General features: G+C 65.7%; 95 protein-coding genes, 1 tRNA gene and 2 pseudogenes (1 of these 98 running past the window's edge). 44 read left to right on the top strand and 54 right to left on the bottom strand.

The genetic code is table 11. From position 1 onward, the window contains the following. Positions 1–132 precede the first annotated feature (132 nt). A complete protein-coding gene (gene cytX, locus AC3WL2_RS00760; protein ID WP_102690668.1) occupies positions 133–1,416 on the top strand; it encodes a putative hydroxymethylpyrimidine transporter CytX in 1,284 nt (427 codons plus the stop codon). Here the strand turns inward: cytX and AC3WL2_RS00755 are convergent. Further along, positions 1,385–2,131, bottom strand: coding sequence for an RsiV family protein (locus tag AC3WL2_RS00755; RefSeq protein ID WP_102682182.1), 747 nt, complete (start codon positions 2,129–2,131; stop codon positions 1,385–1,387). The two genes, cytX and AC3WL2_RS00755, sit on opposite strands and share 32 nt — an antisense overlap. A 184-nt stretch (positions 2,132–2,315) precedes the next feature. Between AC3WL2_RS00755 and AC3WL2_RS00750 the strand changes: the two genes are divergently transcribed. From AC3WL2_RS00750 to AC3WL2_RS00710, 9 genes are all read left to right on the top strand, one after another. Next, positions 2,316–2,933: an NUDIX domain-containing protein gene (locus tag AC3WL2_RS00750; RefSeq protein WP_102682181.1), complete on the top strand. Its 618-nt coding sequence runs from the start codon at positions 2,316–2,318 to the stop codon at positions 2,931–2,933. Further along, complete coding sequence (locus AC3WL2_RS00745) at positions 2,924–3,376, top strand: DUF1249 domain-containing protein (protein WP_023630808.1); 453 nt, start codon at positions 2,924–2,926, stop codon at positions 3,374–3,376. Before AC3WL2_RS00750 ends, AC3WL2_RS00745 begins: the two co-directional genes overlap by 10 nt. 85 nt (positions 3,377–3,461) lie before the next feature. Further along, positions 3,462–4,265: a 3',5'-cyclic-AMP phosphodiesterase gene (cpdA, locus tag AC3WL2_RS00740; protein ID WP_102682180.1), complete on the top strand. Its 804-nt coding sequence runs from the start codon at positions 3,462–3,464 to the stop codon at positions 4,263–4,265. 136 nt (positions 4,266–4,401) lie between these two features. Then, the gene (locus AC3WL2_RS00735; RefSeq protein ID WP_102682254.1) at positions 4,402–5,010 is read left to right on the top strand and encodes a YqiA/YcfP family alpha/beta fold hydrolase; all 609 of its coding nucleotides are present in this window, start codon (positions 4,402–4,404) and stop codon (positions 5,008–5,010) included. 33 nt (positions 5,011–5,043) lie between these two features. Continuing rightward, on the top strand, positions 5,044–6,948 hold the full coding sequence (gene parE, locus AC3WL2_RS00730; RefSeq protein ID WP_023630810.1) for a DNA topoisomerase IV subunit B: 1,905 nt from the start codon (positions 5,044–5,046) through the stop codon (positions 6,946–6,948). Next, positions 6,945–7,931 (top strand): esterase-like activity of phytase family protein, encoded by a 987-nt coding sequence (locus AC3WL2_RS00725; RefSeq protein ID WP_102682179.1) that lies wholly within the window; start codon positions 6,945–6,947, stop codon positions 7,929–7,931. The genes parE and AC3WL2_RS00725 overlap by 4 nt, the downstream gene beginning before the upstream one ends. Further along, the gene (locus tag AC3WL2_RS00720; protein WP_102682178.1) at positions 7,928–8,446 is read left to right on the top strand and encodes a retropepsin-like aspartic protease family protein; all 519 of its coding nucleotides are present in this window, start codon (positions 7,928–7,930) and stop codon (positions 8,444–8,446) included. Before AC3WL2_RS00725 ends, AC3WL2_RS00720 begins: the two co-directional genes overlap by 4 nt. Positions 8,447–8,456: 10 nt before the next feature. Next, positions 8,457–10,715 carry a DNA topoisomerase IV subunit A gene (gene parC / locus AC3WL2_RS00715; protein WP_102682177.1) on the top strand — a complete coding sequence of 753 codons (2,259 nt, stop codon included), beginning with the start codon at positions 8,457–8,459 and terminating at the stop codon, positions 10,713–10,715. Positions 10,716–10,891: 176 nt separating this feature from the next. After that, on the top strand, positions 10,892–11,602 hold the full coding sequence (locus tag AC3WL2_RS00710) for a PqiC family protein (RefSeq protein ID WP_038706898.1): 711 nt from the start codon (positions 10,892–10,894) through the stop codon (positions 11,600–11,602). Positions 11,603–11,782: 180 nt separating this feature from the next. On the opposite strand, the gene AC3WL2_RS00705 is transcribed toward AC3WL2_RS00710, so the two are convergent. After that, a complete protein-coding gene (locus AC3WL2_RS00705) occupies positions 11,783–13,234 on the bottom strand; it encodes a histidine kinase (protein ID WP_102682176.1) in 1,452 nt (483 codons plus the stop codon). Positions 13,235–13,369: 135 nt separating this feature from the next. Between AC3WL2_RS00705 and serB the strand changes: the two genes are divergently transcribed. From serB to AC3WL2_RS00665, 8 genes are all read left to right on the top strand, one after another. After that, positions 13,370–14,584, top strand: a complete 1,215-nt coding sequence (gene serB, locus AC3WL2_RS00700) for a phosphoserine phosphatase SerB (protein WP_102682175.1) — start codon at positions 13,370–13,372, stop codon at positions 14,582–14,584. 340 nt (positions 14,585–14,924) lie between these two features. After that, on the top strand, positions 14,925–15,410 hold the full coding sequence (locus tag AC3WL2_RS00695; protein ID WP_102684518.1) for a formate dehydrogenase subunit gamma: 486 nt from the start codon (positions 14,925–14,927) through the stop codon (positions 15,408–15,410). Beyond that, the gene (locus AC3WL2_RS00690) at positions 15,404–16,948 is read left to right on the top strand and encodes a formate dehydrogenase beta subunit (RefSeq protein ID WP_102684519.1); all 1,545 of its coding nucleotides are present in this window, start codon (positions 15,404–15,406) and stop codon (positions 16,946–16,948) included. The genes AC3WL2_RS00695 and AC3WL2_RS00690 overlap by 7 nt, the downstream gene beginning before the upstream one ends. Continuing rightward, positions 16,945–19,821: a formate dehydrogenase subunit alpha gene (fdhF, locus tag AC3WL2_RS00685; protein WP_102690659.1), complete on the top strand. Its 2,877-nt coding sequence runs from the start codon at positions 16,945–16,947 to the stop codon at positions 19,819–19,821. The genes AC3WL2_RS00690 and fdhF overlap by 4 nt, the downstream gene beginning before the upstream one ends. Next, positions 19,818–20,021 (top strand): formate dehydrogenase subunit delta, encoded by a 204-nt coding sequence (locus AC3WL2_RS00680; RefSeq protein WP_102684521.1) that lies wholly within the window; start codon positions 19,818–19,820, stop codon positions 20,019–20,021. Before fdhF ends, AC3WL2_RS00680 begins: the two co-directional genes overlap by 4 nt. A gap of 242 nt (positions 20,022–20,263) precedes the next feature. Further along, complete coding sequence (locus tag AC3WL2_RS00675; RefSeq protein WP_102684522.1) at positions 20,264–22,075, top strand: ABC transporter ATP-binding protein/permease; 1,812 nt, start codon at positions 20,264–20,266, stop codon at positions 22,073–22,075. 77 nt (positions 22,076–22,152) lie between these two features. Beyond that, complete coding sequence (locus tag AC3WL2_RS00670) at positions 22,153–22,320, top strand: YhfG family protein (RefSeq protein ID WP_102684523.1); 168 nt, start codon at positions 22,153–22,155, stop codon at positions 22,318–22,320. Between the two features lie 2 nt (positions 22,321–22,322). Beyond that, positions 22,323–22,919 (top strand): putative adenosine monophosphate-protein transferase Fic, encoded by a 597-nt coding sequence (locus AC3WL2_RS00665; protein WP_102684524.1) that lies wholly within the window; start codon positions 22,323–22,325, stop codon positions 22,917–22,919. Between the two features lie 97 nt (positions 22,920–23,016). On the opposite strand, the gene AC3WL2_RS00660 is transcribed toward AC3WL2_RS00665, so the two are convergent. From AC3WL2_RS00660 to AC3WL2_RS00650, 3 genes are all read right to left on the bottom strand, one after another. Next, complete coding sequence (locus tag AC3WL2_RS00660) at positions 23,017–24,213, bottom strand: MFS transporter (protein WP_102684525.1); 1,197 nt, start codon at positions 24,211–24,213, stop codon at positions 23,017–23,019. Between the two features lie 120 nt (positions 24,214–24,333). Continuing rightward, the gene (gene zapE / locus AC3WL2_RS00655) at positions 24,334–25,407 is read right to left on the bottom strand and encodes a cell division protein ZapE (protein WP_102684526.1); all 1,074 of its coding nucleotides are present in this window, start codon (positions 25,405–25,407) and stop codon (positions 24,334–24,336) included. 106 nt (positions 25,408–25,513) lie between these two features. Next, a complete protein-coding gene (locus AC3WL2_RS00650; RefSeq protein WP_102684527.1) occupies positions 25,514–25,756 on the bottom strand; it encodes a hypothetical protein in 243 nt (80 codons plus the stop codon). 292 nt (positions 25,757–26,048) lie between these two features. Here AC3WL2_RS00650 and AC3WL2_RS00645 point away from each other — a divergent pair. After that, positions 26,049–26,123: transfer RNA gene (locus tag AC3WL2_RS00645), tRNA-Gln, on the top strand. A 54-nt stretch (positions 26,124–26,177) separates the two neighbouring features. On the opposite strand, the gene AC3WL2_RS00640 is transcribed toward AC3WL2_RS00645, so the two are convergent. The 3 genes from AC3WL2_RS00640 to AC3WL2_RS00630 are packed head-to-tail and all read right to left on the bottom strand — an operon-like array spanning position 26,178 to position 31,328. Then, positions 26,178–28,562 (bottom strand): response regulator, encoded by a 2,385-nt coding sequence (locus AC3WL2_RS00640; RefSeq protein ID WP_102684528.1) that lies wholly within the window; start codon positions 28,560–28,562, stop codon positions 26,178–26,180. A gap of 10 nt (positions 28,563–28,572) precedes the next feature. Next, entirely contained in the window at positions 28,573–29,034 is a 462-nt protein-coding gene (locus tag AC3WL2_RS00635) for a response regulator (RefSeq protein WP_102684529.1), read from the bottom strand. An 11-nt stretch (positions 29,035–29,045) separates the two neighbouring features. Further along, positions 29,046–31,328 (bottom strand): ATP-binding protein, encoded by a 2,283-nt coding sequence (locus AC3WL2_RS00630; protein ID WP_102684530.1) that lies wholly within the window; start codon positions 31,326–31,328, stop codon positions 29,046–29,048. Between the two features lie 271 nt (positions 31,329–31,599). Between AC3WL2_RS00630 and AC3WL2_RS00625 the strand changes: the two genes are divergently transcribed. The 7 genes from AC3WL2_RS00625 (at position 31,600) to AC3WL2_RS00595 (ending at position 37,927) form a co-directional block, all read left to right on the top strand. After that, the gene (locus tag AC3WL2_RS00625; protein ID WP_102684531.1) at positions 31,600–32,127 is read left to right on the top strand and encodes a Csu type fimbrial protein; all 528 of its coding nucleotides are present in this window, start codon (positions 31,600–31,602) and stop codon (positions 32,125–32,127) included. A gap of 24 nt (positions 32,128–32,151) precedes the next feature. Next, positions 32,152–32,685, top strand: a complete 534-nt coding sequence (locus AC3WL2_RS00620; protein WP_102684541.1) for a Csu type fimbrial protein — start codon at positions 32,152–32,154, stop codon at positions 32,683–32,685. Between the two features lie 17 nt (positions 32,686–32,702). Beyond that, complete coding sequence (locus tag AC3WL2_RS00615; RefSeq protein ID WP_102684532.1) at positions 32,703–33,236, top strand: Csu type fimbrial protein; 534 nt, start codon at positions 32,703–32,705, stop codon at positions 33,234–33,236. A 3-nt stretch (positions 33,237–33,239) separates the two neighbouring features. After that, the gene (locus AC3WL2_RS00610; RefSeq protein ID WP_102684533.1) at positions 33,240–33,749 is read left to right on the top strand and encodes a Csu type fimbrial protein; all 510 of its coding nucleotides are present in this window, start codon (positions 33,240–33,242) and stop codon (positions 33,747–33,749) included. A gap of 34 nt (positions 33,750–33,783) precedes the next feature. Then, positions 33,784–34,560: a fimbrial biogenesis chaperone gene (locus AC3WL2_RS00605; protein WP_102684534.1), complete on the top strand. Its 777-nt coding sequence runs from the start codon at positions 33,784–33,786 to the stop codon at positions 34,558–34,560. A gap of 68 nt (positions 34,561–34,628) precedes the next feature. After that, entirely contained in the window at positions 34,629–36,962 is a 2,334-nt protein-coding gene (locus AC3WL2_RS00600) for a fimbria/pilus outer membrane usher protein (RefSeq protein ID WP_173862459.1), read from the top strand. Continuing rightward, a complete protein-coding gene (locus tag AC3WL2_RS00595; RefSeq protein ID WP_102684536.1) occupies positions 36,959–37,927 on the top strand; it encodes a Csu type fimbrial protein in 969 nt (322 codons plus the stop codon). Before AC3WL2_RS00600 ends, AC3WL2_RS00595 begins: the two co-directional genes overlap by 4 nt. A 13-nt stretch (positions 37,928–37,940) precedes the next feature. Here the strand turns inward: AC3WL2_RS00595 and AC3WL2_RS00590 are convergent, their stop codons facing one another. The 3 genes from AC3WL2_RS00590 to AC3WL2_RS00580 form a co-directional block, all read right to left on the bottom strand. After that, a complete protein-coding gene (locus tag AC3WL2_RS00590; RefSeq protein ID WP_102684537.1) occupies positions 37,941–39,089 on the bottom strand; it encodes a M14 family metallopeptidase in 1,149 nt (382 codons plus the stop codon). 103 nt (positions 39,090–39,192) lie between these two features. Next, positions 39,193–39,708 carry a DUF4880 domain-containing protein gene (locus AC3WL2_RS00585; protein WP_102684542.1) on the bottom strand — a complete coding sequence of 172 codons (516 nt, stop codon included), beginning with the start codon at positions 39,706–39,708 and terminating at the stop codon, positions 39,193–39,195. Positions 39,709–40,139: 431 nt separating this feature from the next. After that, the gene (locus AC3WL2_RS00580) at positions 40,140–40,454 is read right to left on the bottom strand and encodes a DUF6124 family protein (RefSeq protein WP_102690657.1); all 315 of its coding nucleotides are present in this window, start codon (positions 40,452–40,454) and stop codon (positions 40,140–40,142) included. A gap of 129 nt (positions 40,455–40,583) precedes the next feature. On the opposite strand from AC3WL2_RS00580, the gene AC3WL2_RS00575 reads away from it, so the two are divergent. After that, entirely contained in the window at positions 40,584–41,240 is a 657-nt protein-coding gene (locus AC3WL2_RS00575) for a LexA family protein (RefSeq protein WP_102684462.1), read from the top strand. Positions 41,241–41,373: 133 nt separating this feature from the next. Here AC3WL2_RS00575 and AC3WL2_RS00570 read toward each other — a convergent pair whose 3' ends face one another. Genes AC3WL2_RS00570 through AC3WL2_RS00555 form a run of 4 tightly spaced genes read right to left on the bottom strand, consistent with a single transcriptional unit; the run spans position 41,374 to position 46,929 of the window. Further along, positions 41,374–43,329 carry an acetyl/propionyl/methylcrotonyl-CoA carboxylase subunit alpha gene (locus AC3WL2_RS00570; RefSeq protein ID WP_102684459.1) on the bottom strand — a complete coding sequence of 652 codons (1,956 nt, stop codon included), beginning with the start codon at positions 43,327–43,329 and terminating at the stop codon, positions 41,374–41,376. Beyond that, positions 43,326–44,135, bottom strand: coding sequence for a gamma-carboxygeranoyl-CoA hydratase (locus tag AC3WL2_RS00565; protein ID WP_102684458.1), 810 nt, complete (start codon positions 44,133–44,135; stop codon positions 43,326–43,328). Before AC3WL2_RS00565 ends, AC3WL2_RS00570 begins: the two co-directional genes overlap by 4 nt. Before the next feature lie 3 nt (positions 44,136–44,138). Next, positions 44,139–45,746 (bottom strand): carboxyl transferase domain-containing protein, encoded by a 1,608-nt coding sequence (locus AC3WL2_RS00560; RefSeq protein ID WP_102684457.1) that lies wholly within the window; start codon positions 45,744–45,746, stop codon positions 44,139–44,141. Positions 45,747–45,765: 19 nt separating this feature from the next. Beyond that, entirely contained in the window at positions 45,766–46,929 is a 1,164-nt protein-coding gene (locus AC3WL2_RS00555; protein ID WP_102684456.1) for an isovaleryl-CoA dehydrogenase, read from the bottom strand. Positions 46,930–47,240: 311 nt separating this feature from the next. Here AC3WL2_RS00555 and AC3WL2_RS00550 point away from each other — a divergent pair, with 311 nt between their 5' ends. After that, a complete protein-coding gene (locus tag AC3WL2_RS00550) occupies positions 47,241–48,911 on the top strand; it encodes an AMP-binding protein (protein ID WP_102684455.1) in 1,671 nt (556 codons plus the stop codon). Here the strand turns inward: AC3WL2_RS00550 and AC3WL2_RS00545 are convergent. Both AC3WL2_RS00545 and AC3WL2_RS00540 read right to left on the bottom strand, forming a co-directional pair. Beyond that, a complete protein-coding gene (locus AC3WL2_RS00545) occupies positions 48,886–49,146 on the bottom strand; it encodes an acyl carrier protein (protein WP_102684454.1) in 261 nt (86 codons plus the stop codon). The genes AC3WL2_RS00550 and AC3WL2_RS00545 overlap by 26 nt on opposite strands. A 163-nt stretch (positions 49,147–49,309) precedes the next feature. Beyond that, positions 49,310–49,471, bottom strand: a complete 162-nt coding sequence (locus AC3WL2_RS00540; RefSeq protein ID WP_167388392.1) for a hypothetical protein — start codon at positions 49,469–49,471, stop codon at positions 49,310–49,312. Positions 49,472–49,610: 139 nt separating this feature from the next. Between AC3WL2_RS00540 and AC3WL2_RS00535 the strand changes: the two genes are divergently transcribed. The 3 genes from AC3WL2_RS00535 to glgB are packed head-to-tail and all read left to right on the top strand — an operon-like array spanning position 49,611 to position 57,224. Continuing rightward, a complete protein-coding gene (locus tag AC3WL2_RS00535) occupies positions 49,611–51,629 on the top strand; it encodes an alpha-1,4-glucan--maltose-1-phosphate maltosyltransferase (RefSeq protein WP_102684453.1) in 2,019 nt (672 codons plus the stop codon). Positions 51,630–51,677: 48 nt separating this feature from the next. Continuing rightward, positions 51,678–54,995 (top strand): maltose alpha-D-glucosyltransferase, encoded by a 3,318-nt coding sequence (treS, locus tag AC3WL2_RS00530; protein ID WP_102684452.1) that lies wholly within the window; start codon positions 51,678–51,680, stop codon positions 54,993–54,995. After that, positions 54,996–57,224 (top strand): 1,4-alpha-glucan branching protein GlgB, encoded by a 2,229-nt coding sequence (gene glgB / locus AC3WL2_RS00525; RefSeq protein WP_492574574.1) that lies wholly within the window; start codon positions 54,996–54,998, stop codon positions 57,222–57,224. Here glgB and AC3WL2_RS00520 read toward each other — a convergent pair. From AC3WL2_RS00520 to AC3WL2_RS00480, 9 genes are all read right to left on the bottom strand, one after another. Beyond that, on the bottom strand, positions 57,208–58,284 hold the full coding sequence (locus tag AC3WL2_RS00520; protein WP_102684450.1) for an autotransporter domain-containing protein: 1,077 nt from the start codon (positions 58,282–58,284) through the stop codon (positions 57,208–57,210). The two genes, glgB and AC3WL2_RS00520, sit on opposite strands and share 17 nt — an antisense overlap. A 319-nt stretch (positions 58,285–58,603) precedes the next feature. Beyond that, entirely contained in the window at positions 58,604–59,386 is a 783-nt protein-coding gene (locus AC3WL2_RS00515; protein ID WP_102684449.1) for an endonuclease/exonuclease/phosphatase family protein, read from the bottom strand. Between the two features lie 165 nt (positions 59,387–59,551). Then, a complete protein-coding gene (gene glgX / locus AC3WL2_RS00510) occupies positions 59,552–61,705 on the bottom strand; it encodes a glycogen debranching protein GlgX (RefSeq protein WP_102684448.1) in 2,154 nt (717 codons plus the stop codon). Positions 61,706–61,861: 156 nt separating this feature from the next. Next, entirely contained in the window at positions 61,862–62,104 is a 243-nt protein-coding gene (locus AC3WL2_RS00505) for a DUF2934 domain-containing protein (protein ID WP_102684447.1), read from the bottom strand. Between the two features lie 17 nt (positions 62,105–62,121). Beyond that, positions 62,122–64,896, bottom strand: coding sequence for a malto-oligosyltrehalose synthase (locus AC3WL2_RS00500; RefSeq protein ID WP_102684446.1), 2,775 nt, complete (start codon positions 64,894–64,896; stop codon positions 62,122–62,124). Next, the gene (gene malQ / locus AC3WL2_RS00495) at positions 64,893–66,962 is read right to left on the bottom strand and encodes a 4-alpha-glucanotransferase (RefSeq protein WP_102684445.1); all 2,070 of its coding nucleotides are present in this window, start codon (positions 66,960–66,962) and stop codon (positions 64,893–64,895) included. Before malQ ends, AC3WL2_RS00500 begins: the two co-directional genes overlap by 4 nt. Further along, positions 66,959–68,701 carry a malto-oligosyltrehalose trehalohydrolase gene (gene treZ / locus AC3WL2_RS00490; protein ID WP_102684444.1) on the bottom strand — a complete coding sequence of 581 codons (1,743 nt, stop codon included), beginning with the start codon at positions 68,699–68,701 and terminating at the stop codon, positions 66,959–66,961. The genes malQ and treZ overlap by 4 nt, the downstream gene beginning before the upstream one ends. A 14-nt stretch (positions 68,702–68,715) precedes the next feature. Beyond that, positions 68,716–70,275 carry a glycogen synthase GlgA gene (gene glgA, locus AC3WL2_RS00485; protein ID WP_102684443.1) on the bottom strand — a complete coding sequence of 520 codons (1,560 nt, stop codon included), beginning with the start codon at positions 70,273–70,275 and terminating at the stop codon, positions 68,716–68,718. Positions 70,276–70,763: 488 nt separating this feature from the next. Further along, a complete protein-coding gene (locus AC3WL2_RS00480; RefSeq protein WP_219730232.1) occupies positions 70,764–70,931 on the bottom strand; it encodes a DUF6026 family protein in 168 nt (55 codons plus the stop codon). 161 nt (positions 70,932–71,092) lie between these two features. On the opposite strand from AC3WL2_RS00480, the gene gnd reads away from it, so the two are divergent. Then, the gene (gene gnd / locus AC3WL2_RS00475; protein WP_256582509.1) at positions 71,093–72,112 is read left to right on the top strand and encodes a phosphogluconate dehydrogenase (NAD(+)-dependent, decarboxylating); all 1,020 of its coding nucleotides are present in this window, start codon (positions 71,093–71,095) and stop codon (positions 72,110–72,112) included. Beyond that, positions 72,113–73,621: a glucose-6-phosphate dehydrogenase gene (zwf, locus tag AC3WL2_RS00470; protein WP_102684441.1), complete on the top strand. Its 1,509-nt coding sequence runs from the start codon at positions 72,113–72,115 to the stop codon at positions 73,619–73,621. 46 nt (positions 73,622–73,667) lie between these two features. On the opposite strand, the gene AC3WL2_RS00465 is transcribed toward zwf, so the two are convergent. Next, positions 73,668–74,717, bottom strand: coding sequence for a 3-oxoacyl-[acyl-carrier-protein] synthase III C-terminal domain-containing protein (locus AC3WL2_RS00465; RefSeq protein ID WP_102684440.1), 1,050 nt, complete (start codon positions 74,715–74,717; stop codon positions 73,668–73,670). Between the two features lie 243 nt (positions 74,718–74,960). On the opposite strand from AC3WL2_RS00465, the gene AC3WL2_RS00460 reads away from it, so the two are divergent. The 3 genes from AC3WL2_RS00460 (at position 74,961) to AC3WL2_RS00450 (ending at position 77,680) form a co-directional block, all read left to right on the top strand. Next, on the top strand, positions 74,961–76,760 hold the full coding sequence (locus tag AC3WL2_RS00460) for a glycoside hydrolase family 15 protein (protein WP_102684439.1): 1,800 nt from the start codon (positions 74,961–74,963) through the stop codon (positions 76,758–76,760). Positions 76,761–76,968: 208 nt separating this feature from the next. Beyond that, positions 76,969–77,178 (top strand): DUF1737 domain-containing protein, encoded by a 210-nt coding sequence (locus tag AC3WL2_RS00455; RefSeq protein WP_102684438.1) that lies wholly within the window; start codon positions 76,969–76,971, stop codon positions 77,176–77,178. Continuing rightward, the gene (locus AC3WL2_RS00450; RefSeq protein WP_256582503.1) at positions 77,156–77,680 is read left to right on the top strand and encodes a GNAT family N-acetyltransferase; all 525 of its coding nucleotides are present in this window, start codon (positions 77,156–77,158) and stop codon (positions 77,678–77,680) included. Before AC3WL2_RS00455 ends, AC3WL2_RS00450 begins: the two co-directional genes overlap by 23 nt. Here AC3WL2_RS00450 and AC3WL2_RS00445 read toward each other — a convergent pair. Beyond that, complete coding sequence (locus AC3WL2_RS00445; protein ID WP_146022593.1) at positions 77,619–78,020, bottom strand: hypothetical protein; 402 nt, start codon at positions 78,018–78,020, stop codon at positions 77,619–77,621. The genes AC3WL2_RS00450 and AC3WL2_RS00445 overlap by 62 nt on opposite strands. Before the next feature lie 256 nt (positions 78,021–78,276). Between AC3WL2_RS00445 and AC3WL2_RS00440 the strand changes: the two genes are divergently transcribed. Both AC3WL2_RS00440 and AC3WL2_RS00435 read left to right on the top strand, forming a co-directional pair. Next, entirely contained in the window at positions 78,277–78,555 is a 279-nt protein-coding gene (locus tag AC3WL2_RS00440) for a type II toxin-antitoxin system RelE/ParE family toxin (protein WP_102684437.1), read from the top strand. Between the two features lie 14 nt (positions 78,556–78,569). Further along, complete coding sequence (locus tag AC3WL2_RS00435) at positions 78,570–78,857, top strand: HigA family addiction module antitoxin (RefSeq protein ID WP_102684436.1); 288 nt, start codon at positions 78,570–78,572, stop codon at positions 78,855–78,857. A 53-nt stretch (positions 78,858–78,910) separates the two neighbouring features. On the opposite strand, the gene glpT is transcribed toward AC3WL2_RS00435, so the two are convergent. The 12 genes from glpT to AC3WL2_RS00375 form a co-directional block, all read right to left on the bottom strand. After that, the gene (gene glpT, locus AC3WL2_RS00430) at positions 78,911–80,263 is read right to left on the bottom strand and encodes a glycerol-3-phosphate transporter (protein ID WP_102684435.1); all 1,353 of its coding nucleotides are present in this window, start codon (positions 80,261–80,263) and stop codon (positions 78,911–78,913) included. A gap of 175 nt (positions 80,264–80,438) precedes the next feature. Continuing rightward, positions 80,439–81,725 (bottom strand): PQQ-dependent sugar dehydrogenase, encoded by a 1,287-nt coding sequence (locus tag AC3WL2_RS00425; RefSeq protein WP_102684434.1) that lies wholly within the window; start codon positions 81,723–81,725, stop codon positions 80,439–80,441. Then, entirely contained in the window at positions 81,722–82,144 is a 423-nt protein-coding gene (locus tag AC3WL2_RS00420; RefSeq protein ID WP_102684433.1) for a DUF2231 domain-containing protein, read from the bottom strand. Before AC3WL2_RS00420 ends, AC3WL2_RS00425 begins: the two co-directional genes overlap by 4 nt. A 137-nt stretch (positions 82,145–82,281) precedes the next feature. After that, positions 82,282–82,587 (bottom strand): NIPSNAP family protein, encoded by a 306-nt coding sequence (locus AC3WL2_RS00415; protein ID WP_102684432.1) that lies wholly within the window; start codon positions 82,585–82,587, stop codon positions 82,282–82,284. A 220-nt stretch (positions 82,588–82,807) separates the two neighbouring features. Beyond that, on the bottom strand, positions 82,808–83,362 hold the full coding sequence (locus AC3WL2_RS00410) for a lipocalin family protein (protein ID WP_102684431.1): 555 nt from the start codon (positions 83,360–83,362) through the stop codon (positions 82,808–82,810). Between the two features lie 63 nt (positions 83,363–83,425). Then, the gene (locus AC3WL2_RS00405) at positions 83,426–84,007 is read right to left on the bottom strand and encodes a hypothetical protein (RefSeq protein WP_102684430.1); all 582 of its coding nucleotides are present in this window, start codon (positions 84,005–84,007) and stop codon (positions 83,426–83,428) included. An 83-nt stretch (positions 84,008–84,090) separates the two neighbouring features. Then, positions 84,091–85,104 carry an XdhC family protein gene (locus AC3WL2_RS00400; protein WP_102684429.1) on the bottom strand — a complete coding sequence of 338 codons (1,014 nt, stop codon included), beginning with the start codon at positions 85,102–85,104 and terminating at the stop codon, positions 84,091–84,093. Positions 85,105–85,170: 66 nt separating this feature from the next. Further along, positions 85,171–86,505, bottom strand: a complete 1,335-nt coding sequence (locus AC3WL2_RS00395; protein ID WP_102684428.1) for a c-type cytochrome — start codon at positions 86,503–86,505, stop codon at positions 85,171–85,173. Positions 86,506–86,522: 17 nt separating this feature from the next. After that, the gene (locus AC3WL2_RS00390) at positions 86,523–88,769 is read right to left on the bottom strand and encodes a xanthine dehydrogenase family protein molybdopterin-binding subunit (RefSeq protein WP_102684427.1); all 2,247 of its coding nucleotides are present in this window, start codon (positions 88,767–88,769) and stop codon (positions 86,523–86,525) included. Further along, positions 88,769–89,224 carry a (2Fe-2S)-binding protein gene (locus tag AC3WL2_RS00385; RefSeq protein WP_023631311.1) on the bottom strand — a complete coding sequence of 152 codons (456 nt, stop codon included), beginning with the start codon at positions 89,222–89,224 and terminating at the stop codon, positions 88,769–88,771. The genes AC3WL2_RS00390 and AC3WL2_RS00385 overlap by 1 nt, the downstream gene beginning before the upstream one ends. Before the next feature lie 148 nt (positions 89,225–89,372). Beyond that, on the bottom strand, positions 89,373–90,875 hold the full coding sequence (gene proP / locus AC3WL2_RS00380; protein ID WP_023631310.1) for a glycine betaine/L-proline transporter ProP: 1,503 nt from the start codon (positions 90,873–90,875) through the stop codon (positions 89,373–89,375). 169 nt (positions 90,876–91,044) lie between these two features. Beyond that, positions 91,045–91,503 carry a GNAT family N-acetyltransferase gene (locus AC3WL2_RS00375; protein WP_102684460.1) on the bottom strand — a complete coding sequence of 153 codons (459 nt, stop codon included), beginning with the start codon at positions 91,501–91,503 and terminating at the stop codon, positions 91,045–91,047. Positions 91,504–92,048: 545 nt separating this feature from the next. Between AC3WL2_RS00375 and AC3WL2_RS00370 the strand changes: the two genes are divergently transcribed. Further along, the gene (locus AC3WL2_RS00370) at positions 92,049–93,758 is read left to right on the top strand and encodes a ShlB/FhaC/HecB family hemolysin secretion/activation protein (RefSeq protein ID WP_102684426.1); all 1,710 of its coding nucleotides are present in this window, start codon (positions 92,049–92,051) and stop codon (positions 93,756–93,758) included. Between the two features lie 38 nt (positions 93,759–93,796). Beyond that, complete coding sequence (locus AC3WL2_RS00365) at positions 93,797–98,032, top strand: hemagglutinin repeat-containing protein (RefSeq protein WP_102684425.1); 4,236 nt, start codon at positions 93,797–93,799, stop codon at positions 98,030–98,032. Positions 98,033–98,119: 87 nt separating this feature from the next. Here AC3WL2_RS00365 and glsB read toward each other — a convergent pair whose 3' ends face one another. The 3 genes and pseudogenes from glsB to AC3WL2_RS00350 form a co-directional block, all read right to left on the bottom strand. After that, positions 98,120–99,037: a glutaminase B gene (gene glsB / locus AC3WL2_RS00360; protein ID WP_102683362.1), complete on the bottom strand. Its 918-nt coding sequence runs from the start codon at positions 99,035–99,037 to the stop codon at positions 98,120–98,122. A 149-nt stretch (positions 99,038–99,186) separates the two neighbouring features. Continuing rightward, positions 99,187–99,693 carry a GNAT family N-acetyltransferase gene (locus AC3WL2_RS00355; RefSeq protein ID WP_256582508.1) on the bottom strand — a complete coding sequence of 169 codons (507 nt, stop codon included), beginning with the start codon at positions 99,691–99,693 and terminating at the stop codon, positions 99,187–99,189. Between the two features lie 9 nt (positions 99,694–99,702). Next, positions 99,703–100,260, bottom strand: a pseudogene (locus AC3WL2_RS00350) (HD domain-containing protein); the annotation flags it as partial. Between the two features lie 268 nt (positions 100,261–100,528). Between AC3WL2_RS00350 and AC3WL2_RS00345 the strand changes: the two are divergent. Beyond that, positions 100,529–100,750: pseudogene (locus AC3WL2_RS00345) on the top strand (Lrp/AsnC ligand binding domain-containing protein); the annotation flags it as partial. A gap of 2 nt (positions 100,751–100,752) precedes the next feature. Here the strand turns inward: AC3WL2_RS00345 and AC3WL2_RS00340 are convergent. The 3 genes from AC3WL2_RS00340 to AC3WL2_RS00330 all read right to left on the bottom strand — a co-directional run bounded on the left by AC3WL2_RS00340 (position 100,753) and on the right by AC3WL2_RS00330 (position 103,877). Further along, complete coding sequence (locus tag AC3WL2_RS00340) at positions 100,753–101,406, bottom strand: HD domain-containing protein (RefSeq protein ID WP_102683359.1); 654 nt, start codon at positions 101,404–101,406, stop codon at positions 100,753–100,755. 91 nt (positions 101,407–101,497) lie between these two features. Continuing rightward, positions 101,498–102,652, bottom strand: coding sequence for a type VI secretion system tip protein TssI/VgrG (gene tssI, locus AC3WL2_RS00335; RefSeq protein WP_102683358.1), 1,155 nt, complete (start codon positions 102,650–102,652; stop codon positions 101,498–101,500). A 121-nt stretch (positions 102,653–102,773) separates the two neighbouring features. Next, a complete protein-coding gene (locus AC3WL2_RS00330) occupies positions 102,774–103,877 on the bottom strand; it encodes a polyamine ABC transporter substrate-binding protein (protein WP_102683357.1) in 1,104 nt (367 codons plus the stop codon). A 138-nt stretch (positions 103,878–104,015) separates the two neighbouring features. On the opposite strand from AC3WL2_RS00330, the gene AC3WL2_RS00325 reads away from it, so the two are divergent. Continuing rightward, on the top strand, positions 104,016–104,807 hold the full coding sequence (locus AC3WL2_RS00325; RefSeq protein WP_102683356.1) for a response regulator transcription factor: 792 nt from the start codon (positions 104,016–104,018) through the stop codon (positions 104,805–104,807). A gap of 245 nt (positions 104,808–105,052) precedes the next feature. Here AC3WL2_RS00325 and AC3WL2_RS00320 read toward each other — a convergent pair whose 3' ends face one another. Further along, positions 105,053–105,370 carry a hypothetical protein gene (locus tag AC3WL2_RS00320; protein ID WP_102683355.1) on the bottom strand — a complete coding sequence of 106 codons (318 nt, stop codon included), beginning with the start codon at positions 105,368–105,370 and terminating at the stop codon, positions 105,053–105,055. 227 nt (positions 105,371–105,597) lie between these two features. Between AC3WL2_RS00320 and bla the strand changes: the two genes are divergently transcribed. After that, entirely contained in the window at positions 105,598–106,473 is an 876-nt protein-coding gene (bla, locus tag AC3WL2_RS00315) for a class A beta-lactamase (protein WP_102683354.1), read from the top strand. A gap of 61 nt (positions 106,474–106,534) precedes the next feature. On the opposite strand, the gene AC3WL2_RS00310 is transcribed toward bla, so the two are convergent. The 7 genes from AC3WL2_RS00310 to AC3WL2_RS00280 form a co-directional block, all read right to left on the bottom strand. Then, complete coding sequence (locus AC3WL2_RS00310; protein WP_102683353.1) at positions 106,535–107,398, bottom strand: sensor domain-containing diguanylate cyclase; 864 nt, start codon at positions 107,396–107,398, stop codon at positions 106,535–106,537. A gap of 226 nt (positions 107,399–107,624) precedes the next feature. Continuing rightward, positions 107,625–108,440 carry an isocitrate lyase/PEP mutase family protein gene (locus AC3WL2_RS00305; protein ID WP_102683352.1) on the bottom strand — a complete coding sequence of 272 codons (816 nt, stop codon included), beginning with the start codon at positions 108,438–108,440 and terminating at the stop codon, positions 107,625–107,627. Between the two features lie 167 nt (positions 108,441–108,607). Beyond that, positions 108,608–108,988, bottom strand: a complete 381-nt coding sequence (locus tag AC3WL2_RS00300) for a hypothetical protein (RefSeq protein WP_102683351.1) — start codon at positions 108,986–108,988, stop codon at positions 108,608–108,610. A 180-nt stretch (positions 108,989–109,168) separates the two neighbouring features. After that, positions 109,169–109,777, bottom strand: a complete 609-nt coding sequence (locus AC3WL2_RS00295) for a hypothetical protein (protein ID WP_102683350.1) — start codon at positions 109,775–109,777, stop codon at positions 109,169–109,171. Between the two features lie 78 nt (positions 109,778–109,855). Beyond that, a complete protein-coding gene (locus AC3WL2_RS00290; RefSeq protein ID WP_102683349.1) occupies positions 109,856–111,184 on the bottom strand; it encodes a TolC family outer membrane protein in 1,329 nt (442 codons plus the stop codon). A 1-nt stretch (position 111,185) separates the two neighbouring features. Then, positions 111,186–112,523: an HlyD family type I secretion periplasmic adaptor subunit gene (locus tag AC3WL2_RS00285; protein WP_102683348.1), complete on the bottom strand. Its 1,338-nt coding sequence runs from the start codon at positions 112,521–112,523 to the stop codon at positions 111,186–111,188. 6 nt (positions 112,524–112,529) lie between these two features. Continuing rightward, positions 112,530–114,266, bottom strand: a complete 1,737-nt coding sequence (locus AC3WL2_RS00280; RefSeq protein ID WP_102683347.1) for a type I secretion system permease/ATPase — start codon at positions 114,264–114,266, stop codon at positions 112,530–112,532. A 653-nt stretch (positions 114,267–114,919) separates the two neighbouring features. Between AC3WL2_RS00280 and AC3WL2_RS00275 the strand changes: the two genes are divergently transcribed. Then, positions 114,920–115,343, top strand: partial view of a peroxidase family protein gene (locus AC3WL2_RS00275; RefSeq protein ID WP_102683346.1) — the beginning only. Its footprint extends 10,403 nt past the window's final position; 424 of the gene's 10,827 nt are visible here — the first part of the coding sequence; the start codon lies at positions 114,920–114,922; its stop codon lies off the right edge, out of view.

Raw genomic sequence — 115,343 nt, 5'->3', positions numbered from 1 at the left:
AGCAGACCCAGGCGGTGCGCGATGCGCACCGCATCGCTGGCAAGCCAGCTCCCACAGACTGCGATGCGGCCCCTGTGGGAGCTGGCTTGTCAGCGATGGGTTCACCCCAACTCTTCCGTCGAGCGCCCGAGCATGACCACTCCCAGCCACTTCTCTCCCGACCACCCGGTCCCCTCCCACCATCGCCAGTTCGGCGCCCGCGACCTGTTTTCGCTGTGGTTCTCCCTTGGCATCGGCCTGATGGTCCTGCAGGTCGGCGGCCTGCTGGCACCGGGCCTGGGCCTGGCGGGCTCGATCCTGGCGATCACGCTGGGCACGGCGGTGGGGGTATTGCTGCTGGCCGCGGTGGGGGTGATCGGCAGTGATACTGGCCTGTCGGCCATGGCGACCCTGCGCCTCACGCTTGGTAGCCATGGCGCGCGCCTGCCGGCCTTGCTCAACCTGCTGCAACTGGTGGGCTGGGGTTCGTTCGAGATCATCGTCATGCGTGATGCCGCCAGCCTACTTGGCGCACGTGCGTTCGGCGAGGGCAGCGGCTGGAGCAGCCCGCTGCTGTGGACCTTGTGCTTTGGCGCCTTGGCTACTCTGCTGGCGGTCAGCGGGCCGCTGGCGTTCGTGCGCAAGGTCTTGCGCAAATGGGGGATCTGGCTGCTGCTGGGCGCCTGCGCCTGGTTGACCTGGAACCTGTTCGCCAGGGCCGACCTGGCCCAGCTGTGGCGTCAGCCCGGTGATGGTTCGCTGTCCCTGGCCCTGGGTTTCGACATCGTGATCGCCATGCCGCTGTCGTGGCTGCCGCTGATCGCCGACTATTCACGCTTTGGCCAGCGCGCCAGCCGGGTGTTCGGCGGTACCGCGCTGGGCTTCTTCATTGGCAATGCCTGGCTGATGAGCCTGGGCGTGGCTTACACCTTGGCGTTCGCGCCCAGCGGTGAAGTGAATGCCCTGCTGTTGGCACTCGCCGGCGCTGGGCTGGGAATTCCGTTGCTGCTGATCCTGCTGGACGAGACGGAAAACGCCTTTGCCGATATCCACTCGGCGGCGGTGTCCACCGGCCTGCTGCTGAAAATGAAGGTCGAGCACCTGGCCTTGGCGATCGGCGTGCTGTGCACGCTGATCGCCTTGCTGGCGCCGCTGGCCCAGTACCAGAACTTCCTGTTGCTGATCGGCTCGGTGTTCGCGCCGCTGTTCGGCGTGGTGCTGGTGGATCACTTCGTGATTCGCCGCCGCCGCTTGCCGGCGTTGGTCGAGGGCTTGCACTGGCAGGCGCTACTGGCCTGGGGCGTGGGGGTGGCGGCCTATCACCTGATGGCCAGCCAGGCGCCTGAGCTGGGGGCGACCCTGCCGGCACTGTTGCTGGCAGGGGTACTGCACCTGTTGCTATCGCTCAGCCGCGGCCGGGAAACAGCTCGGGCTTGATCACGCCATTGAGGCGCGGGTAGGGGATCTTCAGCTCGACGTGGCCCATGGAGTAGGGGGCGATGGAGTAGACCTCGTACTTGATCACCACCGCGCCGTAGGTCAGGGCGATGTGCGGGGATTGCTTGAACGGCCAGGTCTTGACGAACTCGGGGTCCTTGTCCATGCCGGTGCTGATCAGCCAGGCGCGGTGGGACTCCTCGGCGGTTTTCCAGAAAGTCGCCTCCTGACCCGGCACAAGCATGTCGTCCAGGGTCAGCACCTTGTCCAGCTTGCGCGAATAGTTGATGAAGCCGCGTCCCGGCATGCCGTGGGCGCCGCCGCTGTCCAGGTAGCTGGACAGCTCGACGATCACCAGCCCGTCATGCTGCTCGCGTACCTTGGCTTGCAGGTAGCTGCTGTTGCGCTTGTCGGCGCGGGCCAGGTACTGCTGCTCGTAGGCTTGCAGCGAGGCCGGCGGGGTGCCGCGCTGGTTGTCCTCGGTCAACATCAGCAGGCGCTTCTCGACAATGCCGTCGAGCTTGGGCAGGGCCGGGAAGTGCACGACGTCGATGTTGACCAGCGGGCAGTCGCTTTCGCTGCAGCCGGGTTTTACGTGCTCCCAGGCCTCGCGCTTGACCTCGAGCGGGGCCCGGTAATTGGGCGTGAACAGGCTCTGGCAGGCGCCGAGCGCCAGTGCCAGGACGGCCACGGAAGTCAGTTTGACAAGCGTCATGTTGCCTCTTTCACAACGGTGATGATCGGCCTTGGACCGCCTGCGCGGCCTTCAGTTCGCCACTAAGCTAACAGAGAGTGACACGCCTGTCCCGGCTGCCCGAACGGTCAGCGGAAAGGGATGAAACCGGGCCGTGCGCAGAGTAGGATTGCGCGATGCGGTAAACGAGGCATGAGGAGTTTGCATGACGGACACGCACAATACAGTGCCTACCCAGGTCGAGATCGCTCGGCGGGAGCCGCTGTTCAAGGGCTTTTACAAGCTCGACAAGCTTTACCTGCGCCACGAACTGTTCGCCGGGGGCATGAGCCGCGAGTTCACCCGTGAACTGTTCGTACGCCATGACGCGGTCTGCGTGCTGCCCTACGATCCGCAGCGCGACGAAGTGGTGCTGATCGAGCAGTTTCGCGTTGGCGCCATGGGCAAGGTCGCCAACCCCTGGCTGATCGAGATGGTCGCCGGGCTGATCGACAAGGACGAGCAGCCCGAGGAGGTTGCCCACCGCGAAGCCGAGGAAGAAGCGGGCCTGACCTTTTCGGCGCTGTGGCCGATGACCAAGTACTTTCCCTCGCCGGGCGGCAGCGACGAGTACGTCCACCTGTTCCTGGGCCGTTGCGTCAGCGAGGGTGCCGGTGGCCTGCATGGCCTGGAAGAGGAAAGCGAGGACATCCGCGTGCGCGTCTGGGCGTTCGAGGACGCCCTGCAGGCGGTGCGCGACGGGCGCATCTGCAACGCCGCCACGATCATCGGGTTGCAATGGCTGGCGCTGAACCGTGACGAAGTACGAGGTATGTGGAAGTGAACCTGCTGCGCGAGCGCTATCGAGTCGACCTGGTCGGGCTGCAGTCGGCCTGCGAGGCCAACTATGCCCGCCTGATGCGCCTGTTGCCCGACATGCGCACCACGCAGAGCTCGCGGCGCATCGGCATGACCCAGGGCGACCAGATGCTCGGCGTGCTGGTGCTTGAAGTGCTGCTGGCCTGCCCTTACACCACCACGCTCAAGGTGCGCCAGGAGCACAGCCTGCCCTGGCTGCCGGTGCCAGAGCTGGAAGTGCAGGTCTACCATGACGCGCGCATGGCCGAGGTGGTCAGTGCCGAGCATGCGCGTCGCCTGCGCAGCATCTACCCCTATCCCAACACGGCTATGCACCAGCCGGACGAGAAGGCCCAGCTCAATCTGTTCCTCGGTGAATGGCTGAGCCACTGCCTGGCCTGCGGCCACGAACTGGAAGCGGTGCGCTGAAATGTGATGCGCGTCGGTTTCGAGTATTTGCTCGAAAGCGATCCGCCGCCATAATCCGTGCTGAATCCGTTCGAGGAGACGGCCGTTGCCGCAACCACTATCACCCCCGTCACCTGTCCATGTGGTGCAACTGACCGATGCCCATCTGTTCGCCGACCCGGCGGGCACCTTGCTGGGCCTCAATACCCGCGCAAGCCTTGGGCACGTGGTCGGCCAGGTTCGCCGCGAACAACCGCGCATAGACCTGCTGCTGTGCACGGGCGATCTCTCCCAGGACGCCAGCAAAGCTTCCTACGCTGCTTTCCGTGAAATGACGGCGGTGTTCGGCGCCCCCTCGCGCTGGTTGCCAGGCAACCATGACGAAGCCCAGGTGATGCTAGCCGTGGCGCCGGAGCTGGTGCAGGCCGTGACCGACATTGGTCAATGGCGCATCGTCATGCTCGATTCGGCGGTGGTCGGCGCCACGTTCGGGTTGTTGGCGGACGATCAGCTGGCCATGCTGGACAAGGCACTGGACGATGCCGGCGAACGCCATTGCCTGGTGTGCTGCCACCACCAGCCGGTGGATATCGGTTGCGCCTGGATCAAGCCGATCGGTTTGCGCAATGCCGATGCACTGTTGCTGTGTATCAAGCGTTATCCACAGGTGAAAGCCTTGCTCTGGGGGCATATCCATCAGGAATGGGATGAACTGCATGATGGCGTCCGTTACCTCGCCACACCGTCGACCTGTATCCAGTTCGCGCCGCGCAGCGAGGACTTCAAGGTGAGCGAGGAGCAGCCGGGCTATCGCTGGCTGCGGCTGCATGACGACGGGCGGCTGGAGACCGGGGTGGAGCGGGCGTTCGATTTCGAGGTGAAGCTGGACTTCGACAGCCCCGGTTACTGATCGGGTCAGTGGTGAGAGGCGTGGGAGCGGGCACTGCCTGCATCGCCTTGGTTGAAGTATTTGTTGCGAAAATCCAGGCGCTGCGCCAATGCCCTTCGAACGCGCTACACTGCGCATCTTTGCGTCCGGGGGCAGCATGTCGGGTTCCATCCTCTATATCCATGGCTTCAACAGCTCGCCGCTGTCGAAGAAAGCCCGTCAGCTCGAGGCGGTGATGCAGCAGCTCGGACTGTCCGACCAACTGCGCGTCCCGGCCTTGCACCACCACCCGCGCCAGGCTATCGCCCAGCTGGAGGCAGCCATCGATGAGCTGGGTGCGCCGCTGCTGGTCGGCAGCTCCCTCGGCGGCTACTATGCCACCCATCTGGCCGAGCGCCACGGGCTCAAGGCCTTGCTGGTCAACCCGGCGGTCGCGCCGCATCGCCTGTTCGACGGCTACCTCGGCACCCAGCGCAACCTCTATACCGACGAAGCCTGGGAGCTGACCCACGATCATGTGGAAGCGCTGGCGGAACTGGAAGTGCCGCCCCCACAGGACGCCAGCCGCTATCAAGTGTGGTTGCAGACCGCCGATGAAACCCTGGACTATCGCCAGGCCGAGCGCTACTACCGCGCCTGTGCCCTGCGTGTCCAGGCCGGTGGCGACCACAGTTACCAGGGCTTCGCCGAACAGCTGCCGGCCCTGCTGGCGTTCGCCGGCATTGCCCGCGGGCAGTACGCGGCGCTGGACTTTTCTGTATTTTGACTTTTGCATTCACCAGACTGACGACGAGAACCCATGGCCAATCCCAGCGCTAGCGCCTATAACGCAGACGCCATCGAAGTCCTCTCGGGCCTTGACCCGGTCCGCAAGCGGCCGGGCATGTACACCGACACCAGCCGGCCCAACCACCTGGCCCAGGAAGTCATCGACAACAGCGTCGACGAAGCCCTGGCTGGCCACGCCCGGTCGGTGCAGGTCGTTCTGCACGCCGATCACTCGCTGGAAGTCAGCGATGATGGCCGCGGCATGCCGGTGGACATCCACCCCGAAGAGGGCGTTTCCGGTGTCGAGCTGATCCTTACCAAGCTGCACGCCGGCGGCAAGTTCTCCAACAAGAACTACCAGTTCTCCGGCGGCCTGCACGGCGTCGGCATCTCGGTGGTCAACGCCCTGTCGAGCCAGGTACGCGTACGCGTCAAGCGCGACGGCAACGAGTACCAGATGACCTTCGCCGACGGCTTCAAGGCCAGCGAGCTGGAGGTGGTCGGCACCGTCGGCAAGCGCAACACCGGCACCAGCGTGTACTTCAGCCCCGACCCGAAGTATTTCGATTCGCCGAAGTTCTCCATCAGCCGCCTCAAGCACGTGCTCAAGGCCAAGGCCGTATTGTGCCCGGGGCTGTCCATCAGCTTCGAGGACAAGGGCACCGGCGAGAAGGTCGAGTGGCACTACGAGGATGGTCTGCGCTCCTACCTGGTCGATTCGGTCAGCGAGTTCCAGCGCCTGCCCGACGAGCCGTTCTGCGGCAGCCTGGCGGGTAACAAGGAGGCCGTGGACTGGGCCCTGTTGTGGCTGCCGGAAGGTGGCGACAGCATCCAGGAAAGCTACGTCAACCTGATCCCCACCGCCCAGGGCGGCACCCACGTCAACGGCCTGCGCCAGGGCCTGCTGGACGCCATGCGCGAGTTCTGCGAGTTCCGCAACCTGCTGCCGCGCGGAGTCAAGCTTGCCCCCGAGGACGTCTGGGAGCGCATCAGCTTCGTGTTGTCGATGAAGATGCAGGAACCGCAGTTCTCCGGCCAGACCAAGGAGCGCCTGTCGTCCCGCGAGGCGGCCGCTTTCGTCTCTGGCGTGGTCAAGGACGCCTTCAGCCTGTGGCTCAATGCCCACCCCGAACTGGGCATGCAGCTGGCGGAACTGGCCATCAGCAACGCCGGCCGGCGCCTGAAGGCGAGCAAGAAGGTCGAGCGCAAGCGCATCACCCAGGGGCCGGCGTTGCCCGGCAAGCTGGCTGATTGTGCCGGCCAGGACCCGATGCGCGCCGAGCTGTTCCTGGTCGAGGGTGACTCGGCAGGTGGCTCGGCCAAGCAGGCGCGGGACAAGGAGTTCCAGGCCATCCTGCCGCTGCGCGGCAAGATCCTCAACACCTGGGAGGTCGATGGCGGTGAAGTCCTGGCCAGCCAGGAAGTGCACAACATCGCCGTGGCCATCGGCGTAGACCCGGGCGCAGCCGACCTTTCGCAGCTGCGCTACGGCAAGGTCTGCATCCTCGCCGACGCCGACTCCGACGGCCTGCACATCGCCACACTGCTGTGCGCGCTGTTCGTCCAGCATTTCCGCCCGCTGGTCGAGGCCGGGCACGTCTACGTGGCCATGCCGCCGCTGTACCGCATCGACCTGGGCAAGGAGATCTACTACGCCCTGGACGAAGCCGAGCGCGACGGCATTCTCGACCGCCTGGTCGCCGAGAAAAAGCGCGGCAAGCCGCAGGTCACCCGATTCAAGGGCCTGGGCGAGATGAACCCGCCGCAACTGCGCGAAACCACCATGGACCCGAACACCCGGCGCCTGGTCCAGTTGACCCTGGACGATGTGCAGGGCACCACCGAGATCATGGACATGCTGCTGGCCAAGAAGCGTGCGGGCGATCGCAAGAGCTGGCTGGAGACCAAAGGCAACCTGGCCGAGGTCCTGGTTTGATTCGTCCGTTGCTCCTGGCCTGCCTGGCGTTATTCGCCCTGCAGGCCCAGGCCGGCGACTGGCCGCAGCTCAAGCTCAGCGTCGAGCATGTGGTCGATGGCATGCGCGGCGGCAACCTGTCGGGCCTGGCCTGGTGCCGTGGGGCGCTGTGGGCGGTGTCCGACCGCGATGACGACCGTATCTACCGCCTGGACCAGGATGAGGCGACCTGGCAGGCCCTGCCGCAGACTTTCACCCCGCCCCCCGCGCCCGATACCGGCCTGCCCTGGGGGCTCAAGTCGCGCAACTGGGCGGCGTCCTACATCCGCGGCGGCGAGCTGGATTTCGAGGGCATCACCTGCGATCAGGCCGGCAACCTCTACATCGTCAGCGAGGCCCACGCCGCCGTGCTGCAGTTGCCCGTGGACGGTGAGCCGGACTGGCTGAAAATCGACCAGGCCATGGTGCGCCAAGCGCGGGCCAGCGGCATGTTGCTGCATTTCAACGCACTGTTCGAGGGGCTGGCGATCAACCCGGCGGGCGATCGCCTGTGGCTGGCCGCCGAGCGCGAGCGCCGTGGCCTGCTCGCGGTGCAGCGCCAGCAATCGGTGTGGACCTGCGGGCGCGGCTGCGTACTGCTCAGCGAGGCGGGTGTCGAGATGCAGCCGCCGCAATTCCCCGAGGCACGCCCAGTATCACGTGACTTTGCCGACCTGGCCTGGTTCGAAGGCAAGCTGTTCACCCTCGAGCGCAATGCCTACCGCATTTGCCGACGGGATGCCGACACGGGCGCCGTGGAGCGCTGCTGGTCGTTCGCCGCCGAGGCCCTGATGGATTCGCGGCGCTACTCGCAGCCTTACGGCCTGGCTGAGGCGCTGGTGATCGACAAGGGCGGTGCCTGGATCGGCGTGGACAACAATGACCGCCCGCGGGTGGATGGTGAAACACGGCCGATCGTCTGGCGCTTTGACGCGCCGCAGGGCGGCTGGAGCGCCAAGCCATGAGCCAGCCACCGGGCAAGCGCGCGGGCAGGGTGTTGATGATTGTCGCCTGGGCGGCGGCGATGTTCCTCGCCACGCGTTTTTTCGGCCAGTGGGAAGAACGTCAGCAGAATCCCAACAGCGTGGTGCAGAGCGAGCAGGGCGATGGCTTCGTCGAGGTGCGCCTGCTGAGCAACGGCCAGGGCCATTTCGTCGCCGATGGCGCGATCAATGGGCGACCGGTGCATTTCATGCTCGACACCGGCGCCACCGACGTGGCGGTCCCCGAGGCACTGGCCCGCGACCTGGAGCTGGCGCGTGGCGCCGCGGTGCAGTTGAGCACCGCCAATGGCCGTACCCAAGGCTACCGCACGCGGCTCGACAGCCTGCAACTGGGCGATATCCACCTGCGCGACGTGCGCGCGCTGGTGGTGCCCGGCCTGGATGGCCAGGGCGTGCTGCTGGGCATGAGTGCCCTGAAACAACTTGAATTTACCCAGCGCGGCGGCACCATGCTGCTGCGCCAGAACCTGAAATGACGAGGCCCGCATGAGCGACTCACTCGAACTCAGTCTCGACGGCGTCGAACGCCGTTCCCTGGCTGACTTCACCGAACAGGCCTACCTCAACTACTCCATGTACGTGATCATGGACCGCGCCCTGCCGCACATCGGCGACGGCCTCAAGCCGGTCCAGCGACGCATCGTCTATGCCATGAGCGAGTTGGGGCTCGATGCCGACTCCAAGCACAAGAAATCGGCGCGTACCGTCGGTGACGTGCTCGGCAAGTTCCACCCCCACGGCGACTCGGCGTGCTACGAGGCCATGGTGCTGATGGCCCAGCCGTTCAGCTACCGCTACACCCTGGTCGACGGCCAGGGCAACTGGGGTGCGCCGGACGATCCGAAGTCGTTCGCCGCCATGCGTTACACCGAGGCGCGGCTGTCGCGCTACTCCGAGGTGCTGCTCAGCGAACTGGGCCAGGGCACCGTGGATTGGGTACCGAACTTCGACGGCACCCTGCAGGAGCCGGCCGTGCTGCCCGCGCGCCTGCCGAACATCCTGCTCAACGGCACCACCGGCATCGCCGTGGGCATGGCCACCGACGTGCCGCCGCACAACCTGCGCGAAGTGGCCAGCGCCTGCGTTCGCCTGCTTGACGAGCCCAAGGCCACTATCGAGCAGCTTTGCGAGCATATCCAGGGCCCGGACTACCCGACTGAAGCCGAGATCGTCACCCCGCGCGCTGATATCCAGAAGATCTACGAGAGCGGCAAAGGCTCGATCCGCATGCGCGCGGTGTACCGCATCGAGGATGGCGACATCGTCGTTACCGCGCTGCCGCACCAGGTTTCCGGGGCCAAGGTGCTCGAGCAGATCGCCGCGCAGATGCAGGCCAAGAAGCTGCCGATGGTCGCCGACCTGCGCGACGAATCGGATCACGAGAACCCGTGCCGCATCGTGATCATCCCGCGCTCGAACCGCGTGGATGCCGCCGAACTCATGCAGCACCTGTTCGCCACCACCGATCTGGAAAGCACCTACCGGGTCAACGTCAACATCATTGGCCTCGACGGCCGCCCGCAGCTGAAGAACCTGCGGGCGTTGCTGCTGGAGTGGCTGGAGTACCGCATCGGTACCGTGCGGCGTCGCCTGCAGCATCGCCTGGACAAGGTCGAGAAGCGCTTGCACCTGTTGGAAGGCTTGCTCACCGCGTTCCTCAACCTGGATGAAGTGATCCACATCATCCGCACCGAAGAGCATCCCAAGCAGGCCCTGATCGCCCGCTTCGACCTGACCGAGATCCAGGCCGACTACATCCTCGAGACCCGCCTGCGTCAACTGGCGCGTCTGGAAGAGATGAAGATCCGCGGCGAGCAGGACGAGCTGCTCAAGGAACAGAAGCAACTGCAAGCGCTGCTGGGCAGCGACACCAAGCTGCGCAAGCTGGTGCGCCGCGAGCTGATCAAGGACGCCGAGACCTACGGCGACGACCGCCGTTCGCCGATCGTCGAGCGGGCCGAGGCCAAGGCCCTGTCGGAAAACGAACTGATGCCGACCGAGCCGGTCACCGTGGTGCTTTCGGAGAAGGGCTGGGTGCGTTGTGCCAAGGGCCACGATATCGATGCCACGGGCCTTTCGTACAAGGCTGGCGACGGCTTCAAGGCCGCCGCCGCCGGACGTTCCAATCAGTTTGCCGTGCTCATCGACTCCACCGGTCGCAGCTACTCGTTGGCCGCCCATAGTCTGCCGTCGGCCCGTGGCCAGGGCGAGCCGTTGACCGGCCGCCTGACCCCGCCACCGGGCGCCACCTTCGAATGCGTGCTGCTGCCGGAAGACGATGCCTTGTACGTCGTGGCCTCCGACGCCGGCTACGGCTTCGTGGTCAAGGGCGAGGACCTGCAGGCCAAGAATAAGGCCGGCAAGGGCCTGCTCAGCCTGCCCAACGGCGCCAAGGTGATGACCCCGCGCCCGGTGACCGATCGTGAGCAGGACTGGCTCGCCGCGGTGACCACCGAGGGCCGTCTGCTGGTGTTCAAGGTGGCCGACCTGCCGCAGCTGGGTAAAGGCAAGGGCAACAAGATCATCGGCGTGCCGGGTGACCGGGTGGCCAGCCGCGAGGAATACGTGACCGATCTTGCGGTGATCAGCGAGGGCTCCACCCTTGTATTGCAAGCTGGCAAGCGTACCCTTTCGCTCAAGCCCGATGATCTCGAGCACTACAAAGGCGAGCGGGGGCGCCGTGGTAGCAAATTGCCACGTGGTTTCCAGCGCGTCGACGGGCTGCTGGTAGAAACCCCCGCGTGAATGGATGGGCTGTCTGTTGCGGCGTTTTCAACGCCGCTTCGGGCGGAAATGCTGGAGTCGGGCGGCTATTTCGCGGATGATAGTGCCCTCGTTGGCGCCGGCGTGGCCGAGTGCCCGGATGAATCTACATGAGTATCACTGCGGTCAGTCTGGTGACGACCGCCTGGATGGGATGAATGAAATTTCTGCGCCTTCCATTTGCGCTGCTGATGACTGGCCTGTTGGGCCTGAGCGGGTGCAGCATGCACCAGCCGGTTGCCCTGTATCAGCTCGACAGCGGTGATCCCGGCCAGCCGACCCAGGCTGCGGGCATGGCGGTGGTGCTTGGCCCGGTATCGGTGGCCGACTACCTGCAACGCGAAACCTTTTTGCAGCGTCAGACCGATGGCAGCCTGACCGCCGCGACCGACGGTCGCTGGGCTGGCAGCCTTTCGTCGGATATCGACCAGTTGCTGGTACGCCAGCTGGCCTGGCGCCTGGACAGCCAACGCGTGGTGCTGGCGCCGGCAAGTGCCGGCTTCACGCCGGACGTGCAGGTGTTGCTGTCAATCACCCGCCTGGACTCGGGCAAGAACCAGCCGGCGATCCTCGATGCGCAGTGGCGCGTGCTGGATCGCCGTGGCCAGGTGCGTGACAACCGTATCGTCCACCTCGAGCAGCCCCATGCGGGTAGTGAGTCGGCGCAGGTGCAAGCCCAGGGGCAGCTGCTGCAGAAACTGGTCGAACAGCTGAGCACCACGGTCAAGCCGCTGGCCAACCAGCCGGCCATCGCCGAGGAAGCGCCACGCAAGCCGGCCGCGCCGGTGCAGGTGAAGAAAGAGCCGGAGAAACCAAAGATTCCGATGGCTTCACCGATTCGTACCGATATGGAAGTGTTCCGCTTCTGATATGACAGGCATGAAAAAGCCCGCAGCGATGCGGGCTTTTTTGTGGGTGTCGCCATGTGATCGGGACGGCGTGGGAGTGGGCTTGCCCCACGATAGGGCTCGCCAAGACAGCAACATTGCCTGCCCCGACGTTATCGCAGGGCAAGCCCGCTCCCACGCAGGCCTTGAATCAGAGTTGGCTCAGGCGCGGCGCTCGTGCATCCGCGCCAGTTGGCGCTCCAGCATGGACGGGTAAGGCTCCATCAGGCGCTCGACACAGCACGCGCCCTCCGGACTGGCGATCGGGCGGATACGCGCGCGCTGGCGCACCAGGGTGTCATCGCTGATACGGCGCTCGACCAGCAACAGGTTACGGCTGTGCTGCGACAGGGCCAGGGCGTCTTGGGCCTGTTCGGTCATCAGCAAGTCGACCTGATCCATGCCTTGCAGGTCGTCGGCCAGCACCAGGCCCAGCTGCAGTTGCAAGGTGATACCGCTGTCGGCCACCTCGATCTGCAGGGCGTGGCCCAGGGCGCGCAGGAGCTCGCCACAGCAGATGGCATTGGTCAGGTAGTCCTCGCCGCTGTCACGGCTGTGGAACAGCAGCAGGGTGCTGCCATCGTTCAGGGTGTGGACTTCTCCTTCGTACAGCGACGCGGCTTGGTCCAGGCAGTCGCGGTAGCGTTCCAGCAATTCGGTCAGGCGGGTGCGCGGCAGGCGGCGCAGTTGCTCCTGGGAGCCCAGTTGCACGGCCAGCACGGCACTGTGCTGCGGTTCGTCGGACTCGACGATAACGGCTTTGGCCGGGGCGCTTTGCTCATCCAGCAGATCGGCGAAGGCGTCATCGTCATCGTCGTGCTCGGGTGCCTGTGCCGCGACTTTCGTGCGTGGCGCGGCCTTGGGGGCGGGCACCTCATCGAAATCGTCTTCCTCGTCCTCTTCTTCCGGCTCCGCTGGCGGCGGCGGGGCAAGGCGGACGTGCAGCTGGCGGGCCAGGTCGCCGATCTCGTCCTGGCGGTCGATGCCCGGCGTGTAGGGGTGCGGATCACGCAACCAGACGCGCAGTTGCAGCAGCGGGGTGGAGATGAAACGGCCCAGACGCAGGCTGAGGGTCAGTGCCAGGGCCAACAGGATCGCGGCAAGGATGCCCATGCTCTGCAGGCTGATCAGCATCGGTTGCTGGAACTGGCTCATGTCCAGGCTGATGCGCAACTGGCCGGCGGTCACGTCCTGGAAGGTGATCTTGGTCTGGTAGACCCCTTCGGTTTCGCCCAGCAAACTATTGCGTGGGCGCTGGCCGGCCTCGGCGAGGATGCGGTTGTCCACGCTGTAGATGGCGGCATGGGCCACCAGCGGGTTCTTCACCAGGTTGCCGAGCAGCACGTTGAGGCTGAGGATGTCGTTGGACACCAGCAGCTCGGTGGCCGATGTGGCCGTTTGCGTGGTCAGGCTCTGGCCAACGGCATCGGCCTGCTCGTGCATGGCCTGCTTGAACTGCAAACCCATCACGCAGGCATAGATCACCAGGGCCAGGGCCACCAGGAAGATGTTATGGCTGGCAATGCGCAGGGCCAGGGGGATTCGGCGCTGGCTGAGGGCTCGGTAGATCATCAGGAAGAAGTTATCGGGTTTTACGGGCGTGGGCCGGTTCACAGAGCGCGGCTCTTCATGGCGAGAAAGTTGCTGGGCAGTATAGCGATACGTGTTTTGTCGGCAAAGTAGCGTTGGCGCCCGATGGTCATGGAAAATCGGTAGAATGCGCATTTTTCATCGAGTTGGAGCCCGGTCTTGCGCGAAATCGTCCTGATCAACATCACTGGTGAAGACCGTCCAGGTCTTACCGCGGCCATCACCGGCGTCCTGCTCCAGGGCGGTGTGAACATTCTCGACATCGGTCTTGCGGTCATGCACGGCACGCTGTCGTTCGGCATCCTGGTCGACATTCCCGACAATGAGGTGGCCACCGCGCTGCTGCAGAGCGTACAGGCCAAGGCCCATGAGCTGAACCTGCAGGCGCGCTACACGCCGATCTCCGAGGCCGACTACCAGCACTGGGCCGACAGCCAGGGCGAGGCCCGCCACATCGTCACCCTGCTCAGCCGCCGGGTCACTCCCCAGCAGTTGCAGCGGGTCAGCGCCATCATCAGCCAGTACGGCCTGACCATCGAGCGCATCGAGCGCCTGTCGGCCCGCGTGGCGCTGGATTTCCAGACCGAGAAGGGCAAATCCGCGCTGGAAATCTCCGTGCGTGGCGAAGCCAGCGATGCCCAGGCCTTGCGCGCCGACTTCTTCGCCCTGTCCGAAGAGCTGAACATCGACATCGCCTTCCAGCGTGACGACCTGTTCCGCCGCAACCGCCGCCTGGCGGTGTTCGACATGGATTCGACGCTGATCGAGGCCGAAGTCATCGACGAGCTGGCCAAGGCTGCCGGTGTCGGTGAGCAGGTGGCGGCGATCACCGAGCGCGCGATGCGTGGCGAGCTGGATTTCCGGGCCAGCTTCAAAGAGCGCATGGCGCTGCTCAAGGGCCTGGACGTGGGCGTACTGGACCAGATTGGCGCCTCGCTGCGCCTGACCGAGGGCGCCGAGCACCTGTTCGCCGAGCTCAAGCGCCTGGGCTACAAGACTGCGATCCTTTCCGGCGGTTTCTCCTACTTCGCCAAGCAGGTGCAGGCGCGCCTTGGTATCGACTACGTATTCGCCAACGAGCTTGAAGTGGTGGATGGCAAGGTCACCGGCGTGGCCGTCGAGCCGATCGTCGATGCCCAGCGCAAGGCCGATCTGCTGCAACAACTGGCCGGTGAAGAAGGTCTGCAGCTCGAGCAGACCATTGCCGTCGGCGATGGCGCCAACGACCTGCCGATGCTGTCCCTGGCCGGCCTGGGTGTGGCGTTCCGCGCCAAGCCGCTGGTGCGTCAGTCGGCCAAGCAGGCGATCTCGACCCTGGGTCTGGATGGTGTGCTGTACCTGCTCGGCGTACGCGATCGCGAAGCACGCGGTTGATCTTGAGCCCTGGGGCTGCGCTGCAGCTCTTTCGCCGGAAAGCCGGCTCCCACAGAGGTTTGCGTTGTTACTGTGGGAGCCGGCTTGCCGGCGATGGGGCGCGGAGCGGCCCCTTCAATGGTCGGTTTCAGGACGCGCCGGGTCGCCCGCGCACAACCTCTTCGCGCAATAGCTGCCATGCTCTGAGGATGCCCGTGGACCGCGCGCAGCAAGACGCATGGCCACAGGCAAGGAGGGTGCCTGGCCTGCCGCCACCGTGACGCGGCCAGCGCACCGCAGCTGAACACCGCCGGACACTGGCCCGCGATCTGGGCCGGGCCGGGTTGCCGAGGTCTGCTGTATGCCTGATGAGTTGAACCACCTGCCGTTGATCCAGCGTGTCCTGGCCCGTGAAAAGGACACCCCCGGCGCCTTGTTGCCGATTCTCCACGCCATCCAGACCGGCGCCGGCTACATCCCTGACATCGCCGTCGCCGAGATCGCCCATGCCCTCAACCTCAGCCAGGCCGAGGTGCGCGGGGTGCTCAGCTTCTACCACGATTTCCGTACCACGCCGCCGGCCCGCCATACCCTGCGCCTGTGCCGCGCCGAGTCCTGCCAGAGCCGTGGCGCGGAGGCGCTGGCCGCGCAATTGCGCGAGCAGTTCGGGCTGGATGATCACGGCCGCAGCGAAGACGGTGCGCTCGACCTGCGCCCGGTGTACTGCCTGGGTGCCTGTGCTTGCTCGCCAGCGCTGGAACTCGATGGCCAGCTCCACGCCCGCGTTACCCCGGAGCGCCTACGGGCGCTGGTGGCGAGCTGCCGAGAGGAGGTGAAGGCATGTTGAACCTGTGCATCTCCTGCGATTCGCTGGCCCGCGCAGTCGGTGCCGACCAAGTGGCCGATGCGGTGGCCCGCGAGGCGGGGCAGCGCAACCTGCCGATACGCATCAAGCGCACCAGCTCCCGTGGCCTGTATTGGCTGGAGCCGCTGGTGGAACTGGACACCGCGCAAGGCCGGCTGGGCTTCGGGCCGGTAGCGCCCGAGGATGTCCCCGGTTTGCTCGATGCCCTGGCGGGCGACCACGCCGGCCATGCGCTGGCGCTGGGGCCGGTCGAGGATATTCCCTACCTGAAAACCCAGCAGCGCCTGTTGTTCGCCCGCGCCGGCATCACCCGGCCGCTGTCGCTGGATGACTATCACGCCAACGGTGGCTTCGAGGGGCTGCGCCAGGCCACCCTGCTGGACGGCGACGAAGTGGTCGCGGCAGTGCTCGATTCGGGCCTGCGTGGCCGAGGTGGCGCGGCCTTCCCGGCGGGCATCAAGTGGCGCACCGTGCGCCAGGCGCCGGCCGGGCAGAAGTACGTGGTGTGCAACGCCGACGAGGGTGACTCCGGTACCTTCGCCGACCGCATGCTGATGGAGGGCGACCCGTTCCTGCTGATCGAGGGCATGATCATCGCCGGCCTCGCCGTGGGGGCGAGCAAGGGCTACATCTATGTGCGCTCGGAGTACCCCGATGCCGTGCGCGCGCTCAACGAGGCGATCATGCTGGCCCGCGAGGCCGGTTACCTGGATGTCGCCGGCAGCGGCGTGACCTTCGACCTGGAGGTGCGGGTCGGCGCGGGAGCCTATATCTGTGGCGAGGAAACCGCGCTGCTCGAATCCCTGGAGGGCAAGCGCGGCATCGTCCGCGCAAAACCCCCGTTGCCGGCGCTGGAGGGCCTGTTCGGTCAACCGACGCTGGTGCACAACGTGCTCACCCTGGCCTCGGTACCGATCATCATGGCCAAGGGCGCGGCCTATTACCGCGATTTCGGCATGGGCCGCTCGCTCGGCACCCTGCCGTTCCAGCTGGCCGGCAATATCCGCCATGGCGGGCTGGTGGAGCGCGCTTTCGGCCTGACCCTGCGCGAGCTGGTGGATGGCTACGGTGGCGGCACCGCCAGTGGCCGGCCGATCAAGGCAGCGCAGGTCGGCGGCCCGCTGGGTGCCTGGGTGCCGCCTGAACAGTTCGACACGCCGTTGGACTACGAGGCCTTCGCTGCCATTGGCGCGATGCTCGGCCATGGCGGCGTGGTACTGGCCGACGACACCCTGAACATGGCCGGCATGGCCCGCTTCGCCCTGCAGTTCTGCGCCGAAGAATCCTGCGGCAAGTGCACGCCGTGCCGGATCGGTTCGACCCGCGGCGTGGAAGTGGTCGACCGGCTGATCGCCAGCACCGACCCGGCCTACCGCGAAAGCCAGGCGGGGTTGCTGCGCGACCTGTGCGACACGATGCAGTACGGCTCGCTGTGCGCCATGGGCGGGATGACCCCGTACCCGGTGGCCAGCGCCCTCAAGCATTTCCCCGCCGATTTCGGTCTGGAGGCCGCGCAATGATCAATTACTTCGACCCCAGCAGCGACCTCGACCTGGGTACCCCGCAACGCCTCAGCGAGGTGCAGGTCAGCCTGGTCATCGACGGCCGTTCGATCAGCGTGCCCGCTGGCACCTCGGTGATGCGCGCCGCGGCCATGCTTGGCACCAGCATCCCCAAACTGTGCGCTACCGACAGCCTCGAGGCCTTCGGCTCGTGCCGCATGTGCATGGTCGAGATCGACGGCATGCGCGGTTACCCGGCGTCCTGCACCACCCCGGTGGGCGAGGGCATGGTGGTGCGCACGCAGACGCCACGCCTGGCCGACCTGCGCCGCAACGTGATGGAACTGTATATCTCCGACCACCCGCTGGACTGCCTGACCTGTTCGGCCAACGGTAACTGCGAGCTGCAGACCGTCGCCGGCCAGGTCGGCCTGCGCGAGGTGCGCTATGGCTACGACGGCGCCAATCACCTGGGCGAAGGCAAGGACGTGTCCAACCCGTACTTTGACTACGAGCCGAGCAAGTGCATCGTCTGCAGCCGCTGCGTGCGCGCTTGCGAGGACATCCAGGGCACCTTCGCCCTGACCATCACCGGGCGTGGTTTCGAGTCGCGGGTGGCGGCGGCCGGCGGTGACGATTTCCTCAGCTCCGAATGCGTTTCCTGCGGCGCCTGCGTGCAGGCCTGCCCGACGGCGACCCTGAGCGAGAAAAGCCTGATCCAGCTCGGCCAGCCCGAGCGCGCGGTGATCACCACCTGTGCCTATTGCGGCGTGGGCTGCTCGTTCCGCGCCGAGATGAAGGGCGACCAACTGGTGCGCATGGTCCCGGACAAGAACGGCGGCGCCAACCACGGCCATGCCTGTGTCAAGGGACGCTTCGCCTGGGGCTATGCCACGCACCCGGACCGCATCACCAGGCCGATGATCCGCAAACGCCTGGAGGATCCGTGGCAAGAGGTCAGCTGGGATGAGGCAGTCACTTATGCCGCTAGCGAGTTGCGACGCATCCAGCTCAAGTACGGGCGTGATTCCATCGGTGGGATCACCTCCAGCCGCTGCACCAACGAAGAGGCGTACCTGGTGCAGAAAATGGTGCGCACGGCCTTCGGCAACAATAACGTCGACACGTGCGCGCGGGTTTGCCATTCACCTACCGGCTATGGCCTCAAGCAGACCCTGGGCGAGTCCGCCGGTACCCAGAGCTTCGACTCGGTGATGCAGGCCGACGTGGTGCTGGTGATCGGCGCCAACCCCACCGACGCCCACCCGGTGTTCGGCTCGCAGCTCAAGCGCCGCCTGCGCCAGGGCGCGCGGCTGATCGTCATCGACCCACGGCGCATCGATCTGGTCGATTCACCCCATGCCCGCGCCGAACTGCACCTGCAACTGCGTCCGGGTACCAACGTGGCCATGCTCAACGCCCTGGCTCATGTGATCGTCAGCGAGGGCCTGCTCGACCAGCGCTTCATCGATGCCCGCTGCGAAACCGAGGATTTTGCGCGCTGGCGCGATTTCGTCGCCCAGCCCGACAATGCCCCTGAAGTGCTCGGCCCGGTGTGCGGCGTGCCCGCCGAGCAGATCCGCGCCGCCGCCCGGCTGTACGCCACCGGCGGCAATGCTGCGATCTACTATGGCCTGGGCGTGACCGAGCACAGCCAGGGCAGCACTGCGGTGATGGGCATCGCCAACCTGGCCATGGCCACCGGCAACATCGGCCGCGAAGGGGTGGGGGTGAACCCGCTGCGCGGGCAGAACAACGTGCAGGGCTCGTGCGACATGGGTTCGTTCCCCCACGAGTTGCCCGGCTACCGGCACATCTCCAACGAAAGCGTGCGCGCCGAGTTCGAGCAGGCCTGGGGCGTGACCCTGCAGCCCGACCCGGGCCTGCGCATCCCCAACATGTTCGAGGCCGCGCTGGATGGCAGCTTCAAGGCGCTGTACTGCCAGGGCGAGGATATCGCCCAGAGCGACCCCAATACCCAGCACGTCACCGCCGCGCTGTTGGCGATGGAGTGCGTGGTGGTACAGGACATTTTCCTCAACGAGACGGCCAAGTTCGCCCATGTGTTCCTGCCCGGCAGCTCGTTCCTCGAGAAGGACGGCACCTTCACCAATGCCGAGCGGCGTATCTCGCGGGTGCGCAAGGTCATGGAACCGCTGGCCGGCAAGGCCGACTGGGAGGCGACCCTGGCCTTGGCCGATGCCCTGGGCTATCACATGGACTACCAGCATCCATCGCAGATCATGGACGAGATCGCCCGCCTGACCCCGACGTTCCGCCGGGTCAGCTATGCCGAACTCGACCGCCACGGCAGCCTGCAGTGGCCATGCAACGACGCCGCTCCCGACGGCACGCCGACCATGCACATCGAGCAGTTCGTGCGCGGCAGGGGGCGCTTCATGCTCACCGGCTACGTGCCCACCGACGAGAAGGTCAACAGCCGCTACCCGCTGCTGCTGACCACCGGGCGCATCCTCAGCCAGTACAACGTCGGCGCGCAGACCCGGCGTACCAGCAATGTCGCCTGGCACGACGAGGACCGGCTGGAGATCCACCCCAGCGACGCCGAGAGCCGCGGCATCGCCGACGGCGATTGGGTGGGCGTGGGCAGCCGCTCTGGGCAGAGCGTGTTGCGCGCCAGGGTCAGCAGCCGGGTGGCGCCGGGGGTGGTGTACACAACGTTCCACTTCCCCGAGTCCGGGGCCAACGTGATCACCACCGACAACTCCGACTGGGCCACCAACTGCCCGGAATACAAGGTCACCGCAGTGGAGGTGGTGAAGGTGTTCCAGCCGTCGGAATGGCAGAAGCGCTATCAGAGTTTCAGTGACGAGCAGCGGCGCTTGCTCAAGGGGCGGCGTCAGGCGGAAAAGGCGGAGGTGCGCCGATGAGCAGCGACAACCTGGTGAAGATGGCCAACCAGATCGGCCATTACTTCGACAGTGAGCCGGATCATGCCAAGGCGGTGCAGGGAGTGAAGCAGCATCTGCAGAGCTTCTGGACGCCGGCCATGCGCCGGCAGTTGCTGGAGTGGATCGAGGCCCACGCAGGCGAGGGGCTCGACCCCAAGGTGCGGGAGGCTTTGGCGTAGCTTGCCTGCTCCCGCAGGATGGTGCATGGCTTGAGGCTGATGCGGTCGTTGTGGGAGCCGGCTTGCCGGCGATGCGCCGCGTCAGCGGTGCCCTGTGGCCGCCGGCGGGCTCCCGCCCTGATCCGATCGCCAGCAATAGAATGTTGGCGCAGTGCATGGCCTGGATGAAATGTCCGTCATGTTTGCAGGGTTACTGCATACCCGATGCTACGCTCGCAAAAACACCCTGACGGAAGCCCACCATGGACATGAACTGGCACCAGGCCCTGCAAGCGAGCCTGAGCTGGCTGGCGATCGCCTCGTTGGTCACCTTTGGCTGCTTCATCGTCGCCGCCTTCCTGGCGGTGCGCTGCACCCGCTGGGGTGCCCAGTTCTGGCAACTGGCCGGACCTTATTTCAGTTGGCGCCGCAGCTGGCGACCGCTGCTGACCTTCGCCCTGCTGCTGGTGCTGACGTTGTTCGCGGTGCGCCTGAACGTGCTGTTTTCGTTCTGGTACAACGGTTTCTATAGTGCCTTGCAGGCCCTGGACCAGACGGCGTTCTGGTACATGCTCGGGGTGTTCGCGGTGCTGGCGACCATCCATGTACTGCGTTCGCTGTTCACCTTCTATGTGACCCAGGCGTTTAACATCCGCTGGCGGGTGTGGCTCACCGAGCGCCTGACCGCCGACTGGATGCACGGTGATGCCTACTACCGTGGGCAGTTTCTCGCAGAGCCCGTGGACAACCCCGACCAGCGTATCGAGCTGGACGTGAACAACTTTGTCACAGGTTCCGTTTCCCTGGCGTTGGGGGCGGTTGGCGCGGTGGTGTCGTTGGTGGCGTTCACCGGCATTCTCTGGGGCCTGTCGGCGCCACTGGCCGTGGCCGGCGTCGAAATCCCCCGGGCGATGGTGTTTGCTGTCTACATCTATGTGCTGATCGCCACCTGGATCGCCTTTCGCCTCGGCCAGCCGCTGATCCGCCTGAATTTCCTCAACGAAAAACTTACCGCCAACTTCCGCTACGCGCTCATGCGCTTGCGCGAGAACGCCGAGAACATCGCCTTCTACCAGGGCGCGCAGGTGGAGCGCGGCACCTTGCTTGGGCGTTTCTTCGCCTTGATCGGCAACGCCTGGGCCCTGGTATTCCGGAACCTCAAGTTCAGCGGGTTCAACCTGGGCGTCAGCCAAGTGGCGGTGGTGTTCCCGTTCATCCTCCAGGCGCCGCGCTTTTTCAGTGGAGCGATCAAGCTCGGCGACGTGATGCAGACCGCCCAGGCCTTCGGCCAGGTGCAGGATTCACTGTCGTTCTTCCGTGAGTCCTACGATACCTTCGCCCAGTATCGTGCCACCCTCGACCGTCTGACCGGGTTTCTCGATGCCAACCAGCAGGCCAGAGAATTGCCGCGAGTGGCCACCGTGGACCAGGCGCATGCGCTGGGCATCCATGGCTTGCAGGTGCGTCGGCCCGACGGCTACGCGCTGATCACCGATCTCGACCTGAACCTGCACAGCGGCCAGGCGCTGCTGATCAAGGGACCATCGGGCAGCGGCAAGACCACCTTGCTGCGCGCCCTGGCGGGCCTGTGGCCGCATGCCGACGGTGAGGTCAGGCGGCCGTTGGGGACGCAGGCGCTGTTCCTCTCGCAACGTCCGTACCTGCCGTTGGGTGACCTGCGTACTGCCATCGCCTATCCGGCGCAGGGTGAGCCTGGGGACGATGCGCGCATGCAACAGGCCCTGCGCCAGGTCAATCTTGCCCACTTGGCCGAGCGACTGGACGAGCCGCGTGACTGGTCGCGTATCCTGTCGCTGGGCGAACAGCAGCGCCTGGCGTTTTCCCGGGTGCTGTTCAATCGGCCGCAGGTGGTGTTCCTCGACGAGTCCACCTCGGCGATGGACGAAGGGCTGGAGCATGCGTTGTATTCGCTGCTGCGTGAGCAGTTGCCGACGACGCTGCTGGTCAGCGTCGGGCACCGCAGCACCCTGGCGGCGTTCCATTCCCATCGCCTGGAGGTGGACGGGCAGGGGGGCTGGTCGCTCCTGGAGCAACAGCCGGCCGTGCCAGCATAGGGCGTAGGGGAACATAGCACGGCATTGCTTGCGATCCGCTATAATCGCGGTGTGTTCACCCAGCAAGGTGTGTAAAGGTGAAAGGGATCAGCCTGGAAACCAAGAAGGCTTATTGCGCCAAGACGCGTCGTTCCAACTACCTGGCCAGCCTGAGGCTAGAGGGGTTCAGCGTGTCTCGGGACGCGGCCGAGCGTGAACTCCCGACCCGGGAGGAACTGCTGCATAAGTACCGCAAGCAGCGTTGACGTTGGATAAGTACGGGGTAGGGCAGGATGCTTATTGCTATGCCGGCACCTCGGTCTTGCGCAATCGGCTTGATGTTCATGATGACGATGAGCTGTGTAGAGCCGAGCGTGACTTCTCCGAGTTGGCCGCGAGCGAGATTGAATTCAGTCTTCCACCCTACGATCTTGCCTACTTGAAGCAGATTCACCGTTCGCTCTTTCGTGATGTCTATGATTGGGCGGGCGAACTGCGTGTTCTCGATATTTCTAAAGGTCAGACCCGTTTTTGCAATCTGAGTCGGATCAAACCCGAAGCCGACAAGATTTTCGCCTTGATGGCTGAGAGGCAGTTTTTCGAGGGGCATGATCGTGACGCCTTGGTAAAGGCAGTCGCTGAGAGCTTTGGGGATCTGAATATGGTCCACCCCTTCCGAGAGGGCAACGGGCGTGCACAGCGCATCCTGTTCGAGCATTTACTGCTCAACGCGGGTTTCCAGATCGACTGGTGGCAGGTTGAACCCGATGCCTGGATCGAGGCCAACATTGCCGCAATTGTGTGTGATTACTCGGCGCTGGAACGCATATTTGACCGGTGCCTGGGTTTGTCGATGATCAAGTGAAGCCCGGCCGATTTGCGCAAGCTGACGCGAATTTCCGTAGGAGCGGGCTTGCCCCGCGATGGCGCCAGTCCAGGCAATGAGATTGGTCCTGCCAGTTTTAGCGTCGGGTAAACCACAGCCCGGCCAGCGTGATCAGAGCGAACCCGCCCCCCACCATGAACGTCGCTCGATACCCCGCCCAGTCCCACAAACCACCGGCCAGCACACTGGCTACCAGCAACGCCACCCCGGTCACCAGGTAGAACACGCCGAACGCAGTCCCGCGCAGCGCCTCGGGCGCGCTGTCGGCGATCAGGGCGCTGAACACGCCCTGGGTAAAGCCCATGTGCAATCCCCACAGGGTAACTCCCAGCACCAGGCCGGGTAGGCCCGGCAACCAGGCCAGCAGCAGATCGGCCATTACCAGCAGGGCCAGGCCGGTCATCAACACACCCTGTCTCCCGATCCGGTCGGAGAGTGCGCCGGCGGGGTAGGCCGACAGTGCATAGGCCAGCGACATCAGCACCAGCACGGCTGGCGCCCACAGCGCCGCAAGGCCCAGCGCCTGACCGCGCAGCAACAGAAAGGCCTCGCTGAAGCGCGCCAGGGTGAACAGCGTGGCCAACATGACCAGGCGCCAGTAACGGTTGCCCAACCGGGCCAGCTCACGCAATGCGAGGGGAGCGGCGCGCGCACTTGTCGCTGCGGGGTTGTCGGGCTCGCGAACGAAGGCAATCAACACATAGAGCGCCATAAATGCGGGGACTACCGCCACCCAGAACACCGTCTGGAAGTGGCTCGCGGTCAACCACATCAACAGGATCGCGAGCAATGGCCCGAAAAAGGCCCCGACTGTATCCAGCGCCTGGCGCAGGCCGAATGCTGCACCGCGCAGTTCGGCGGGCGTGACATCGGCAATCAGCGCATCCCTCGGCGCGCCGCGGATGCCCTTGCCGACACGGTCGAGAAAACGCGCCGCGGTCAGCCATTCCAGCCCTGGGGCCAACGGGAACACCGGCTTGGTAACGGCAGCCATGCCGTAGCCGATCACCGTCAGCAGCTTGCGCTTGCCCAGGCGGTCGCTGAGGGCCCCGGAGAACACCTTGGTGAACGCCGCCGTTGCCTCGGCGATACCCTCGATCAGGCCGACGGCCAGCACTGAGGTGCCGAGCACGCTGACCATGTACAGCGGGAGGAGGGCGTGGATCATCTCCGAAGAGACATCCATCAGTAGCGAGACAAAACCCAGGGCCCAGACGCTGCGGGGGATCAGCGCGAGGCTGTGGCGACGGCGCGAGTGCGGAACACTGTTCATGGGTGATCTCGGCGTTGCTCCGATTTCACTCTAGACAATAGCGGCCTCAACGCCGCATGAGCGCAAAAAGCGCCGCGAGTTATGGTCGTTATTTGTGAAACACCACACTAGCAGGGGCGCTCAGGCTGGCCCTTGCTGATGCAGCTGCCCCAGGCGGCTGCGTGTACGCATCAGATCGGCGATGGCGCCGCCCAGGCTTTTTTCCAGGGCCTGCTTGCCGATCACCAGCACCTCCCGGTCCTGGTCGTACAGCACATCCACCAGGTTGACGAAGCGCTGCTGCGCCGCCAGCGAGCACTCGGCCAGATCATCCAGGCCGTCTATGATCCAGCGATCATAGCGCTCGGCCAGGGCCAGGTAATCGATCACTGCTGTCGGTTGTTCGCACAGATCGTCGAAGCTGAACATTACCTGGCGCCCCTCGCTGGCCAGGGCCCTCAGGGAACGTTTGTTGACCTCCAGCCCTACCGGCTGCGGCGCGGGCACCTGCAGAGCCCGGCGCTGCCCTGCATCTCCTGGCCAGACGTAGCGACCCCGGGTGAAGCGCTGGTGTTGGCGATTGGCTGGCAGGCTGCGAAAGTCGGTCTCTCCCCCGACCTCAAGCACTTGCATGCGGCTGTTGATCAGGCGGATCACCGGCAGGAAGCGCGCGTGATACAGCGGGTTGGGCAGCAACCCCTCAGGCGCGTAGTTGGACGTGACCAGCAGGGAAACGCCTCGTGCGAACAGGGCATCGAACAGCCGGGTGAGGAGCATGGCATCGCCGATGTCATGGACGTGGAACTCGTCGAAGCACAGCACTTGGCAATGGCCAAGCAGCGCGTCGAGGGTCGCCCCCAGGGCATCGTCCTGCGCCCGGTGGTGATGCATGCCTTGGTGCAGGCGGGCGAAGAAATCGTGAAAATGCAGGCGGCGCTTGGCCGCCGTCGGCACGGCCTGGAAGAAGCCATCGAGCAGCCAGCTCTTGCCGCGTCCGACCGCGCCGTGCAGGTACAGGCTGCGCGTCGGACCCGCGTCGAGGCTGCCCAACAGCATGGCCATCGCCTCTATCACCTGAAGCTGTCCATCGCTCAGGGCATAGCCACGCTCGTTTGCCATTGTCTGGAAGTGGCCCAACAAGGTGGGAACCTTGGCCGGGGCACTGCGCAGGCGCTGGCCAATCTGGCGCAAGGACGGGGGAATCCAGGTGGGCAAGTGGCAGGCTCCTCGGGCCGAGTCTGGGGCAGGGCGCAGCTTGCGCGATGCCGGGCATTTTGACCAATCGAGAATGTGCCGGACAATGATCGTGAAATACGATACTTCAGGTCTTGTGCTCGAGCTGGCGCTCGATCATGTACTTCACCGCCAGGCGACGCTCCTTGAGATGGCGCAGGTCTTCGTCCACAAAGTTGCCTGCCGAGATCGACTCGGCGGCCAGCACCTGGTTGTCGATGTCCATGTACTCGTCCAGCAGGCGGTCGAGCTGCGGGTCCTGCTGGCGGCGCTGCTGGACGATTTCGCGTGGGTAGTGCAGGTCCTGATAGAGGTCATGGGAAACGGGCATGGCGTCCTCCTTGTAATGCGCCGATGGGCTCTATCTGATTGGAATGGAGGAATGCGATTGTGTTGAGGCGAGGCGGTGGAATTGCGACGAGCGGTTGTCGTAGGCGCCGCGAGAATCCTCTCGGGAGGTAGCTGCTATAACTAACTTGCTGTTTTCCTGCGTTTTTTTCAAAAAAAAGCTTCCCACTTCGAAAAAAGGTTGTTAAAGTGCCGGCCATTCCCGAGCAGCAACACACGGAGCTGTCAGGGGGTTGTCAGTGAGGCGGTGATCAGTCATTCGCCAGATCCGATACAGGGGCGTCGCCAAGCGGTAAGGCAGCAGGTTTTGATCCTGCCATGCGTTGGTTCGAATCCAGCCGCCCCTGCCATTTTAAAGTTGTATCCTCTCCCCAATCGCCTTTCGGCGATTTTTTCGTTTCTGCCTACCTGTTTTCCAGCGACTCGGCCAGCACCTGGGCGAGGATGTGTTCGTGCACCGGTTTCTGCACCACCTGGCACCCCTGCAGCTCCAGCCCTTGCAGCTGGGCATAGCCGGTGAGGAACACCACGGGCAGGCGCGGAAAGCGCTCGCGGGCCGCCAGGGCCAGTTGGGCACCATTGAACTCTGGCATGGCGAAGTCGGTAAGCAGCAGGTCTATGCGTTCATCGAGCAGGGCCATGGCCTGGGCACCATTGTGCGCCTGGTGTACCTCGTAGCCCTGGCGCTGCAGCAGGTCGCCAATCATTTCGCGCACCAGATGGTCGTCGTCCACCAGCAGGATGTGACGCTCGGCCCCTTGGGCGAAAGGCGGGCGCACATCGTCCTCGCCCGTAGTGAGTGAATCGGCACGGGCCTTTACCGCTGGCAGGTAGACACTGACCAGGGTGCCGCGGCCTGGCGTTGTATCGATGCGCACGCCACCGCCGATCTGTTTGGCGAAGCCGAACACCTGCGCCAGCCCCAGGCCTGAGCCCTTGCCGATATCCTTGGTGGTGAAGAACGGTTCGAAGGCTTTGGCCAGTACTTCCTCGCTCATGCCGCAGCCGCTGTCGCGGATACTCAGCACCACGTACTCACCGGGTTCCGGGTCCTCCGGGCGTTGTGGACGGGTATTGATTCGGGTGTTGCGCGTGGCCAGGGTGAGTTGGCCGCCCTCGGGCATGGCGTCGCGGGCGTTGATCGCCAGGTTGAGAATGATCATTTCGGTCTGGGTCGGGTCGGTCAGGGCTTGCCATAGCCCAGCATCGAGCTCCAGGCGCACTGCGACGCTGCCACCCAAGGTGCGGCGCAGCAGTTCTTCCAGCCCTGCCAGCGTGCGGTTGAGGTTCAGCGGCACCGGCTCCAACCGTTGCTTGCGCGAAAACGCCAGCAACTGGGAGGTCAGCTTGGCCCCGCGCTCGCCCGCCTCGCGAATGTGCTGCAGGCGCTTGTGTGCCTTGTCCAGCAGGCCTTTGTCCAAGTCGTTCCGCAGGAAGCTGGCACCGGTGAGGATCACCGTCAGCAGATTGTTGAAATCGTGCGCCACGCCGGCCGTGAGCTGGCCGACCGCTTCCAGGCGCTGCATCTGCTGCAGCGCGGCCTCGATGCGTTCGCGTTCGGCGATCTGTTCGCGCAGGCGCTCGTTGGCCTCGGCCAGGTCCAGCACCGCTTCGCGTTCGCTGGAGATATCGCGGGCGACCACATGCAGCAGGTTGTCGTCCGGCACCACCACCCACGACAGCCAGCGCTGCTGGCCTTCGGCATGCCGGATGCGGCCGACGAAGCGGGCGCTGGTGCGTCCCTGAGAGAGCGCGGCCAGCTCGGTGAGGAAGGTTTCCTGGTCGGCTTCCGGTAGCAGCTGCAGCAGCGAAATCTGCGCCAACCGCTCACGGGGAAAGCCCAGCGCGGCTTCCCAGGCCGGGTTGAGGGCTACCGGGGTCAGGTCCTTGTTGAGTACCGCCAGCAGGTCCTGGGACAGTTCCCAGGCACGGTCGCGCTCGCGGGTGCGGCGCTCGACCCGCTCGCCGAGCATCTCGTTGAGCTGCTCCAGCGCCCGGGTGGCCTGGCGCTGCTGGTGGATGTCCTGCAGCACCCCGGAAAAGCGCACGCACAGGCCGTCGATGAGTTGGGTCTGGCCGGTGGAGAGCAGCCAGCGCGGCTCCAGTGCGCCGGGTTGAGCGATACGGAACTCGGCCCGGTAATGGCCATCGCTGTCAGGGCGCATGGCCTGCTCGACGGCGTTGCGCACACGGGATTGGTCGTCGGGGTGGATGCCGGCGTAGAAGACCTCGATCGTCATCCGAGTGTCGCTGGGCAGGCCGAACAGCATCTTGCAGCGGTCGTCCCATACCAACTGCCCGTCCTGCGGGCGATAGTCCCAAGTGCCCATGCCGGCGGCATCGATGGCGATGCGGGCGCGCGCCTCCGCCTCGGCCAGGGCCTCTTCAGCGCGGCGTCGGCGCTGGCGTTCCTGCACTTCGGTCAGCGCCCGGCGCACGGCCTTGGGCAGCAGCGGCAGGTTCTTCTTCAGGACGTAGTCGGTGGCGCCGAGGCGGATCATCTCCACCGCGTGTTCTTCGCCGTAGATGCCGGAGAGGAAGATGAACGGTATCTGAGGCGCCAGGCGTTGGGCGATGGTCAGCACGTCGGCGCCAGAGGAGCTCGGCAGCACGCAATCGCACAGGATCAGGTCGTAGGAAGACTCGCCCAGGGCATGCTCGGCACCGACATGGTCGAACACCAGCCGTGATTGCACCTGAAACCCGCTGCGCTCAAGGCGCACCAGGATCAGCTCGGCATCCATGGCGCTGTCTTCGACCATCAGCAGTTTCAGTGGAGTAAGCTGCATCGTGTTCGCCTCAGTTGCTGCCGCGACGGTTCAGGCGCAGCGAACCGGGTGGTGGTTCGTTGAGCACCGCCCAGAACATGCCCAGGTCGGAGATGGCGGTGACGAACTCCTTGAACTCCACAGGCTTGACCACATAGGCATTGACCCCGAGCTCATAGGCCCGGCTCAAGTCCGGCCCCTCGCGCGAGGACGTCAGCATGACGATGGGGATGCTGCGCAACTCGGCGGTTTCGCGCACCACCTTGAGGACTTCCAGGCCATCGACCTTGGGCAGCTTCAGGTCCAGCAGCATCACCGCCGGATTGCCGCCGTCGCGTCCGGCAAAGGCGTTGCGCCGCAGCAGGTAGTCCAGCGCATCGGCGCCGTCGCGCACGACGACCACCTCGTTGGCCAGCTGGCTGCGCTCAAGGGCGAGCAGGGTCAGTTCGAGGTCTCTGGGGTTGTCTTCGACCAGCAGGATAGGTTTGAGCATGATGTCCGGCCTCAGGCAGACTTTGGGTTTAGTGGCAGGGTGAAGTGGAAGCTGGCGCCCTGGTTGATGCGGCCCTCGGCCCACACCCGCCCATCGTGGCGCTCGATAATGCGGCGCACGCTGGCCAGGCCGATCCCGGTGCCTTCGAACTCTTCCATACGGTGCAGGCGCTGGAACACGCCGAACAGCTTGTCGACATAGGCCATGTCGAAGCCCACGCCATTGTCGCGCACATAGAACTCGAGTTCGTGCCGGTGACGCACCGAGCCGATCTCGATGCGCGCGGGGGCGCGGCCGCGGGTGTACTTGATGGCATTGGCGAGCAGGTTGTGCAGGACCATGTTGATGAAGGCCGGGTCGGCGATCACCTTGGGCAGGTCGGCGATTTCCCAGGCGATGTCACGCCCCGCGTAGTCCGGCGCCAGCTCCGAGCGGATGGTGTCGGCCAGGGTATTGAGGTCGACGTCGGACAGGCGCAGCGCCGAACGGCCCATCTGCGAGAAGTTGAGCAGGTTGTCCACCAGGGTACCGGCGAATTGCGCGGCATCCTCGATATGGCTGAGGAAGCGCTTGCCGCGTTCGGAGAGCTGCTCTCCCTCTATTTCGCCGAGCAGTTCACTGTAGCCGGCGATGTGCCGCAGCGGAGCACGCAGGTCGTGGGACACGCTGTAGGAAAACGCTTCGAGTTCCTTGTTCGAGCGCTTCAGCTCGCCGGCCAGCTGTGCCAGTTCCTCGGCCTTGCGCAAGACGATGCCGAGCACCGCGCCGCGCAACTCCATCACGCCTTCGATGATCAGCGGGTGCCAGGGCGCGCTGAAGCCGCGCACTTCCTGCTGCCAGCGCTCGAAGCTGTGCCGTGGGTTGAGATTGCCCTGCGGGCCGACAGACTTCTCCGGTCGGCCCGCCCAGTTCACCGTATGGGCCTGCTCGGGCCGGAACCATACAAGATAGTGCGAATGAATCTGCGAGATCGCGACTGCCAGCACCCCGGCGGCATGCCGGGCCAATTCAGGCAGTTCATCGATGTCACGCTGTACGTTGTCGGTGTGGAACACCGCCTGGCCGTCACGCCGCGCCAGCCAGTGCGCCAGGGCATTGACCAGCGACGCTGGCGGGGTGGCGCCGATCAGGTCGCAGCGCTCGGCGCTGATGATCGCCGCCCCCGAGGCTCCGGCGAACTGCAGCATCACCTCGGGCTGGGCGAGCAGGCCATCGCTGACACTGTCATGGTCGGCCATCGAGCCGAGCATGCGCACGATGCGCTGGCGCAAGTCGAGCAGCTGGCGTGTGCTGTCGTGGGACTCGATGGCCTCGATCTGCAGCGACAGCACATTGGCCAGCAGTTCGCAGGCGGTGCGGGTCTGGAAATCCACCGGCCTAGGCTGGTCATGGTGGCAGGACACCAGGCCCCATAGCTGGTCATCGACCACGATGGACAACGACATCGACGCCAGTGTGCCCATGTTGCGCATGTACTGCAGGTGCACCGGCGACACACTGCGCAGTGAGGCGAAGCTCATGTCCAGGGGCTTGCCGGTACGCGGATTGCTGGCCGGCACCAGGGGCGAGGGTTGGTAGTTGGCGTCTTCGATCACCCGGATGCGGTTGATCCGGTACAGCTCGCGGGCCTGGCGCGGGATGTCCGAAGCCGGGAAGCACAGCCCCAGGTAGCTCGGGTAGCCGGGGTCGGCATCCTCGGCCAGGACCGTGCCGGTGCCCTCGCTGTCGAAGCGGTAGGCCTTGACCCGGCCGAAGCCGGTGATGCGTTTGATCTGGCGTACTGATTGCAGCAGCAACTCGTCGATGCTGCTGACCTGGTGCAGGGTGCTGACGAAGGCGCGGACCAGCGGGTAGTAGTTGTCCTTTTCGCCACCCTGCGCAGCACTGCGGTGGGGTTCGAGTTCGAGGATCAGCACCTGGTCGTGACGGTGTGCCAGGACCCGCAGCGGCGCTTGCCAGGGCGCACCATGGTGCAGGTGTGTATCGCCGATGTGAAACGGGAAGATTTCGTCGTCGGGCAGGTTGGCCAGGCGGGTGCGCAGGTCGAAGCTGGTGCTGACCAGCTCGGCGAAGGCTTGGCCCGCCAGCGCGCGGGCAGGTACGCCCAGCCAACGCTCGGTATTCTCGCTGGCCTGGAGAATACGCAGGTCGGTCTCGTCCAGCACCAACAGGAAACCCTGTGGCTGAATGCTGCCCGGAACCTGGATCGGTTCCTGGGCACAGCGCTCGATGGCCTGCTCGAGCGAGGTCGGTTCGGTCGTCACGGGACTCTCCTGTAGGGTCCGTCCATGCATGGCGCATGCGTGTTGCACAGGATGTTGTTGGTGAACGGTATCAGAATGCCGGCCGCTTTGCCGGGATCTGGTTGTTTTGAAAGGCGCCAGGCGCTGGGGTTTCGTTACCAGGCGAGAAAATTCAATCGTGTCACGTTTGTCAGGCCCGCAATGGACTGCACAGCCCCAGCCCCGCCATTTTCATTAATGCCAAAGAGGGGTAGGGCTTGCCCGGCCCGGATCCAATCGCGCTGCTACGCTCAAGTTCAACCTATACAGGAAGGATTGTCAGGTGACGGAGCGCTTTGTGGCCATGCTGTTGGGCCTGTGGTTGAGTGGCAACGCCATGGCAGCGGATTTTGTCGTTGAAGTGCAGGTGCGCGTGCAGCGCGGGTGCATGCTGGTCAACCAGCAGCGCGATGCCGGCCCGCAGGCGCTGGGGCGCATCGACCTGGGCAGCGCGGCGCGCCTGGATGGCCCTGGTGCGCCGTTGAGTGGCGCTCTGCTGGCCCAGCGCCCGCCGCGGTTGGAGTGCAACCCCGATACCCCGTACCAGGTACGTGTCGATGGCGGCCAGCACGGCGGCATCGGCGAACTGCGCTACCTGGCGAGCCGTGATGTCCAGGCCCGGCCGATTCCCTATCGTCTCTACCGCGACGCCGCCTGGCGCCAGCCGTTGGCGGTGGACGCTGCGCAATCGGCGCGGGTGCCGGACAGCGGTTCGGCGCAGCTTCCCCTCTACGCACGGATCGACAAGCTGGCCTGGGTACCCCGCGCCGGCCTGTATACCGACCTGCTCAAAGTCACGGTCACCTGGTAGGGAGGCTTCATGCTCATGGAAGTGTTGCACCGTGGATCGATCCTGCTGCTGACCCTCGGCCCGTTGCTGTTGCCCACTGGCGCGGCCCACGGCACCACCACCGGCTTCATCCAGGCGCGCCTGGTGATCAGCGCCGCCTGTCAGATCAGCAGCGACCCGCAACCGGCCACCCTGGGCAACCCGGGGTTGATGGACTTCGGTGCGCGGGGGCCGACCTGGGACCAGCCTTTGACCAGCCGGGTCGACGAGGCCGGCGGCGAGGGCAGCCTGCAGATCAGCTGTTCGCCCCAGGTGCGCGCTTTCAGCGTGCGCATCAACGGTGGCCAGAACGGCAGCGACGGCGTGCGCCGCCTGAGCAATGGCCGCGAGCTCATTCCCTACCAACTGGCCATCGACCCGGGCGGCAACAGCCGCTACGGCATCGGCCAGGCCCGTACCTTCACCATCAGCAGTACCCAGCAAGTGCCCGTGCCCATCTACGGCGTAGTGGTCGCGCAACCGCGCGCACTGCCCGCGGGGCTGTATCGCGACACCCTCAGGGTGACCCTGGACTGGTAACACGCAAGGAGATTCCGATGCCTAAGCACCTCACCCGCTGCATACTCGCCGGCCTTGGCCTCGCCCTGGCGGCCCAGGCCCAGGCCGCCACCGTGACCGGCACCATCAGCTCGACCCTGACTCTGACCGCCGCCTGCCAGGTCAATGGCAGCGGCGGCACCTCCGGGCTGAATTTCGGCAGCCTCAACTTTGGCACCCAGGATTCGCTGTTCACCACCGCCAATGGGCAGGTGCTCGGCGGCGGAGGCGGGGCCATGAGTATTCTCTGCTCGGCAGGCACGGTGCCGACGATCAAGGTGCGTGCCGGCGCCCATGACTCGCAGTCCGCCGGGGGGACCCGGGCCTTGGCCGATGGCGCGGGCAATTTCGTGCCCTACGACTTCTACACCGACGCCGGACACACCCAGCTGCTGGCGATCGACGGCACCATTACCCTGCCGACCAGTACCGGCGTGGCGCAGACCGTCAACCTGTATGGCCAGGCCCGGGGTAAAGCCGGCCTGCCGGCCGGGGTGTACACCGACACGGTGGCGGTCGAGCTGAGTTTCTGAGCCATGCCAGGCACTGCGCGGCTGCTGGCGGTCGGCGTGTGCCTGACGTTGACCCCGGGTGCCCACGCGGTCACCACCAGCACCTTCCAGGTGACGGCGCAGATCGTCGCGGGCTGCCTGGTTGTGGGCGGCGTGACGGCCTATGGGGTGCTCGACTACGGCACCAGCTCGGCACTGTCCACGGCCACCCTGAGCACCTCGCTCGGCGGCAGCACGGTGACGTTCCAGTGCACCCCCGGCGTGGCCCTGAGCATGAGCCTGGACGGCGGCCAGAACAGCGCCAGCGGCACGCGCAACCTCAAGCGTTCGGGCGGTACGCAATTGCTGGCCTACCAGCTTTACCGCGACGCTGGTTTCAGCCAGAGCCAGAGCCTGGGCATCGGCAGCAGCGTGGCGGTGAGCTACAGCGACCCGACCGCGATCAAGCTGCCGGTCTATGGCCGTACCACCCTGACCGGCACCTTGCCGGCGGGGACCTACACCGATGTCGTGCAAGTGACGGTGACCTGGTGAAAGGCCACCGCGGATAACAGAAAAGGAGAGGGGCATGGGGGCAGGCGCGAAATGGGCGCGAGGAATCATCGGGGTGCTGCTGTTGGCCAGCGCACCGGCCTTCGCGGCCACCTCGGTGCTGATCTGGCCGATCGACCCAGTGCTGGAGGCCGACCAGAAGGCCGGCGCGCTGTGGCTGGAAAACCGTGGCTCGGCGCCGACCAGCCTGCAGGTGCGGGTGTTCGCCTGGCGCCAGGGCGACTACCAGGAGCAGTTCCAGGCCCAGCGCGAGATCATCGGCAGCCCGCCGGTGGCCAACATTGCGCCGGGGCAGAAACAACTGATCCGCCTGACCCGCACCGGCGGTTCGCCCGCAGGTCAGGAGCAGGCGTACCGCATCATCATCGATGAGATCCCGTCGCCGCTGCCGACCGATGCCGCCAGTGAAGGGCCGAAGGCAGCGATCCGTTTGCAGATGCGCTACTCGGTGCCGCTGTTCGTCTACGGCGAGGGGCTGTGGGGCAAACCCGACCCTGCGGGCAAGCGCAGCGCCGAAGGCGTGGGCAAGCCGCAGTTGAGCTGGCACGCGGTGACGGTACAAGGCAAACCCTATGTCGAGCTGCGCAACACGGGGCCTGTGCATGCGCGGCTGACCGACGTGGTGCTGCAGCAAGCCGGTCAGGACAGGCCATTGGTCGAAGGGCTGCTCGGTTATGTGTTGCCTGGCGCCAGCATGCGCTGGCCGGCACCGGCCACGCCGGGCGCCGCCAGCGTGCTGAAAGGGCGAGTCAACGGCCAGGAGGTGGCACAGGCCATCAAACAGGGGCAATGAGCCGCGCTTGAACGGATCACAGGGGCCAGGGAGGACCCGGCAATGGTTGGAAATCGTGTGTGAGCTGGGTGCGGGTGGCAACGCACCGGTTGTGGCTGGGCCTGGCGGTGCTGGGGCCCGGCCTGGGCGTGGCCGACGAGCTGCCGCCGCCGCCCTCGGAGCATGCCGCCATCGCCGACGCCACGCTGTACCTCGACCTGCTGGTGAACCAGGTGGCCAAGGCTGAGCTGGTGCCGGTGCAGCAGCGCGCCGGGCGCCTGTACCTGGCCAGCGAGGTGCTGCGCGAGGCGGGCGTCAGGCTGCCGGGAGAGCCTCAGGGCGAGGTGGCCCTGGACGACATCTCCGGCCTGCACAGCGACTACGACAGCCAGAACCAGCGCCTGCTGCTGCAGGTGCCGCCGGCCTGGCTACCCGACCAGCAGGTCGGTGAGCGCAACCTGTACCCGGCCAGCGACGCGCGCAGCAGCTTCGGCGCCTTGCTCAACTACGACGCCTACCTCAACGACACCGATGAGGGTGGCAGCTACCTGGCCGCCTGGAACGAGCTGCGCCTGTTCGACGACTGGGGTACCTTTTCCACCACCGGGCAATGGCGCCAGTCGTTCAATGGGGCCCAGGCCCAGGGCCGCCAGGGCTTGCTGCGCTACGACACCACCTTCCGCTACACCGACGAGCAGCGCCTGCTCACTTATGAGGCCGGCGACCTGGTGACCGGCGCGCTGCCCTGGACCACCTCGGTGCGCGTGGGCGGGCTGCAACTGTCCCGCGACTTCGGCGCCCGTCCCGACCTGGTCACCTATCCGCTGCCGGCCTTTGCCGGCGAAGCCGCTGTGCCGACCTCGCTGGACCTGTTCATCAACGGCTACAAGAGCAGCAGTACCGAATTGCAGCCTGGCCCCTACACCCTGACCAACGTGCCGTTCATCAACGGCGCCGGCGAAGCGGTGGTGGTCACCACCGATGCCCTGGGCCGGCAGGTGTCGACCACCTTGCCGTTCTATGTCACCAGCAGCCTGCTGGCCAAGGGCCTGTCAGACTTCTCGGTGGCCGCCGGCAGCCTGCGCCGCGACTACGCCGTGCGCGATTTCGCCTATGGTCCGGGTGTGGCCTCGGCGACCCTGCGCCACGGTGTATCCGACTACTTCACCGTGGAAACCCATGCTGAGAGCGCCGAGTCGCTGATGCTCGGCGGCCTGGGCGGCAACCTGCGCCTGGGCACCTTCGGCGTGCTCAATGCGGCAGTGACCCAGAGCCGCTTTGAAGGCGATACAGGCCAGCAGCTGGCGCTGGGCTACCAGTACAACAGCCGGCGGATAGGCTTCAACTACCAGCGCGTGCAGCGCCATGGCGACTACGCCGACCTGTCGCGGGTCGACAGCCCCTACACGCGCCTGAGCCAGCGCAGCGAGCAGGCGACCCTGAGCCTCAACCTGGACAGCTACGGCAGCCTCGGCGCCGGTTACTTCGATGTGCGCGCCGGTGACGGCACGCGCACGCGGCTGATCAACCTCAGCTGGAGCAAGCCGCTGTGGCGCAACAGCAGCCTGTACCTGTCGGCCAACCGCGAGGTTGGTGACAGCCAGTGGGCGGTGCAGGCGCAACTGGTGATCCCCTTCGACCTGCGCGGCACCCTGGCCTTCAGCGCCGAGCGCAGCAAGGACGGCCAGGACCTGCAGCGGGTCAACTACAGCCAGGCGGTACCGCTGGGCGGTGGTGTGGGCTATAACCTGGGCTACGCCACCGGCGGCAACCGCGACGACTACCGCCAGGCCGACCTGACCTGGCGCCTGCAATCGGTGCAGTTGCAGGTGGGCGCCTACGGCAGCAGCGGCGAGATGACCCGCTGGGCCGACGCCAGCGGTTCGCTGGTGCTGATGGATGCGGGGCTGTTCGCCGCCAACCGCATCGACGACGCCTTTGTGGTGGTCAGTACCAGCGGCTACGCCGACGTGCCGGTGCGCTACGAGAACCAGCAGATCGGCCGCACCGATCGCAACGGCCATTTGTTGGTGCCCTACAGCAGCGGCTATTACCGCGGCAAATACGAGATCGACCCCATGGACCTGCCCGCCGATGTGCTGGCGCCGCAGGTGGAGCAGCGCGTGGCGGTGCGCCGTGGCAGTGGCTACCTGCTGGAGTTTCCGCTCAAGCGTGTGCTGGCGGCAAGCCTGGTGCTGGTCGACGGCAATCAGCGGGAGCTCAAGCTGGGCAGCCGGGTACGTCACCGGGAAAGCGGCGCCGAGGCGGTGGTGGGCTGGGATGGGCTGGTCTATCTGGAGAACCTGGCGCCGCACAATCGCCTGCTGGTGGACAAGGCCGATGGCGGGCAGTGCCAGGTGGCGTTCGACCTGCCTGAAGGGGAGGGGCCGATCCCGTTGATCGGCCCGCTGGTGTGCCAGTGAAGATCCGGCAGCATGGCCTGCTGTTCGGCCTGTTGCTGGCGCCATGCCCGGCCTGGGCACTGTGTTCGTCGGTAGCCACCACACCAGCGGCGTTCGGCACCGTCAATTCGACGCTGGTACGTACTACCGTGCAGACCGCCTCGAGCACCAATTCCGGTTTGCAGTGTACCGGCTCGCTGCTCAGCCTGCTGTCCAGCAATGACCACTTCTACGCAACCATCACACCCGCTTCCGGTGGCCTGGTCGGCCCGACCGGCGATGTCATCAACTACACCCTGTACGCCGACAACAGTGTCAACTACCCGATCACCCGGGGCGTTGCCTTCGACTTTGCCCGCAATGGCATCATCGACTTGCTGGGCCTGCTCAATGGTCCGACGCCCAAGGCGGTACCGATTTATCTGCGTACACAGATCGGCAGCAATGTCGCCGCGGGCCTGTACCAGGAGACGCTGACCGTTGCCTGGAGCTGGAACTACTGCTCGGGCATTGGCATCGGCAATATCTGCCTGGGGCGCGATATCGGCAGTGGCAGCAAGACCCTGAACGTCAGCCTGACGGTAAGCAACGACTGCCAGATCACCACGCCCAACATCAGCTTCGCCAGCGCACCGGTGGTGGCCGGGTTCGGCACGGTGAACCAGAGCCTGAGCGTGTCGTGCACCAAGGGCAGCAACTACACGGTCGGGCTGGACGACGGGCAGAACGTCTCGGGCGGACGGCGGCGGATGAAATCCAGTGCCAACAACTACCTGGCCTACGACATCTTCAAGAGCGCAGGCGTGGTGCGCTGGGGCTCGGTGGGCGCGGCGCGGCGTTCGAGCAGCGATGCCGAGGTGAACCCCGGGGCGGGGACCGGCACGGGCAGCCAGGTGTTCAACTACAACGCCAAGGTGTACACCGACCAGGCCACGCCGCCGGCGGCGACCTATACCGACAGCGTGATTCTGGATGTGCAGTTTTGAGTGACGGCGTTGCTCAGCGCAGGTCGCCGACCATCTTCAGCAACGTCTCAAGCACCGCTCCGGCCAGCGCCTTGGAGCGCTCACCCGACCAGCCGGTGCGCGGGTTCGGCGCATCGTCGTGGTCCTTGAACGGCATCTCCAGGGTCAGCGACAGACAGTCATGGGTCTGCCCCACGGCATTGCATGCCAGGGTCATGTTGGCCTGGCCTGGTTCGTCGCGGGTATAGCCATACTTCACCTGGAAGTCTGGGGTCAGGCTGCACAGGGTACTGCGGAACTGCTCTTCCAGCTTGGCGATGCGTGGCGTATAGCCGGGGTTGCCCTCGCAGGCCGCGGTGAACACATGGGGGATCTCCTCGTCTCCATGGGCATCGATGAACGCGTCCACGCCATGCAGCTTCATCTGGCTCTGGGCGAAGAACACCTCGGGGCTCAACTCGACGCTGGCGTCCTGCCAGGCGCGGTTGAGGTCCTTGCCCTTGAAGTTGGTGCGCAGGTGGCCGAGGAAGGCGCCATCCGGGTTCATGTTGGGGATCAGGTACAGGTCGGCCTTGGCCAGCAGTTGCTGGATGACCGAGGCGTTGGCTTCGAGGGCGTCGATCACACCTTCCATGAACCACTCGGCCATGTGCTCGCCCGGGTGCTGCTGGGCGATGAGCCACAGCTTGCGCTTGCCGGCCGCGCCGTTGCCTGCGCGCAGCAGCGGGATATCCCGACCTTGCACGCTGCGCCCGCTAGCCAGTAGCTCGACGCCGGGGATCTGCTTGGCGCGCTCGATCAGCTGGTTGTGGCGGACGCGGGGGTAGGGCTCGAAGTAGGCGAACCAGGCTTGTGGCTGTTCGGCCTTGAAGTCGAAGCTCAGGGCCTTGCCGTCGAACTGGCTGGGCACGCGGAACCAGGTCTGCTGGTCGTAGGAGGCCACGGCGTGGTAGCCGGTCCAGGCGTTCTTGTAGGAGGACTGGTGGGCGTTGTCCAGGCTGAAGCGATGGACCTGGCCCGGAGTCAGGCCGCTGGCCTTGAAATGGAACCACTGGAAGTGGTCGCTGTGACTGTCCTTGCGCATGTTCAGGTGGACGTGGGCAGGGTCGCTGGCGTCCAAGACCAGGATGTTGCCGGAGTCGAAATCGCAGTCGATGTGCAGCGGGGAGAGCGTCACGGTCATTGCCAGCCTCCTGTTGGCGTTGTTGTGACCGTACTCTACACCGCCTGGTGGCGCGGGTGCGCAGGTTAATTGACGCAGTCGTGGATAAGTCCGCGCCTGCGAATCAGGCCAGCAGCCCCAGTGCCACAAGCGCAGCAACACCAAGCCCGACGGCAATCGAACAGCCACCTAGCGAAAGCGCCGCGCGCCCTTGCCGGTACCAGCCGTCATGGCCCAATTGCCGCGCCGGGGCGAGCAGGCTGCGCCAGCGCAGTTCGGTTTCGTGGAAGGCGCGCAGGTGGTCGGGGTCGGCATCCAGCCAGCGGCGGAAGTCGATGCGTTCGCTGGCGGTCACCTGCGGGCTCTGCAGGCGCACGTACCATTGGCCGGCAATGCTGGCCAGCGCGTCGCCGGGCGCGCGGGCGGTCTGAAGGGCCTGGTTCATGTGGCGCTCGATGCTGATCAGTGGCAGGTCCAGGCGCTCGGCGATGGCAGCGAAGCCCTGTTGGTCTAGGCGGTTGAGCAGGAAGACTTGCTGGACCCGGCGCGGCAAGCGCTTGAGTGCATGCAGCAGCGCGTCTTCAGCGTGCAGTTCGGCAGGGCGCGGATCGTGCTCGAGGGGCAGCAGCAGACGGGTCATGGACAGCTCCTTGCTCATAAGGAAAGGGGTGGGGGCATCTTCCTTGATGCGGAGCCAGCTTAGGTTAAACGAGATTGATTCTCAAGTGCTGATTCCGCAAAGATTTGTAATGAGCATTCACGTGCTGACACACTTTTGCTATCATCGCGGCCATTAAACGATCTTCATTAGCCTGAAGAGCCAAAAAAAATGACCCGGCAAAAAGCCGGGTCAAAAACCGTGATTAGCCTGATGAGGAGATAATCTGAGCGTCCGACCTGAGGACGTTGCAGGTTATCCAGCGGGTCTCGCGACCTGCTGAGTGCAATAATAATCGTTATCATTTGCCAGTCAAATGATTTTTCAGCGATCGGCTAAAAAAATATTCCTGACGCACTCCTCATCCCCGGCAATCGGGGCTTTTGCCGTTCGTCGGCTATCACGTTCTCCCTTCAGCTCGATGCCTTTTCCGTGGCGTGGCACTGCTCCAGCAGGGCGCGGGCCATATTGATCATGTGCATCAGCGCAAACACCACTTCCCGCGTCGTGCCCTGCAGATGGTTGCCGGTTTCCTGTGCCGTGGCCGAGGCGCAGCGCAGCAGGGCCATGGCGTGCTCGCTGGCCTGGGCGTCGCTGACGCCTTCGCGCAGGGTCCACAGTGAACGCTCCAGGTCGCGGGGCGTGGGGGTGGGGTTGAGGTAGAAATCGAGGGCGCGGCGGGCTGCTTCTTCGTCGAGATCTGTTTCTTCTTTTGTCGAATTGCTCATGACTGCTCCTGTGAAATCCCTTCGAGGACAATGAGCGCTGATGTTAGGTCAATTTGTATTATTTTTGAGTTCTGAGATAATTCAGAATGTGTATTGATGCCGTTCATCCAGTCCGTATCGTTCACTGCCATGGAAAACTGGATCGAATTTCTGTCGCGCTATCAGCGCGAGCACAACCTCAAGCAGCACCAACTGGCCGAACGCCTGGGCATGACCCAAGGCGGTGTCGGCCATTGGCTGCGTGGCACGCGCAGGCCCACCCTGGTGACAGTCAACGAGAAGCTGGAAAAGCTCGGGCTGGTGTACCTCGAAGCGCGGGTGATGGTGGTCGAGCGTGACGTTACGGTTCGCGAGACCAGGGGAGCCTACGCCGTGGAGCGGCCGCTTTCGGTCAATGCCTTGCGCCATGCCAGTTTCCGCTTTCCAGTGCTGAGCTGGACCGACCTGGACGGGCCTTTGCCGCAATCCTGTGAAGTTCATGAGCTGACCGATTACATGCCTGCGGGCAATGCGTTCTGGTTGCCGGTCGAGAACGATTCGATGAATGCCGCCAGCGGCAGGAGCGTGCCGCTGGGCATGCGGGTGCTGGTGGATGCGGGGATCGAGGTGACGCCGGGCAGGCTGGTGGTGGCTCGGCAGCCCGGTAAGTCGGCGGTGCTGCGTGAGTTGATCGAGGAGGGCGGGCAGCGGATGCTCAGGCCGCTCAATACCTTGTATCCGACGGTGCTGTGCGAGGAAGGGTGCGAGTTCCTTGGTGTTGTGGTGCGGATGCACGGGGTGCTCTAGGTTCGCGCACAGACCGTGTTGGGGCTGCGAGGTGCCAGGCGGGAGCCTTGCAGCGCTCTTGAGATCGAGCGCCGCGTGGGCGGCGCTCGATCTCAGAGGCGAAACAACCCTTTCGACGAACACATTGCCGCCGTTACGCCTCCTCCAACTCCACCAACACTGTCCCCTCGCTGACCATATCCCCCTCCTGGCAGAACAGCGCCTTCACCGTCCCATCATGGGGCGCCCGGATGCTGTGCTCCATCTTCATCGCCTCAAGCACCACCAGCGCAGTACCGGCCTCCACAGCCTGCCCCGGCTCCACCAGCACCCGCACGATACTGCCGTTCATCGGCGCACCCAGCCCGCCCTGGTGGCTGTGGCTGGCCTCGGCCGCAGCGATCGGGTCATGAACGCTGACGGCATGCAGCTCACCCTGCCACTGCAGGTACAGCGTGCCACCCCGGCGCACCGCCAGGTGGCGATGGCGCAGACCATCCTGGTCATGACACAGCTGCTCCCCCTCCAGGCGATAAGTCGAAGGCGCGCTGCGCTCCAGTGCCACCGCCTGTTCATGCCCTTCACACTGCAAATGCAGGCTGCTGCGCGCCGGCAAGCCCAGGCGCAGGCCATCGCGGGCCGCCCACGGTGAAGCGCGGTCGTCCTGGCGCTTTAGTGCAGGCTCGCTTTGCAGCCACGCCTCGGCGGCAGCTTCCCAGAAATGGGCCGGCAAAGTCTGAGGCGCAGGCAGCAGCACATCCTGATGGCGCGGGATGAACCCGGTGTCCAGCTCCGCCTCGGCAAACGCTGGGTGCGCCAGGATGCGGCGCAGGAAGGCAATGTTGGTTTTCAGCCCGCCAATGGCGAACTCATCGAGCATCGCCAGCAGTCGCAGGCGCGCCTGTTCGCGGTCCTGGCCCCAGGCGATCAGCTTGCCCAGCATCGGGTCGTAGAACGGCGATACCACATCGCCCTCGCTGACGCCGCTGTCCACCCGGCGGCCTTCGCCCGGCGCCGACTCGCGGTACAGCGCCAGGGTGCCGGTGGCCGGGAGGAATTCGTTGGCCGGATCCTCCGCGTATAGCCGTACCTCGATGGCGTGGCCGATCAGCGGCACCTGCTCTTGAGTCAAAGGCAGCGGCTCGCCGCAGGCCACGCGGATCTGCCAGGCCACCAGGTCGAGCCCGGTGATGGCCTCTGTGACCGGATGCTCCACCTGCAGGCGGGTGTTCATTTCCATGAAGAAGAACTCGCCACGGGCATCGAGCAGGAACTCGACAGTGCCGGCCCCCACGTAGCCGATGGCCTGGGCGGCGCGCACCGCGGCCTCGCCCATGGCCTTGCGCAGCTCGGGGGAGAGGCCCGGTGCCGGGGCTTCCTCGACCACCTTCTGGTGGCGACGCTGGATCGAGCAGTCGCGCTCGTTGAGGTACAGGCAGTGGCCGTGCTGGTCGGCGAACACCTGGATCTCCACGTGGCGCGGCTTGAGCACGTACTTCTCGACCAGCATGCGCGCATCGCCGAACGAAGACTGCGCTTCACGTTGCGCCGAGGCCAGGGCGTCGGCCAGCTGGCTTTCCTCCTCGACCACCTTCATGCCCTTGCCGCCGCCCCCGGCGCTGGCCTTGAGCAGCACCGGGTAACCGATGCGCTCGGCGGCGGCGCGGAAGGTCTCCAGGTCTTGGGCCTGGCCGTGGTAGCCCGGCACCAGCGGCACGCCGGCGGCCTCCATCAGCGCCTTGGCCGCCGACTTGCTGCCCATCGCATCGATGGCGCTGGCCGGTGGGCCAAGGAAGATCAGCCCGGCCTGTTCGATGGCGCGGGCAAAACCGGCATTCTCCGAGAGGAAGCCATAGCCTGGGTGGATGGCTTGGGCGCCGCTGGCCTTGGCGGCGGCGAGCAGCTTGTCGATCACCAGGTAGCTGTCGGCGGCCTTGCTGCCACCGAGGTCGACCCGGATGTCGGCCTCGCGGCTGTGCCGCGCGTCGCGGTCGGTGGCGCTGTGCAGGGCCACGGTGGTCAGGCCCATGGCCTTGGCGGTGCGCATCACCCGGCAGGCGATTTCGCCGCGGTTGGCGACCAGCAGGGTGGTCAGCGTGGGTCGGCTCATGGGCGCGGTTCCTTGTTGTCTTGCCAGGCAGGGCGACGTTTTTCCAGGAAGGCGCGCAGGCCCTCCTGGCCTTCGGCGCTGACGCGGATGCGGGCGATGGTGTTCTCGCAGTAGCGGCGCAGGGCCGGGCTCAGCTCACCGTCATCCACTTCGCGCAGCAGGTCCTTGGTGGCGCGCAGCGCCTGCGGGCTGTTCTGCAGCAGGTTGTCGACCCAGGCCTCGACCTGGGCGTCCAGTTCGGCGGCCGGGTACACCTCGGCCAGCAGGCCCAGGTCGCGGGCGCGCACGCCGCTGAAGCGCTCGGCGGTGAGGGCGTAGCGGCGGGCGGCGCGCTCGCCGATGGCCTTGACCACGAACGGGCTGATCACCGCCGGAGCCAGGCCGATGCGCACCTCCGACAGGCACAGTTGGGCGTCCTCGGCGCCGATGGCCATGTCGCAGCAACTGATCAGCCCCAGCGCGCCGCCGAAGGCCGCGCCTTGCACCACGGCCAGGGTCGGCGCCTTGAGCCGGTGCAGGGCGTACATCAGCTCGCCCAGCTCATGGGCGTCGTCCAGGTTGGTGTTGAAGTCCAGTTGCGCCGACTGCTGCATCCACGCCAGGTCGGCGCCGGCGCTGAAGTGCCGGCCACGGCCGCGCAGCACCACGAAGCGCAGGCCGCTATCCTCGCCCAGCTGGTCGAGGGCGACGATCAGTTCGCGGATCATCTGCGCGTTGAAGGCGTTGTTCTTGTCTTCCCGGCTCAGCCACAGGGTGGCGAAACCGCGAGGGTCCTTGACCAGTTCAAGGGTGGCGAATTCGCTCATGGGTCACATCCGGAATATGCCGAAGCGGCTCTGTTCGATCGGGGCGTTCAGCGCGGCGGACAGCGCCAGGCCGAGCACGTCGCGGGTCTGCGCCGGGTCGATGACACCGTCGTCCCACAGTCGGGCGCTTGAGTAGTAGGGGTGGCCCTGGCGCTCATACTGGTCGAGGATCGGCTGCTTGAGCTTCTTCTCGTCATCGGCGCTGAACACCTCGCCGCTGCGCTCGCTCTGCTCGCGCTTGACCTGGGCCAGCACGCCGGCCGCCTGTTCGGCGCCCATCACGCCGATGCGGGCGTTGGGCCACATCCACAGGAAGCGCGGGTCGTAGGCGCGGCCGCACATGCCGTAGTTGCCGGCGCCGAAGCTGCCGCCGATGATCACCGTGAACTTCGGTACCTGGGCGCAGGCCACTGCCGTCACCAGCTTGGCGCCGTGCTTGGCGATGCCGCCTTCCTCGTATTTTTTCCCAACCATGAAACCGGTGATGTTCTGCAGGAACAGCAGCGGGATGCCGCGCTGGCAGGCCAGTTCGATGAAGTGCGCGCCTTTTTGCGCGGCCTCGGCGAAGAGGATGCCGTTGTTGGCCAGGATCGCCACCGGGTAGCCGTGCAGGTGGGCGAAGCCGCACACCAGGGTGGTGCCGAACAGCGCCTTGAACTCATCGAACACCGAACCGTCGACCAGCCGCGCAATCACCTCGCGCACATCGAACGGCTGCTTGGCGTCGGCGGGGACCACGCCGTACAGCTCTTCGGCGTTGTACAGCGGCGCGATCGGTGCCTGGCATTGCAGCTTGCCCTGCTTGTGCCAGTTGAGATTGGCGACGCTGCGCCGGGCGATGGCCAGGGCGTGCTCGTCGTTGTCGGCATAGTGGTCGGCCACGCCGCTGGTGCGGCAGTGCACGTCGGCGCCGCCGAGGTCCTCGGCACTGACTACCTCGCCGGTCGCGGCTTTTACCAAAGGGGGGCCGGCGAGGAAGATGGTCGCCTGCTGGCGCACCATGATCGCTTCGTCGGCCATGGCTGGCACGTAGGCGCCACCGGCGGTGCACGAGCCCATCACCACGGCGATCTGCGGTATCCCCAGGGCGCTCATGTTGGCCTGGTTGAAGAAGATCCGCCCGAAGTGCTCGCGGTCGGGGAACACCTCGTCCTGGCGTGGCAGGTTGGCGCCGCCGGAGTCCACCAGGTAGATGCATGGCAGGCGGTTCTGCAGGGCGATGGTCTGGGCGCGCAGGTGCTTCTTCACCGTCAGCGGGTAGTAGGAGCCGCCTTTGACCGTGGCGTCGTTGGCCACGATCATGCACTCCACGCCTTCGACGCGGCCGATGCCGGCGATCACGCCCGCAGCCGGCACGTCTTCGCCGTACACCTCATGGGCGGCCAGCTGGCCGATCTCGAGGAACGCCGAGCCCGGGTCGAGCAGGCGGTCGATGCGTTCGCGAGGCAGCAGCTTGCCTCGCGAGGTATGTCGCTCCTGGGCCTTCGGCCCGCCGCCCTGACTGACCTGGGCGAGCAGGCCGCGCAGGGCCTGGACCTGTTCGAGCATGGCCGCGCTGTTGGCGGCGAACTCCGCCGAGCGCGGGTTGATCTGGGTATGCAGGGTAGCCATGTGCGCCCGTTCCTTGTGCTCAGCGGGTTTCGTTGAACAGTTCGCGGCCGATCAGCATCCGGCGGATTTCGCTGGTGCCGGCGCCAATCTCGTACAGCTTGGCGTCGCGCAACAGGCGGCCAGCCGGGAATTCATTGATGTAGCCGTTGCCGCCGAGGATCTGGATCGCTTCCAGGGCCATCTGCGTGGCGCGTTCGGCGGTGTAGAGGATGACCCCGGCGGCGTCCTTGCGGGTGGTCTCGGCGCGGTCGCAGGCCTGGGCCACGGCGTACAGGTAGGCGCGGCTGGCGTTGAGTTGGGTGTACATGTCGGCGATCTTGCCCTGGATCAGCTGGAACTCGCCGATGCTCTGGCCGAACTGCTTGCGGTCGTGGATGTACGGCACCACCAGGTCCATGCAGCTCTGCATGATGCCGGTCGGGCCGCCGGACAGCACCACGCGCTCGTAGTCCAGGCCGCTCATCAGCACGCGCACGCCGCCGTTGAGCTGGCCGAGGATGTTTTCTTCCGGCACTTCGACGCCGTCGAAGAACAGCTCGCAGGTGTTGGAGCCGCGCATGCCGAGCTTGTCGAACTTGTTGCTGCGGCTGAAGCCTTTCCAGTCGCGCTCGACGATGAACGCGGTGATGCCGTGGGGGCCCTTGTCCAGGTCGGTCTTGGCGTAGATCACGTAGGTGTTGGCGTCGGGGCCGTTGGTGATCCAGGTCTTGCTGCCGTTGAGCACGTAGCGGTCGCCGCGTTTTTCGGCGCGCAGTTTCATCGACACCACGTCGGAGCCGGCGTTGGGCTCGCTCATGGCCAGGGCGCCGATGTGCTCGCCGCTGATCAGCTTGGGCAGGTACTTGAGCTTCTGCTCGTGGCTGCCGTTGCGGTTGATCTGGTTGACGCACAGGTTGGAGTGGGCGCCGTAGGACAGGGCCACTGACGCCGAGCCCCGGCTGATCTCTTCCATCGATACCACGTGGGCCAGGTAGCCCAGGCCGGCGCCGCCGTATTCTTCGGGCACGGTGATGCCCAGCAGGCCCATGTCGCCGAACTTGCGCCACATGTCGGCGGGGAACAGGTTGTCGTGGTCGATCTGCGCGGCGCGCGGCGCCAGCTCGGCGGCAACGAAGGTGCGCACCTGGTCGCGGAGCATGTCGATGGTCTCGCCCAGGGCGAAGTTCAGGCTGGGGTAATGCATGTGGGCACCTTCTTGTTCTTGAAATTTGGGTACCACGGCGACCTTGCGGAAACGGGGTTGTGGGAGCGGGCTTGCCCCGCGATGCCCGTCAGAACGGCCAGCTGTGTTGCCTGGTCCGGCCTCATCGCGGGGCAAGCCCGCTCCCACAACCGCGCTCCCGTCCGGTCGTCGTGATGCGTGGTTGACGTTAACGTAAACCTGCCTTCCGGGGCTGTCAATCGGATCATCACCTTTACGTAAACGTAAATCTGCGCCAGAGTATTCGCCGCCTGCTTCAGTCATGCCCAGAACAACCACAAGAAGGGATCACCATGCCTCAACCAAGCTATACCCGCGGCCGTCAAGACCACCCCTTGCTGACCCTGACCATCGGCCAGGCCTTCGATGCCACCGTCGCCCGCCACGGCGAGCGCGAGGCGCTGGTGGTGCGCCACCAGGGGCTGCGCTACAGCTGGCGCGAGCTCGACGCCGAGGTCGATGTGCAGGCTCAGGCCTTGATGGCGCTGGGGGTGGAGGTGGGCGAGCGGGTTGGCATCTGGGCGCCCAACTGCGCCCAGTGGTGCATCCTGCAACTGGCCACGGCCAAGGTCGGCGCGATCCTGGTCAACATCAACCCGGCCTACCGGGTGGGCGAGCTGGAGTACGTGCTGCGCCAGTCCGGCTGCCGCTGGCTGGTGTGCGCCGATGCCTTCAAGACTTCCGACTACCACGCGATGGTGCAGGAACTGGTGCCGGAGCTGGCGACCCACGCATTGGGCGAACTGGCCAGCGAACGCCTGCCCGACCTGCGTGGCGTGATCAGCCTGGCCGCCGAGCCGCCCTCGGGTTTCCTGCCCTGGGCCGCGCTGGCCGGGCGGGCAGGGGCGGTCGAGGTTGAGACCTACCAGGCGCGGCAACAGGGCCTGCAGTTCGACCAGCCAGTGAACATCCAGTACACCTCCGGCACCACCGGCGCGCCCAAGGGCGCGACCCTGAGCCACTACAACATCCTCAACAACGGCTACATGGTCGGCCAGAGCCTGGGCCTGAGCGAGCGCGACCGCATGGTGATCCCGGTGCCGCTGTACCACTGCTTCGGCATGGTCATGGCCAACCTCGGCTGCATCACCCACGGCAGCACCATGGTCTACCCCAATGACGCCTTCGACGCCGAGCTCACCCTGCGCGCCGTGGCCGAGGAGCGCGCCAGCATCCTGTATGGCGTGCCGACCATGTTCATCGCCATGCTCGACCACCCCGCACGCACGCAACTGGACCTGTCCACCCTGCGCAGCGGCATCATGGCCGGCGCCACCTGCCCGATCGAGGTGATGCGCAAGGTGATCGACCAGTTGCACATGGCCGAGGTGCAGATCGCCTACGGCATGACCGAGACCAGCCCGGTGTCGCTGCAGACCGGTCCCGACGATGGCCTGGAGCTGCGCGTGACCACCGTGGGCCGTACCCATCCGCACCTGGAGACCAAGCTGGTGGACGCCGACGGGCGCATCGTCGCACAGGGTGAGATCGGCGAGCTGTGCACTCGTGGTTACAGCGTGATGCTTGGTTACTGGGACAACCTGCAGGCCACCCATGACGCCATCGACCCGGCCGGCTGGATGCACAGCGGCGACCTGGCGGTGATGGACGACGAGGGTTATGTACGCATTGTCGGGCGCAACAAGGACATGATCATTCGCGGCGGCGAGAACATCTATCCGCGCGAGCTGGAGGAGTTCTTCCATACCCATCCGGCCGTGGCCGAGGCGCAGGTGGTGGGGATTCCGTGCAGCAAGTACGGCGAGGAGGTGGTGGCGTGGATTCGCCTGCACCCTGGGCACCATGCCACGGCCGAGGAATTGCAGCAGTGGTGCAAGGCGCGATTGGCGCATTTCAAGACACCGCGGCATTTCCGCTTCGTCGAAGAGTTTCCGATGACGGTGACGGGGAAGGTGCAGAAGTTTCGCATGCGCGAGATCAGTGTGGAGGAGCTGGGGGGTTAGCCATGGTCGTGTAGACCAGCTCGACCAGTTCGGCGAAGGTGGTGTAGGTACGCAGGGGCTCGGCGATGAAGATGCCGAAGGTTTCCTCCATGATCGCCTGCAGCTCCATCAGGTCGAAGCTGTCGGCGCCCAGCTCGTCCAGGGAGATGTCGGGGCGGATCTGGTGCAGGCTCTGCTCCAGGAAGCTTGCGAGGATCCATTGCAGGTGGAAGGCGATGTAGAGGCGTGAGTGCATGCCGGAAGGATCGTCAGAGAGTGAGGCTTCTCTGTACGTGGCTTTGCGGGCAGGTGCTACTGGTAGAAATGCCAGGTGCGGTTGAGCCAGGTTTTGTGCTGTGAATGCCGGCCCCGCGACGAGGCCGGCCAAGGCGTTCAGATTTGCGCAGCCTTGTCTATCCTCAAGCTTTCACCGGCGGCTCCTGGCTTGGCGGGTCGCCCACGGTCGGCGGCACGGTCGGCTTGATCGGCAGCTCGTCCGGGTCCTCCTCGGGCACTGGCGGCGGCAAGGTCGGGTCGTCGATGTTCGGGTCGGGTGTCTCCGGTGGAATGGGAATGTTCATGGGCCTGGCCTCGCGGGATGAATGAAGAGGTGTCGCAGGCTTTGACCCAAGCCTGCGCCCTGCGCTCATTTTTTTTGAACCCTCGCGCTTGCGCACGGCTCTGAACCCTTACCGCCACCAGCCCAGGGGAGCAAGGTCGATGTCTGGTAACGAGCCGTTCGAAAGCGTGCCGATGGCAGGTGATCACCCGGACCAGGCCATCAGCCTGTCCCAGGCCCTGCTGGCGCCGCGCATCGTGATCGAGGACGCAAGCCCGGTGCTCGACGGCGGCACCTTCGCCGCCAAGGCCGTGCGCGGTCACACGGTCGAAGTGGGCGCCAAGGTCTACACCGACGGTCATGACCGCCTGGCCGTGACCCTGCACTGGCGCCAGGCCCACAGCCGGCGCTGGCACTGCGTGGCCATGCATTCGCCGGGCAACGACCTGTGGCTGGCCGAATTCACACCTGCCGAGCTGGGCCTCCATCTGTTCAGCATCGAGGCCTGGATCGACCCGTGGGCCACCTATTGCCACGACCTGGAGAAGAAGTACGCCGCCGGCGTGGAGGTGAAGCTGGAGCTGGAGGAGGGCCGCCTGCTGCTGGGCAAGGGCATCGAACGCAGCGACGGACTGCTGCGCGAGCAACTGGCGCAGCTGCAGCAGCGCTTGCCGGGATTGCCGGTGGAAGAACAGGTGAAGACGTTGCTGCACCCTGAGGCCGCCCGTTTGATGGGGGAGGCCGAGCACCGCAGCTACCTCACCCGCAGCCGCGAATTCCCGCTGGACGTGGACCGCGAGGCGGCCCAGTTTGCCAGCTGGTATGAGCTGTTCCCGCGCTCGGTCACCGACGACCCCGAACGCCACGGCACCTTCGATGACGTGCACCAGCGCCTGCCGATGATCCGCGACATGGGCTTCGACGTGCTGTACTTCCCGCCGATCCACCCCATCGGCATGAAGCACCGCAAAGGCCGCAACAACGCCTTGCAGGCCGAGCCCGGCGACCCCGGCAGCCCTTATGCCATCGGCAGCCCCGAAGGCGGGCACGACGCCATCCACCCGCAGCTGGGCAGCCGCGAGGACTTCCGCCGACTGGTCGCCGCCGCCGCCGAGCATGGCCTGGAGATCGCCCTGGACTTCGCCATCCAGTGCTCCCAGGACCACCCCTGGCTGCAGGAGCACCCCGGCTGGTTCAGCTGGCGCCCCGACGGCAGTATCCGCTACGCGGAAAACCCGCCGAAGAAATACCAGGACATCGTCAACGTCGACTTCTACGCCCCCGAGGCGGTGCCGAGCCTGTGGCTGGCGCTGCGCGACGTGGTGGTCGGCTGGGTCGAGGAGGGGGTGAAGACCTTCCGCGTCGATAACCCGCACACCAAGCCGCTGCCGTTCTGGCAATGGCTGATCGGCAATGTGCGCAGCCAGCACCCCGAGGTGATCTTCCTCGCCGAAGCGTTCACCCGCCCGGCGATGATGGCGCGCCTGGGCAAGGTCGGCTACGCGCAGAGCTACACGTACTTCACCTGGCGCAACAGCAAGCAGGAGCTGCGCGAATACTTCGAGGAGCTCAATCAGCCGCCGTGGAGCCAGTGCTACCGGCCGAATTTCTTCGTCAACACCCCGGACATCAACCCCTTTTTCCTGCAGACCTCCGGGCGGGCGGGCTTTCTCATTCGTGCGGCGCTGGCAACCATGGGTTCGGGATTGTGGGGCATGTACTCGGGCTTCGAACTGTGCGAGGGCACGCCGCTGCCGGGCAAGGAGGAGTACCTGGACTCGGAGAAGTACGAGATCCGCCCCCGGGACTTCACCCAGCCCGGCAACATCGTTGCCGAGATCGCCCAGCTCAACCGCATCCGCCGACAGAACCGCGCCCTGCAGACTCACCTGGGGGTGGTGTTCCTCAACTGCTGGAACGACAACATTCTCTACTTCGCCAAGCGCACCCCCGAGCGCGACAACTTCATCCTCGTGGCCATCAGCCTCGACCCGCACAACGCCCAGGAGGCCAGCTTCGAATTGCCGCTATGGGAGCTGGGGCTGGACGACAGCGCCGATACGCAAGGCGAGGACCTGATGAACGGCCAGCGCTGGACCTGGCATGGCAAGACCCAGTGGATGCGCATCGAGCCGTGGCACCAGCCGTTCGGTATCTGGCGCATCGAGAAATCGCGCTAGCCCCGCGATGGGCTTCAAGCTGAACCCTCGGACACAAAGGAGTCCCCAATGGCCAAGCGTTCCCGCCCGGCAGCCTTCATCGACGATCCGCTGTGGTACAAGGACGCGGTGATCTACCAACTGCACGTGAAATCGTTCTTCGACGCGAACAACGACGGCATCGGCGATTTCGCAGGCCTGATCGGCAAGCTCGACTACATCGCCGAACTGGGCGTCAACACCCTCTGGTTACTGCCGTTCTACCCCTCGCCACGGCGCGATGACGGCTACGACATCGCCGAGTACAAGGCCGTGCACCCGGACTACGGCAGCATGGCCGACGCCAGGCGCTTCATCGCCGAGGCGCACAAGCGCGGCCTGCGGGTGATCACCGAGCTGGTCATCAACCACACCTCCGACCAGCACCCCTGGTTCCAGCGCGCCCGGCATGCCAAGCGCGGCAGCAAGGCCCGCGACTTCTACGTGTGGTCGGACGATGACCAGAAGTACGACGGCACGCGGATCATCTTCCTCGACACCGAGAAGTCCAACTGGACCTGGGACCCGGTGGCCGGCCAGTACTTCTGGCACCGCTTCTACTCGCACCAGCCGGACCTCAACTTCGACAACCCGCAGGTGCTCAAGGCCGTCATCGGGGTGATGCGCTTCTGGCTCGACATCGGCGTCGACGGCCTGCGCCTGGACGCCATCCCCTACCTGATCGAGCGCGACGGCACCAACAACGAGAACCTCCCCGAGACCCATGTGGTGCTCAAGGCGATCCGCGCCGAAATCGATGCCAACTACCCCGACCGCATGCTCCTGGCCGAGGCCAACCAGTGGCCCGAGGACACCCGCCCGTACTTCGGCGAGGGCGACGGCGACGAATGCCACATGGCCTTCCACTTCCCGTTGATGCCGCGCATGTACATGGCCCTGGCCATGGAGGACCGCTTCCCGATCACCGACATCCTGCGCCAGACCCCGGAGATCCCGGCCAACTGCCAGTGGGCGATCTTCCTGCGCAACCACGATGAGCTGACCCTGGAGATGGTCACCGACCGCGAGCGCGACTATCTGTGGAACTACTACGCCGAGGACCGCCGCGCCCGCATCAACCTGGGGATTCGCCGGCGCCTGGCGCCGCTGCTGCAACGCGACCGGCGGCGTATCGAGCTGCTCACCAGCCTGCTGCTGTCGATGCCCGGCACGCCGACGCTGTACTACGGCGACGAACTGGGCATGGGCGACAACATCTACCTGGGTGACCGCGATGGCGTGCGCACTCCCATGCAGTGGTCGCCGGACCGCAATGGCGGCTTTTCCCGCGCCGACCCGCAGCGCCTGGTGTTGCCGCCGATCATGGATCCGCTGTACGGCTACCAGACAATCAACGTCGAGGCCCAGGCCCACGACCCGCATTCGCTGCTCAACTGGAACCGTCGGCTGCTGGCGGTGCGCAAGCAGCAGAAGGCCTTCGGCCGCGGCAGCCTGAAGATGCTCACGCCGAGCAACCGACGGGTGCTGGCCTATATCCGCGAATACACCGATGCCGAGGGCAACGTCGAGATCGTGCTGTGCGTGGCCAACGTCTCGCGGGCCGCCCAGGCCGCCGAGCTGGAGCTGTCGCAGTACGCCGACAAGGTGCCGGTGGAGATGCTTGGCGGCAGTGCCTTCCCGCCTATCGGCCAGTTGCCGTTTCTGCTGACGTTGCCGCCCTATGGCTTCTACTGGTTCCTGCTGGCCAGCCACGACCGCATGCCCAGCTGGCATATCCAGCCCAGCGAGGGCCTGCCCGAGCTGACCACCCTGGTGTTGCGCAAGCGCATGGAGGAACTGCTCGAATCCCCTGCGCGCGAGACGTTGCAGGCAGCGATCCTGCCGCAGTACCTGCCCAAACGCCGCTGGTTCGCCGGCAAGGAAGGTCCGATCGACCAGGTCCGCCTGCGCTATGGCGTGCGCATGGCCACCCCGGCGTTGCCGGTGCTGCTTGGCGAGCTGGAGGTGCATAGCGAAGGCGTGGTCACCCACTACCAGCTGCCCTTCGGCCTGCTGCCGGAGGAGCAGATCAATGCCGCGCTGCCCCAGCAGCTGGCGCTGTCGCGGGTACGCCGTGGCCGCCAGGTGGGGCTGATCACCGATGCGTTCGTGCTCGAACCCTTCATTCGCGCCGTGCTTCAGGGCTGCCAGGACGGTCTGCGGCTGGCTTGTGGCGATGGCCTGGGCGAGTTGCGCTTCCACAGCACCGAGCAGTTGGCCGCGCTGCAGCTCGATGAGCACAGCGAGGTGCGCTACCTGAGCGCCGAGCAGTCCAACAGCTCGGTGGTGGTCGGCGGCAGCCTGGTGCTCAAGTTGATCCGTCGGGTCAATCCGGGCATCCACCCGGAGCTGGAGATGAGCGCCTACCTGACCGCCGCCGGCTTTGCCAACATCTCGCCGCTGCTGGCCTGGGTCAGCCGCGAGGACGACAGCGAGCAGCCGCACCTGCTGATGATCGCCCAGGGCTACCTGAGCAATCAGGGCGACGCCTGGGATTGGACGCAGAACACCCTGGAACGGGCGATCCGCGACCAGATGGAGCCCACCAGCGTCGAGCAGGAGGCGCACACCGATGCCCTGGCCGAGCTGACCGGCTTTGCCGCCTTGCTTGGCCAGCGCCTGGGCGAGATGCACCTGTTGCTGGCCGCGCCGAGCGATGACGAAGCGTTCCGTTCACGCCCGAGCGACGCCCGCGACAGCGAGCGTTGGAGCCGCCAGATCAGTGCCGAACTGAGCCATGCCCTCGACTTGCTCGCCCAGCACCGTGACACCCTGGACAGCGACAGCCAGGCCCTGGTCGACGACCTGCAGCAACAGCGCGAAGGCCTGCGGCAGCATGTCGACAATCTCGCACACCAGGCCCAGGGCGGGCTGCTGATGCGGGTGCACGGCGACCTGCACCTGGGCCAGGTGCTGGTGGTGCAGGGCGACGCCTACCTGATCGATTTCGAGGGCGAGCCGGCGCGACCGCTGGATGAACGCAGGGCCAAACACAGCCCGTACAAGGATGTCAGCGGTGTGCTGCGATCCTTCGACTATGCTGCTGCGATGATCCTGCGCAGCGCCTCGGCGGTAGACCTCTCCGAGGCGGCGCGCCAGGCCCGGCAGCGGGTCGCCCGGCAGTACCTGCACCAGTCGCGCCATGCCTTCGTCGAAGCCTACGGGTTGGCCACCGCCGCCATGCCCCACGCCTGGCAGCAGGCCGAGGGCGAGCGCGCCGCGCTGGAGCTGTTCTGCCTGGAGAAGGCCGCCTACGAAATTACCTATGAAGCCGAGAACCGGCCAAGTTGGCTGGCCGTGCCTTTGCATGGCCTGCATGGACTGATCAGTACCTGGGGAGAGTCATAGATGAATGCAACCACGCGTGACAACGGCGGCCTTCGGCAAAGGGACCTCGATGCCCTGGCCCGCGCCGAGCACGCCGACCCGTTCGCCGTACTCGGCCCGCACCCCGATGGTGCGGGTGGCCAGTTCATCCGGGCCTTCCTGCCCAGTGCCCTGAGCGTGCGCGTGCTGGCCCGCGACGACGCCAGGGTACTCGCCGAGATGCGCCAGGGCGGCGTGCCCGGTCTGTACACCGCGCACCTGGACCAGGCGGTCCCCTACCTGCTGCAGATCGGCTGGGCCGGTGGCGAGCAGGTCACCGAGGACCCCTACAGCTTCGGCCCGCAGTTGGGCGAGATGGACATGTACCTGTTTGCCGAGGGCAACCACCGCGACCTGCCCGGGCGTTTCGGCGCCCAGCCGACCGAGGTGGATGGGGTCGCCGGCGTGTGCTTTTCGGTATGGGCGCCGAATGCCCGGCGGGTGTCGGTGGTGGGCGAATTCAACAACTGGGATGGCCGCCGCCACCCCATGCGCCTGCGCCATGGCGCCGGGGTGTGGGAGCTGTTCGTGCCGCGCCTTGGCGTGGGCGAGACCTACAAGTTCGAAGTGCTCGGCCATGATGGCGTGCTGCCCCTCAAGGCCGACCCCCTGGCCCGCGCCACCGAACTGCCGCCGAGCACCGCCTCCAAGGTGGCCGGCGCCCTGGCCCATGAATGGCGCGATGGCCAGTGGCTGGAACACAGGGCCCAGCGCCACGCCTACAGCGCGCCGCTGTCGATCTACGAGCTGCACGTCGGCTCCTGGCGCTGCGAGCTGGACGATGCCGGCGAAGTCGCCCGTTACTACAACTGGCGCGAACTGGCCGAGCGCCTGGTGCCATATGTGCAGGAGCTGGGTTTCACCCATATCGAGCTGATGCCGATCATGGAGCACCCCTTCGGCGGCTCGTGGGGCTACCAGCCGCTGTCGCTGTTCGCGCCGACCTCACGCTATGGCAGCGCCGAGGACTTCGCCTTCTTCGTCGATGCCTGCCACCAGGGCGGCATCGGCGTGCTGCTGGACTGGGTGCCGGCGCACTTCCCCACCGACGAGCATGGCCTGGCGCGTTTCGACGGCACTGCCCTGTACGAATACGAAAACCCGCTGGAAGGTTTCCACCAGGACTGGAACACGCTGATCTACAACCTCGGGCGCAACGAGGTGCGCGGGTTCATGCTGGCCTCGGCGCTGCACTGGCTCAAGCACTTCCACATCGATGGCCTGCGCGTGGACGCGGTGGCCTCGATGCTCTACCGCGACTATTCGCGCAAGGCCGGTGAATGGGTGCCCAACCGCCACGGCGGGCGCGAGAACCTCGAGGCCATCGACTTCATCCGCCATCTCAACAACGTCGCCGCACATGAAGCGCCGGGCGCGCTGATCATCGCCGAGGAGTCCACCGCCTGGCCCGGCGTCAGCCAGCCGGTGCAGCAGGGCGGCCTGGGCTTTGCCTACAAGTGGAACATGGGCTGGATGCACGACACCCTGCACTACATCCAGAACGACCCGATCCACCGCACCTATCACCATAACGAGATGAGCTTCGGGCTGATCTACGCCTATTCCGAGCATTTCATCCTGCCCATTTCCCACGACGAAGTGGTGCACGGCAAGCATTCGCTTATCGACAAGATGCCCGGCGATCGCTGGCAGAAGTTCGCCAACCTGCGCGCCTACCTGGCGTTCATGTGGACCCATCCGGGCAAGAAGCTGCTGTTCATGGGCTGCGAGTTCGGCCAGTGGCGCGAGTGGAACCACGACCAGCAGCTGGACTGGTACCTGCTGCAGTACTCCGAGCACCAGGGCGTGCAGAAGCTGGTCGCCGACCTCAACCGCCTGTACCGCGAACTGCCCGCGCTGCACGAGCAGGACTGCCAGCCCCAGGGTTTCCAGTGGCTGATCGGCGACGATGCGCACAACAGCGTGTATGCCTGGTTGCGCTGGAGCAGCCAGGGCGAGCCGCTGCTGGTGGTGGCCAACTTCACCCCGGTGCCGCGGGAGGGCTACCGCATCGGCGTGCCGTTTGGCGAGCACTGGGTGGAACTGCTCAACAGCGACGCCGAGCTGTATGCCGGGTCGAACGTGGGCAATCTCGGGGCGGTGGTGGCCGATGAGGTCGCCAGCCATGGCCAGCCATTGTCGCTGGCGCTGAACCTGCCGCCGCTGGGGGTGCCGGCGATGAGGCCGAGCCTGCTTACCAGCGCATCCTGACCCCCAGGCTGCCGATCAGCCCATTGAGGTCATTGTCATCCACATCGGAGCTGTAGTCGGCGCTGACGAACAGCGCCACGTTCGGCGTCACCCGGGCCACCAGGCCCAACCCCAGTTCCACTGTGGCGGCGCTGCGCGAGCTGGAGATCTTGTCCACCTGGTCCAGCTTCACCGGGTCGGCGTTGCTGAAGTCGTACCAGACGTTGGTGCGCACATAGGGTTCGATGGGCATGCCACGCACCTCGTAGCGCGCCGACAGCTTGGCGCCGACCCGGCCGCTCCAGCTGGGTTGGCTGTCAAAGGCCTGCAGGGTCTCTTCCTGCACCTGGCTGCCGGGGAAGAACTGCTGGTTGATCAACTGCGCCTGGGGCTCGATCACCCAGCCGGCGCCCAGGCCAATGGGGTAGCCGCCCTCCACCGAGAAGGTCATCGCGTGGCCACTGTCGTCAAGGCGCTGGCCGGCCTGGGAACGGCCGTTGACGTCGATGCGCGTGCCCATGGCCACAGCGTCCACGTGCCAGCCCTGTTCGTGGGTCATGCTCCAGTACACGCCCAGGCTCTCGCCGCTGAGGTTGACCGCGTCGCGCTGCTTGTCGCCGAGCAGCGGGCGCATGCCATTGAAGCTGCTCTGCAGGTTGTTGTGGCCGACGAAGATGCCGGCGCGGTGCACGTTGCCGGCGCTGGTTTCACGCACGAACAGGTCCGGGCCGATCATCATCTGCTGGCTCGGCGCCTCCACCTGCGCCGGTGGCTGGGCGCCCGGGCGCGGCGCGCCGGGGAAGAACTGCGCCCACTGGCTGGCAATATGATCGCTGTCGGGCTGGCCGTGGCGCTCACCCATGCGCTCGGAAAAGGCGCTGAGCATGCCCTGGCTCAGGCCGCTGGCGCTGACTGGATCAAGCGATAGTCGCGGCACCTCGGGTTGCGCCAGGAAGGGGGCGAAGGGCTCGCCCTCCTGCAGTTCGAACGCGAAGGTTTCCACCGGGGTTGCCAGGAGCAGCGACGTGGAAACCGCACAGAAAAAAGCGTCGAAGCGCGAGGGATTCGAGGTGCTTTTCATGGCGGATCTCCTGTTGTGTGTGAAGTGAACAGCCCGATACCTGGCCTGATGTCACGAGCTGTACGACAAGAACAGGGGCGACCCAAACCAGCGCGCCAGCCTCTTGGAACGCGCACGAGGGCGCGAGCTAGAGGCCCGGCACGAGATTTTCCATCTGGTGATTACTGTTCAGCTAAGGAGAGGACGGCGCTTGCGTCAAGAAAGCGTGAAATGATCGCGAAATGCCTGTTTGGATACACAAGTTATTGAATCAATTGGAAATTAATTCACGCATATCGACAATGGTGATTTGCCGCCACGCCGCTATGCCGAATCGTTGCTACAAGCGTACCTCCACCGCCAGCGGCAAATGATCGGACAGGTGGGTCCAGGGTTTGTTGCCGAGGATTCTCGGCGCGTGGCTGTCGGCATTGCGCAGGTACACGCGGTCCAGGCGCAACAGGGGCAGGCGGGCGGGGTAGGTGCGGGCGAGCAAGCCATGATGGCGCTCGAAGGCCTCGTGCAGGTCGCGGTGCAGGCGCAGGGTGCGGTTGCCGCGCAGCCGCCAGTCGTTGAAGTCGCCGGCGATGATCACCGGGGCGTCGGCGGGCAGGGCGTCGAGCAACTGGCGCAGCAGGTGCAGCTGCTGCTGCCGGTGCCGCTCGAGCAATGACAGGTGCACGCAGATGGCATGCACCTGCTGCTGGCCGGGGACGTCCAGTACGCAGTGTAACAGGCCGCGGCGCTCGGGGCCGGTGATCGACACGTCGAGGTTGCGGTGCTCGATGATCGGGTATTTGGACAGCAGCGCGTTGCCGTGGTGGCCGTCGGGGTAGACCGCGTTGCGGCCGTAGGCGAAGTCGCTCCACATGCTGTCGGCGAGGAATTCGTACTGCGAAGTCTGGGGCCAGCCGGGGTAGCGCGCGGCGTGGCGGTCGTGGCTGCCGAGCACCTCCTGGAGGAACACGACATCGGCCCCGGTGCTGCGCACCGCCTCGCGCAGCTCCGGCAGGATGAAGCGTCGGTTGAAGGCGGTGAAGCCCTTGTGGGTGTTGACCGTCAGCACCTTGACCCGGTGCACGGCCGGGGCCTGGCTGACGCTGGCGAAACCTGGACTGCTCACGACGGCTCCTGTTGACACGTCCCTGTAGGAGCGGATTCATCCGCGATCACCCGCGAAGCGGGTGCCCTGCATCGCGGCGTCTGGATCGCGGCTAAAGCCGCTCTTACAGGGGGCAGCGTTGGCGATCAAAGCTACAGTGTAGGACCTAAAAGGCCCATTGCAGGTTCAGTCCTCCTCCCGCTGCAACACCATCAGCAGCAACGACCGCCCCTTGACCTCGAACACCGTATCGAACGCCAGATGCTGCGCCTTGCGCAGCTCGGGCCGGTCGGTGTCGACCAGGCAGCTCCAGTAGTCGCCCTCCGGCACCGCCGGCAGGGTGAAGGGCACCACGTCGTGGTAGGCGTTGACGATCAGCAGCATGGTCGCCTCGGCGCCGGGCCGGGCGATGCCGCTGACCTGGGCGCGGCCATCCATCAGCATGCCCAGGCAACGCCCGTGCGGATCTTCCCACTGCTCGACGGTCATCTCGCTGGCGTCCGGGGCCAGCCAGGTGACGTCCTTGACCCCGATTGCCTCGTTGTAGTCGCCGACCAGGAAGCGCGAGCGGCGCAGGATCGGATAGGCCAGGCGCAGCCGGGTCAGGCGCTTGACGAAGGCCATCAGCGCCTGGCCGTCCTCGTCCAGGTCCCAGTTCACCCAGCCGATCTCGCTGTCCTGGCAGTAGGCGTTGTTGTTGCCGTGCTGGGTGCGGCTGAACTCGTCGCCGGCGACGATCATCGGCGTGCCCTGGGCAAGCAGCAGGGTGGCGAAGTAGTTGCGCATCTGGCGCATGCGCAGGGCGTTGATCGCCGGGTCGTCGGTGGGGCCTTCGACGCCGCAGTTCCACGACAGGTTGTTGTCGGTGCCGTCCTGGTTGTTCTCGTCGTTGTCCTCGTTGTGCTTGTCGTTGTACGACACCAGGTCGCGCAACGTGAAACCGTCGTGGGCGGTGACGAAGTTGACCGAGGCGTAGGGGCGCCGGCCGCGGTTGTTGAACAGGTCGCCCGAGGCGGTGATGCGCGCGGCAAAGTCGGCGAGCATGCCTTCATCGCCTTTCCAGAAGCTGCGCACGGTATCGCGGAAGCGGTCGTTCCACTCCGCCCAGCCCGGGGCGAAGTTGCCCACCTGGTAGCCGCCCGGGCCGCAGTCCCAGGGTTCGGCGATCAGCTTGGTCTGGCTGAGCATCGGGTCCTGGCGACAGGCGACGAGGAAGCCGTGGCGCTCGCTGTAGCCGTCGTGATAGCGGCCAAGGATGGTCGCCAGGTCGAAGCGAAAGCCATCCACATGCATCTCGCCGGCCCAGTAGCGCAGCGAGTCGGTGACCAGTTGCAGCACCCGTGGATGGCTCATGTCGAGGGTATTGCCAGTGCCGGAATCGTTGATGTAGAAGCGCCGGTCGTCGGGCATCAGGCGGTAGTACGAGGCGTTGTCGATGCCGCGCATCGACAGGGTCGGGCCGCGTTCGTTGCCTTCGGCGGTGTGGTTGTAGACCACGTCGAGGATCACTTCGAGCCCTGCGTCGTGCAGGTGGGCGACCATCTCCTTGAACTCGGCGATCTTGCCGCTGGCCAGGTAGCGCGGGTGGGGGGCGAAGAAGGCGATGCTGTTGTAGCCCCAGTAATTGTTCAGGCCCTTGTCCAGCAGGTGCTGGTCGTTGACGAAGGCGTGGATCGGCAGCAACTCGATGCTCGACACGCCCAGCTCCTTGATGTGAGCCAGCAGCTCGTCGTTGGCCAGGCCCGCGAAGGTGCCGCGCAGGTGCTCGGGCACCGCCGGGTGGCGCATGCTGATGCCGCGGGTGTGGGCCTCGTAGATGATGGTGCGCTCCCACGGGATCGACACGCGCTGGTCGCGGCCCCAGGTGAAGGCCGGATCGATGACCTTGCACTTGGGCACGAACGCCGCGCTGTCACGCTCATCGAACGACAGGTCGCCGTCGGGGTGGCCGATGGTGTAGCCGAACAGCGCCTCGGACCATTTCAGCGTGCCCACCAATTGCTTGGCGTAGGGGTCAATCAGCAGCTTGTTGGGGTTGAAGCGGTGGCCGTTCTCCGGTTCGTAGGGGCCGTGCACCCGGTAGCCGTAGACCAGGCCCGGGTGGGCGTCGGGCAGGTAGCCGTGGTAGATCTCGTCGGTGTACTCGGGCAGCTCGATGCGCTCGATTTCAGTTTCGCCCGTGGCGTCGAACAGGCACAGCTCGACCTTGGTGGCGTTGGCCGAAAACAGGGCGAAGTTGACCCCAAGGCCGTCCCAGGTGGCGCCGAGGGGGAAGGGCAGGCCTTCGCGAATGCGCGATGGGGCGACGGATCGGGTTTTCTTCGGGGTGCGGGGGCTCATGGCGGTCCTCATGGTCCGTGGTCGGAAGCGGGGCCGCTGTGCGGCCCATCGCTGGCAAGCCAGCTCCCACAGGTACAGCGGTACCTGAGAAGTCTGCACGGACCCTGTGGGAGCTGGCTTGCCAGCGATGAGGCCGGTACAGGTACTACGACGAATTCAGACTGCCGGCTTCTTCACTGCTCTGGTTTTTTTCACCGGGAGCGGTTTTTCCACGGGGGGAGCGGCCTTCGGCTTGGCCGCTGCCTTCTTGCGTGGTGGCGCCTTGGGGGCCAGCGCCTCGGCCTCGGCCAGCTTGCGCGCCTTGTCCCAATGCTCCGCCTCGCGCCCCTCAGGCTTACCCTCCGACTCCCAGATCTGATACGCGAACTCGCGAATACGCTTTTCATCGACACTCATCACGACGCTCCTGAATACAGTTAGGCATGATCAATCAACACATTGACCGGAAACTCTGCCAGCACGGTGCTCAACATCAGCTCCCTTGAAGGGGTGACAGCACCGCCGCCGAAAAGTCCCGAACAGTTGGCAGGCGACAAGGCAAACGGCAGTACAAGCCGGGTATCGTCCCAGTTCTGTGCCGGGATCAACGGGGTGGCGGCCGGGCCCAGCAGGGCGCTGGCCAACCGTGGCACGACAATGATGGCGCGTTCGCCCTGGCCCAGGCGGGCAAAGGCCAGCACCTGGTCGGCGTGGCGGCCCTGCACGGTCAGTGGCAGATAGGCGCCGCGCTGGAACAGCTCTGGATGGGCCTGGCGGGCGTCCAGCACGCGGGCCACCAGGGCCTGCTTGATGCGGCCATCGCGCCAGTGGGCGAGCAGTTCGGCCAGGGGCGTGCCGTCGTCGAGGCTGGCGCGCCTGGCAGGGTAGTCCACCGGGCGGCGGTTGTCCGGGTCGACCAGCGAGAGGTCCCAGTACTCGTTGCCCTGGTACAGGTCCGGCACGCCGGGGGTGGTCATGCGTAGCAGGCACTGCGCCAGGCCGTTCAAGGCGCCGGGGCAGGCCAGCCGCTGCGCGGTCTCATGCAGGGACTGGCGCAGCTGCTGATTTTCCTCGTCCAGCAGCAGGCCGTCGACGTAGGCCGCGCAAGCACGCTCGTAGCGTTCGTTGGGGGCCGCCCAGCTACTGCGCAGCTTGGCTTCGCGCAGGGCCTTGCATTGCCATTGGCGAAGGCGTTCGGCGTAGCGTTTCAGGGCTTGCGGGTCATGCAGGTCGAGGTCCAGCGGCCAGCTGCCGAGCAGCGTCTGCAACAGCAGCAGCTCGTCGCCGGGGCTTGGCGCCTGCCCATCGTCCAGTTCCTCACGCAACGGCGCTGCCAGCTCGCGCCAGTGCTCGACACGGCTGGCCAGCCAGGGCGCGCGTTCGCTGAGCACGGCTAGCCGCGCGCGGCAGTCCTCGCCGCGTTTGTGGTCGTGGGTGGCGGTGGCCAGCAGGTTGTCGGGAAAGTCGCGCAGGCGGCGCTGGGCTTCGTTGTGGAACCAGGCCGTATCGGCGCCGAAACGCTCGGCGTCGAAGCCCACGTCGTTGCGCGACAGCAGCCGGGCGGATCGATAGAAGGCGGTGTCCTCCACGGCCTTGGCGGCGCTGGGAGCGGTCAGTTGCTGGAAGCGCACGCAGGCGTGGCGCAGGTGCTTGCGCGGCCGGCCCGGCGGCAGGTGCCGCCAGGGTTGGCCGCCGAGCCAGCGTTCGAGCTGACCGAGCAGCGGCCAGTCGGCCTCCCCCAGCGACTGGCGCGCCCCGGCCAGCGCATGCTGGAAGAACGCCTCGTCCTCGGCGGGCCGGCCGCAGGCATTGATGTAGGTGCGGTACACCGGGTAGTGCTCGACCAGCGCCTGCAGCGCCCGGCGAATGGCGCCGAGGGTGAGGTCGCGGGTCATCAGGTCGTCGCGGGCCACCTGCAGCAGGGCCTGGGCCACCGATTCGCAGTCGCCGGCCAGGCTGGCGTTGAGCACCAGGTGCCGGGCGATGCGCACCTCCTCGGGGAATTCGGGACGCTCGCTGGTGTTGCGCCATAGTTCGTCCAAGGCGGGCTGGCCCGCAGGGTCGTGCTGCAGCAGCGACACCTGGTTCATGAACTCGTAGCCGGTGGTGCCGTCGGTGAGCCAGTCGCGGTGCAGGTGTTCGCCCGCGCCGAGGATCTTTTCCACGTAGATCGGGAAGTGCGCCAGCGCGGCATCGACGGGGCGTCGCGCCAGCAGTGAATCGACCCGGCGGCGCAGGTTGCGGCAGTAGCGGCGCGGATCGGCGAGGCCGTCGATGTGGTCGATGCGCAGGCCATCGACCAGGCCGCGCTGGATCAACTCGAACAGCTTGGCGTGGGTGGCCTCGAACACCACGGCACGCTCCACGCGCAGGCCGCCGAGTTCGTTGATGTCGAAGAAGCGCCGCCAGTTGATGTCGTCGGCGGCGGTGCGCCAGCTGGCCAGGCGGTAGGTCTGGCGCTCGAGCAGCAGGTGCAGGCGCTTGAAGCCTGCTTCGCCGCGGCTGTCGAAGGCAGAGAGGGCGGGTTGCGGATCCGCGCCGGCGGCGGCCAGGCTTGCCAGTTCGCGGTGTAGCGGCTGGGCCTCGGCCAGAGGGTCGGCCGCCTCGCCGAGGGCGCTGAAGTGCGCGGCCAGTGTTTGCAGGCGCGGGTCCTCGGCCTGGCCAAGGATGCGTGGGTAGTCCAGTGGGCAGATCGGGAAACGGTGCTCATGGTGGGCGACTTCGAAGCGCCCGTGCTGCGCATCGAAGGTCAGCGGGATCTCGCCGTTGTGCAGGGCGGCGCCATAGTCGCTGCCGAGAAACGGCAGCAACAGTTGCCCGGCCAGCAACGGGTCGCTGGAATGCCACTGGATATCGAAGAATTCCGCGTAGGGGCTGCGCCGGCCCCAGGCCAGCAGGCTCTGCCACCACGGGTTGTCGGCGCCGCCCACGGCCATGTGGTTGGACACAGTGTCGACGATCAGCCCCATGCCATGCTGGCGCAAGGCGGCCACCAGGCGTTCGAGCGCCGCCTCGCCGCCGAGTTCGGGATTGACCCGGGTTGGGTCGACCACGTCATAGCCGTGGCGCGAGCCTGCGCGGGCGGTGAGGATGGGCGAGGCGTAAAGGTGGCTGATACCCAGCCGGGCGAAATAAGGCACCAGCGGTACCGCGTGGTCGAGGGTGAAGTCGCTGTGCAGTTGCAGGCGCAGAGTGGCGGTCAAGGGTTTCATCGGTCACGCTCCCAGGCTTGTTCGCGGGCCTGGGCCAGCAGTTCCAGGCGCCGGGCGGCGTCCTCGTCGTCCAGCAGTTCGCGTACTGGCGCCTTGAAGCGGCGGCGCCAGTTGGGATGGCCGGTGGTGGTGCCGGGCAGGTTGGGTTGCTCGTCGCTGCCCAGCAGGTCCTCCAGCGGCACCAGCACCAGCGGTGCGCGGGTATGGCCGACGTAGCGGATCGCCGCGTCGATCAGCGCCGCATCGTCGCGCAGTGGCCCGTAGTTCTGCTCCAGGGTGCGGCGCAGGCCGTCGCGCTCCAGGGCCCGGGTGTGGCGCCAGTGCAGTTCGGTGGCGGCGTCGATCAGTTGCAGGCGATGGCTCCAGTCGATGTCACGGCTGGCCAGCCAGCCGGCGAGCGGAGCCAGGTCATGGGTGCCGGTGGTGGCCAGGGCGTTGTCCGGCCAGTCGAGGATCGGCGTGAAGCGCCCGGGCGGCTGCTGCTCGAACGGCAGCACGCGCATGCCCAGCACGGCCTTGTCGGCCAGGCGCTCGCGCAGGCCCTCGGGCACGGTGCCCAGGTCCTCGCCAAGGATGATCGCCTGGTGTCGCGCCGACTCCAGCGCCAGCAGGCGCAGCAGGTCGTCCAGCGGGTAATTCAGGTAGGCGCCCTCGCTGGGCCGGGCACCACGGGGGATCAGCCACAGGCGGCGCAGGCCCATCACATGATCGATGCGCAGGCCGCCGGCATGGGCCAGGTTGGCCCGCAGCATTTCGATGAAGGCGCGGTAGCCGTTGCGCCGCAGGCCTTCGGGAGAGAACGCGCAGATGCCCCAGTCTTGCCCGGCGCGGTTGAGGATATCGGGCGGGGCGCCGACGTTGAGTTCGGCCAGCAGTTCGTCCTGGCGGCTCCAGGCCTGGCTGCCGGCACCGTCGGCGCCCACTGCCAGGTCGGCGATCAGGCCCACGGCCATGCCGTTGCCGCGCGCCGCGTCCTGGGCCCGTTGCAGGCTGCGCTCGGCCAGCCACTGGCAGAAGGCATGGAACTCGACCCGGGCCGGGTAGGCGTTGGCGAAGGCCTCGACCTCGGGGTCGTAGGGGTTGTGCCAGGCCTTGGGCCAGTTGCGCCAGTCCGCGCCCAGGCCGCTGCTCACCGCTTCGGCCTGCAGTACTTCGAAGCGGCAGTGGTGTTCCAGTTGCTCGCCGGCACTGGCGCGGAAACTGTCGAAGTCCGCGCGCAAGGGGTGCTCGCCCTGGCTGAAGTGCCGGTAGAGCGCTTCGAGCAGGCGCAGACGGGCCTCGGCGGCCCTGGGCCAGTCCACCAGCGTATGCTGCTCCAGCGCTTCGAGGGTCGCCTCCAGGCCACAGGCCTCGATGGCCATGCGCACTTCGCGTTCGCCGAAGACCACGCCGGGGCTGGCATAGAGCACATTGAGCAGCAGGCGGCTGGAGGGCGAATAGGGGCTGTAGTGGTGCTGGTCGAAGGCCGACAGGGTGTGGATCGGGCTGATGGCCAGGGCATCGGCGCCGCGCTCGGCGGCGTGGCGTGCCAGTTGTTCCAGTGCCAGGCAGTCGCCAAAGCCGCCATCGCCGGGGCGCCGCAGGCTGTACAGCTGCACGGCCAGGCCCCAGCAACGGGGCGGGGGTTGCTCCACGCAGTCTTGCAGGGCATGGCAACGCGCCGGTGCCACGGCCACGGTGCAGGTCCGGCCATCGATATCCAGGCGGTGATAGCCCAGGGGCAACCCGGCCGGCAGCCGCGCCTGGGCGTCCAGGGTCAGGCTGCGCTGGCTGCCGTCTTCCAGGCTGCAGCGCACCTGGCTGGCGGCGCTGAAGTAACGCTGCAGGTCGAGGGGCTGGTCGATGTCCACGGTCAGCAGCGGTGGCAGGTGCTCGCTGTCTTCGGCCTGCTCCACGGCGCGCAGGCTGGCGTCGATGTCGGCGGCGTTGCCGGCCGGGTGGCCAAGGCCGGCGAGCACCAGGCGCAGCACGTCATCGCTGACCTGCTGCGGGCGGTTATTGGCGTCTATCCAGTCGCGGGCCAGGCCTGCCCGGGCGGCCAGGCGGTGAAGGGGCTCTGCGCTCATGGCGTCTCCTGGTCGGGTGGCAGCAGGCTCACCACGCAGCTGTGCGCGGCGAGGCTCGAGTCGGGGTGGGCGTTGTCGCTGCTGTCGAACAGGCGGCGGGGCAGGGCCGGCAAGGTGACCGGCCGGGGTTGGGCATCGAGGTTCAGGTCGATGCGCAGCAGCTGGCCGTCGCCCAGGCGCCAGCGGGCGGTCAGCGCCTTGGCGCCGAGTACCTCGCAGCCCTCGGCGCGAGTGCCAGGCAGATGCGGGATGACATGGCGCCTGCGCAGTGCGAGCAACTGCTGGTACAGGCCGTGCCAGCCGGCCAGTACCTCCTGTTGCCGAGGTTTGGAGGTCTCGAAGGTGGCCTCGGCGTTGGGGTCGGGTATCTGCTCGCGCTTCTGCGGGTCGGCGAAGGCCTCGAAATGAGCGAACTCACCCCGGCGACCTTCACGCACGGCGTCGGCCAGCGCGTCGTGGAAGTCGGTGAAGAACAGGAACGGCTTGCGGCTGCCGTCGTCGTCGCCCATGAACAGCAGCGGGATCATCGGTGCCAGCAGCAGCAGGGTGGTGGCGGCCTTCAGCGCCTGCGGCGGGCAGAGCCGGGACAGCCGCTCGCCCAGGGCGCGGTTGCCGACCTGGTCGTGGTTTTGCAGGAACAGCACGAAGGCGCTGGGCGGCAGATGGCCGCTGGGCTCGCCGCGGGGCCTGCCGTGGCGGTCGGGCTGGCCCTGGAACACGAAACCCTCGGCCAGGCAGCGCGCCAGCTGGTCGATCGGCCGGTCCTTGTAGTCGGCGTAGTAGCCCTCGGTTTCGCCTGTCAGCAGTACGTGCAGGGCGTTGTGGCCATCGTCGTTCCACTGCGCGTCGAAGCCTTGCTCGAGCAGCATGGCCTGATTGTGCTCGTTCTCCAGCACCAGCCAGACCTGCCGCCCAGGCTCGACCGTGGCGCGTACCCGCTGGGCCAGCTCGACGAGAAAGTCCGGCTGGTCGATGGCGTGCACCGCGTCCAGGCGCAGGCCGTCGCAGCGGTAGTCGCACAACCACATCAGGGCGTTCTGGATGAAGAACTCGCGCACCTCGGCGCGGCGGAAGTCGATGGCCGCGCCCCACGGTGTCTGGCGGTCTTCACGGAAGAACGGGCTGGCGTAGCGGTGCAGGTAGTTGCCGTCCGGGCCGAAGTGGTTGTAGACCACGTCCACCAGCACCATCAAGCGCTGGCCATGGGCGGCGTCGACCAGCGCGCACAGGTCCTGGGGGCGGCCATAGCTGTGCTGGGGGGCAAACGGCAGCACGCCGTCATAGCCCCAGTTGCGCTCACCGGGGAACTGCCCCAGCGGCATCAGCTCGATGGCGCTGATGCCCAGCCCGGCCAGGCGTGGCAGCACCTGGGCCACGCCGTGGTAGCCATCAAACAGGCCCACGTGCAGCTCCTGGATCACCGCCTCGTGCCACGGACGGCCTTGCCACGCGTGGTGCCACGGGTAGTGGCTGATGTCCACCAGCTCGCTGGGCCCATGCACGCCCTCGGGCTGGCAGCGCGAGGCCGGGTCGGCCACTCGCTGTTCATCGTCGATCACGAACTGATAGCGCTCGCCCGCCTGGCAAGGGGCGACGCCTGTGTACCAGCCATCGTCGTCGGGCAGCAGTGCCACGGGTGGCTGCTGGCCGATCGCCACGCTCACGCTGCGCGCATCCGGCGCCCACAGGGCGAAGCGCGCCGACGTGGCGTCCAGCAACTGTGCGCCATGCTTGTGCATCGTCGGCTCTCCGCTCAGTAATGGGCGTGCTGCGTCTGCTTCACCAGGTCTTCGTACAGGCGCGCATAGGGTTCCACCGCCTGGCACCAGTTGAATGGCTGGGTCATCGACAGGCAGCGCATGGCATTGAGCAGGTGCTTCTTGCCGTACACATAGAAGGCGCGGCCCAGGGCTTCGCGATAGCTGTCCTCGGTGGAGTCGTTGAACAGGAAGCCGGTCACGCCGTTCTCGATGGTGTCGGCCAGCCCGCCGGTGTTGCGCGCCACCGGCAGCGAGCCGAAGCGCTGGGCGTACATCTGGCTCAGACCGCAGGGCTCGTAGCGCGACGGCATCAGCAGGAAGTCGCTGCCTGCGAACATGCGCCGGGCGTCGGTCTCGTTGAAACCGATGCGCACGCCGATGCGGCCGGGGTGACGCAGGGCCAGTTCGCGCATGGCCTGCTCTTCCTCCGGTTCGCCACGGCCGATGATGGCGATCTGGCCGCCTTGTTCGACGATGTAGTCGGCCACCCCCAGGGTCAGGTCCAGGCCTTTCTGGTAGACCAACCGCGAAACCACGGCGAACAGCGGCCCCTCGCTTGCTTGCAGGCCGAACAGCGCGCGTACCTGGTCGGCATTGCGCGCCTTGCCCTCCCAGTCGTTGATGCTGAAATTGTGGTCCAGGTGCTGGTCGGTGGCCGAGTCCCAGCTTTCGTCGATACCGTTGGGGATGCCGCCGAGCAGTCCCTGCTGGGCCTTGCTGGCGAGGAATCCATCCAGGCCGCAGCCGAACTCAGGGGTGGTGATCTCCCGGGCGTAGGTGGCGCTGACCGTGGTGATATGGCTGGCGTAGGCAAGCCCCGCCTTGAGGAACGACAGCTTGCCGTAGAACTCCATGCCTTCCTGCTGCATGGCGTGGTCGGGGATCGCCAGTTCCGGGCTGCAGCCGCGGCTGTACACGCCCTGGTAGGCCAGGTTGTGGATGGTGAACAAGGTCGGGGTGCTCAGGCCGCGCCAGTGCATGTAGGCCGGGGCCAGCCCGGCCGGCCAGTCGTGGGCGTGCACCAGGTCGGGGCGCCAGTGAGCCATGCCTTCGCCGGCGGCGATTTCCGCGGCGGCCAGGCCCAGGCGGGCGAAGCGGATGTGGTTGTCGGGCCAGTCGCGACCGTTATTGGCGCCGTAGGGCGTGCCGTCGCGCTGGTACAGCTCGGGACAGATCAGCACATAGATCACCAGGCCGTCGGCCAGATCCATGCGGCCGATCTTGCACGGCGGCAGCGCGGCGTGGCCGCCCAGCTCGCCGACGATGTGAATGGGGTTGTCGCTCTCGACCACCTGGCGGTAGCCGGGGATCAGCACGCGCACATCGTGCAGGTGCGCCAGGGCACGGGGCAGGGCAGCGGACACGTCGCCCAGGCCGCCGGTCTTGACCAGGTCGGCGATCTCCGAGGTGACGAACAGGATCTTGCGCTTGTTCGGGTTGTGCTGGCGCTGCGCGCCGGGTGCCTTGACTGTCGGGGCGAGTGCCGATGGCAGCGGCTCGCGGTTATCCGGGTTGAATGACTCTACGTGAGGTTCGACAGCGGCACTGATCATACTTCTCTCCGTCCCTTGTTCTGTTTGCTTGGCGTTGGCTCGTGGGTCTGCTCTCTGATCGTTGTTGCATCTTCGTAGTGCGTTCCTTGCCCCAGATTCGTGCGCGCAGGCACGGCACGCTCGGCATTCCCGCCGAAAGACGTATGGACTGGTTGGGGTGTGCGGGCCTGGCGTCAGGCAGTCCTTGCGTCGGCCCTACTTAAGTCCTGACCTGCCCGTGTTTTGGAAAGTTCGACTTTTTTACGTCACTTTTTCCGAGCAAAACGCGGGCCGAATCTGGAGTGTAGGAGACGAAGCGGCATGAAAGTGACCCGTTGGTCATTTTTGTCGCGACTGTTTAGACGCGCAAACGTTGGCGAGTTGTTGCAAAATATGAGGCTAGCCAGCGTAGGCGCAGCGGATTCGCGACAGACGCGGCACAACGTAATCAGGAAGGGAAGCTGAGGCGAGGTGGGAGCCTGGCAGCTCCCACGCAGAGGGGCGGTGAGTCAGAGGCCAGCGGCCTTGCCTTGCAAACGGGCCTGTTCGAGCAGCAGGTTCAGTTGGGCGACTTGCTGGCGCAGGTGATCGCGCTCATCCTTCAACTGGCGCAGCTCATCGCGGCGCACGGTGACATAGAGGGTCTGGGTGGGAGTGGCAGGCATCAGGGTTCCCATGGGCACACCTCGCATGGCTGGTGACATTTTGAAGCGTAGACGCTTCACGCGGCGCGCATTCTGAATTCTTTGCAGGTCCTTGGGAACTTTTTTGTTTATCGTTGTCGCCCCGTTCGTCGGTGAACCCTACGCCAGAACGCTGGACTAATCTGAAATCTTCAATTGTTGTAAAGCAAAACCAACGGGAGCGTCGGCACATGCAACTGGGAATCATCGGGCTTGGCCGCATGGGCGGCAATATCGCAAGGCGCCTGATGCGCGCAGGTCACAGCACTGTGGTCCACGATCGCAACCGCGAAGCCATCACCACCCTGGAAGGCGAGGGGGCCGTCGGCGCCCACGACCTCGGTGCGCTGGTGCAGAAACTCAAGGCGCCGCGCGCGGTGTGGGTCATGCTGCCCGCGGGCGAAATCACCGAGCAGACCATCGCGCAACTGGCCGACCTGCTCGAGCCGGGCGACGCCATCATCGATGGTGGCAACACCTTTTACAAGGACGACGTGCGCCGCGCCGCCGAGCTGGGCAAGCGTGGCCTGCACTACCTCGACGTCGGCACCTCGGGCGGCGTGTGGGGCCTGGACCGTGGCTACTGCATGATGATCGGCGGCGAGAAAGAGGTGTTCGAGCGCCTGGAGCCGCTGTTCAAGGCCCTCGCCCCGGGCGTCGGCGACATTCCGCGCACCCAGGGCCGCAGCGGCGAGCACGAGCGCGCCGAGCATGGCTATATCCACGCCGGCCCGCCCGGCGCCGGTCACTACGTGAAGATGGTGCACAACGGCATCGAGTACGGCCTGATGCAGGCCTACGCCGAAGGTTTCGACCTGCTGCGCAGCAAGGGTGGCCCGGAACTGCCGGAAGAACAGCGCTTCGACCTCAATGTCGCCGAGATCGCCGAAGTGTGGCGCCGCGGCAGCGTGGTCACCTCCTGGCTGCTGGACCTGACCGCCGACGCGCTGGTCGCCGACCCGCAACTGACCGAATTCAGCGGCTCGGTATCGGACAGCGGCGAAGGGCGCTGGACCATCGACGCCGCCGTCGAACAGGCCGTGCCGGTGCCGGTGCTGTCCAGCGCGCTTTTTGCCCGCTTCCGCTCGCGCCAGCAGCAGGGCACCTACGGTGACAAGATCCTCTCCGCCATGCGCCTGGGCTTCGGCGGCCACGTCGAGAAAAAGAAGGACTAGATGACTAGATCGACCATCCCCGCGGCGCCGCCATGCACCTTGTTCCTGTTCGGCGCCAACGGCGACCTGGTCAAGCGCCTGTTGATGCCGGCGCTGTACAACCTCAGCCGTGACGGCCTGCTCGACCGCAACCTGCGTATCGTCGGGGTCGACCACAACCCGGCCACGGCCGAGGACTTTGCCGCGGGCCTGCATGCGTTCATGCAGGCGCGGGACAAGGGCGTGGAAGGGCGTGCCAAGTGCCTGGACGAGAAGCGCTGGGCGCGACTGGCCAAGCGCCTGGACTATCAGACCGGCGACTTCCTCGACCCCGAGACTTACCAGGCCCTGGCTCGGCGCATCGCTAAAACCGGCCATGGCAATGCCATTTTCTACCTGGCCACCTCGCCACGCTTCTTCCCCGAGGTGGCCCAGCGCCTGGGCGACGCCGGCCTGCTCGACGAGTCGGGCGGCGGCTTTCGCCGGGTGGTGGTGGAGAAACCCTTCGGCACTGACCTTGCCAGCGCCGAAGCGCTGAACGCTTGCCTGCTCAAAGTGATGAACGAGCGGCAGATCTACCGCATCGACCATTACCTGGGCAAGGAAACCGTGCAGAACATCCTGGTCAGCCGTTTCTCCAACGGCCTGTTCGAATCGTTCTGGAACAACCATTACATCGACCACGTGCAGATCACCGCCGCCGAAACCGTCGGCGTCGAGACGCGCGGGGCGTTCTACGACAATACCGGCGCCCTGCGCGACATGGTGCCCAACCACCTGTTCCAGCTGCTGGCGATGGTCGCCATGGAGCCGCCGGCGGCCTTCGGCGCCGATGCGGTACGCGGTGAAAAGGCCAAGGTGATCGGCGCCATTCGCCCTTGGTCGCAGAAAATGGCCCTGCGCAATTCCGTGCGTGGCCAGTACGGCGCCGGCAAGCAGGGCCGCAAGAAACTCCCCGGCTACCGCGAGGAGGCCAATGTCGCCCCGCACAGCCAGACCGAGACCTATGTCGCCCTCAAGGTGATGATCGATAACTGGCGCTGGGCGGGGGTGCCGTTCTACCTGCGTACCGGCAAGCGCATGAGCGTGCGCGACACCGAGATCGCCATCTGCTTCAAGCCGGCGCCCTACGCGCAGTTCCGCGAAAGCGAACTGGAGCGGCCCAAGCCCAACTACCTGAAGATCCAGATCCAGCCCAACGAAGGCATGTGGTTCGACCTGCAGGCCAAGCGCCCGGGGCCGGAGCTGGTGATGGAGAATGTCGAGCTGGGTTTCGCCTACAAGGACTTCTTCAAGATGACCCCGGCGACCGGCTACGAGACATTGATCTACGACTGCCTTACCGGTGACCAGACCCTGTTCCAGCGCGCCGACAATATCGAGAACGGTTGGCGTGCCGTGCAGCCGTTCCTCGATGCCTGGGCGGCCGAGGGTGGCCAGGTGCATGAGTATGCGGCGGGAGAGGATGGCCCCGAGGCCGGCGACGAGCTGCTGGCGCGGGACAAGCGCGAGTGGCATAAGCTGGGGTGAGCCTGCAGCGACCTACCGCCGTTGGCGGTAGGCGCGCAGGTGTGCCCTACAAGGTGAACGACAGGGCCGAGAACACCATCCCGCCACTGCCCGCCCAGCCCATGCAGAACTGACCTTGCTCGGCTTCGCCCCGGCTCATCGCATCAAAGATGCCGAAGGGAATCGATGCGGTAATGATGTTGCCGGTCTTGTGCCCGACGTGATGCAACTTGTGATCGACGCCGATCATCTGGCCAATATGTTCCCACATCTTTGGCGAACCGGTATGGATGAACACTTTGTGCACGTCGTCCGCAGTGAGCTTCTGCAGGTTGAAGACTTTTATCGCTTCGTTGCGACCGTCTTCGTGCAAGGCGGCGGCATAGGAGTTGAACTGATACTGGCCGCCGGTAGGTTCGATCCTGGCAATATCCTCCTCGTTGCAGAACAGTTTCCAGTCCGGCAACGAGATCGTCGACAAGTCACTCAGGTCAGGTCGGTTGATGTACGAGAACTTGAAGTTATCCGCTGCCTCGTTACTGAGGATGGTGACAACGGCGGCTTCACCGATGGTAAAGCTCGGGAATTTGTAGGCCAGTTCGGCCGGCGACTGCAGCGAGAAGTTCTTGGGCATCACCGGCCCGCCCGCCGACATGCCGAACTCCATGTTGACGATGGCGGCGTAGCGGATTTCACCCGCTTGCATCTTGCTGTTGATGACGTCCATTGCCGTCACCCAGCCGTTGCAGGCGTCGACCACATCGAAGTTGCGGCAGTTCAGGCCCAGCGCCTTGGCGATGAAGGTACTGTTGGCCGGCTCGATGAAGCCACGGGTGACATTGGGATAGATCAGCAGGTCCAGGTCGGCCTTGCCGATGTTGGCCTGGGCCAGCGCCGCATCGAACGCCGCCTCCATCAATTGCATCGGCGTCTCGTCAGCCGCCAGCCAATGGCGTGTGTCGCTGCCGCTTTTTTCCAGCAACTTGCCGATGGTCTTCAGTGTTTTCGGCAAGTCTTCCTGGAAGGTGTCGCGGGAGTGTTCTTCCACCAGGTTGATCACGTCCTGGTTGCTGACGCAGCGTGAGGGCAGTATTCCGGATAAACCGACAATCTTCATATAACGTCCTTGTTGAAAGTAGAGACTCAGCGCACTGGTTGCGCAGGGGTAGAAGCTTATTCATCCTGAAAAGCAACCACTGGCCCGGTATTTCTAACACAGCGCAACAGTGGGTCTGTGCCGTGGATCAATGTTCTTGCGCATCGATTCGAACGCCTCGGTAACCTGCACAGAGTGCAGCTCAACGGAACCTGCAATCCCGCTTCGGCATCCAAACTCACGCCCACCGCCTGAGGATCCGAGATGCCCGCCCTGATCGAAGACTACGCCCTCATCGGCAACTGTCGCAGTGCCGCCCTGATCAACCGCGACGGCGCCCTCGACTGGCTGTGCCTGCCACGCTTCGACGCTCCCGCGGTGTTCGCCGCATTGCTGGGCAACGAGGAAAACGGCCGTTGGCGCATCGCCCCCAGCGACCCGGTCGAACACAGCGCCCGCCGCTACCTCGACGACACCCTGGTACTGGAAACCACCTGGACCACCGCCAGCGGTCGCGCCCGTGTGCTCGACTGCATGCCCCTGGGCGAATCCAATGCTGTGTTGCGCATTGTCGAGGGCCTGGCCGGCGAGACGGCGTTCGAGATGGACCTGGTGCTGCGCTTCGACTATGGCCGCAGCGTGCCCTGGGTGGAGAAGCTCGACCCGCTGACCCTGAGCGCGGTTGCCGGCCCCGATCGCCTGATCCTGCGCAGCAGCACCGAGACCCATGGCCGGGACCACCACAGCGTCGCCCGGTTTCGCGTGCGCGCCGGTGAGCGCCAGGTGTTCAGCCTTTGCCACCAGCCCTCGCACCTGCCTGTGCAGCCCGGTTGCGATGTCGACCACGACCTCGAGCAGACCATCGACCAATGGCAGGCCTTCGCCGCCCGCTGCCCCGACGTTGGCCCGTACACCGAGCGGGTACGCCGCTCGCTGTTGACCCTCAAGGCCATGACCTACGCGCCCACCGGGGGCATGGTCGCCGCCGTCACCACCTCGCTGCCCGAGCGTGTCGGCGGCGAGCGCAACTGGGACTACCGCTACTGCTGGCTGCGCGACGCCACCATGACCTTGCTGGCGCTGATGAACCTCGGCTACTTCGACGAAGCCCAGGCCTGGCGCGAGTGGCTGCTGCGCTCGGTGGCGGGCAACCCCGAGCAGATGCAGATCATGTACGGGCTGGCCGGCGAGCGCGACCTGCCGGAGTTCAGCCTGCCCTGGCTGCCCGGTTACGAGCATTCGCAGCCGGTGCGGGTCGGCAATGCCGCGTCCGAGCAGTTGCAGCTGGATATCTACGGCGAACTGGCCGACGCCATGACCCAGGCCATCAAGGGCGGGCTGCCGCGGCATCCGCGCAGCGCCGCCATCGCCCGCTCGATCCTGCCGTACCTTGAAAGCATCTGGCGCGAGCCCGACGAGGGGCTGTGGGAGGTGCGCGGCGGTCGCCAGCACTTCGTGCACTCCAAGGTCATGGCCTGGGTTGCCTTCGACCGCTCGGCGAGCCTGGCCGACACCACCGAGGAAGGGCGTGAACGGGGGCGACATTACCGCCAGGTGGCGGACCAGATCCGTGACGAGGTCTGCCGCCGCGGGCTGGATGCCGACGGGCGCCACTTCGTCCAGGCCTACGGTTCGACCGAGCTCGACGCGAGCCTGCTGCAGATCGCCCTGACCGGCTTTCTGCCCGCCGATGATCCACGTTTCCTGCGCACCCTCGAACAGATCGAAACGCGCCTTCTGCGCAATGGTCTGCTGTTGCGCTACGACAGCGACAGTTGCAGCGACGGCCTGACGCCAGGGGAGGGGACGTTCCTGGTGTGTTCGTTCTGGTTGGCAGATGTCTACGTGCTGCTGGGGCGGCAGGAGGAGGCGCAGGCGCTTTATGAGCGGCTCACGGCCTTGTGCAATGACGTGGGATTGCTGGCCGAACAGTACGACCCGGTGGGCAAACGGATGCTGGGGAATTTCCCGCAGGCGTTCAGCCATATCGGCATCATCAATACGGCGTTGAACCTGCACCGGGCGCAGTGTCCGGTGCGGGATCGGGCACGGTGCGGTGACTGAGGTCAGGTGGTTTGATCTTGGTAGGAGCGGGCTCGGCCGCGATCACCAGCGTCTCTGGCACCATCCATGGTCTCGTTTACAGCGCGGGCAAGCCTTCATGGCGCGATACCGCACAGCAACAGCGCAGGCCGCGTCTGGGAAATAGTGCAGCTATGGCATGATGCCCACCTCGCACGCGATTGGCGCCTGCCTCAAAAGGATCACTCGAATGCCCTCGACCCCACCAAACGACCTGCCGGTCTATCGCCTGATCACCGGCAAGGACGACGCCAGTTTCTGCCAGCGCATTTCCGAGAGCCTGGCCTTGGGCTATCAGCTTTACGGTTCACCCAGCGTGACCTTCGATAGCAGCAAGGGATATGTAGTGGCTGCGCAGGCGGTACTGTGGCCAGTCCATGGCGCCGCCTCTCAAGGGTGACATGATGCGCACTGTGGTCACCCTGCGTCCGGCCCGTATCGAAGATGCTGGCGAAATAGCAGAGTTGGTCGCTGAAGCGTACACCCCCTATATCGCACGAATCGGCCGTAAGCCAGCCCCCATGCTGGATGACTATGCGCAGGTCATACGTGACGACGATGTGTTCGTGGCCATGCAGGCCAGGAGTATCGCTGTTGTTCTTGTTGTACGCCGTGAAAAGGGCGACCTGCTACTGGTGAACGTTGCCGTACGACGTGCATGCAAAGGGCAGGGTATCGGTCGACACATGCTCGATTTTGCCGAGGCCCATGCACGTGCAGCAGGGTGTGCGGCGATCAGGCTCTACACCCATGAGCGGATGACGGAGAACATCGGGATCTATCAGAGGCTCGGCTACCGCGAAACCCATCGCGCAGAGGTAGATGGTTTCTCCCGGGTATTCATGTGCAAACCGTTGGCGATGAGCGCTCGGCGTCCAGCCGACCCTGGCTGTGATAGTTGAGAAAGTCGCCCATCGCCTCGGTGAGTGCCGATTGTGCGGCGATGCGCCAGAACACCCGTCTGCCGAGTACGGGTTCCAAATAGCTTATCAGCGCCTGCGCTGCATTATGGTTGCCTGACTCCAGCCAGTGGCGGAGCAATGCTGCATTTTCCTGCCGGGAGAGTCTGGCGCTTTGTGTCAGCAACAGGGCGTAGCGGGTATTGATAGACCACAGGTCCTTCAGAAAGGCGATGCGCTCCAGGCTGGGGAGTGTGGCTAGCCAGTTTCTGACCTGTTTGTCGACTGGCCCATTGCCAACGTGCCTGGCCAGGTACTCCGGGGTGAAGGCTGGGGCGGTCAACTGTGGCTCCTGAAATCTTGCTTCCATGTATAGACGCCGGATCGGCTATCCCTGGAGCGTCTTGTCTTTCTGAACGGCTGATAGTGCGAGTATGGCGAGATCCTTCGACGCTTCACAGCCTTTGGTAGCTCCACGTAGGAGGGGCACGACATTTTCATCGGCAGGGTGTGACGCATGGGGTCACATATGATACTTTGCCATGTGTGACGCGTGGGGTCACACTCTGGTTTCGTCGCATGGAACGGATGCGTGCCCCATGATCATCAGCTTTCGCCACAGAGGCCTGCGGCTCTTCCACGAAACGGGTAATACCCGCAGCATTCAGGCTGCCCATGTCCAGCGACTGCGGCGACAGTTGCAGTTCCTCGACAGTGCCGTGGTCGCCGAGGACATGAATGTGCCTGGCTGGCAGTTGCACCCGCTCAAAGGAGAGCGGCTCGGTTTCTGGTCGATAAGCGTGTCCGGCAATTGGCGCCTGATATTCCGTTTCACAGGCTTTGATGTCGAACTGGTCGACTATCTCGACTACCACTGACAAGGGGCAAGATCATGGCTATGCACAACCCGCCTCACCCCGGCGAAACCCTGCGTGAAGATGTCCTGCCGACCTTGGGCCTGACGGTCAAGGCGTTCGCCGAGCATCTGGGTTTCTCGCGTGAGGCGCTGTCGCGGGTCCTTCATGGCCGAGCGGCGGTTTCTCCGGACCTGGCGGTACGCCTGGAAATGGCCGGCATCAGCAGGGCGCGGCTGTGGCTGACGATCCAGGTGGACTACGACATCTGGCAGGCGCGCCAGCGTCAGCAACCGGTGATCACGCGGTTGCATCAAGCCGCTTGAAAAAAGCCCGAGGTGCAGGCCCCGGGCTTTTACTTGAGCGTCAGCCGAGGCTATCAGGCCACTGCCTCGCGACCGGCACTCGCCACCTTGGTATGACGCAAGGTCGGAATCAGGAACGCAATCGCCAGCACGCACGCGCTGACCAGCATCACGAAGCCACCATCCCAACCGAAGTGGTCGACGGTGTAGCCCATCGCGGCGCTGGCCGCGACCGAGCCGCCCAGGTAGCCGAACAACCCGGTGAAGCCTGCTGCGGTACCGGCGGCTTTCTTCGGCGCCAGTTCCAGCGCCTGCAGGCCGATCAGCATCACCGGACCGTAGATCAGGAAGCCGATGGCAAACAACGCGATAATGTCGATGGTCGGGTTGCCCGGCGGGTTGAGCCAGTACACCAGGGTGGCCACGGTCACAAGGGCCATGAACACGATGCCGGTCAGGCCACGGTTGCCGCGGAAGATCTTGTCGGACATCCAGCCGCACAGCAGGGTGCCGGGGATGCCTGCCCACTCGTAGAAGAAGTAGGCCCACGAGGTGGTGTCGACGCTGAAGTGCTTGGCTTCCTTCAGGTAGGTCGGCGCCCAGTCCAGCACGCCGTAGCGCAGCAGGTAGACGAACACGTTGGCCAGGGCGATGTACCACAGCAGTTTGTTGCACAGCACGTACTGGACGAAGATCTGCTTGGCGCTGAACTCCTGCTCGTGGCTCTCATCGTAGCCTTCGGGGTAGTCGTTCTTGTATTGCTCGACCGGCGGCAGGCCGACCGACTGCGGAGTGTCGCGCATGGTGGCGAAGGCGAACACGGCCACCAGCACGGCGACCGTGGCAGGCACGTAGAAGGCCGCGTGCCAGTCGTTGGTCCAGGCCAGGCCCAGCAGGAACAGCGGGCCGATCAGGCCGCCGCCGACGTTATGGGCGACGTTCCACACCGACACCACGCTGCCGCGCTCCTTCTGCGACCACCAGTGCACCATGGTCCGGCCGCTTGGCGGCCAGCCCATGCCCTGGGCCCAGCCGTTGATGAACAGCAGCACGAACATGATCGTCACGCTGGACGTGGCCCAATGCGCGAAACCGAAAATGAACATTACCCCGGCCGAGATCAGCAGGCCGAAGGGCAGGAAGTAGCGTGGGTTGGAGCGGTCCGAAACCAGGCCCATGAGGAACTTGGACAAACCGTAGGCGATGGCGATGGCGGAGATCGCCAGGCCCAGCTGGCCGCGGGTGTAGCCCTCTTCCTCGATGAGGTAGGGCATGGCCAGGGAGAAGTTCTTGCGCAGCAGGTAGTAGCCGGCATAGCCGAAAAAGATCCCGGCGAAGATTTGCCAGCGCAGGCGGCGATAGGTGCTGTCGACGCGCTCGTCGGGCAGCGGCGCCTGGTGCGCGGCAGGGCGGAAGAAGGCAAACATGTGAAGCTCCCAGCTTGTTATAGGTATGCGAAAACGAATTTTACATTTTCGTTACAGAAAAAATACCGCTTCTGCTAGGAAATACTGTTGTTTTGTGAACCTTGGCCAGCGCTATTCGCAGCCGAGCCCTTTCCCGCGCGACTTGCGCGCAAGAGGGGCTGTTCAGCATCGGGGTTTACTGATTGCGTGTAATCCGCCAAACCGTGTTGGCCAGGTCGTCGGCAATGATCAGCGCGCCTTTCGGATCGACCGTCACGCCCACCGGGCGCCCACGGGTCTTGCCGTCCTCACCGAGGAAACCGGTGGCGAAATCCACCGGCTCGCCGGCCGGCTTGCCGTCGCGAAACGGCACGAAGATCACCTTGTAGCCCACCGGGTTCGGCCGGTTCCAGCTGCCGTGTTCACCCACGAACACACCGTCGGCGAAGGTGTCGCCCATGGCCGGGTTGGAGAAGGCCACGCCCAGCGCCGCCACATGCGAGCCCAGGCTGTAGTCGGGCTTGATCGCGGCTTTCACCTTGTCCGGGTTCTGCGGCCGCACGCGGTCATCGACGTTCTGGCCCCAGTAGCTGTATGGCCAGCCATAGAACGCGCCTTCCTGCACCGAGGTCAGGTAGTCCGGCACCAGGTCCGGGCCCAGTTCGTCGCGCTCGTTGACCACTGCCCACAGTTTGCCGTCGCCCGGTTGGATGGCCAGCGCGGTCGGGTTGCGCAGGCCGGTGGCATAAGGCCGGTGGGCACCGGTCGCAGCGTCCACCTGCCAGACCATGGCGCGGTCGACCTCCGCCTCCATGCCGCGCTCGGTGATATTGCTGTTGGAACCGATGCCGACGTACAGGTAGCGGCCGTCGGGGCTGATAGCCAGTGACTTTGTCCAGTGGTGGTTGATCTCGGCGGGCAGGTCGGTGACCTTGGTCGGCGGGCCACCGGCCTGTGTCTGGCCGTCCTGGTAATCGAAGCGCACCAGCGCGTCCTGGTTGGCCACGTACAGCTTGCCGTTGGCATAGGCCAGGCCATAGGGGGCATTGAGGTGTTCGGCGAATACCGTCTGCAGTTCGTAGCGGCCATCGCCGTCGGCGTCGCGCAGCAGGGTAAGGCGGTTGCCGCCCTTGACCTGGGTGTTGCCCTTGGCCTTGATCTGGCTGGCGATCACGTCCTTGGGCTTGAGCTTGGCGGCGTTGCCACCACGCCCCTCGGCAACGAGGATGTCGCCATTGGGCAACACCAGGGTCTGGCGCGGGATCTTCAGGTCGGTGGCGATGGCGCTGATGCGGTAGCCCTGGGGCACCTGGGGTTTTTGCTCACCCCAGGCGGCCGGCTGGGCGATCTTCATGCTTGGCAGCAGCCCGCGTTCGGGGGCTGGCAATTTCGGGTCCGGACCATGGGCCTGGGTCTTCTCGCCGTCGCCGCCACAGGCGCTGAGCAGCAGGGCCATGCTCAGGGCGCTCAATGCGTGCTTCATGCTTCGCCCTCCGTGCGCAGGCGGGTCAGGCCGGCCCAGGTGGCGATCATGGCCAGCACCGTGACCACTACTGACAGCACCAGGCCTGCGGGCATCACGGCCCAGGCGTCCTTGGCGTGCTCGAAGGCGTTGACCAGGCCCAGTACCCAGGTGACCAGCAGCAACAGCACGTACAGCAGCGGGCGACCGGCCTTGCGTGGCGCCCGGATCAGGTTGGCCAGGGCAAACAGCAGCGCCAGGCCACTGGATAGCAGGGCCCCGGCGATCAGCCAGGCGGCGAAGTTGCTCCACTGGATCTGGTAGCTCTGGTAGTAGGCAATGTCGCTGAGCAGGGCGCCGAGGAACAGCGGCACGCTGCCGGCGAGCAGGGTCGCGTGCAGCGGCCCTGGGGTGCAACGGGGGAGGGTGGTAGTGGTCACTGGCTAGGCTCCTTGTCGATCGACGATCCTGGGTCGAGGGTGCTTAGGTGAGGATCGTGATCGAGGTGCAATAGTTCAGTGGCGTTTGCCGTTGGCTTTGCCGGCGCCTGCAGGAGCCTGGGTCTTGCCTGGGAAATTCAGTCGAGCACGGGCCGCAGGAAGCTGCGCTCATAGCTGAGGATGAAACGCTGCTCGGTGGCCAGGGCAAAGGCGGCGATGCACTCGGGGTCGGTTTCCGAAGCTTTGCGGTACTGCTCGTAGGCCGCCAGGCTGGGGAAGCTGAACAGGGCATAGGCGACATTGTTGGCGCCTTCGCTGGGCAGGAAGTAGCCATGGTGGCTGCCGCCCATGCGGTTGACCAGGCCGATCCACAGCTTGCCGTAGACTTCGAAGGCGGGGACCTGGTAGGGGTCGATGATGTACTTGAGGTGGCAGGTGATCATTGCACGCAATCCTTTGGGTGAGCCGGGTGGCTCACCTTACAGGGCGTGGGCGTGGGCAGCTAGTGTGGTGTTTTGCAAATACGACCAATAACTCGCGAGCGATTTTTGCGCTCAGGCAAGGCGTCGCGACGAGTCGTAGCCCAGCTACGGCGAGGAGCGACAACGCCGCATGAGCGCAAAAAGCGCCGCGAGTTATGGTCGTTATTTGTGAAACACCACACTAGAGTTTGGCCTGGCGCCAGATCAATTGCTCGGTGGGATAACCCTGCTTGCGCGTCAGCGCCAGTAGCTGGTCACGGGTCTGGTCACTGACAGTGGGGGTGCGCGACAGCAGCCAAAGGTATTCGCGGTTCGGGTGGCCGACCACGGCCACGCGGTAATCCGCGTCGTGATACAGCACCCAGTATTCGCCCTTGGTCAGGTCCGGTGCCAGGCGGCTGAACCAGTTGTCGAAGCGCACCCAGAGCTTGTCGGTGCGGCCGGGCACCTGCGCCTCGGCGATGCCATTGGCCTGGTTCCATTGGCCGTCCTTTTCCAGGCAGCGGTTGGTGACGTCGATGCGCCCGTCCTCGCGCAGGCCATAACGGGCCTCGGACTGCACGCAATTGCGCTGGAAGAACATCGGCAGGCGCGCCAGTTCATACCAGGTGCCCTGATAGCGCTGGAGCTCGACCTGTTGCGTGGTGGGCGGTGGCTGCTCGTCGCGGGCGCTGGTGCAGCCCGTGAGCGCGAGGGTAAGGCAGCAGCAAAACGGCACGGCCAGGCGCATCGCCATGGGAAACCTCCTGAAGGGGGGAAAGGCTCACATGGCTTTCGATGCGCGGGCCGGCCAAAGGTTTTACTGGGCTGGGCGGGAAGTTTCCACGCTCAGTACTTCGGTAAAGATGGCTTCGACGGTCTGGTCGACCTTGAGGTTTTTCATCCGTGCCTGCAGTTCGGGATTCTCGACCTTGACCACCTGCAGTTTGCCTTCGGGCGGCAGCAGGGTGACTTCATGAGTGTTCAGGTCGATCTTCTTGATCTGCGAGGTGACCTTGACCTGGCGGAAAGCCTCGCCACCTGGGTTGGGGTTGGCCGCGGTGGCGCGGATGGTGCCCGATTCCTCGGAGGCCTTGGGCGCGCCGCCGACATTGGTGTTCAGTACATAGGCGATGGCACGGGTGACTTTGATGTCGACCTGGTCGCCGACCTTGAGGTTGGGCAGGGCCTTGGCCTGTTCGGTGAGCTGGAAGGTCACGTCCTTGTCGTGGGGACCCTTGACCGTGACCTGGCGGTTGGGCAGGTCGATCTTGGTCACTTCGGTGGTGATATGGCTTTCCAGCGCCTCGCTGGCGATGGGCAGTTCGGCCGCGTGGGCGGTGAGGCTGGCCGCGCCGATGAGCGAGGTGAAAGCGATGGCGCGGGCGAGAGTCGAGTTCATTGGCCTGTCTTCCTTGTGGTCGATACCGATGGGTGGTTCGCGTTGAGCAAGCATAGACAGTAGTTGGCCGGTGTGTGGCCCGCTTACAAGGCTGGCTGTTCCAGGGCCTTGGCGCCGGATACGCTCACCGCCCCGGGCAGTGTCACGGCATTCTTGGCGGCCAGCACTTCGGCCATCACGCTCACCGCGATCTCCGCCGGGGTCTTGCTGCCGATGTAGATGCCGATGGGGCCATGCAGGCGTTGCAGCGAAACCTCGCTCTCGCCGAAATGTTCAATCAAGCGCTCGCGGCGCAGTTGGCTGTTGCGCCGCGAGCCGATGGCGCCAATGTAGAACGCCGGGCTGTGCAGGGCCTCGAGCAGCGCCAGGTCGTCGAGCTTGGGGTCATGGCTGACGGCGATGATGCAGGTACGCAGGTCTGCGTTGAAGGCGCGTACCGCATCGTCCGGCATGCCCTTGAGGTGCTCGACGCCGGCCACCGCCCAGGTGGCCATGTGTTCGGGGCGAGGGTCGCACACCGCCACCCGAAAACCGTTGAACAAGGCCATGGTCGCCAGGTATTCGGCCAGTGCCCCGGCGCCGATCAGCAGCATGCGGTAGCCGGGACCGAGGGTGTTGACCATGTGCTGGCCGTCGAAGCTGAACTGCTCGGGGGTGGCGGTGGCTGCCAGGCTCACCGCGCCGCTTTGCAGGGTCAGTCGGCGGCGCATCAGCCGGCCCTGGTCGAGGTGCTCCAGCAGTTGCAGCAGGGGCAATGCGGCCGGTTCGAATTCCAGGATCAGCTCCAGGGTGCCGCCACAGGGCAGGCCGAAGCGGTGGGCCTCGTCGGCGCTGACGCCATAGCGAATCACCTCGGGCCTGCCCTGGGGCAGGCCGGGGCCGCCATAGGCGGTGGTGTAGCGATGAATCAGGTCGTCTTCGATGCATCCGCCGGACACGCTGCCAACCACCCGGCCATCGTTGCGCAGCGCCATCATCGAGCCGACCGGGCGAGGGGAGGAACCCCAGGTGCGGGCGACAGTGGCGAGCAGCACGCGGTGCCCGGCCTGGAGCCAGTCGTGGGTGGTGCGCAGGACCAGCAGGTCGATGCTTTCCATGGTGTCCTCGGTTGTCTGTGCTCCACGCTTCACACGTGGGAGCGGGCTTGCCCCGCGATGGCGGTATCAGCGCATATGCAGGATGATCGGGCTGCTGCTGGCAGGGTCGGTATGCCCGCGCAGCTCGCCCACCGCCTTGGCCTGCACCGCGCCACCCTGATTGCCCCAGGCACTGCGGGCGAAACTCAGCACCTCGGCGATCTCCCGGTCCGACAGCTGCTCGCGGAACGCCGGCATGCGGTAGGCGTCCGGCACCCCGGCGGCGACGATGCGCTGCGAGCCGTTGAGGGTGATGTTGATCGCCGAGGCATTCTCTGCGGCCAGCATCGAGGTGGCCCCCGCCAGCGGCGGCATCCACTCGGCCTGGCCCTTGCCATCCGCGCCATGGCAGCTGGCGCAACGGGTCGCGTAGGTGTGCGCGCCGGGCGCATCAGGCGCGGCGGCCGTCGCCTGGTACTGCCAGGGCGCACCATCACGCCGAGGGTCACCGGGCAATGCCTTGAGGTAGCGGGCGATCGCGCCCAGGTCGTCGTCGCTCATGAACTGCGTGGAGTTGTTGAACGCCTCGGTCATCGAGCCGTACACCACCGCATGGCGATTGCGCCCGGTCTTGAGGAACTGCACGATCTCGGCTTTGCTCCAGCGCCCGAGCCCGGTGTTGTGGTCCTGGCGCAGGCTCGGCGCGTACCAGCCATCGAGCAGGGCCCCGGCGAGGAACGGCGCGCCGCTTTCGTCCAGGGCTTTCTCGTTGAAGGCCAGGCCCCGAGGCGTATGGCAACTGCCGCAGTGGCCGGGGCCCTGGACGATGTAGGCGCCGCGATTCCACAGCGGATCCTGGTCGGGTTTCTGCGCATAGGCGGTGGTCGGTGCGAAGAGGCCGTTCCACAGGGCGATGGGCCAGCGCAGGTTCAATGGCCAGGGAATGCTGCTGGGTATATTGGCTTCGGCTGCCGGTTGCACGCCCTTCATGAAGAACGCGTAGAGCGCCCGCACATCGTCATCGCTGAGCTTGGCATAGGACGGGTAGGGCATGGCCGGGTACAGCCGTCGCCCTCCCGGCGCCACGCCCTGGCGCACGGCACGGTCGAAGTCGGCCAGGCTATAGGCGCCGATGCCGTGGTCGCGATCCGGGGTGATGTTGGTGGCATGGATCGCCCCCAGCGGCGTGGCCATTTCCAGGCCTCCGGCAAAGGGCGCCTTGCCCGGCAGGCTGTGGCAGGCCACGCAGTCGCTGAGGCGGGCGACGTATTCGCCGCGGCTGACCAGGGCGGCGTCGGCGCTGTCCGAGGCGCTGAAGGGCGAGGCAGGCTCGCGGGTGACGTACCAGGCCAGCAGGCCTGCCGCGACCAGGCACGGCAAGGCCAGCCAGCCTGCGGTTCTTGCGAATCGGCTGTTGTTCATGGGCTGTCCTTGTCGTGTCAGCTGAAGGTATGGCGGCTCAGGGGCATACTGCGCACGCGCTGGCCGGTAAGCTGCGCCACGGCGTTGGCCACCGCGGGCGCCACCGCCGGCAGCGGCGGTTCACCGATGCCGCCCATCTTCGCCCCGCTCTCGACGATGCGCACATGCACCCGGGCCATGCGCGATGGCGGCAGCACCGGGTACAGGTCGTAGTTGCGCGCCCGTGGCATGCCGTTCAGCCACACCGATTCTTCCAGCAGCACCTGGGACAGGCCCAGGGATACCGCGCCGTTGACCTGGGCCTCGATGATCGCCGGGTTGACGATGCTGCCCGGGTCGATGGCCTGCCAGATATCGTGCACCTTGACCTGGCCACCCTCCAGCGACACTTCGGCGATGACCGCCGCCTCCGAGCCGAACGGCGAGGCCATGGCCACGCCGCGGGCGCGCTTGCTGCCGTCCTCGGCGGTGAACGGGCCGCGCTTCCAGCCGCCGGACAATTCGCCCACCGCCTGCAGCAGGGTGGTCAGGCGCGGGTTGTCCCGCAGCAGTTGCAGGCGCAGCTCGAAGGGATCGTGGCCGCCCTTGTCGGCCAGCTCGTCGAGGAACGACTCGTAGAAGAAGTCGTTCAGCGAATTGCCCACCGAGCGCCAGTAGCCGAGCATGGCCGGGCCTTTGACATAGATCTGCGCGATGCGTTTGTTGGCGATGGCGTAGGCCTTGCCCGACAGCCCTTCGAGGGCGGTGGGATCGACCTTGTCACCCTGCTTGCCAGCAATGGCCTCGGTCGGGCCTTCGGTGGCGCTGATCGCCTCGATGGCCACCGGCAGGCCTTTCTCGTCCAGCGCGGCGCGGAACTTGACCACGGCCATGGGGCGCATGGCATCGCGCAGGAACTCCTCCTCGCGGCTCCAGATCAGTTTCACCGGCCTGCCGACCGCCTTGGCCAGGGCGATGGCCTGCGGGTAGGGGTTGGCCGAGTCATACAGGAAGTGCCGGCCGAAGAAACCACCGAGCAGTGGCGAATGCAGGGTGATCCGCGCCGGGTCCAGGCCGGTGCGCTTGGCGATGTCGGCGCGGAACATGTCCTGGGCCTGGTTGGGCAGCCACACTTCCAGCGAGCCGTCGGGGTTGAAACGGGCGGTGGCGGAGGGCGGCTCCAACTGCGCGTGGTTGAGGAACTGGTTGTGGTAGGTGGCCTCGACCTTGGTCTTGGCCCCGGCCAGGGCGCCGGCGACATCGCCCTGGTTTTCCTCGTCGCGGCTCGGCCCGGTCTGGGCGGCCAGGTGTTCGCGCCAGCCATCGCTGGAAAAATCGGCAGGCATAGGCCGCACCTGGCTGTCGGCGGCCACTTCCTTCCAGTCCACCTGCAGCGCTTCCACCGCGCGCTTGGCGTGCCACCAGCGTTCGGCGACCACGGCGACCGCACCGGGCAGTTGATGCACCGAGTGCACGCCCTTCATCGCCTTGACCTGTTCCTCGTTGCGCAGGTTGCCTACGGTCATGCCCAGGCGCGGGGCATGCTGCACGGCGGCGTGGAGCATGCCGTCGACCTTGACGTCGATGCTGTAGACGGCCTTGCCGGTGGACTTGTCGTAGGCGTCGAGGCGCTGCACCGGCTTGCCGATCCAGCGGAACTGGCTGGGGGCGCGCAGCTTGACGCTGGCAGGGTCGGGCACCGGCAGGTCCATGGCCTTGGCGGCCAGTTCGCCGTAGCCCAGCGCACGGCCCGAGGCCGCGTGCACCACCTTGCCAGGCTCGGTGCTCAGTTCACCAACTGGCACGCCCAACTGCTCGGCGCCGGCCTGCAGCAGCATGGCGCGGGCCAGGGCGCCGAGGCGGCGCATGGTCGGGTAGCTCATGCGCACCGACATGCTGCCGCCGGTGATGCGCAGGCCGTTCTCCATCACCACGTAGGCCTCGCCCGCTGGCGCGCTTTCGACCACGAAGGTGGCTGGGTCGGCGTCCAGTTCCTCGCCGATGATCTGCGCCATGGCCGTGTTGACCCCTTGCCCGCCCTCCATGAACGGGCTGAGCAGGTGCACGCTGCCGTCCGCGCGGATTTCCAGGAAGGCCGGCACCTGGGTGCCGCGCTCAGTGGTCGCGGCGGCGGCCTGTACCCGCGCCGAGCCCAGCGGCAGGCCGAAGCCCAGCACCAGTGCGCCGATGGCGCTGCCGGCAAGAAAGCGCCGACGCGACAGGTTGACCGTTTCGCCGCTGCGCAGCCGTGCCAGGTCGTCAGGGGTGTCGATACGCGCGTTCATCAGGCGTTCTCCCCTTGGGCCAGTTCGTGCACGGCGGCATGGATGGCGTTGTAGGTGCCGCAGCGGCATAGGTTGACCATGGCCGCGTCGATCTGTTCGGTACTGGGTTTGGGGGTGTGCTTGAGCAGCGCGGTGGCCGCCATCACCTGGCCGGACTGGCAGTAGCCGCACTGGGCCACCTGGTGCTCGACCCAGGCGGCGACCACGCGCTTGCCCACGGCGTCGGCTTCGATGGCCTCGATGGTGGTGACTTCACGACCGACCACGCCGGCCACCGGGGTGACGCAGGCGCGCACCACATTGCCGTCCACCAGCACCGAGCAGGCGCCGCATTGGGCCAGGCCGCACCCGTATTTGGTGCCGGTCAGGCCGAGGTCGTCACGGATCACCCAGAGCAAGGGCGTGTCGGCGTCAGCCTCGACCTGGTAGGTCTGCTGGTTGATTCTTAGTTCCATGGGCTCACCTGCTGATCATCGGTTCTGGAAGCGGGGAATACGCTGTTCCCCAATCCAGAAACGCTAGCACATGGCCCCGTTGCGCAATCGATGCACCCCGCAGGTTCAGAGGATCAGGCAAGCAATCCGGCGGAATGCGCAAGCCTCCTCAATCGATGCGTGGGTGTTGCTGGGCCAGGGTCTTGCGCTTGGCCTCCAGCTCGGCGATCTGCGCGTCGATGTCTTCGATCTTCTGTTCGATGTTGTCGTGGTGCTCCTGCAGCAGTTCGCGGGCTTCGTCGATATCCGAGGCGGCCGGGGCGGCGCCGCGCAACGGACGGTTGGCGGTCTCCTTCATGGTCAGGCCGGTGAGCAGGCCGATCACGGCGATCACCATCAGGTAATAGGCCGGCATGTACAGGTTGTCGGTGGTTTCCACCAGCCAGGCGGCGAGGGTCGGGGTCAGGCCGGCGATCAGCACCGAGATATTGAAGGCGCTGGCCAGGGCGCTGTAGCGGATATGCGTGGGGAACATCGCCGGCAGGGTCGAGGCCATCACGCCGATGAAGAAGTTCAGCAGCACGGCGAGGATCAACAGGCCGGCGAAGATCACCGCCAGCTTGCCGCTGGTGATCAGCATGAACGCCGGGATCGCCAGGGCAAACAGCCCGACGCTGCCGATGATGATGAATGGCTTGCGCCCCCACTTGTCGCTGAGCAGGCCGATGATCGGCTGCACGAACAGCATGCCGACCATGATCGCGATGATGATCAGCACGCCGTGGTCTTCGCTGTAGTGCAGGTTGTGCGAGAGGTAGCTGGGCATGTAGGTGAGCAGCATGTAGTAGGTGACGTTGGTGGCGATCACCACGCCGATGCAGGTCAGCAGGCTGCGCCAGTGCTGGGTCGCCACCTCCTTGAACGACACTTTCGGGCCGCTGGCCAGGCCTTCGCGGTCACCTTGCTCGAGTTTTTCGACGTGTTGCTGGAAGGCCGGGGTTTCTTCCAGCGCGTGGCGCAGGTACAGGCCGATCAGGCCCAGCGGCAGGGCCAGGAAGAACGGCAGGCGCCAGCCCCATTCGAGGAACTGTTCCTCGCCGAGGAGCGTCGAGATCAGCACCACCACGCCGGCGCCGAGGACAAAGCCGGCGATCGAGCCGAAGTCCAGCCAGCTGCCGAGGAAGCCGCGCTTGCGGTCCGGGGCGTACTCGGCGACGAAGATCGAGGCGCCGGTGTATTCACCGCCCACCGAGAAGCCCTGGGCCATCTTCGCCAGCAACAGCAGGATCGGCGCCCAGATGCCGATGCTGGCGTAGGAGGGGATCAGGCCGATGGCGAAGGTGCTCAGGGACATGATCACGATGGTCGCGGCCAGCACTTTCTGGCGCCCGTAGCGGTCGCCCAGGGCGCCGAAGAACAGCCCGCCCAGCGGGCGGATCAGGAAGGGCACGGAGAAGGTGGCCAGCGCCGCGATCATCTGCACGCCGGGGCTCGCGTTGGGGAAGAACACCTTGCCCAGGGCATAGGCGACGAAGCCGTAGACGCCGAAGTCGAACCATTCCATCGCGTTGCCCAGGGCGGCTGCGGTGATGGCCTTGCGCATCTTGGCGTCGTCGACGATGGTGATGTCCTTCAAGCCGATGGGCTTGACGGGTTTCCTGCGTGATTTCATGGGCCGTTGTCCTTGGAGGCTGTGGGGCATGGCCATGGTTTGGCCAGCCTTGTACCTAGGGTCAGATACAACGGCGCGCTAAATAATTCCCTGCTGGATCATTTGTGTGCGGCACGGATGGCCCTGGCGCGAGGCAAGCCCGCTTCTACAGAGGCCATCAGGCAACCGATCAGAGCGCGCGTGACATTAGCCAGTGCTGCTGCCCCCAAGCCTCGAAGGGTTCCAGCGGTGCCCAGCCACGCTTGGCGTAGTAGGCGCTCTGGTCGTGGGTGTGCAGGTAGAGCGTGGAGACTCCGCTGCTGCGTGCATGGTCGCAGATGCCTTCGATCAGTTGTTCCGCCAGGCCTTGCCCTCGTGCTTGCGGGGTGACGAACACGCAGGCCAGCCATGGGCCAAGATCGCTGCGCCCGGGCAGGTCGTCGCTGGCCAGGGCGGCGCTGCCCAGCAGGCGGTCGCCGTCGAGGGCGACCAGGCATCGCCATTGGCCGTTGCGCTGGCCTTCGGCGAATTCGCGTTGCCAGTCGCTAAGCGGCACGTCCGCGTACTCGTAGTGGAACTGTTGGTGCAGCCACTTGGCGAGGGTATCGCTGTGGGCCATGTGGTGTTCAAGCCAGTCCAGGCGGGGCATGCTGTTGTCCTTGTCGAGGGGCATTTCAGTGCGGTGGGCTGTGATGTCGCGAGCATACACCAGGCCTCTAACGCGTACTCGAGTTGCAAGTAAATTCGAGGGCAGTCGCTTCAATAGAGTCGAAAGTTCAGCACGAATCGTCGCCGCACGGGCCAATTATTCGGCTTAGTTTCGGCGCGTTTCACCGAAGTAGAGTCCTCTTGTGTGTTTTCAAGTTGCTGTGCGTAGGCGGCATGCGACTAAAGTCCGGTGTCTGCTGCTCGTGTCTACAAGTACCGTGGGGCTAGACAGTCATCAAGTTCGATTGTTGGACAATTCGATCCCTCCACCCCGTACCCGCTTTACCACGGGCTATCAAGTGACCATGCGGTCATGCCCGGCGCCATGTGGTAATTAGCAGTCGTTAACTTTTCCGTGAGCGTTTCAACAAACAACGCTCAACTTTCTAAAGTTATTGCGCGTGTGCCGATAACCCTCGGTGACCGTGCTGGGAAGTTCCAAGTACTGCGATTCTCGCTGTGCCTTTGCCTGCGAATGGGTGTTGTATGCCGTACCTGTCTGCTGTTGATCGTCGCCAATTAATGCTGTCTGTCGCACTGGCTTGCCTGTGCGCCGGAAACCTGCATGCCGAGACATTTACGCCCGGCCAGGAAGTGTTGCGCCAACAGCAACAGCAACAACAGGACCTGCAGCAACTGCAACTGGAGCAACGACGCCGCCAACTGCAGCGCGGTGCGTTCACCGGGCCCGATACTTCCGCGCAGGTCCCCCAGGCCGCGGCCCCGGATACGCACTGCTGGCCGCTGGCCGGAGTGCGGGTGGGCGGCGTCACCCTGATCGACCGTGCCACCCTCGATGCGCGCATCGACCCGCTGGTGGCGGCGTGCATGGGCGTGGGGCAGATCAACCAGCTGCTGGCGAGTATCACCGCGCTGTACCTGGAAAAGGGCTATATCGCCAGCCGGCCCTACCTGAGCAGCGCCCCGGCAGCCGGGCAGTCGCTGGACATCCTGGTGGACGAAGGCTACCTGGAGGCCATCGAACTGGCCGACCAGCGCCTGCCGGTGTCGCTGGCCGGGGCCTTCCCCGGCATGCTCGGCGAGCCGCTGAACCTGCGTGACCTGGAGCAGGGCCTGGACCAGCTCAACCGCCTGCGCTCGGTCGACCTGACCGCCGACATCGCCCCCGGCAGCCAGCCGGGCGCCTCGCGGATCATCCTGCGCCCGCGCAGCGCCGGCCAGCCACGGGTGGCCGTGGGCCTGGGCCTGGACAACCTCGGCAGCGCCAGCACCGGGCGCGACCGTCGCGTGCTCAGCCTGGGCCTGGACAACCCGCTGGCACTCAACGACCTGCTCAGCCTGTCGGCCAGCGATACCCTCAACCAGGGCGACCGTTACAGCCGCAACGCCAGCCTGTACTACGCGATCCCCTATGGCTACTGGACCTTCAGCCTGTTCGCCAGCCATGCCGAGTACCGCTCGCCGGTCAAGCTCAGCACGCTGACCCTGCATAGCCGCGGCATCACCGACCAGCTCAGCCTGCGCGGCGAGCGTGTGCTGTGGCGCGACCAGCGCCATCAACTGAGCGCCAGCCTGCAACTGGCGCACAAGGATGTCGACAGCGAGTTCGCCAAGGTGCGCCTGGACGTGCAGAGCCCGACGCTGACCGTGGCCGAGGCCGGGCTCAACCTGTTCTGGCTCGACCACGCGGTGTGGAACCTGGACCTCAACTATGCCCAGGGGCTGCATTGGTTCGGTGCCGACGACGATGCTGATCGCCCGGTGCCCGACCTGCCCATGGCGCAGTTTCGCAAGTACCGCGCCGGCCTTGGCCAGTGGCGCAACGGCCAGCTGCTGGGCCAGGCCTGGCAGTGGCAGAGCCAGCTCAACCTGCAGTACAGCCCCGACCCGCTGCCGGCCATCGAGCAGTTGCTCGGCACCGACGATTCGGCCGTGCGCGGCTACCGCATCAGCAGCCTGTCCGGCGCCAGTGGGGCGGTGTGGCGCAACACCCTGCGCCTGCCGCTGCGGGCAGAGGGACCGCTGACCATCACCCCGCGCCTGGGGCTGGACCATGGCTGGATCAAGGCCGACCACGGCGCCGCCAGCCAGCGCCTGAGCGGCGCGAGCCTGGGCGTGAACCTGGGCTGGAAGGCGCTGCAGCTGGACCTCGACTACCAGCGCAGCCTCAACACGCCCCGCGGTTACCAGCGCGAGCCTGAAGTCTGGCTGTTCAGGGCCGCCGTGCAGATCTGAGCGCACCGATTTAGCAGTACCTACATGGAGAGTGACCTATGCCCAAGACCCCCTTTACCTTCAATTTGTCCCCGCAAGGCAAGCTGCGCTGGGCGATCGCCAGCCTGCTGCTGGCCACCAGCCTGCCCCAGGCGCTGGCCGGCGGCGTGGTGGTCGCCCCCGGGCCCGGGGGCACGGCGCAACTGCAGACCCAGGGCGGCGTGCCCATCGTCAATATCGTTGCCCCCAACGGCGCGGGCCTGTCGCATAACCAGTTCCTTGACTACAACGTCGACCGCCAGGGTCTGGTACTGAACAACGCCCTGCAGGCCGGGCACTCGCAGCTGGCCGGCGAGCTGGCGGCCAACCCGCAGTTCCAGGGCCAAGCGGCGAGCGTGATCCTCAATGAAGTGGTCAGCCGCAACGCCTCCGCCATCAATGGCGCCCAGGAGATCTTCGGCCGTGCCGCCGACTACGTGCTGGCCAACCCCAACGGCATCTCGGTCAACGGCGCCAGCTTCATCAACGCGCCCAACGCCAGCCTGGTGGTGGGCCGCCCCGAGCTGGAAGCGGGCCGGCTCAAGGCCCTGGGCACCCAGGACGCCAGCGGCCAGTTGCAGGTGCAGGGCGCCGGCCTGCGCAACGACGGCGGTTCGGTCAACCTGATCGCCCCGCGCATCGACAGCCAGGGCCGCCTGGATGCCCGGGACCAGCTCAACCTCACCGTGGGCCGCAACCAGGTGGATTACGCCAGCGGCCAGGTCAAGGTGCTCGACGGCGGCGCGGCCAGCGGCGAGCAGCGTATCGACGCCAGCCTGTTCGGCGCGATGCAGGCCGGGCGCATCAATATCGTCAGCACCGCGCAGGGTGCCGGGGTGCGGGTCGGGCCAGGGCAGATCGAAGGCCGCGACGGCGTGCGCATCGACTCGGCGGGTAACCTGAATATCAGCGGCGCCGCCGTGGCCGACTCGCTGCAAGCGACCCGTGCGGGCGTGCGCAGCAGCCAGGGCGATGTGCAACTGCATGGTGCCCAGGACCTGACCCTGGCCGCCGCCGACGTGGCCGGGCGCGACGTCAAGCTCGACGCCGGGCGCAACCTCACCCTGAGCACCGTGCAAAGCCGCAAGCTCCAGGAAAAACGCGAGAACTGGCGCAGCGGCGCACTGGGCATCGATTGGGAAACCTACCAGCGCACCCAGACCGACAGCGATACCCGCGAGCATGGGGTGCAGGTCGTGGCCCAGCGTGATGCTCGTGCGAACGCCGGCCAGGATGTCACCGTCAATGCTGCCAGCATGGAGGCGCCCGGCCAACTGAGCCTGAACAGCGGTGGCGACCTGCGCCTGACCGCTGCCACCGAACGCCAGGTCAACAGCGACCAGGGCAAGCACACCAAGGGCTTCTGGAAGGCCGACTGGGACAATCGCAGCGAAACCCAGCGCAGCGTCACCAGCCAGCTCAAGGGCGGCGATATCGAACTGCGGGCCAAGGCTTCGGTGCTGGCCGAAGGTGCCCAGCTGACCAGCGGCCAGGACATCCGCATCGCCGGCAAGCAGGTGCAGATCAGCAACGCCTCGCGCACCGACCAGCGCGACAGCCAGAACCAGCAGAGCAAGTTCTTCGGCGTCAGCCACAACGAAGCCAAGCAGAACAGCCGGGAAAGCACCGCCGTGCGCAGCGAGCTGGTGGCCGGTGGCAGCGTTGGCCTGAACAGCGCCGAAGGCATCGAGGTGGTCGGCTCCACGGTCAAGGCCAGCGGCGCGTTGAGCGCTGACGCGGCGGGCGACCTGAAGGTCGCCTCGGCCCAGGACACCCGCGAGCACGGCAGCGCCAGCAGCAGCCGTGGTTTCGTGGCCTCGGCCAAGGAGACCGCGCCGGGCTCGGGGCAGTATCGCGCCGGCGTCGGCTATGCGAGCGATCGCCAGAGCGCCACTGGCAGCCAGGTCAGCCAGCAGGGTTCCAGCCTCAGTGGCAGCGAGGTTCAGCTGACCGCCGGCGCTGACCTGACCGTCAAGGGCGCAGCGGTGAAGTCCACGGCAGGCGACACCACCCTGGCCGGCAAGCAGGTGTCGTTGCTGGCCGAGCAGGACAGCCGCAGCGAGTCCCGCGACAGCAGCCACACCGGGGGTGGCGTCTACCTCACCGCCGGCCTCGACCGTGCCGGCGCCGGGGTCGACTTCGCCCATGGCACCCAGCAGGACACCGCGAGCAGCAGCACTGCCAAGACCACCGGCATCGACAGCGCCGGCAGCTTGACCATCAAGGCCGACACCCTGGCCAGCGAAGGCGCCCAGGTCAACAGCGCCGGCACCCTGAGCGTCAGCGCCAACCAGGTGGACAACCGCGCGGCTCGCGACACCACCAGCAGCAGCCACCAGCAGAGCAACTGGACGGCGGATGTCGGCGTCAATGTCGAATACAAGGACATCGCCCGGCCGATCGCCGGGGTGGTCAAGGATGTGGTGGACGGCAAGGTGTCGGTGAAAGACGCGCTCGACGGCAAGCTGCCGCTGGGCGATGTCAAGGACGTGCTTGCCGGCAAGACCTCGCTGACCGACGCCCTGGGCAAGCTCGGCACGCCGAACCTGGGCGTCGACCTGGCCGTGGGCCATGCCAGCCAGCAGCAGGGTGAGCAGACCGGCACCGCGGTGGTCAGCCAGTTCAACGGCCAGGGCGTCCAGCTGGATGTGGCTGGTGCGCTGAAGGACCAGGGCACCCAGTACAACGCCAACGGCGGCGCGCTGAACATCAAGGCCGGCGCGTTGCAGGCCGAGGCCGCCAGCAACACCCACAGCCGCAGCGAGCAGCAGGTGAATGCCGATGTATCCGCCCGGGTCTACACCAAGACCGGCGAGGACCTGAATGTGACCGCCAGTGGTTCGGGGGGAAGCAAGAGCTTGGCCGAAGACCGTCCCACTGCCGTGGTCGGCACCTTCAGTGGCAATCAGGGCCTTAACATCCAGGTCGGCGGCGATGCCCGCTTCGAAGGCAGCCGCCTCGACGGTGGCCAGGGCGCGGTGGCCGTCAACACTGGCGGCAAGCTGGCCCTGGAGCAGGCCAGCAACCATGAGCGTCGCGACACCAGCAGCCTCGGTGGCAGCGCTTCGCTGACCGTGGGCACCTTGCCGGTGGGTGACAAGGTCGACCTGGGCGCCGGGTTGCAACTCGACCATGCCGGCGAACACAGTGCCGACAGCAAGGCCCAGGTGGCGAGCATCAGCGGCAGCGGCCCGGTGCGGTTGGGCAGCGGTGGCGACCAGACCTTGCAAGGTACGCGCATCGACGCGGCGGGCCCGGTCGAACTCAAGGCCGGTGGCGCTCTTGACCTGCAGGCCGCCAGCGACACCCGGACCGTCAGCGGCAGCCACCTGGGCGGCGGCCTCAATCTCGGCGGCAAGGCAGCCACCGGTGAGCAGGGCCGCGACCTGAGCGGCAAGCTGGGCGGCAACTTCAATGTGGGCCAGACCAACGAACGCTCGCAGACCCTGAGCGGCGGCCAGCTGAACAGCCGCGCCAATGTGGACCTGGCCGGCCAGTCGGTGCATCTGCAGGGCACGCAGGTCGCAGCTAGGGGCGTCAACGTCGGCGCAGGCGAGGGTGGCCTGGCGCTGGAGTCGGCGCAGTCCACCCAGAGCCGCAACAACTGGGGCGTCGAGCTGAAGGCCGGCGGCAACCTGAGCCGCAATACCCCGGCCGACGCCGGCCAGCAGGCCACTGCGTCCCATGACTTCGACCTCGGCGGCAAGGTGCATGTGGATCATCTGCAGGGCACCACCCAGCAGAACAGCCGGATTGCCGCCGACACGGTGGCGTTGAACAGCACGGGCGCGGCGCAACTGAGCGGCGCCCGTGTCGAAGGCCAGCACATCGGCGGCAAGCTCGCCGGCGGGCTCAGCATCCAGGAGCGTCAGGACACCACCACCTCGGTGCGTCTCGACCTGGGCGCCGGCCTTGTCGGCAAACCGGGCGAGGCCAAGGACGGCGAAGCCAAGCCCGCCTTCGGCTACACGCCGTCGTTCAACGCGCAGGGCGAGTTCGTGCGCAAGGCCGGGGTCCAGGAAACGTCGGGGATCGCGGCGCAGCGCGAGCTGGGGCTGCAGGTCAAGGGCGTGGAGCAGGGCGGGAACACGGTCGGGGCCGAGGTGAAACCACTCGGTTACCAGGTCAAGGCCACCCTCGACCTGCCCAAGCTGCCTGAAACCGGCCTGCCCAGCGTGTCGCTGGATGACGGCAAGCTGAAGGTCGGGCCGGTGACGGTCGAGGGGCAGCTTGATGATCTGACCAACAAAGGCTGACGGGGCCGCTCTGCGGCCCATCGCGGGGCAAGCCCGCGCCTACAGGCGATTGCTATCCCTGTAGGCGCGGGCTTGCCCCGCGAACGTTCAGACCGCCGAAAACACCGACCCGGTGATCCGTTCGCTCAACAGCTCCAGAACCCGCAACCCCACCAACGAGTTGCCCGAGGCGTTCAGCGCCGGCGACCACACGCAGATGCTGTAGCGCCCCGGCACCACCGCGACGATGCCGCCGCCCACGCCGCTCTTGCCCGGCAGCCCGACGCGGTAGGCGAAATTGCCGGCCTCGTCATACAGTCCGCTGGTGGCCATGATCGCATTCACTTGCTGCGCCTGGCGCGGGCTGAGCACTTGTTCGCCGCTGTGCGGGCAGTAGCCGCTGTTGGCCAGGAAGGCGAAGCCACGGGCGACGTCGGCGCAGCTCATCGACAGCGCGCAGTGGTGGAAGTAGCTGCGCAGCACCGCGTCGACATCATTGTGGAAGTTGCCGAAGGCCTGCATCAGGTAGGCCATGGCCGCATTGCGTGCGCGGTGCTGGTACTCCGACTCGGCCACCACCGTGTCGCTGACGATACGCGGATTGGCCGCCAGGCGGCGGACGAAGTCGCGCATCGACAGGGTGGGGGTGGCATAGCGCGATTGGTTGATGTCGCAGATCACCAGCGCCCCGGCATTGATGAACGGGTTGCGCGGCCGGCCCTTTTCCACCTCCAGCTGCACCAGCGAGTTGAACGCCTGCCCCGAAGGCTCGTAGCCCAGCCGCGACCAGATGTCTTCGCCACTGTGGTTGATCGCTTGCACCAGGCTGAACACCTTGGAGATGCTCTGGATCGAGAACGGCGTGCGCGCATCCCCGGCGCAGTGCAACTGGCCGTCCAGGCTCTGCACGGCGATGCCCAGCTGGTTGGGGTCGACCTGGGCGAGGGCGGGAATGTACTGCGCCACCTGGCCCTGGACGAGCAGGGGGCGGACGTGGTCGAGGATCTCTTGCAGGAGTGCTTGCATCGGAAAACCTGGTGCGGAGGAAAGACGCGGTCGAAAACGTTCAGGTAGACGATGGTCGCTGGCTGCGGAGCACATCTGCCGGCGTTGATTCCTGTGATGATGCGTGACCTGCAGGCGCAGGCTTGCCCCGCGCCTGCAGTGACCGCGTTTTACGCGTTGGAGGTTGCCTCGAACGCGGCGTGGTATTGCACGTCGCCTTGCGGTACGTCCCCAGTGAAGGCCAGGGCCTGGAAGTACTCGGCAGGCACGCCCGGCAAGGTCAGGCCCGGCTGGGCCTTGAAGCCGAAGCGGGCATAGTGGCGCGGGTCGCCCAGCACCACGCAGCCCTGGCCGGCCAACCCATGCAACCGGGCCAGCGCGGCATTGATCAGCGCCGAGCCGATGCCTTGCCCCTGGCGTGCCGGCGACACCGAAACCGGCCCGAGACCGAACCAGCCGCTGGCGCCCGACGACAGGGTGACCGGGGAAATCGCCACATGGCCGACGACGGTGCCGGCTTCCACGGCCACCAGCGAGACAGTGAGCTGCCCCGCCCGACGCAGCGCCGTGACGATGAACTGTTCGGTGTGGCTGCTGTGCTCGGCGTTGGCGAAGGCGGCTTCGGTCAGTTGGCCGATGGCGTCGATGTCTTCAGGGCGTTCGTCGCGCAGGGCGATGCCATTGTCCAGGTGCCTGCGCGTGTCGGCGTCGATCAGGCCGCGCAGGGCCTCGAACAGCGGTGTGGCGGCGGTGTAGCGTTTGCCGTAGTCGAGGTTGAAGGCATAGTCGAAGCCCGGCGGATTGCGGCCCTGGTTGTGCTGCAACAGGGTCTCCAGCTTGTCCAGGGCTTTGACCGCCTGGGCCTCTGCGGACGTCGCGGCTTCGTAGTCTTCCCACAGCCCCATGATCTCCTCGCGCAGGGCTGCATCCAGGCTCGACATCAGTTGCAGCAGGTCGTCGCGTTCCTGTTGGCTCTTGTCGGGAAAGCCCTGCTTGCTGACGGCGGGCACGTCGCCACTGATGGCCTCGCCGAGGTCGTGGACCAGGCACATTTTCAGGACCTTGAGCAGGTCGAGGTCGCCCAGTTCGTCGGCGAAGGTGATGGCCATCAGGCACAGCCGCCAGGTGTGCTCGGCGGTGCTTTCGGCACGGCCGGTGGAGGTATGGGCGCTGCGCAGCACACTCTTGAGTTGTTCGGCCTGGCGCAGGAAGTCCAGGCGGTTCTGCAGTTTTTCGATGTTCATGGCGACTCCATGTCCTGGGGCGGGTTCAGCGTGTCGGCATGATAACCCCAGACGACTGCCGGCCTTCATGGTTCTGACGTTTGCATGCCTGGGATACTCAGTTCCACGCCTGCTGCCGTGATCGCGCTCCACGCTGACGTGGGTGTGCAGGACGATGACGCAGCGACAACCCACGCTCTGCGCGGCGGCGGCCAGGGCGCGGCCATTGTTGCCGTCGGTGGCGCTGACACACGCTCCCATGAACCTTGGCCCCTTCGACCGCGCACTGCTCGAGGCCATGAAGCGCACCTTCATGGCCTGCCCGCAGGTTCAGCAGTGCTATTACGTGGCGGGGGCATGCGACTTCGTGCTGATCCTGCTGGTGCGGGACATGGCGCAGTACACCCAGTTGACGCGGGAGCTGTTCTTCCAGAGCAACAATGTGAAGCACTTCAAGACGCTGGTGGCGATGAGCAATGTGAAGACCGGGTTGCAGGTGCCGGCGACCTGAGCTCAGGCCACGCCGATCTCATCCATGAAGTCGTCCAGGAACGACGCCAGCCGTTCATGCCGGAGCGTCGCCAGGCGAGCCCCCTCGGTGGTCTGGAACCCCGAGGCGAGCTTTAGCAGCTTGGTGTGGAAATGCTCGATGGCGTACCGGTTGTCCTGGTGGTCCCGCCCTTCGGCAGTGGGATTCTCGAAGTCGTACAGTGACGAGCCCATGCGCCCTGCGACATAGAAACAACGGGCGACGCCCACCGCGCCGAGGGCATCGAGGCGGTCGCTGTCCTGGAGGATCCTCGCCTCCAGGCTCAGCGGCGCGATGCCCGCCGAGTAACTGTGGGCCTGCACCGCATGGGCCGCTTGCTCGACGCGTGTCGATGGCCAGCCCTTGTCGGTGAGGATCGCGGCGGCCCGCTTGGCCGAGAGCGTCGAGGCCTGGCTACGCAGAGGCGAGTTCTTCTCCACCGCCACGCAGTCGTGCAGCACGGTGGCGGCCAGCAGCACTTCAAGGTCGCCACCTTCCTTGGCCTGGATGCGCCGGACGTTGCTCCACACCCGCTGCACATGGGCGAGGTCGTGGGAGCCGTCGGTACAGGCGCCGGGCAGGCAGGGCAGCAGTTCGTCCGCCAGGGGCTGCAGGGGAAAGAACGGCGCGTTGGCCATCGAGCGTGCTCCATCGATCAGGGTAAGGGCTGAACATCGGTTCGGCGCGGCAACGGTACACCAATCGTCGCTGGCTCGGGCAGGCGTGCGGTCAGCGGCAACACAGGCAACCGCTGATCAGCGGTTGATCGGGGTCGTTTTCCACGAAGGTGACCATGACTTCCATGCCCGTGTGCGGTGGCGTGCTCGCACAGCTCCAACTGGAGGACGCGCTCAGCCAGCAACTGCTCTTGTCGTCGAACCAGTCTTCGCGGTCCCAGGGGAACTTGACCTGTATCTTTGCCAGGCGCCGGTCACGCTGGGACATCTCGTCTTCCACCGCGATGACGACAGCGGTCTGGTTGCCGGGTAGCTCAGGTTTGCGGTGAGTCAGAGGCAGGCGGTAGGGCGCTTCCCAGGGAATAGCCATGAAGTGGTTGCGGTATCCCCGAGCAATGTCATCCACGTGGTCAGTGGCGCCGCGCTCACTGGCTATCCGTGGTTGCCTGCCCTGGTGAATGACCCGCGTCAGGAGCCACGGGGCATTCAACGCCTGGCGCGGATGCCCGCAAACGTCCAGTACATGGCCACTGGCCAAATGGGTCTGGTCACTGTGCCCTTCGGCTTGATGATCTGCCAGGCCACGAATATCGAGCGGATTGTCGCCGTCCTGGTTGCAGGCGGCAGGTTGCCCCAACCTGGGGAACACCGCCTGGTCATCACCGAACACCAGCACATGGCCCTGGGCACTGTGCTGGAAATGGAAGTGGATGCCTTCTTCCTCGCACAGGCGCTGAATGAAGTGCAAATCCGTTTCGTGGTACTGGGTGCAGTAGTCGCGCTCGGGGTAGGTCGAGCCTAGATGAAACCGATAAGCGTCGCCGACGATTCCGTGCTCTTCCAGGATCAAGGCAACGATATTCGGTACCGAGAACTGTTCATAGATTCTCTGGTTGATGCGATGGCGCAAGTAGGAGAGGTGCGGTACCAGGGTCATGCTGTAGTGCTTCGAGCACTGTGCATTACCGCTTTGAGCGATGTGGTAGACCCGGCCATGGATGCCGTTGCCATTGTTGTCGAAGGACAGGAAAGCCTCACGGTCGAAAAGGCACTCGAGATCCATGTCAGCCCGCTCGCCGACAAGCTCCACATTGAAGTAGTACGGCCTGCCGAGCGCTTCCTCCCCATTGAATGCGAGCACGTGGAAAGCGTGATCGATACCGTCGATCGTCAAACTGAATCGAGTTTGTTGGGCTGGGCTGAACATCCACTGTTCTCTTTTCAAGGTCGGACTCAATTGAGCAACAGGCATTGGCGCGCAGCGCGTTGCACGCCAATGGACACAATCAAGGGCTGGCAGGGGGCAGCAGCCACCCCATCACCTCAGATCACACGCCGCTCTTCACTTTGGTCCAGACCCGGGTGCGGATCCGCTCCAGTTTCAACGGCAGTGGTTCGAGTGGGACAAGCGTGGAAATCGTCGTGGCGTCCGGGTAGATCCAGGGATTGTCGCGCAGCTTCTGCTCGACAAACGCGGTGGCGTCTTTGTTGGCGTTGGGGTACAGCGTGTGGTTCGAGGTCTTGGCGATGACTTCTGGCCGCAGCATGTAGTTGATGAACGCCATGCCTTCCTTGGGGTGAGGGGCGTCTTTGAGCAGTACCAGGTTCTCCGACCAGACCAGCGCGCCCTCGCGCGGCAGGCTGTAGGAAATCCGGCGCCCGGTGTTGGTCTTTTCGTTCAGGGCCTGTGCCGCAAGGGCGCCATTGGCCCAACCGACAACCGCGCAGATATTGCCGTCAGCCAGGTCGGTGTCGATTCGCGAGGAATCGAAGTAGAGGACGTAGGGGCGTATTTTCAACAGCAGCGCCTGGGCCTTCTGGTAGTCGTCCGGGTTCTTGCTGTTGCTGGGCAGCCCCAGGTAATGCAAGGCAATCGAGATGATCTCGCTGGGGGAATCCAGCATCGCCACCCCGCAGGATTGCAGCTTGCTGATGTTCTCTTCCTTGAAGATCAGGTCCCAGCTGTCCACCGGCGCCTGTTCACCCAATGCCGCTTTGACTTTGTCGACGTCATAGCCGATGCCGGTGGTGCCCCACAGGTAGGGCACCGCGTAACGATTGCCGGGGTCATTGACCGCGACCTGGGCCAGCAGCGCCGGGTCGATATGTGCCAGGTTGCTCAGTTGCTCACGGTCCAAGGGCTGCAGCACGCCCGCCTGGATCAGGCTGGGCAATACGTTGGAGGTGGCCACGACCACGTCATACCCCGTGCGCCCGGCCATTACCTTGCTCTGCATGATGTCGGCGCTGTCGAATGCATCCATGCGCATCCGCGTGCCGGTTGCCTGCTCGAAGGCCTTGGGGGTCTCTGGCGCGAGCAGCCCGAACCAGTTGTACAGGTGCATGCCGGGCTGGGCCGCGGCCACCGAGGTGCTGATTGCCGCACCGAGCAGCGAGGCCGCAAAAAGGGTTCGCAAACGTGACGTTCTCATGCAACATCCTTATCGAAACGATGTATCTTCTGGCCCGTCCTGAGCCCGGACAGCGACTATACCGGGCAGGCCCGGATAGTAAATACCTCCGATTACGTAGCGCTGACCTGCTGATTCCTAACCCAAAAGGGGTAGAAAATGCCGTTCGACCTTCATGGCCTGGCGTGGCACCGTTCGATCGGCAAGCTGATCATGCAGCTGGACCGCCCCGCGTTCTGGAGTTCGTTGGTGCGGGTATTGAATGAGTACGTGCAGATCGACAACTGGGTGGTGTTGATCTTCAGCCAGCAGCAGGTGGACGTGGTGGCTCTTCCTGAGGTGGCGGATGCGCAGGAGGTCGATGCGTTCATTCATCGCTATGTGAAGGGGCTTTACCTGCTGGACCCGTTTTATATCGCCAATCGGGAAAACCCGCAGAGTGGCTTCTTTCATCTGCTGGACATAGCGCCGGAATACTTCGTCGAAACTGAATACTATCAGCAGTATTTCGCTCATTATATTTCGGCGGATGAAGTCCAATACAATGTCCAGCTCGACCCCGATAGAACATTGTGCATGTCCATCGGGAGCAAGGTACGTTTCAGCCAGGAGCAAATTACCCTGCTCGATATCATCAAGCCCTGGGTAACTGCGCTCATGCACCAGCGCATGGCCTTTGAAGTCGACGCGAACGAACACCTCGCCGAGCCACTGTCATGGCCTGAAACGGTTGCGCAGCTGGCCACGCAGATCACCTCGCGCGAAAGCGATGTGCTCAGGTTGTTGCTCAGTGGCTATTCCAACAAGGAAGTGGCCGGCAAGCTGGCGCTCTCGGTGGAGACCATCAAGGTTCATCGGCGTAACCTCTATGCCAAGTTGAATGTCCGTTCACAATCGGAATTGTTCGCTCGGTTCCTCATGCCCAAACAGGACGTTCTTTCTGCACGGTGACCTCAGTTACTGGGGCAGATGTTGATCGCTAGTGTGGTGTTTCACAAATAACGACCATAACTCGCGGCGCTTTTTGCGCTCATGCGGCGTTGTCGCTCCTCGCCGTAGCTGGGCTACGACTCGTCGCGACGCCTTGCCTGAGCGCAAAAAACGCTCGCGATTTATTGGTCGTATTTGTAAAACACCACACTAGGGCAAGATCGGGGCAGGGCAGAGCCCGGCATGGCGCCGGGCTCTTGAAGGTATTACTGAGGCAACAGCTTGTGGGCGCGTTCGCTGGCGTTACTGAAGACCTCGATCAGTCTTTTCGCCAGTGCGTCTTCGATTGCCGCGGCAGTGAGCAGGCCCTGGGTAAAGCCGATGCCCTGGTCCTTGGCAACCGCCAGTTGCTGGCTGTTCTCCGCTTCGGCCAGGTCGCCCAGGTAGTGGGCTGCGCGGAAGGCGTAGCGCTCGGGGAGGGTCAGCTGTTCAAGCTCCTTCAACGAGAGGGCGAACTGGCTGGCGGCGGCGGGTTTCAGGCTGAGGTGCTCGAACTGGAGCAGGCTCAGGCGATCGGTAGTCAAGGCGAATCTCCGTTTCTTTGCGGGAATACCCGGTTACTGTCCTGCCTTTTGCCGGTCAGCGCAAGGGTAGCCAGGGCGGTGGCGCGAAAAACAGTTGGCCAGGCTCGCTCGCAGCACAAGCGCGTGCCATGCGCCGCGTAGGCAGGCCTGGCCGCTTCCTCTGCTTGGCGTGCATGCTAAAACGTTCTAGCCTTCGCGTTTTGCTCATTGCCGTAAGGAATACCCGCATGACTCCCACCCTCAGCCGCCGTCGCGTGCTCCAGGGCGCGCTCGGCTGCTCGGCCCTGCTGGCCCTGCCAACCTGGGCGGATGACCCGCTGCGCAAGCCATTGCAGCAACTGGAGGCCACCACCGGCAGCACGATCGGCCTGTGGGCCCTGGACACCGGCAGCGGCCAGCAACTGGCCTGGCGCGCCGAGGAGCGCTTCGCGTTCTGCAGCACCTTCAAGGCCGTCCTCGCCGGCGCCATCCTGCACCGCAGCCAGGCCGAGCCGGGCTTGCTGGAGCGGCGCATCGCCTACGGCGCCGAACAGCTGGTGGTGTATTCCCCGGTCACAGAAAAGCACGTGGGCGCCGGCATGACCGTCGCCGGGCTCTGCGCCGCCGCGGTGCAGTACAGCGACAACACCGCCGGCAACCTGTTGCTCGAGCTGGTCGGTGGCCCGCCGGGGCTTACGGCGTTTGCCCGCAGCCTGGGTGACCCGACGTTCCGCCTCGACCGCAACGAACCGACGCTCAATACCGCCTTGCCAGGCGATCCGCGTGACACCACCACGCCCCTGGCCATGGGCGTGACCTTGCAGCGTCTGTTGCTGGGCGACGGATTGGCCGCTGCCGAGCGACAACAGCTGCAGGCCTGGCTCAAGGGCAACACCACGGGCGATGCCCGCATCCGCGCCGGCGTGCCGAAGGATTGGGTGGTGGGCGACAAGACCGGGTCGGGTGACTATGGCGTGGCCAACGATGTCGCGGTGATCTGGCCCAAAGGCCGGGCGCCGTGGATCCTGGTGGTGTTCAGCCGGGGCGCCAAGGCGGATGCACCCTGGAACAGCGAGACGATCGCGGCAGCCACGCGGGTGGTGGTGGACGCCTGGCAGGGCTGAGCAATCGCTCGGACCATTATCCGAACGCGTGGGAGCGGGCTTGCCCCGCGATGAGGTCGGCTCACCCCACGCGTACGCGCCGCCGTTTCTTGAGGTACATCTGGCCATCGGCATGGCTGAGCAAGGTGTCGGCATCCTCGCCATCGCTGGGGTAGCAGGCCACGCCAATGCTGCAGGAGGGCATCCTGACCTCACCGAATTCGGCGCCGAGCGGTTGCTCCATGACCCTGGCGATCTGCTCGACCATCTCGTACACGTCATCCTCCGAGGGCACGTCAGTCAGCAGCACGATGAACTCGTCGCCGCCGATCCGCGCCACGGTGTCCGCCGCCTGCACGCTGTCCTGCAGCCGACGGGCGATGGTGCACAGCACGCGGTCGCCAGCAGCATGGCCATGCACATCGTTGATACCCTTGAAATCATTGACGTCGAGAAACAGCAAGGCGAGCCGCCGCTGCTGCTGGCGAGCCATGCGCAGGGCCGTGGCGAGGCGGTCGTTGAACAGCGAGCGGTTGGTCAGCTTGGTCAGCGGATCGTGATGGGCCAGGAAGCGCAGTTCCTGCTCGGCCTGGGTGAGGGCGGTGATGTTGCGGGCCACGCCGATCCGCGCGCCGACTTCGTCGGACCAGGAGGCCGCCCAGAGAATGTGCACGATCTCGCCATCCTTGCGCACATAGCGGTTGCGAAAGTCACAGTGGGCGTTGCCGTTCATCACCCGCACGATCGAGGCGCGGGTGGCCTCCAGGTCGTCCGGGTGCATGTAGCGGGTGATCGGGGTGCCGGTCAGCTCGTCGGCGCGGTAGCCGAGCAAGGCCGCGCAGGCATCGCTCACGAACACGATGGTGTCGTCTTGGTCGACCACGAACACGGTGTCCAGCATCAGGTGGATCAGCCTGGGGTACAGCGCTTGCAGGTCGACGGGCATAGGGCGGGGGTATCCGATACGGGTAGCCCGGTCATGGTCCGATCACGCAGGGCGGCCGCGCGATGTCCTGCAAGCCGCCTTGGGCCGCTTGCCGCGCCCGTGCAGCATACACAGGGTCGGGGGCGGGGCACTACCGGTATGACGCTCATGTGTTGCGACCCGGCGCGTGGAGCAGCGCAGGTTTGCACGTGCCGCCTCAGCTTCAGCACTGCAGCCTTTGCTTCGTTCAGGTACGATCAGCCTGGCTGGCCATCAGTGCGTTGAGTTCTGCATAGCTGTGGGCCTTCAACCCACTGGTGTCGAGCTGTCCGTTTTCCAGGAAGCGCTGGGTGAGGCCGCTCATGGCACCGTAGAGAAACTCGGCGATGCTCGAACCGGCGCTCAGGCGGCGAACGCCAAGCCGTTGCAGTTCGGCAGGGCCGGGCAAGCCTGCGCGCCAGAGCAGGTTGACCGGCAGCGTCACCTCCCGGCACAGCGTGGCGATCTCGCCGGGCTCGACCACGCCGGCGGCGAACAGCCCGTTCGCGCCACCGGCGGCATACTGCGTGGCGCGACGCAGGAGCTCTTCGAGGCGTTGCTCGGCGGGCAGCAGGTTCTTCAGGTAGACATCGCTGCGCACGTTGATGAACAGGTCGACCCCGCGCTGGCTGGCGGCGTTTCTGGCGGCGTCGATCTTGCGCAGGAGCTGCTCGGGGGGCTGTGTGCCGTCCTCGATGTTGATGCCCACCGCGCCGGCGGCGATGACGGTGTCGACGACCTTGGCGACCTGTTCGGGATCGTCCGAGTAGCCGCCTTCGATATCCACGGTCAGCGGCACGTTGAGTACCCTTGCCATCGACTCGACGGTGCCGGCCAGCAGCGCCAGGGGCAGCTTGTCGCCATCCTGGTAACCATGGGACCAGGCCACGGCGGCGCTGCTGGTGGCAACTGCCTTGCTGCCCTGGCGCTCGACCAGGCGTGCACCGCCGGCGTCCGCCACATTGGCCAGCAGCAACAGCCCTTGCTGGTGAAGGTCATGAAAAACGCGATCCATTGCTGCCATGAGTGCATGACTCCGTTGAATATCCTGAAGAGGGTTTGCTGCGCGCCCTAGATTGCCATTCAACCGGTCGGGCCTGCACGACTTTTCAAGATGTTCCAGCGAAGCGCTGCGGTGGCCTCCAGCCCCCAGTGAAACTTCAGCGCGGGGCTGAATACACGGAGTGCTGATCAGCGGCGATAGTAGCGGCGATCGTCGTCATAGCGGTGGTGCAGGGCGCGATCATGGTGACGGTCCCAGTAGCGTTGCCGCTCCATTGCCCGGCGGTGCTGCTCCCGGCGCCATTGTTCGCGACGCCACTGCTCCCGGCGCCAGTCGTCGCGGTGGTCATGCCAGCGCTCGTCGTGGCGATAGCGGTCGTCATGGGCCAGCAGCGGTGCCGATGGCGCGCTTGCCAGGCTTGGCCAGGGGTTTGCGGCTGCGGGATGGTTCGCCGCGTCGAGGACCTGGGCGGCAGGTGCAACAGTCTTCATCGGTGCGGCGGATGCCGAGCCTGCGGCCGCGAGTGCGAACAGGCCAACGAGCAGCATGCATGGGGCAGGGATTTTCATCAGTGAAGACGACCTCTGTGGGCAATTGAGCATGTGGCCAGCGGATGCCAGGACAGCCGCGTGGCGCACTCACCCAATAGACCGGCAAAACGGAAAAAGTTCTGCCGGGCCCATGCCGGAATCATCAACGACTTCAGTGCGTTGCGGCTGGCGCGAGCCGGGCCACCTGACCGCCCTTGATCACTTCACCTGGCCGTTGTACACCACGGTCGCGGCGCCGTCCTTCTTGATGGTCAGCTTGTTGCCCTCGGCCATGCTTTCGACCATTTCCGAACAACCGTCCACCTCGGTCTTGCCGTCCACGTACTCGCCGCTGGTGTCGAAGCTGAAGACATAGGTGGACGCTGGGCAGGCATTGCCGCCTTCGCCCGTGGACACCACCAGCACATAGCGGCTCGGGCCGAAGGCATAGGCCTTCTCTATGGCGACGTAGCCGGTGCCTTCGGCGTCGGCGACGATGGACTCCATGACGTTCATCACCCCTGCCCGGGACTGGTAGTTGAGCGCGGTGCCCAGCTCCATGCTCTGGACGGTGAACGGACCGGCGCCTTCGTCGCTGATCGGCAGCGGCTCATAGGCGATGCTCGGCGCCAGCGGCGCGGTGACGGCGGGCTTGGCCAGTAGCGCGGCCTGAGGCTGCGGGTTGACGCACTGGCCACTGTCACAGATACGCTCACCCTTGCAGTCGATGTCCTTGGCGCACTGGCCGGACACTGCGGTGGTCTGGTCGGCCTTGTCGCAGCCGGCGATGGCCAAGGTGAGGAGGGTGAGGGCAAGCAGTCGCTTCATCAGCGAAGTCCTTTTCAGGGATGAGGGCCGCGTAGTATCGCCAATCCGAGGGCGGATGTCGTGGGGGTGTAGCTCAACCTAGTTGTTCACCAACAGCTCTGGCCCCAGGTACCGGTTGATCTGGTCGATGTCGTCGTCCCCCAGGCTGCCCACCGCCGAGGCCAGGCGCAGGCGCGACATCAGGTAGCGAAGCTTGGCCTCGAACAGGTCATGGCGTGCCACGAACAGCAACTCCTCGGCGTTGAGCACATCGGCATTGGTGCTGGTGCCGCCGGCACTGAAACCCTTGCGTGCCGACAGCAGCGAGCGTTCGTTTGAGGCCACGGCCTTTTCCAGCGCGTGCACGCGCAGGGCGCCGCTCTGTACGCCGCGGAACTCGCGGGTGGTGCCGGTGATGACCTCCTGGCGCGTGGCGTCCAGTTCGTCCAAGGCCTTGGCGCTGTTGGCACTGGCCTGGCGGCTCAGTGCGCTGACACCGCCACCGCTGTACAGCGGGATGTTCAATTCCAGGCCGATCGAGCTGTAGTGGTTACGCTGGTTGAGCTCGGAAATCGACTGGCTCTTGCCGGCGGTGTAGCCGGTAACGAAGTCCAGGGTCGGCCAGTGGCCGGCCTTGGCGTGCTTGACCTCTTCCTCAGCCAGCGCGTAGCTGTGCTGGCGCGCATGGATCAAGGGGCTGTCGGCCTGGGCCCGGGTCAGCCAGTCGCGCAGGTTGTCCGGCAGCAGCGGCGGGGTGGCGAAGTCCGCTTGCAGGGTGGTCAGCGATGCGGGCGTTTCGCCGATGTATTCGGCCAGTTTGCGGCTGGCATTGGCCAGGTTGTCCTGGGCCTCGATCAGTTCGGCTTCGGCGAGGTCGCGCCGGGCCAGGGACTCGTCGATGTCGGTGATGGTGCCGGCACCCAGCTGCATGCGTCGCCTGGCCGAGCTGAGCTGCTCCTCGAAGGCTCCGAGCTTGGCCCGGGCCAGGGTTATTGTCTCGCTGGCCAGGAGCACGTCGAAGTAGCTGTCGGCCAGGCGCACGGCGGCGTCCTGGCTCTTGGCATCGAACACAGCGACGCTGTAGTCGGCGCGCTGCTGGCCCTGGCGGTACTCGGCCATCTTCTGCTTGTTGAACAGCGGCTGGCGCAGGCGCAAGTTGGCGCCGGTGGAGTCGTAGTCGAGGTCATTGTCGATGCCGTGCTGGCGCTGGCTACCGTCGATGCGGTTGGCGTAGGCCGAGGCGTTGACCTGCGGCAGCAGGCCGGCCTGGCCGATGGCGCGGTTTTCCAGGCCGGCCTGCTGTTCATGCACCGCGGCGCGGTAGATCGGCCCCTGGTACTGCAACAGGTCCCAGGCTTGCCTCAGGTCCATGGCGCCGGCCGGCAACGCCAGCGCCAGCAGGCACAGGCCAAGGCAGTGGCGGTTCATCTCATTGCTCCTTGAACGCGGCGTCGACGCGTTCGAGCAGGGGTTTGAGCAGGTAGCTCAGCAGGTTGCGCTCGCCAGTCTTGATGGTGACGGTGGCGGGCATGCCGGGGCGGATATGGTTGCTGCCGAGCAAGGCCATGCCATCGGCCGTGACCTCCACCTGGGCCAGGTAGAACGGCTGCTTGCTCTCTTCGTCGAGCAGGCGGTCGGCGGAGACGGTCAGCACGCGCCCGGGAATGTTCGGCGTGCTGGCGTGGTTGAAGGCGGGGAAGGCGATGTCCACGGCCAGCCCCGGGGTCATCTTGTCGATGGCCTGCACCGGGATCATCGCATCGACCTGCAGCGGTTCGTCGAGCGGGACCACCTCCATGATCCGCGCGCCGGGCTGCACCACCCCGCCAACGGTGGCGATGCCCAGGGCCTGGACCATGCCGTCGATGGGCGCGCGGATGACCGTGTGAGTCACCTCGTCGTCCAGGGCGCGCAAGCGGTCGGCCAGGGTGGTGCTCTCCTTGGCGGTGTCGGTCAGCTGCGACTGCACTTCCTTGAGGTAGTCGTGGCGACGTTGCAGGACGCGCAGCTTGAGCTCGGTGACCTGGCTGCGCACCCGGGCGATGTTGTTGAGGTTCTCCGCCTGGCCGGCGGAGAGGTCGGCATTGCTGCGCTCGAGCTCCAGCAAGCGGTTGCGCGGCACGTAGCCTTCGGCCGCGAGCATGCGTGTGCCTTGCAGCTCCTGGCCGAGGAAGCCGATCTGCGAGGCGCGGGCGCCGTGCACCTGCTGCAGGCCCTTGAGCTGCACCGCCGAAGCGGCGAGGTTTTCCTCGAGGATGCTGATCTCCCCGGCGAGCCCCGCGCGGCGCGTATCGAGCAGGCGCTGTTGCAGGTCCATGGCCGCCAGCAGGCGCGGGTCACCTGCGTATTGCCTGAGCAGTTCGGGGGCGAAGATGACCGTGTCGCGCCCATCTCTCTCGGCTTCCAGGCGGTTCTCCACGGTCTTGCTGACGATGTACTGGGCGCTGACCGCGCCATGTTCGGCCACGGCATGCAGGGCATCCAGGCGCACCAGCGGCTGGCCTTTGCCGACCCGCTCGCCTTCGTGCACGAGAATCGCTTCCACGGTGCCGCCGCTCAGGTGCTGCACGGCCTTGCGGTTGCTGGTGACCTTGACCGTGCCGGTGGCGACCACGCCGGCGTCCAGCGGCGCCAGCCAGGCCCACAGGAGAAAGCCGCCGAAGCCGGCGAGCACCAGCCACAGGCCCCAGCGCACGGGTTTGCCAACGTCCAGGTCGAGCAGCTCGGTGTTGGCGGCAAGCAGTTCGGTATGCGCGGTGGTGGACATGATCGGTCACTCCCTTGCCTTGACGGCGGCCAGTGGGGTCGCGGTGCCAGCGGGGATGACGCTGGCCGTGCGCAGGGCGGCGAACACTTCGTCGCGGCTGCCGAACATCTGCACGCCGCCATCGCGCAGCATCAGTACCTTGTCGACGGCGCAGAGCACGTTGGGGCGGTGTGAGATCAGTACCACGGTCGCGCCGCGGCCCTTGAGCTCGGCCAGGGCGTCGACCAGGGCTTTTTCGCCGACGTCGTCAAGGTTGGCGTTCGGTTCATCCAGCACGATCAGGTTGGGTTCGCCGTACAAGGCGCGGGCCAGGGCGATGCGCTGCTTCTGGCCACCGGACAGCGGGCTGCCGTCGCTGTCCAGGCGGGTGTCGTAGCCCTGCGCGAAGCGCAGGATCATGTCGTGCACGCCGGCGCTTCTGGCGGCGCGGATGACCGCGTCGCTGTCCACCTCGCCAAAGCGGGCGATGTTGTCGGCGATGCTGCCTTCGAACAGCTCCACGTCCTGGGGCAGGTAGCCGAGCCAGGGGCCCAGTTCGCGCTTGTTCCAGGTGAAGATGTCGGCGCCGTCCAGGCGCACCTTGCCGGCCTGGGCCGGCCATACCCCGACCAGCAGCCGGGCCAGGGTCGACTTGCCTGAGGCCGAGGGGCCGATGACGCCGAGGCTTTCGCCCGGCAACAGGCTCAGGCTGACCCCGCGCAGGATGGTGTTGCTGGTGCCGGGCGCCCCGGCGTAGACGTTTTCCACGGCGAGCATGCCCACGGGCCGTTGCAGTGACATGCTCGGCGGGCGCTGCGGGTAGTCTTGCAGCAGGCCGTTGAGGCGGCTCCAGGCCAGACGGCAGCCGAGCAGCGGTTTCCACGCGGCGATCACCTGTTCCACCGGCCCCAGCGCACGGCCGGTGAGGATCGAGCAGGCGATCATCATGCCGGGGGTGATCTTGCCTTCGATGGCCAGCAGGGCGCCGGTGCCGAGGATCAACGACTGCAAGGTGATACGCACGAAGCGCCCGATGCTGCCGATGACAGCGGCGCGGTCGGAGGCCAGGGTCTGCATCTGCAGGATGCGCAGGTGGCTCTGGAACCAGCGCTGGCTGATCGACGGCAGCATGCCCATGGCCTCGATCACTTCGGCATTGCGCAGGTTGTTGTTGGCGTAGTGGGCGCAGGCGAGGGCGGCGTGGTTGGCTTCGGACAGCGGCTGCTTGGTGGCTTTCTCGGTGAGCCAGGCCAGGGCCGCGAGGATCAGCGATCCAACCAGCGTGACCAGCCCCAGCAACGGGTGGATCAGGTAGGCGACCAGCAGGTAGATCGGCGTCCAGGGGGCGTCGAAGAAGGCGAACAGGCCATTGCCGGTGAGGAACTGGCGCACCTGTGCCAGGTCCTGCAGAGCCTGGCCGGGGCTGCCACCGGCACGGCTGAGGTTGCGCTCGAAGGCGGCGCTGAACAGGCGCCGGTTCAGCGCCATGTCCAGGCGGTTGCCAACCCGCACCAGTACCCGGCTGCGCAGCAACTCCAGAGCGCTCATCAGCAGGAACAGGCCCGTCACCAGCACCGTCAGCATGCCCAGGGTGGTGAGGTTGCGGCTGACCAGCGCGCGGTCGTACACCTGCAGCATGTACACCGCAGGTGTCAACATCATGACGTTTATCACCCCACTGAACACCGCCAGGGCATAGAAACTGCGTCGCAAATGAAACAGTGCCTCGGCCAGCTCGGAGCGGGTACCTGGATGCCTGGTCATCGGGGGGAGCCTCCCTCTGCGCAAAAGCCGCCCGCCGTTGCGGCGGTCGGGCTAGAAACCTCGTGGTTGCTGGTTTGCAGAAAGGTTGGTCGCTCTTTTGGCGCGTTTTCCGAATACAGTGCAAGCAGCCCACAAGCAGCAGAGTAGGTGCATCAGAAACATCTTGTAATATCTTTTTGCTCTATGGATTCCTTCAAGTTCCTATTAAAAACAGTGGGTTGATAACCATTATCGGTGGCAAGGTTTTTTTGCTGACGAAATATTGACAAGATTTTGCGGCGCAACTTTAGTCTTAATCAGTTCGTGGGAACTTTCGCCGCAGGCCTGCTGTCGCCCCGACCCCTCCGCGAATCCTCCGTCGACATTCCTGTAGGAGCAGAACATGACTCGTTTCCTGTTCTTGTACCGAGTGAATGGGCTCTACAGGAAGTTCCCCTCCCACTCGCGAAACCATGGCCCACCCCAGGGTCCGGGTGCGCCGCGCCTGATCGTCGGCGAGCCCTGAACCCCGCGAATTCCAGGTTCGCATCCCGCTCGGCGGGCTGCGCCCGTGTTCGCCACTAACAATCGAACCGCATAACCGTGCACGCCAATGACCGGGCGTGGCGAGCGCCTGCGCCTGCCCGCCGCCCGACAGATCGAGGTCAGCCAACATGGCCAATTTCAGCAAGTCCGACCTGCAATTCATCCTCCAGCAGATCTTCATCGCCGAGGCCCATGCCAACGGCGCCAGCCTCATCGACCTGCTGCCCAACAGCCAGGTGCCGTTCGGCCTGCGCACCGTCGACGGCAGCTACAACAACCTGGTGGCCGGGCAAAGCGAGTTTGGCGCCGCCGACAACGCCTTCCTGCGCCTGATGGATGCCCAGTACCGGGCGGCCTATGCCGGCACCGGCACGGTGAGCGACAGCCAGCCGCGTACCATCAGCAACCTGATCGTTGACCAGACCGCCAACAACCCGGCCGCGGTCGATGCCAACGGTGGCGCCGCCCCGGTGCTCAGCCCCGGCATCGACGGGGTGTTCGGCACCGCTGACGACAAAGAAGTGTTCTTCATCCCCAACCAGTCGCCGGACG

Source organism: Pseudomonas sp. FW305-96, from assembly GCF_058783825.1.
Note: the sequence above shows the minus strand (reverse complement) of the source record. Positions and strands in the feature narration are given on the sequence as shown.

Coding starts and splice junctions, on each gene's coding strand:
- cytX (WP_102690668.1), top strand. CDS start 133: ATGACCACTCCCAGCCACTTCTCTCCCGACCACCCGGTCCCCTCCCAC.
- AC3WL2_RS00755 (WP_102682182.1), bottom strand. CDS start 2,131: ATGACGCTTGTCAAACTGACTTCCGTGGCCGTCCTGGCACTGGCGCTC.
- AC3WL2_RS00750 (WP_102682181.1), top strand. CDS start 2,316: ATGACGGACACGCACAATACAGTGCCTACCCAGGTCGAGATCGCTCGG.
- AC3WL2_RS00735 (WP_102682254.1), top strand. CDS start 4,402: ATGTCGGGTTCCATCCTCTATATCCATGGCTTCAACAGCTCGCCGCTG.
- parE (WP_023630810.1), top strand. CDS start 5,044: ATGGCCAATCCCAGCGCTAGCGCCTATAACGCAGACGCCATCGAAGTC.
- AC3WL2_RS00720 (WP_102682178.1), top strand. CDS start 7,928: ATGAGCCAGCCACCGGGCAAGCGCGCGGGCAGGGTGTTGATGATTGTC.
- parC (WP_102682177.1), top strand. CDS start 8,457: ATGAGCGACTCACTCGAACTCAGTCTCGACGGCGTCGAACGCCGTTCC.
- AC3WL2_RS00710 (WP_038706898.1), top strand. CDS start 10,892: ATGAAATTTCTGCGCCTTCCATTTGCGCTGCTGATGACTGGCCTGTTG.
- AC3WL2_RS00695 (WP_102684518.1), top strand. CDS start 14,925: ATGCCTGATGAGTTGAACCACCTGCCGTTGATCCAGCGTGTCCTGGCC.
- AC3WL2_RS00690 (WP_102684519.1), top strand. CDS start 15,404: ATGTTGAACCTGTGCATCTCCTGCGATTCGCTGGCCCGCGCAGTCGGT.
- fdhF (WP_102690659.1), top strand. CDS start 16,945: ATGATCAATTACTTCGACCCCAGCAGCGACCTCGACCTGGGTACCCCG.
- AC3WL2_RS00680 (WP_102684521.1), top strand. CDS start 19,818: ATGAGCAGCGACAACCTGGTGAAGATGGCCAACCAGATCGGCCATTAC.
- AC3WL2_RS00675 (WP_102684522.1), top strand. CDS start 20,264: ATGGACATGAACTGGCACCAGGCCCTGCAAGCGAGCCTGAGCTGGCTG.
- AC3WL2_RS00660 (WP_102684525.1), bottom strand. CDS start 24,213: ATGAACAGTGTTCCGCACTCGCGCCGTCGCCACAGCCTCGCGCTGATC.
- AC3WL2_RS00650 (WP_102684527.1), bottom strand. CDS start 25,756: ATGCCCGTTTCCCATGACCTCTATCAGGACCTGCACTACCCACGCGAA.
- AC3WL2_RS00640 (WP_102684528.1), bottom strand. CDS start 28,562: ATGCAGCTTACTCCACTGAAACTGCTGATGGTCGAAGACAGCGCCATG.
- AC3WL2_RS00635 (WP_102684529.1), bottom strand. CDS start 29,034: ATGCTCAAACCTATCCTGCTGGTCGAAGACAACCCCAGAGACCTCGAA.
- AC3WL2_RS00630 (WP_102684530.1), bottom strand. CDS start 31,328: ATGCATGGACGGACCCTACAGGAGAGTCCCGTGACGACCGAACCGACC.
- AC3WL2_RS00615 (WP_102684532.1), top strand. CDS start 32,703: ATGCCTAAGCACCTCACCCGCTGCATACTCGCCGGCCTTGGCCTCGCC.
- AC3WL2_RS00610 (WP_102684533.1), top strand. CDS start 33,240: ATGCCAGGCACTGCGCGGCTGCTGGCGGTCGGCGTGTGCCTGACGTTG.
- AC3WL2_RS00605 (WP_102684534.1), top strand. CDS start 33,784: ATGGGGGCAGGCGCGAAATGGGCGCGAGGAATCATCGGGGTGCTGCTG.
- AC3WL2_RS00590 (WP_102684537.1), bottom strand. CDS start 39,089: ATGACCGTGACGCTCTCCCCGCTGCACATCGACTGCGATTTCGACTCC.
- AC3WL2_RS00585 (WP_102684542.1), bottom strand. CDS start 39,708: ATGACCCGTCTGCTGCTGCCCCTCGAGCACGATCCGCGCCCTGCCGAA.
- AC3WL2_RS00580 (WP_102690657.1), bottom strand. CDS start 40,454: ATGAGCAATTCGACAAAAGAAGAAACAGATCTCGACGAAGAAGCAGCC.
- AC3WL2_RS00575 (WP_102684462.1), top strand. CDS start 40,584: ATGGAAAACTGGATCGAATTTCTGTCGCGCTATCAGCGCGAGCACAAC.
- AC3WL2_RS00570 (WP_102684459.1), bottom strand. CDS start 43,329: ATGAGCCGACCCACGCTGACCACCCTGCTGGTCGCCAACCGCGGCGAA.
- AC3WL2_RS00565 (WP_102684458.1), bottom strand. CDS start 44,135: ATGAGCGAATTCGCCACCCTTGAACTGGTCAAGGACCCTCGCGGTTTC.
- AC3WL2_RS00560 (WP_102684457.1), bottom strand. CDS start 45,746: ATGGCTACCCTGCATACCCAGATCAACCCGCGCTCGGCGGAGTTCGCC.
- AC3WL2_RS00555 (WP_102684456.1), bottom strand. CDS start 46,929: ATGCATTACCCCAGCCTGAACTTCGCCCTGGGCGAGACCATCGACATG.
- AC3WL2_RS00550 (WP_102684455.1), top strand. CDS start 47,241: ATGCCTCAACCAAGCTATACCCGCGGCCGTCAAGACCACCCCTTGCTG.
- AC3WL2_RS00545 (WP_102684454.1), bottom strand. CDS start 49,146: ATGCACTCACGCCTCTACATCGCCTTCCACCTGCAATGGATCCTCGCA.
- AC3WL2_RS00540 (WP_167388392.1), bottom strand. CDS start 49,471: ATGAACATTCCCATTCCACCGGAGACACCCGACCCGAACATCGACGAC.
- AC3WL2_RS00535 (WP_102684453.1), top strand. CDS start 49,611: ATGTCTGGTAACGAGCCGTTCGAAAGCGTGCCGATGGCAGGTGATCAC.
- treS (WP_102684452.1), top strand. CDS start 51,678: ATGGCCAAGCGTTCCCGCCCGGCAGCCTTCATCGACGATCCGCTGTGG.
- glgB (WP_492574574.1), top strand. CDS start 54,996: ATGAATGCAACCACGCGTGACAACGGCGGCCTTCGGCAAAGGGACCTC.
- AC3WL2_RS00520 (WP_102684450.1), bottom strand. CDS start 58,284: ATGAAAAGCACCTCGAATCCCTCGCGCTTCGACGCTTTTTTCTGTGCG.
- glgX (WP_102684448.1), bottom strand. CDS start 61,705: ATGAGCCCCCGCACCCCGAAGAAAACCCGATCCGTCGCCCCATCGCGC.
- AC3WL2_RS00500 (WP_102684446.1), bottom strand. CDS start 64,896: ATGAAACCCTTGACCGCCACTCTGCGCCTGCAACTGCACAGCGACTTC.
- malQ (WP_102684445.1), bottom strand. CDS start 66,962: ATGAGCGCAGAGCCCCTTCACCGCCTGGCCGCCCGGGCAGGCCTGGCC.
- treZ (WP_102684444.1), bottom strand. CDS start 68,701: ATGCACAAGCATGGCGCACAGTTGCTGGACGCCACGTCGGCGCGCTTC.
- glgA (WP_102684443.1), bottom strand. CDS start 70,275: ATGATCAGTGCCGCTGTCGAACCTCACGTAGAGTCATTCAACCCGGAT.
- AC3WL2_RS00480 (WP_219730232.1), bottom strand. CDS start 70,931: ATGGGAACCCTGATGCCTGCCACTCCCACCCAGACCCTCTATGTCACC.
- zwf (WP_102684441.1), top strand. CDS start 72,113: ATGACTAGATCGACCATCCCCGCGGCGCCGCCATGCACCTTGTTCCTG.
- AC3WL2_RS00465 (WP_102684440.1), bottom strand. CDS start 74,717: ATGAAGATTGTCGGTTTATCCGGAATACTGCCCTCACGCTGCGTCAGC.
- AC3WL2_RS00460 (WP_102684439.1), top strand. CDS start 74,961: ATGCCCGCCCTGATCGAAGACTACGCCCTCATCGGCAACTGTCGCAGT.
- AC3WL2_RS00455 (WP_102684438.1), top strand. CDS start 76,969: ATGCCCTCGACCCCACCAAACGACCTGCCGGTCTATCGCCTGATCACC.
- AC3WL2_RS00450 (WP_256582503.1), top strand. CDS start 77,156: ATGGCGCCGCCTCTCAAGGGTGACATGATGCGCACTGTGGTCACCCTG.
- AC3WL2_RS00440 (WP_102684437.1), top strand. CDS start 78,277: ATGATCATCAGCTTTCGCCACAGAGGCCTGCGGCTCTTCCACGAAACG.
- AC3WL2_RS00435 (WP_102684436.1), top strand. CDS start 78,570: ATGGCTATGCACAACCCGCCTCACCCCGGCGAAACCCTGCGTGAAGAT.
- glpT (WP_102684435.1), bottom strand. CDS start 80,263: ATGTTTGCCTTCTTCCGCCCTGCCGCGCACCAGGCGCCGCTGCCCGAC.
- AC3WL2_RS00425 (WP_102684434.1), bottom strand. CDS start 81,725: ATGAAGCACGCATTGAGCGCCCTGAGCATGGCCCTGCTGCTCAGCGCC.
- AC3WL2_RS00415 (WP_102684432.1), bottom strand. CDS start 82,587: ATGATCACCTGCCACCTCAAGTACATCATCGACCCCTACCAGGTCCCC.
- AC3WL2_RS00410 (WP_102684431.1), bottom strand. CDS start 83,362: ATGGCGATGCGCCTGGCCGTGCCGTTTTGCTGCTGCCTTACCCTCGCG.
- AC3WL2_RS00405 (WP_102684430.1), bottom strand. CDS start 84,007: ATGAACTCGACTCTCGCCCGCGCCATCGCTTTCACCTCGCTCATCGGC.
- AC3WL2_RS00400 (WP_102684429.1), bottom strand. CDS start 85,104: ATGGAAAGCATCGACCTGCTGGTCCTGCGCACCACCCACGACTGGCTC.
- AC3WL2_RS00395 (WP_102684428.1), bottom strand. CDS start 86,505: ATGAACAACAGCCGATTCGCAAGAACCGCAGGCTGGCTGGCCTTGCCG.
- AC3WL2_RS00390 (WP_102684427.1), bottom strand. CDS start 88,769: ATGAACGCGCGTATCGACACCCCTGACGACCTGGCACGGCTGCGCAGC.
- AC3WL2_RS00385 (WP_023631311.1), bottom strand. CDS start 89,224: ATGGAACTAAGAATCAACCAGCAGACCTACCAGGTCGAGGCTGACGCC.
- proP (WP_023631310.1), bottom strand. CDS start 90,875: ATGAAATCACGCAGGAAACCCGTCAAGCCCATCGGCTTGAAGGACATC.
- AC3WL2_RS00375 (WP_102684460.1), bottom strand. CDS start 91,503: ATGCCCCGCCTGGACTGGCTTGAACACCACATGGCCCACAGCGATACC.
- AC3WL2_RS00370 (WP_102684426.1), top strand. CDS start 92,049: ATGCCGTACCTGTCTGCTGTTGATCGTCGCCAATTAATGCTGTCTGTC.
- AC3WL2_RS00365 (WP_102684425.1), top strand. CDS start 93,797: ATGCCCAAGACCCCCTTTACCTTCAATTTGTCCCCGCAAGGCAAGCTG.
- glsB (WP_102683362.1), bottom strand. CDS start 99,037: ATGCAAGCACTCCTGCAAGAGATCCTCGACCACGTCCGCCCCCTGCTC.
- AC3WL2_RS00340 (WP_102683359.1), bottom strand. CDS start 101,406: ATGGCCAACGCGCCGTTCTTTCCCCTGCAGCCCCTGGCGGACGAACTG.
- tssI (WP_102683358.1), bottom strand. CDS start 102,652: ATGTTCAGCCCAGCCCAACAAACTCGATTCAGTTTGACGATCGACGGT.
- AC3WL2_RS00330 (WP_102683357.1), bottom strand. CDS start 103,877: ATGAGAACGTCACGTTTGCGAACCCTTTTTGCGGCCTCGCTGCTCGGT.
- AC3WL2_RS00325 (WP_102683356.1), top strand. CDS start 104,016: ATGCCGTTCGACCTTCATGGCCTGGCGTGGCACCGTTCGATCGGCAAG.
- bla (WP_102683354.1), top strand. CDS start 105,598: ATGACTCCCACCCTCAGCCGCCGTCGCGTGCTCCAGGGCGCGCTCGGC.
- AC3WL2_RS00310 (WP_102683353.1), bottom strand. CDS start 107,398: ATGCCCGTCGACCTGCAAGCGCTGTACCCCAGGCTGATCCACCTGATG.
- AC3WL2_RS00305 (WP_102683352.1), bottom strand. CDS start 108,440: ATGGCAGCAATGGATCGCGTTTTTCATGACCTTCACCAGCAAGGGCTG.
- AC3WL2_RS00300 (WP_102683351.1), bottom strand. CDS start 108,988: ATGAAAATCCCTGCCCCATGCATGCTGCTCGTTGGCCTGTTCGCACTC.
- AC3WL2_RS00295 (WP_102683350.1), bottom strand. CDS start 109,777: ATGAAGCGACTGCTTGCCCTCACCCTCCTCACCTTGGCCATCGCCGGC.
- AC3WL2_RS00290 (WP_102683349.1), bottom strand. CDS start 111,184: ATGAACCGCCACTGCCTTGGCCTGTGCCTGCTGGCGCTGGCGTTGCCG.
- AC3WL2_RS00285 (WP_102683348.1), bottom strand. CDS start 112,523: ATGTCCACCACCGCGCATACCGAACTGCTTGCCGCCAACACCGAGCTG.
- AC3WL2_RS00280 (WP_102683347.1), bottom strand. CDS start 114,266: ATGACCAGGCATCCAGGTACCCGCTCCGAGCTGGCCGAGGCACTGTTT.